Origin of the sequence: Blautia liquoris (assembly GCF_015159595.1) — a bacterium.
In the GTDB taxonomy this organism is placed as follows: Bacteria; Bacillota; Clostridia; order Lachnospirales; family Lachnospiraceae; genus Novisyntrophococcus; species Novisyntrophococcus liquoris.
Genome location: NZ_CP063304.1, coordinates 1038090 through 1153432 on the forward strand (window position 1 = coordinate 1038090; position 115343 = coordinate 1153432).

Consider the following 115343-nt stretch of genomic DNA (forward strand, 5'->3'; position numbering starts at 1 on the left):
TTTCCCATAGGGGCAGAACAATTAAACTATGCGATTGTAGATGCAGACGGAGTACCAAGAAGAAGATATTATGAGATGAAGGAAACAGCAGAAGTATTAAGAAAGATTGAACCAATCATCTCTAATTCTAAGTTTGTAAACGAAGTGGCGATTTGTCTGGATTACGACACTCATTGGGCACTGCGGATAAAACCTGTTAATGATTCCTCTTTTTATTATTTTGACTATTGCAGAAAAATCTATCAAAGTTTGTCGGAAGTAGGGGTTAACTCAGATGTAATATCCTATGATCAGGATTTTGACCAGTATAAAATAATGATTTTACCTACAGGATTTGTCCTGTCGTTAGAGATGAGAGAAAAATTAAAAAATTATGTAAGTCACGGAGGAATTCTTCTTGGCACTTTTTTGACAAGTGTAAAAAATATAGACAATGTCGGGTATGTAGGATCTCTTCCTTCCGGTTTGAGTGATTTATTTGGAACTACGGTAGAAGAAGTAGAACCAGTTTTTGAGAACAATCATAATCACTTAAAGATAGAAGAGGGTGATTGTTCCATCACAACCACTGATGAAATATGGAGTGAGATTTTATCAGATGACAGTGAACTGGCCGGCAAATATCTGACTGACTATAAAAAGGATAAAGGTGTGATTGCCAGAAATAGTTTTGGCAAAGGAATGGCTTATTATATTGGAACGGATTTTTGCAAAGAAGATCTAAAAACTTTTCTTTTGAATATATGTAAAAACAATGGAATTTTTATTCATGAGCTATCTGGAAATGATAAGGTTGAAGTTGTCCGCCGCAGATATGAAGGAAAAGATGTATACTTTATTTTTAATTTCAACAGTGAAGAAACGGAAATTCATGTGTCGGGAATGTTTATTGACTGCCTTTCCGGAAAAGTTCTGAAAGGAAAACATAAAATTGATAGAAATGGGTATTTAATTGCAATGAAAAGTGTATAGGGAGGGTATTTGTGAACTGTCGTAATATAATATTCCTGGATAAAGCAGCCAGACGATGGGATGATGGGCTGCCAATTGGTAATGGCCGTATCGGAGCTATGGTTATGGGTAAGGTGAATGAAGAAACGATCTTTATTAATGAAGAAACCCTGTGGTATGGACCAAAAAGAAATAGAAGGAATCCGGAAACGAAATCAAACATAAATAAAATCAGACAACTACTTCAAAAAGGCAGGGTATCAGAAGCCGCTTTCCTTGCAAAAATGTCTATGACATCCACGCCGAAGTATAACAATCCTTATCAGCCGGCAGGTGATCTTCGCCTTTGTTATATGGGGAACCAGACAAAATATACAAAGTATAGAAGAGAATTGGATATTGACCATGGAATTGCCACAGTTCAATATACGATGGATGGTGTTACTTATATACGAGAACATTTTGTCAGTGAGAGATATCATGTTTTGGCAATCAGGCTTACGAGTGACGGAGAAAAAGGATTGACTTTAAGCGCTAATATGAGCCGAAAGCCCTTTGAAGAAAACACAGGAAAAATAGATGACAACACAGTAGGTAACTGGGGAATCAATGGTGTTGGCGGTGTAAGCTATTTCACAGGGGTGCGAATGACTGCCAAGGGCGGAAAAGTGAGCACTATGGGCGATTTTGTTTACTGCGAACAGGCAAAAGAAGTGTATATATATTTATCGACAAAGACAGATTTTGCCGGTAATGCGCGGTACAAAGAAGAGTGTATGGATAACCTTGACAAAGCCGTAAGATCTGGGTTTTCTAAGATGAAAAAGGAACATATGGAAGAATATGGAGAATTATTCAATCGCACCAGCTTATCTCTTAATCATACATCGAACGATATGTCGTGCGAATCTTTTCCCTCTGAGTTGCCAACAGATCAATTATTAGACAGTCTAAAAAAAGGAGATCAGACATATCTGGACTACTTAACTTTATTGCTATTTAATTTTGCAAAATATTTGATGATTTCAAGCTCTTACAATTGTGTACTTCCCGCTAACTTACAGGGAATTTGGAACGGCAGCTATGAACCGCCATGGCAGTGTGAATTTACCATTAATATTAATGAGGAGATGAATTATTGGTTTGTTGAAAAATGTAATCTTCCGGAATGTCATATGCCACTGTTTGATTTATTAGATCGTCTGGTTGAAAGTGGGAAAGTTACAGCGAAAGAAGTGTATGGATGTCGTGGATTCTGCGCTCATCATAATACAAATCTATGGGCGAGTACGGATATAGAAGGTATTTTTGACGCTTCTCCGTTCTGGGTAATGGGAGGGGCGTGGCTGTCTTTGCATCTGTATGAACATTATTTATTTACTCAGGATGAGAAATTTTTAAAAGAGAGGGCACTGCCGGTAATGAGAGAAGCGATTCGCTTTTTTGAAGACTATCTTTATGAAGATGAGGATGGGTATCTGCTGACGGGGCCATCTGTATCACCTGAAAATACATATCGCTCATCTGCCGGTGAAAAAGGTGCATTATCAATGTCTCCAACAATGGATAATATGATATTGAGACAATTATTTACCTGGTATCTGGAAGGCTCCGGGATTGTTGGAATAGATGATGAAAAAGACCGTAAAATCATACAAAATATGTTGACGAAACTGCCTCCTACCCGGATATCAAAAGATGGCCATATTATGGAGTGGTATCAAGATTATGAAGAATGCGAGCCGGGACATCGCCATATTTCTCATATGTACGGTTTACATCCGGGAAATGAAATTGTTGAACAAAAACCGGAATTATTCGAAGCGGCAAGAAAGACAATCGAATATCGGCTTTCCCATGGCGGTGGTCATACGGGATGGAGTAAGGCGTGGATTGCCTGCTTTTTTGCCAGACTCAAAGATGGAGATATGGTTTTCAATAATCTCATAGAATTTTTACAAAACTCAGTTCAGGGTAATTTACTTGATGTTCATCCGCCGTTTCAAATTGATGGGAATTTTGGCATTGTTGAGGCGATCCTGGAAGCGTTAATTCAGTCTCATGGAGGATATATTGATATTCTGCCTGCACTTCCGTCAAAATGGAAGAAAGGAGAGTTAAGAGGTGTCAGACTTCGCGGAGGTATGACAGCAGATGTCGTCTGGGAGGATTCAAAGTTAAAAGAGTGTATGGTAATTCCTGACAAGGACCAGCAAGTTGAATTTCATTATCATGATAAGGTTCAGACGTTAAAGTTAAAATCAGGAATTGCAAGTTATATACGAATGTAATCCGACTAAGTTGGAATGAAAGAAAAGATAAGTCAGTAAGAGAGGTGAAGATATGGGTCAGGATTTTTTTCAAAGCATAGCGATGACAAAACATCCAGATAAACATAAGGATCGAGAGGTTCCGGCACCATTGCTGCGTGAGGTTCAGCTTGAGGAGGTCAGCCGGCCAAAATTTCATGTTCCCTGGCAAAAAGATCCCTCCTGGGAGGAACAACAAGAACAATTTAAGCAAGATTTGGATAGACTTAGGATTTGGTCCAAACCCTTTTTGAAGAATTACCTTCCAAAGATGAATCTGCAAATTAAGACTATCCAGTTAGAAGATTTCGAGTTTCGTTATCTGGAGCAGAATGAAGTTTTTATGAATCAGAACGATCCTGAGAAAAAGTGGACACACGTTCGAATTCCTGATTATAAGGGACCTGCCGAAGAAGATGGGAACTGGGAGGCTTATTATAAATATGAGTTTTCTTTAGCTCTTCTGAATCAAGAGATTCAATCATGCCAGGAGAAAGATCGGGTTGTTCTACGCTTTCAGTGCGTGGATTATATTGCCAAGGTGTATCTGAATGGAAATTATATCGGGAGCCATGAAGGGATTTTTGCACCTTTTTCTTTTGATATTACAAAGTATCTGGAAGAAGACAATGAGCTCATTGTCTTGTGTAAGAACGAGATTCCGATTCTTGGGACAGGGCCGGTCCTGGATGGCGATAAAATATACGCAGCGACCGGTCCCGGATGGGATGATTCTGATTTGGGATGGCATCATTGTCCGGCTGGTGCCGGGATATTTGGAAAGGTAGAATTACAAGTCCGGCCGGAGATATATGTCGATGATATTTTTGTACGCCCGGAAATTGATTTGGATTATGTGGAGCTTCGAATAGGGGTACATAATTATACTTTAGAAGTAAAAGAGGATTACGAGTTTTGCATCAGGCTGATGCCAAGAAATTATGTTGGAAAACAAATTGGAGAATTAACTGCACACATCTCCTATATAGGCCCAGGGAAGAATGAATATAGATATCGTATTCCTGTAAAAGATTATAGATTATGGTGCCCGGATGAACCATGGTTATATGGAGCTTTCATTGAAGTTAAAAAAGATGAGCATGCCATATCCGAGCGAATCAGAAACTTTGGTATGAAAAAATTTGTCAGTGATGAGAGTTGTACACCAAAGGGAAAATTTTATTTAAACAATAGGCCAATTGTATTAAGAGGTGCCAATGAGATGGGAAATTTGCAGCAATGTGCAATGAGCGGAAACATCTCGCAGCTGATTGATGATATTCTGATCGCTAAGCTTTGTCATATGAACTTTTACCGCATCACACAAAGACCTGTTCAAGACGAAATTTACGATTACTTTGATATGCTGGGAATGATGAATCAGTGCGATTTTCCATTGTTTGGTTTTTTGCGAAGACCACAAGTATCGGAGGCTTTAAAGCAGGTTGGAGAAATGGAACATTTAGTTCGAGGACATGTATCCACCTGCATGGTGACGTTCATCAATGAGCCCATGTGTATTCGCCGTACAGAAAATCCTGAGGATAAGTTTTCTAAGAGATATGAAATGAAAGGACATCGACATCTGCAAAGAGATGAATTGGAAGCGTTCTTTCAAGCAGCAAGAAAGGTTATCTACATTGAGAATCCGGATCGCGTGGTTAAGAATGCAGAAGGTGACTACGATGGTCCAACGCTTGAAGGTATGCCGGATTTTCACTGTTATACCATGTGGTATACAAATCATGGTGAGCCAATTGGGAAACTTATGAGGGGATATCTTCCGCCAGTTAAAGAAGGATGGATGACAGGTTGTGGCGAATATGGTGCAGAGGGACTTGATAATGAAGATGTTATGAATAAGCGATATCCGAAAGAATGGTTAAAAGACAGCGTGGATGGCAACTGGTATCCAGATAAAATTGTGAAATCGCAAACGTATTTGGTCCATGGGGATTGGTATAAAGAGCAGCAAAACGTTCATGATTGGATAGTAAAAAGCCAGGAACACCAGGCGAAAGCGACCAGACTAATGACGGATGCATTTCGAAGAAGGGCCGACATCATCAACCAAACCGCCATTCATCTCTTGATTGATGCCTGGCCCGCCGGCTGGATGAAAGCACTGGTTGACTGCGAAAGGAATCCAAAAAGAGCTTACTTTGCTTATCAGAAAGCTTTAATCCCGCTGAGAATAAATTTATATACAGGCCGAAATCACGTGTATGATGATGAAGTTGTCGATATTGAAGCATGGCTTTTGAATGATACGGCTGAGAATAGAAACCTTACAATCATTGCAGAAATTTTTGAAGAGGGCGAGGACAGACCTTATCAGACATTTGAGAAGGCTGCAGAAGCAGATGCAGCAAATGCGTGTTATGCCGGAAAAATCAATGTCAGATTTCAACAAAGGAAAGAGCAGAATCGAACAGTTATTATAAAAGCTGGAATCTTTGACGAGAATTACATCTTGTTAAATCAAGAGACACTAAATTTGCAGATTTATCGAAGACAATCTACAGAGATTGAATCGTATGTCTATGGCAGAGCAGCGCAGGATCTCGCTGATAAACTAGTGTATACGAAGAAGAAAAAAATCATAGGTGAAACACTCGACGTATGGATGCTGAGCAAATTTGATTCTGACATTTTAGCTAAATTTGAAAACTATATAAAAAGTGGGGGAAGGGGAATTTTACTTATGACAGAAGATACCCCGGCCTTTCAATTGTTTGAATATCAAGTGAGCACACGTCCTGGTACAGAAGTGTTTTTCGCAGCCGCCTTGGATGTATATGAAAAGTATTCAATAGAGATGGTATACAACAATAAAAAAGGTTATGTAGATGCGACTGCCAGCTGTACGATCGAGACAACAATCCCCGGCAGAGATATCGTCTATACATACGATAAAAAGCCAACGGAATCTCAATTAGGACCTAAACCCAGAAAACCAATTGTAAAAATATGCAGGATTGGAATGGGTACGGTCATACTTGTAACATTATGCTGTAATGGGAGAATTGGATATAATCCCGGATTAGATCAACTGATGATAAAACTTATAGAAGGTGAAATAGTATGAGTTTCCTGCAAAAAGAGTTAGAGAATCGTGATTTGCCGAATCTTCTCCAACTTCAGACAGGAGAAATGATAACAGGCAGGGATGATTGGGAACAAAGAAGAATTGAATTAAAAGAGATCTTAAGCAGAGAATTTATTGGGTACCCTCCGCGATTTGAGACTGTCACAGATGGAGCATGCCTTTTAGAAGACGGGAATGCTTATGGAGGAAAGGCAGACATGAAAACGATTCAATTGACAATAAAATCGAGTTACAGCGTCATGTCCTTTCCTTTCACCTTGGTATTACCAAAAAAACGGAAAGAACCGCCATTGTTTCTTTATCTTTCATTTTCAGCAGCGATTGCTGATGGTATAGGAGAAGAAATTATAGATCATGGATATGCAATTGCGAATATATATTATCAGGACATGGCACCTGATTATTATGACGGCCACCATAATGGACTGGGAAGATTTGCTTCAAGGAATTCCTTTGACAGTTGGGGAAAGCTTAGAATGTGGGCCTGGGGAGCTTCCAGGATTCTTGATTATCTGCTTTTTCACGAAGAGATAGATGCAGCCAGAGTTGCTGTTATGGGGCATTCAAGATTAGGCAAGGCTGCTCTGGTGGCAGGGGCTTTTGATGAACGCTTTGGGCTAACCGCTGCCAATGAATCCGGAGCAGGAGGGGCTGCCTTATTTCGCGGGAAAACCGGGGAGAGAATCAGGAATTTATATGGTGAGGGATCCAGACTTTGGTTCTGCAGCAATTTTTTTCAATATATGGAAAAGGAAAATCAGATGCCTTTTGACCAACATTTTTTGACTGCTTTGATTGCACCTAGAAATCTTTATATAGCAAGCGCAAAACAGGATTTATGGTCAGACCCCACATCTGAATTTTTAAATGCCATTGCTGTCAATAAGATATATCAAATTTATGGCAAACAAGGAATTGAGACAGCGGACGCTTATCCGAAAGCAGGCGATGTATATCATAAGGGGAATATTGGCTATCATTTACGAGAGGGAACGCACGATCTAACCCGATATGACTGGCATAGGATTATGGAGTATCGTAAGCTGCATGATATTTGAAGGGAGTTTTCTCAGGCGGTACTGTCCTCTATGCGGGTTCTCTCCTTTCCTGGAGAGAACCCTGTGTAATCTTTGTATGTTCTATAGAAGTTTGACAGATTAGGGAATCCACATTCGTTGGCAATATCTAATATGCTTTTTTCCGTTGTGTAAAGAAGCTTTTGTGCCTGTTGGACTCTTATTCCGTTTAGATATCGGGTGAATGTACAATTCATTGTCTGATGAAAATAAGAAGAAAAATAGGAGGGAGTCATATAACAAAGGGATGCCATTTGCTGTAATGTAACTTTTTCATTGTAGTTGCTATATAGATATTGAAACACCTTTTTCAGGCGTAACATTCCGCTCTCTCGATTTCTGTAATTCTCGGGAGAATCAGGAGAAGCTTTAAAGTATCTTATTAGATGGATAAATAATTTTAGAATATCAGACTTTATGATAAGATCATATCCTATCTTCCGCGTTTGATCCTCGACAAGTATTGAATGAAAAGTTTCAAGGAATTCTGGATAATGCTCAGAACTCTTTTCTATCTTATTATAAAAACTAACGCCATATATCATAAAGTCGGTTATGACTTTATTGTGTGAGGAATCTATTAGGTTTGTGCTTAACTCAGTTGGAAAAAGGATAACTATCACTTCCATCTGAGCACTCAAAACTTCCCATCCATGTGCTTCCATTGGATTAAATATGACAAAATCCCCCTGGGAGACGGAAAAGGTTTTTTCTTTAACATTATAGATTCCAATCCCTCTTTTAATAAGCGTGATTTCTATACAGGAGTGCCAATGAAAATCGCTGTCTGCATTATCACTTCTGTTTAGGGTTAACGTTTCTAGGATAAACGGATTTTTTGTGGAAAAATTAAAATCTGCCTGATAAATATTCATCTATATGAGATTCCTTTGCTTATATTTTCATGTCTCACGCTTTTTCTTTTATATAAATCAATTATAATATTTTTTTGTATTCATGTAAACCTATCTGACTAAAAATCGTAAAATAATATAAATTTCGATAAAAATACTGGAAGAAAGGGTATACATTTCTGTATAAACTATAGATAAAGTAAACTTGATAAAAGTGCCATGCTATGTAGGTAGAAAAGTCTGGAGTTTATAGAAAGAAGGGTCGTAATGAAAGATGATAAACTGGTAATGGGAGTGTTAGGGCTAGGAGAAGGCCGCAGCGTAATTTCAGCAGTACAAAAAAGTTCTTATTATGAATTGGGAAACATCTGTGATTTAAATGATGAACTTTGCAAAAAGCGCGTAAAAGAGTTTGGTTTGTCTAAATATACAACAAGATATGAAGATATGTTAGCAGATGATAGTATTGATGTCATTGGAATCTATACGCCGGATCAATTTCACGCCAAGCATATCAAACAGGCATTAAAAGCAGGTAAGCATGTGATTTGCACAAAGCCGGTAATGATAGGGCTTGACCAGGCAAAAGATTTAGTTGGATGTGAGAAAGAATCTGGAAAATTGGTTTTTGTCGGTCAGAGCAGCAGATTTTTTGAACCTTTAAAACGTCAGAGAGAACTATATGAAGAAAAAAATATTGGGGAGTTAATCTCTGTCGAAACACATTATAAAAACGATTCTCGTTGGTTTTTGGAACGAGACTGGAGCAGGCAGCCTGGATTTTCGTGGATGTATAATTTTATGATACATGCAGTGGACCTTGCGACGTGGTATATCCCTGAGATTGAAGAGGTTTTTGGATACGGATCTGTGAGTCCCAATATGAAAAGCTATAATATTCATACGGAAGATACGATGTCTTTTGTTATGAAAGATAAAAGCGGTCATTTTGCTACAGTAGAGGGAGCCTATGGAAGTCCATGTCTTGACGGGAACATAGAATTCCCAATTGAGTGTACCTTGCGGGGAACAACAGGTATTTCAAGGGGTGGATACAGCAAATTAAAATATTATGAAAGAACCATAGATGAAACCGGCAGGCATGACAGAATGGAAACTTATGATGACAAACATGATTTCTATTTCCGCTTTGAGAAAGAAAATCATCATGCCGGAGAATATCAGAATTATATTGAATACTTTGCAAGGTGTTTACAGAAAAACATGACTCCAAAGCCAGATCTTTCTGAGGCAATTCATACGATTGGTATTATGGAGGCGATGAAACGTTCTCTTACAACAGGAATGCCGGTGAAAGTCTCAGAATTGATGCGTGAATATGAATTGGAGTAAAACAAGTACAAAATCAGGAGAGAATTGTTCATAGACGAATCGCAGTAGAAATTACATAATTGACATATGAGGAATTCTGACTTCTTCTGAATTTACAAATATATGGGGTGAAAAATATGAAAATATCCAGTTGGAATTACAATGATTATGAGGCGACAATACGGTTTCATGAGGAACAGATATGTCTTAGACCGATCAGTGAAAGGATCATCAGATGTGTATACACAAAAAGGAAGGATATTAATGAGGATTCTTATCTGATTGAAAAAAAAGAAAAAACAAATGTGGGTTTTCAAGTGACAGAAGATGAAAAGTGTGTAAAGCTAATCACTTCCAGTATGTGTGTGGAAATCGAAAAAGATACTGGTCTTATGTGCTGGAAAGATGCTTTGACTGGAACCACATATCTTCAGGAGGCAGGTAAAACACTTACCCAGATCAATAAAGTTCAATACACAACAGGGGGTGAAGCACCTGTAATTGAACGAAAAAAGACAGTGGATGGTGAGCGGAATTTTATATCCAATTTAAAGCCGAAAAGTGTTGGAACCACCTTTCGGGGACAGTTGAAATTCTCTTTTGCAGATGATGAAGGCATATATGGCCTCGGGCAAGGGGAAGAGGGGATTTACAATTACAGACATCATGTTCAATATCTATATCAACACAATATGAGGATTCCAATGCCTGTTTTTTTATCTACAAGACGATATGGAATACTTGTGGATTGTTGTTCGCTGATGACCTTTAATGATGATGAGAGAGGGTCTTATCTCTACATGGATAGTATTGACCAAATGGATTATTACTTTATTACAGGAACTTGTATGGATGATCTCGTCAGTGATATCCGAGAACTAACCGGCCGCTCAGCGATGCTTCCCAAATGGGCATATGGATACATACAATCAAAAGAACAGTATCATTCTGCAGATGAATTGGTTGAAGTTGCAAAAAAGTACCGCGAATTAGATGTGCCCATAGATTGTGTTGTTCAGGATTGGAACTCCTGGGAGCCTGGAAAATGGGGAGAGAAGATTCTGGATCAAAACCGCTATGGAAATATGAAAGATTGTGCAGAAAAATTAAAAAAGATGCATGTGCATTCTATGGTTTCTGTGTGGCCGAATATGAATAAAGGCGGAGAGAATTATACAGAATTTCTCGAGCAGGGATATCTGTTAAGTGATAACTCTACTTATAATGTATTCGATGAACATGCAAGATCCCTATATTGGAAACAGGCGAAAGAAGGACTTTTTGATCAGGGCTTTGATTCCTGGTGGTGTGATTCCACAGAACCTTTTACGGGTGCTGACTGGAATGGACCTGTGAAACGGGAGCCCTGGGAGCGATATGTGTTAGTCGGAGAGGACCATAAAAAATTTCTCGGAGCTGACAAAGCAAATATTTTTGCTCTGTTACATGCGAAGGGAATGTATGAAAACCAACGAAAAACGACGGATAAAAAGCGGGTGCTTAATCTCACAAGGTCAGGTTATCTCTCAGGCAGCAAGTATGGCGCTGTTCTTTGGTCCGGAGATATCTATGCTTCGTGGGATACATTGAAAAAACAGATCGTAGAGGGATTGAATGTCGGACTTAGTGGTTATCCGTATTGGACTCTAGACATTGGCGGATTCTTCACTGTCGGATCAAAATGGCAAAACAGAGGCTGCGGAGCCAATTTGGATCCTTCGCCAAAATGGTTTTGGTGCGGGGAATATGATGATGGCATCAATGACTTGGGATATTGTGAACTTTATACACGGTGGCTTGAATTTGCCTGCTTTCTTCCGATGTTCCGCTCACATGGAACGGATACCCCACGTGAAATATGGAATTTTGGAAAAAGAGGAACGATATTTTATGATGCAATTGAGAAATTTATTAATTTAAGATACCAATTAATGCCATATATATATTCCGCTGCGGCAAACGTACATAGAAATCATGGAACAATCATGCGGAGTCTGGTATTTGATTTTCTTGACGATGAAAAAGCAAGAGAGATATGTGATGAGTTTATGTTCGGGCCATCTATACTGGTATGCCCGGTGACACAGCCAATGTATTATGAGGCGAACAGTAAGGAGCTATCTTCTGTAAAACAAAGGGAATGTTACTTGCCGGCAGGATGTAATTGGTACGATTTCTGGACGAATGAAGGCTTCACTGGAGGACAGAAAGTCACGGTACCTGCCCCCCTGGACCGGATTCCTCTTTTTGTCAAAGAAGGCTCCATAATTCCGACGGCAAGAGGGCTTCAATATGCAGATGATATTCCGGAAAAAGGAATCGAATATTGGATATACCCGGGTAAGGATGCGTCATTTGAATTATATGATGATGAAGGAGACAACTATAATTTTGAAAAAGACGTATATACTCTTACAAGAGCCGTATGGAACAATGACGCCAGGACGTTCAAAGTAGAGAATGTTTCAGGGACATACCACAGGCAGCCAAAAGAAGAAAGGTATACAGTCACAATTATGGATGTATCTGCATCTCCCGATACTCAAAAGGACTGACACCGGTCTGCCGTTTGAATATCCTGCTAAAGTAGCCTTGGTCCGTATATCCCACGGACTCACCCACTTGACGGATTGTATATTCCGGATGGTGGGAAAGAAGGCTGCGGGCTTTTTGAATACGTAAGTTGATAAGATATTTTGAGGGCGTGCATTGATAGCGTGAACAAAATATTTTGGTCAAATAACTTGAACTGTAGTGAAGAGATTTTGCCATCAGATTAAGATTGATTTCAGATGCATAATTTTTGACAATATAATCTCTTACCATCTCAGCAATTTCGTCGGGGGTGCTTCGTGAAGATGCCTGACTAAAGCTTGCGATATAATTATTCTCTTCACTTGAAAAGTAATCCTCCACTTTGGACAAAGCTTTTTTTAGTTCATCGGAATCAATGGGTTTTAAAAGATATTCAGAAACCCCTAGTGATATAGCTGATTTTGCATAATCAAAATCAGAAAATCCACTGGTTATAATAAATTGTGTCATGGGGTAATATTCTTTTACGTTTTTAATCAACGTAAGCCCATCCATGATGGGCATACGAATATCAGTGATTAATAGATCCGGCTGCAGTTCTTTCACCAGATCATACGCTTGAATACCCGTTTGAGATTGACCAGTTACAATAAAATCAGTGCCAAGATTGTTTATCTTCGAAACAAGATTAGTCAACAGTAATTCCTCATCCTCCGCAATTATGACGGTATACTGTGATGAATACATAAGATTATTGCACCTCCTTTTTTCTATTCATGGTTTGCTCAGATTTATTATAACAGCCGATGGAGACTTTTCCGTGACCCTCCCTGGTATTTTCAAAAGAGAAAAGTGTGTTTTCGCCACAATAGAGCTTCCACCTGCAGTAGATATTAATGATGCCCATCCCGCCAATCTGCAGGGAGGGTATTCCATGTCTTGAAGAGACTTCTTTTATTTTTTGATGTAATTGTTGAATGGATTCGTCCGTAAAACCAGGTCCGGAATCCAAAACATCAATTTGCCACCGGTCCTTATATATTTTCCCTACAACAGAGATATTCCACGGAGGGATAGACTCCGTCCCATACTTTAATGCATTTTCAACTAAAGGCTGGAGTAAGAGTTTAGGGACAGGAGTATCCATCAGGGCATCTTCAATAGTTACAGAGTAGTTTAGACTCGACTGATACCGTATTTTCATACAATACAGATATCTGTTTACGTAGTCCACTTCTTCCTTAAGTGTAACGGTCATGGATGAACCGTCAGTGATATAACGCATAATCGTTGATAAATTTTTGCACATGGTGACAATCTCGTCGGGCTGCCCATTCTCAGCAAGTACACTGATGCTGGAAAGCGAGTTGTAATAAAAGTGCGGATTAATCTGTGACTGAAGAGCAAGATATTGTGATTTTTCCTCCTGTTGTCTGGTTTTCACCAACTCATCCATAGACTCTTTCAATCGAAGACTCATATGATAAAAAGCCTGATAGAGCTCCTCTGTCTCTTGTATGTTCGAATGATATGTCAAATCCTTTATCTCACCCAATGTTCTGATTTCCATCGATTGAATCATGTGTCTTAAATATTTGATAGGATTGACAAGGTTTTTCGACATGATATAAGACAAAGGAAATGTTGAGAGCATCAGAAGAAAGCTGAAGAATAGTAAAAACTTTACCATTGTATGTACAGGCTGTAAAATAACATCTTCTTGCTGAATTAGTAAATAAGTCCATCCGGTATAAGGAGAATAGGAATAGCTAAGAATTTCATTCGTTCCCTTTGTGTTGTTTTGGATGACTGTATTGTTTTTGGCTGTTGCAGAAGCTGCAGAACTTGCAATATTATAATACTTTCTGCAGGCTTTATGGTCAATGTTGTCTGAATCATATGGATAAATTATCTTTCCGCTATCTGAGAAGATATATACATCAGCCGACTGATTTGATTTCTTTTTGTATCTTTGTATTACCTGGAAGACGCTCTTGCAGCTTTTATTGGTTTCTATCATTCCAATTGTTCTGCCATGAGAGTTGGTGAATGTTCTATAGAGTGAAAGAGACCAGTTAGAGAAATTCATGGTTTTTTCACTATACTGTGGCAAACTTATATATTTTCTCCCATTCAGGCTGAGAGTTTTCTTCAGCCAGGGGAGAGAATCCAAATCCACCCTATCAGTTCGTGTTAATAGGCCATAAGAAATTTTATTTCCGGACAGATCAAACAGGTTGATAAGATCTGTTCGAACATCGGTGCCGTTGATGGAGGAAAGCAGATCAGACAGTTCTTTTAAGGAACCATGTTCCGTGTTTAAACTGAAGTCCGGATTTAATTTTTCTCCAATCAGACTGCTGTAATTAATATTATTGGACACAATATCCATACCTTGAATGGAATACTCAACCTGAGTTTGAATGGAAGAGTTGACTTCATTAAGGGCTTGTTTTTCCTCATTTATAAGTTTTCTTGATACATAGAAATAGAAAAACAAAGTAAAAACAATTAAAATAAAAGCTGTGATGATAAGGTAAGTTTTAAAAATCTTTTTCTGCATGTTGACAGGATTTTTCTTCATTCCGCTATCTCCTTTACCCTGTTAACCTATTATATCATTTTAGTAAAAAAAGTACAAATAGTGTTTAAAAATATCTATAGACTTCAATAAAATGTACAGAGTATAATTTAACTATTAAGAAAAAAGGAGATATCAAAGATGAAAAGGAGAACGATTAGTGTTTTTATCAGCATCATGATGGCTGGGGCTTTTGCAGCAGGATGTGGGAATGCCGATAAAACGAAAGAAACAAATGATGCAGTAAAATCGGAAGCATCGAAAAGCGAAGAGGATACAAAGGACAATAAGGAATATGCAGGAGAGGAGCTAAGCATCATGGTTTCCGCAGGATGGATGGATAACCGTTATGATGAAACAATCAAACGTTTTGAAGATACCTATGATGTCACGGTGGATTTACAGACGATACCTGCGGATCAATATGGTGATTTACTTTCTTCGAAATTGACAACAGATTCCTGTACCGATATTTTTTGGATTCAGTCAAACCCCTTTGCTATTGCATCACAGATTGTAGATCCCGAGAAATACTGTATTGATTTTTCCGATGCAGAATGGAAATCGGTAATTCCGGAAACCAGAATTCCATCCTGTGAATATGACGGCAAATTATATGGCCTGCAGATCTGGCATAATTCGCTAGAATACGTGATGGTATATAATAAAACGATGTTTGAAGAACTGAATCTGACTGCACCAAAGACATACGAGGAGCTGCTGGATGTCTGTATGAAGCTATCTGATGAAGGAATTACTCCATGGCTTATGCCAGGGGCAGACGGATGGCAGCATCAGCTGGCGTTTTTCCAAATTGGCGGGGCTTATGAAGCTGATCAGCCGGGATTGTATGATAAACTGAATAAGAATGAGGCAACATTCGCAGATAACAAGCTTATGATTAAAGTTTTAGAAGAATTTAAAGAATTATCGGATAAGGGATATTTCGGAGAAGATTGGATTGGTACGGACAGCACAAATATGATAAACGAATTCGGAGACAGAAATTGTGCAATGGCTCTGGCAAATTCGTCCACGATTAAGCAAATTCAAGATGAGACAGGCACTTCAGATGAGTTTGGTATGTTTCTTGAACCACTCGCTGAGAATACTTATTTCCCCACGAGCCCTGCAGGTCCTACAATGTTTGGCTATAAGGGCAGCGAACATCCCGAATTGGTTAAAGAATTTTTTAAATTTGTGACTACAACGAAGAGTCTTCAAGAAATTTTGGATAATTCGCCGTCATATACGAACCTTGATGTGAATGATGACAAGCTGAAACAACATTGGCTGCCAGAGGAAGAAGAATTCATGTCTGATATTCCGGAAGAGAAGATGAAGACCTCTGTTCTGCAAAATGGCACCAAATATACAAATGACTACTGGATGCAGTTTGGTCAGGATATGATAGCCTATTGTACCGGGCAGATGGATGCGAACACTGTATTAAAAAATATGGATGTCAACAGGGCAGAAGCGGCTAAGGTTGCTGAAGACCCGGATTGGGCGAAATAGTCAGAGAACTTTTGGTCTTAATATTTTAATGAAAATGTAATGCCGGAGGACAAAGCTTCTTCGGCATTACATTACGTAAAATTCAAGAAAAAGGAAGTATAACTAATATGAATAAAAAAAGAATTTATCCGCAATGGTTTCTGATTATTCCGCTAACACTATATATTGTATTCTTTTTACTACCCAGTGTTTTGGGTCTGCTCTATTCTTTTACTGACTGGAATGCCAGAAGTCTTGATAAAATTAATTTTGTCGGAATTCAAAATTATAAAGACATTTTTACCTCGAACAAAGATTATGCCTCAGGAATCTTTAATACACTGAAATTTACTGTGATTTCCAATGTGATTAAACTGATACCTGCACTGTTCATAGCAATCATGTTACAAGAAGGTCTTAGAGGAAAGAATGTATATAGAACGATTCTTTACCTTCCATCCATATTACCGTTTCTTATCATTGGTCTTACTTTTAAATCTATATTTAACTATAATACAGGGCTTTTAAATACAGCGCTGGACTTTTTCCATCTGGGTTTTATGAAACAGAAATGGTTGTCGGACTTAGATGTTGTCTGGAAATCAATATTTGGGGTAGATGCATGGAGAGGTATCGGCTATGTTATGACCATATTTTTAGCGGGGTTGAATACAATACCGAGATCATATTATGAGGCAGCTGAGATCGATGGTGCGAACTTCTGGCAGAGACTAAGGCATATTACACTTCCTATGCTTTCCGGTTCCATTATGATTAACTTAGTGTTTGGCCTTACATATGGCTTAAAAGTGTTTGATATTATATATGTTCTCACAAATGGCGGTCCAGGGCATGCGACAGAAGTGATCACTACATATGCTTACCAACTTTACTCAACGGGTCAATACGGGATGTCAACTGCTTTAAACTCAATCTTGCTTATCATAACCGCAGTGATTGGTGTGGTCGTAGTAAAGGTTATGAGTAAAAAGGAGGTACAGCAGTGATGAAGAGAAAAATACAGACTTTATTAAAACAGATTGTATGTATTATCATGAGCCTGATCGTTATTGTTCCGTTTTACATGGTTATCATTAATTCTTTTAAGACAAAGAGTGAAGCGGCAAGGATGAGCCTTTCACTTCCCAAACAGTGGGTCTTTAGAAATTATCTTGAGGTGATTGAGAAAGGAAGACTTTTTCAGGGATTTGCAAATAGCTTTCTTTATGCATTTGTTTCTACTACGATAGGGGTCATCTGCTGTGCTATGGGTGCATTCGTCATTTGCCGTAACAGGACAAAGCTAAATAACTTTCTTTATTATTTTATTTTGTGTGGTTTGTTTTTCCCAGTCAACTATGTAACCCTGGTAAAGGTATTGAACCGGACCGGGCTGGCAAATACGAGACTTGGAATTATCGTTGTATTTACAAGCTCAATGATTCCATTTTGTATTTTTACAATTCGTAATTTTGTCACGTCACTTCCCGTGGAACTTGATGAAGCGGCGATTATTGATGGGGCGGGGCCTGTAACATTGTTTTATAAGATTATTGTTCCAATGCTCAAACCTACCCTTGTGACATGTTTTATCCTGCAGTTTATGGGGATTTGGAGTGATTTTTTAACACCCTTATATTTATCAAATAATAGTTCCATGTTTCCGATGACCATGGCTGTTTATCAGTTTTTCGGAAAAAACAAAAGCTATTGGAATTATATATTTGCGGATATCGTATTAACTTGTCTGCCAGTTGTGATTGTTTACTTACTAGGTCAGAAATATATCATCGGAGGGATGACATCGGGTGCTGTCAAAGAATAATATGAAAATTGTCAGAAAAGAACCGGCGAAACGATTTGGTGAAGCATATGCCATCGGAAACGGACATATAGGTGCTATGGTATATGGAGGAGTAAAAACAGAGAAAATTGAACTATCCGAGAACTCATTCTTTAGTGGGTGTGAGAGCATGAAGAATGATAACCAACCTGGGGCCTCAATTGCCTTCCAGCAGATGCGTGAGTTGATTCAACAAGGAAAATATGAACAAGCCCATCAGATCTCGAAGAAGTTTTATGGTAATAGAAATAACTACGGTACAAATCTTCCGGTCGGAAGTCTCTTGATAGATAGAGAGAGAGAAATGCCTGTGGATAACTATAGCAGAACCTTGAATATCGAAACCGGGGCTGCCCTGGCATCATGGGAAACAGGAGGAGAAAGAACCTGCACGGAATCTTTTGCCTCTCATGTAAACAATATCTTGTTTTATCAAATTGCTCAGACATCTCATAATATACATTTGCGCATACATTTTCATTCGCCCAGAGATGGGGATAGGATTGTCTGTAGTCCATCAAAGATACAATTTGACTGTCAGGCATTAGAGCCTTTACATAGTGATGGAAGAACTGGGGTATGCCTGTATGGAGAATTGCGAATTGTTACCGATGGGACTGTACAGTGTTTCCAAGATGCGTTAAAGGTTCAAAAAGCTTCTTATGTGAGATGCTATCTAAGTATGGAAACCGACTTTGTTCTGGATGGTGGAAAGATTGGAAAAGAGATGATCCGCCAGAGAGTTTGTAAGACTCTCGATGACGTCAGGCGAACATCTTGTAAGCAATTACGGGAATCACATGAGGCAGATATGAGATCGCTTTTTAAAAGGAATACGCTTGAGATTCGAGGCGAGAAAGATGAATTTGTCAAATCTATTCCACTTATGTACCAGATGGGGCGATATCTCCTATATTCCAGCTGCCGTGAGGATTCAAAATTGCCGGCAAATCTTCAGGGGATCTGGAATGATAATGTTGCCTGCAGGATCGGATGGACTTGCGACATGCATCTAGATATCAATACACAGATGAATTATTGGCCTTCAGAGGTGACAAATCTTTCATCCGTCTCATCAAACTTATTTAGATGGATAAAAAAACTTGCTGTATCAGGTGAGATGACGGCAAAGACAAGTTATGGATATCCGGGCTGGGCAGGGGAGATAGTTTCTAATGCATGGGCATATACGGCTCCATATTGGGCAACACCGCTGTCCCCCTGCCCGACAGGAGGTGTATGGATCTTAACTCAGATGTGGGAGCATTATCAATTTACCTCAGATACGGTTTTCCTGGAAAAAGAAGCTATGCCTGTAATAGAAGGAGCAGTGAGATTTTTCGCAGATTATGTCACGGAAGATAAAAGCAGCGGATATTTTACCAGTGGGCCTTCGATATCTCCCGAAAATGGGTTTCTCCTAAATAATAAAATATATTACATGAGCATGGGATGTACATACGAAATCACAATGATCCGTGAACTGTTTGATCTATATCAAAAAGCTTGTGACGTTCTGCAAGAAGATACGGAGCTTTTAAGAAGAGTTTCATTAATCAAAGAAAGACTTCTCCCATACCGGATTTTGAGCGATGGCAGTATTGCTGAATATAATCATGATTATCCTGTTATGGACTCCTGGCACAGACATACGAGCCATCTGTTGGGAATCTTTCCGTTTGCACAAATTACTCCTGAAAACGAAAAATTGTCAAAAGCAGCGGAGGTTACCATCCAAAATAAAATCACGCCGGAGGAAAATTGGGAAGATACAGGATGGGCGAGATCCATGCTGGCACTTTATGAGGCAAGGCTTCATAATCCGAAAAAGGCATGGTATCATATCAGCAGAATGTTGGAAAATTTACTTGAACCGAACGGGTTTATCATACACCCTCCAACCAGAGGCACTCATGTGTCTGATCAGGTTTATGAGCTCGATGGAAACACTGGACTTACCAGCTGTATTGCTGAGATGCTGCTTCAAAGTCATAATGGAGTTGTTCAGTTCCTCCCCTGCCTGCCCCCGGAGTGGGAAGAAGGCACAGTAAGAGGCTTGCGGGCAAGGGGTGCAATTACCGTAGATATCGTATGGAAGAACAAAAAATACACAGCCAGTCTGACTGCAGATTCAGACTGCCAATGTATGATACTTTTAGACAATATCAAGAGGCCTGTGAACCTGAAAGCAAAAAAAACTTTTGTGATAAGTGGAAAGTTATCGAAAGCGTCAGCGTGTTAATTTAGAAACGCTGTCTCTTTTGATCAGTTTTGTACTCATGGACATTTTTAACGACTCTCTGTGATTATCAGAAACACGGTCCATGAGCCGCTGAACAGCTGTTGCGCCTAATTCTTTTTTCTTGACGCGCATTGTGGACAAAGATGGAACCATCATATCACAAAGCGGCATGTCATCAAATCCAATGATAGATATATCCTCAGGGATTCGAATGCCATTTTCTCTGAATGCTTTCATGGCTGCAGCGGCTATGATATCGTTATCTGCGAAATAAGCATCAGCTAAATCTGTTTTTTGATTTAAAATATTTATCATGTCCTGATACCCCTCCTCTGATGTCGGAGTAATCAAGTGTACATAAGGATGAGAGGTGCTGATATCACAAGCACGAAGAGCTTTATAATATCCGTCCGCTCTTTCGGAAAAGTTGCTGATGTCAATATTAGAATGCAGGTATCCAATATTCTTATGCCCGCATTTAATCAAGTGGCTAGTGGCATTAAAAGCTCCCTGAATATTATTAATTAACACGCAATCGTAGTTAATCTCATCATAATAACAATCCAGTACCACAATGGGTACAGAAAAGTTTTTGAATTTGTTAAAGTCCTCCTTTTTCATCTCGGTGGCCAGAAGTAAAATTCCGATACAGTCAACGCTGTTTAAACTCTCTAGTTGTTTCGAGGTATCCATGTTTTCGTAGAAATATGATACGTGTAATGCACAATTCTGACGTGTACATTCATTCGTGATTCCCTCAGTCATCTGAGAAAAGAAAGGAGTATCTGCTGCAATTTTTCCGTGCTTTTTATAACAGATCAGTTGAATTACTCCGGATTCTGCCTCGCAAGTGGAAGGGTCTTTAAGCTTATATCCGTATTCGCGAGCTGTTTTTAATACGAGCTCTCTTGTTGATTCGCTGATACCCGGCTTATTATTAAAAACCATAGACACTGTAGCAGGAGAAACATGAACAAGGTTAGCCAATTCCTTTGCAGAAATATTCATCTAAATATTACCTTTCTAAATTAATGTAAGTTCAATAAATAATAAAATAATCTGTGTATCATCAGTGTCAAAACACTTTTGACCTTGCATCATTTTAATATGATTCTGGTGAGAAGTCAACTGTGAAATTAAATTATGGATTCATCAAAACCATAGAGTTTGTTCTACGATTCGCATACTGTTAATTGAATACTATCTTGACAAAAGCAGAAATATTTAATAAAATTAAGTAAGAATTAAATGATATTTAAAAATTATACTAAATTATAGGGCATAGTCAGAGGAGGACTCAGATGAAAAAAATTAGAATAGGATTTGCACCCACAAGAAGAAGCATATTTAGCGCACCTGATGCCATAAAGTATGCAGATTTGACCAGAAAACGTTTGAGAGAATTGAATGTGGAATTCGTCGATATCACAGACATCAATGAAGAAGGCTTATTTTATGATGAAGCAGACAGGGAAAAAATCGAAGAAAAGTTTCGAAAAGAGAATGTAAAGGGAGTATTCTTTCCTCATACAAATTTTGGCACCGAATATGTCTGTGCCAGACTGGCGAGAGATCTGAACGTACCTGTACTTTTATGGGGTCCCAGAGATGAGAGACCGGATGAAAATGGGATTCGTCTGAGAGACAGCCAGTGTGGCCTGTTTGCGACCGGAAAAGTCCTCAGGAGGTTTCAGGTACCCTTTACATATATGAATAACTGCCGTCTGGAGGATCCTGAGTTTGAAAGAGGCCTGATGGATTTTCTTGCGGTGTGTAATGTTGTGGATGTATTCAGACATACAAGAATCCTTCAGATTGCTCCAAGGCCATTTGACTTCTGGTCTACCATGTGTAACGAGGGGGAACTTTTAGAGAAGTTTAATATCCAGCTATCGCCGATTCCCATGCCGGAACTTACGGCACAGATGAAAGAAGTAAAAGATAAGGAGCCTGATGAAATCAAACAGGTACTTGATTATTGCAGATCTCATTACTGTATCAAAGTCAGGCCAAAGGAGCTTGAACAGGTCGCCATATTAAAGATAGCGATGAGAAAACTGGCGGATAAATATGGCTGCAATGCGGCTGCAATACAATGCTGGAATGCACTTCAGGATGAGATTGGCATCATGCCATGTGCTGCAAATTCATTGTTAGATGAGGAGGGACTTCCTGTTGTCTGTGAAACAGATATTCATGGTGCTATTACGCAGTTGATCGTGGAAGCGGCTTCTATGAATGAAAAAAGAGGCTTCTTTGCAGACTGGACAGTACGTCATCCGGATAATGATAATGGAGAATTGCTGCAGCATTGTGGATTATGGCCGATCTCTGTGGCACAGGAGAAACCTACAATCGGATACCCGCTCGCATTCGACCATCCGGGTGCAGTAGAAGCAAAAGCAAAACTGGGGGACATGACGATTGCCCGTTTTGATGGTGACAATGGGGAATATTCTCTGCTTTTGGGCAATGCGAAAGGTATCGAGGGGCCTTACACCAAAGGAACGTATGTATGGATTGAAGTGGAAAACCTAAAACGGTTGGAGGCAAAGTTGGTGGAGGGACCATACATTCATCACTGTGTGGGCATTCACAAGGATGTAGTACCTGTGCTCTACGAGTCTTGTAAATACCTTGGGGTGACACCTGATTTTTACGACCCAATTGAGGAAAATGTTAAAGCATATCTAAGAGGGGAATGATTCCGTTTCTGAAAGGGGAAAAGATGAACGATATTAGAGAATTGGAAAGATTGTCATTTGAACTCAGGAAAAAAGTAATTGAAATGATTGAGGAAGGAAAAACAGGCCATACAGGGGGAGACATGAGTGTTATGGACATTCTTGTTACACTCTACTTTCAAGAAATGAATATCACCCCTAAAAATGCTAAAAGTGCCAACCGGGATCGCTTTATATTAAGTAAAGGGCATTGCGTTGAGGCTTACTATACTGTTTTGGCTCAAAAGGGATTTTTCCCTATGGATGAGGTGATCCGTAAGTATTCAAAGTTTGGCAGTCAATACATAGGTCATCCCAACAATAAACTTCCTGGTATTGAGATGAACTCCGGATCTTTAGGACATGGACTTTCTGTCAGTGTAGGAATGGCTTTAGCAGGAAAAATGGATCAAAAAGACTATCGAGTCTATACGGTAATGGGCGATGGAGAGTTGGCGGAAGGCTCGGTCTGGGAGGCCGCTATGGCGGCCGGACATTATAAACTCGATAATTTGTGTGCAGTTGTTGATCGAAACAGACTTCAGATTTCCGGAAATACAGAGACTGTTATGAGCCAGGATGATCAGGCAGACAGATGGTCGGCATTCGGATGGCATGTGATCAGTGTAAAGGGAAATGATATTGCTTCTTTGACAGATGCTTTTGCCTCTGCACGAGAGTATAAAACAAAGCCAACGATTCTCATAGCGAATACCGTGAAAGGTTATGGGTCACCGGTTATGGAGGGCAAGGCAGAATGGCATCATAAGGTGCCTACACAGGAAGAGTACACACAGATTCAAAAAGATCTTGAGCAGAGAAAGGAGACTTGGGCATGAACAATATTCCGAACAAACAGGCTATTTGTGAAGTGTTGATGGAGAAAGCAAAGAAAGACAAAGATATTGTTGTGTTGTGCAGTGATTCCAGAGGAAGTGCCTCTTTGACACCTTTTGCGAATGAGTTTCCGGGACAGTTTTTTGAAATAGGAATTGCAGAACAAAATCTTGTGGGTATTTCAGCAGGACTTGCAAGCTGTGGGAAAAAGGCATTTGCGGCTTCACCAGCCTGTTTTCTGACCACAAGGAGCTATGAACAGGCTAAGATTGACTGTGCCTACTCTGATACAAATGTAACTTTAATCGGAATCAGCGGTGGCGTCAGCTATGGGGCATTGGGAATGAGTCATCATTCGATTTCTGATATTGCCGCAATGTCCGCATTGCCTAATATGCGGGTATACCTTCCAAGCGATCGTTTTCAGACGAAAAAACTGATTGAGGCCTTATTAGAAGATGAGAAACCCGCTTATGTCCGAGTAGGCAGAAATGCCGTTGAAGATATTTATCAGGAGGATAATATTTCATTTAAAATGGATCAGGCCGCTGTTTTAGCACAGGGCAAAGATATTCTTCTGGTTGCCTGCGGTGAGATGGTAAAACCGGCATTTGAAGCGGTAGCTGAACTGAAGAAAAAAGGTATTCATGCTGCTTTGTTGGATATGTATTGTGTGAAACCTTTAGATAAAGAAACCCTGATACAGGCAGCAAGACCTGTAAAGGCGGTACTTACCATTGAAGAACATTCTCCTTTTGGAGGTTTGGGTTCTATGGTCAGTCAAGTTATTGGAAGTAATTGCCCACGTAAAGTAGTTAACATGACTTTGCCGGATGCACCGGTGATAACCGGTACTTCACAGGAAGTGTTTGATTATTATGAACTTAATACGCAGGGAATTGTAAAGAAAGCGGTGGATCTGTTAAGTTGAGCGAATTAAAGTATATCATAGGAATTGATCAAAGCACGCAGGGGACGAAAGCATTACTGTTTGATCAGAATGGCCGTCTTTTACTGCGAACGGATAAATCTCATCGACAAATTGTTAATGACAAGGGATGGGTATCTCATGACTTGGATGAGATATACCATAATACGCTTGAAACTGTAAAACAGTTATTTCATAAATCAGGTATCAATTCACGGCAGATAGCAGGAATCGGGATTAGCAATCAGAGGGAAACAACTGCAGTCTGGGACAGGGATTCCGGGAAACCGCTCGATGATGCAATTGTCTGGCAGTGTAAAAGGGCAGGCTCTATTAGTCAAGATCTGAAGAAAAGAGGATATGCAGAGATCGTCAGAGAAAAAACGGGGATACCTTTGTCTCCGTATTTTCCGGCTCCGAAGATGTCCTGGCTCCTTCAAAAGAAAGATAATACGGATTCATCTATAGACAGGACAAGACTAGCCGGGACGGGAAAACTATGCCTTGGCACAATAGACAGCTGGCTGATCTATAAATTGACGAATGACCATGTGTTTCGAACAGATTACTCGAATGCGTCTCGTACTCAGTTATTTAACATCCATTCTTTAAAATGGGATGAAGAGCTTTGCAGGATATTTGGAGTCCCTATGATATGTCTTCCGGAAGTGTGCGGTTCGGATGAAATATTTGGATATACAAGAATGGGCGGATTGTTTGATAAGGGTGTTCCGATCTGCGGTGTTCTGGGAGATTCCCATGGAGCTTTATTTGGCCAGGGATGTCAAAAGCCCGGTATGATAAAAGCCACTTATGGAACAGGTTCCTCACTGATGCTGAATACGGGGGAGAATCTGATTCAAAGTACTCATGGGATGGTGACCTCTCTTGCATGGAAAAGGTCGGGAAAAGTCAATTATGTTTTGGAGGGGAATCTGAACTATACAGGAGCAGTCATCTCATGGATGAAAGATGATTTGGGGCTTATAGTCTCGGCGGATGAAACTGAGGGATTAGCTTTTTTGGCTAACCCCGGAGATACTACATATCTTGTTCCGGCATTTACAGGACTGGGAGCACCTTATTGGGATGAGAATGCGAGAGCCTGTATCAGCGGAATGAGCAGGCTGACAGGAAAGGCAGAAATCGTGAAAGCCGGATTAGACTGTATTGCTTATCAGATAACGGATCTTTTAACAGCTATGGAGCTGGACACGAATCAGAAGATAACTGAACTTAGAGTAGATGGGGGTCCCACGAAGAACAAATATTTGATGCAATTCCAAAGTGATATTGCTGACAAAAAGATAAGCGTTCCATACGAAGAAGAACTGTCCGGTATCGGTGCTGCATATATGGCCGGAATATCAGCAGGACTATATGAAGAGGATAAACTCTTTGGATCTATGGATCGTGAATTTTACCATCCCGCACAAGACAGAGAGCGATGGGAAGTGAAATATGAGGGCTGGAAAGCGACTGTTCATATGCTCGGACAACACTTTCCGAAAAAAATGTAGTGATTACCCAGATAGAGCATAACAGTATTCTTCGCCTTGTGCTTAATCGTGAAGATTGACAACTCCTGTCTATAGTGCTATAACTTCAGTATGAAAATTTAAAATAGAAGGCAGACATATATATGAAAGCTTACGATCGTGAAACAGATATGTGGAATAAAATTTTTGAAGAGTATGAGCCGGTGGACTTGAGGGGAATAAATCTAAGTGTGGAGCCGATGTTCGATGAAGCTTTGATGGAGTTTTCAGATCGGACGAATAATGTTTTGGATTTTGGCTGCGGGACAGGGGATATTTCTTTTCAGTGCCTTCAGTATCACCCGGAACATCATATTACAGGGATTGATAGAGCCGCAAGAGGTATTGCATTCGCAAAAGAGACTGCTCAGATAAGTGATTATCAAAATGTCCGCTTTTTTTTCGGTGGGGATGAACTTCTGGAACAGTTTCAGAGAGGGGGGTTCGATGGTATTATTATTTCAAACGTTCTCGATGTAATGCCAAAAGAGGTATCCAAAGAGACGGTACATAGACTTGACAGACTTCTGACAGATGGCGGATATTGGTTTGTCAAAATGAATCCCTATTATTCGAAAGAAGAGCTGGCATCTTTTGGATATGAAAAAAAAGGAGACAACCTCTATGAAGAGGAAGGGGTTTTACACCTGAGACAGTCAACCACCGATTACTGGAAGAAGCAATTTTCAAAGCTTGGAAAAATAAAGACCTATCTGGAATTTCAATATCCCTGGCAAGAAGGGCTGAACCGCCTCTTTGTAATTGAAAAAAAAGAAAATCAAGAAGAAAATTGTTAAATTTGAAAAAACAAAATAATTGTTGACAAATTATATTTTTAGAGGTATTATATATACTGTTGTTAGAAACCATAACATAATAGATGTGCGTTTAGCTCAGCTGGATAGAGCGTTTGGCTACGGACCAAAAGGCCGGGAGTTCGAATCTTCTAACGCACGTACTAAAAAGCCAGTAAACATGTGGCTTTCAAGAATTAAGGACATCCGAAAGGGTGTTCTTTTTTTTGCAAATCGGTAACAAATGGGTAACATTTGACTAACATATTCTTTGACTTATCGTCTATACATATGCAGGCTGTTTGGAGTTGGCAGCGCCAGGCTTTACAAAATGCTAGGAATTGTACTCAGAATTTGGTACAATAGTATAATGATGGGGTTAAATTACTTTTGACCCCAACATAGTATTAAACTTACGTAGCGGAGGGAAAATAGTGACGAAAGAATTAAAGAATTTTGAGATACAAGGCGTAGATTTGGGGCTGCTTGATGCGGTATCAAAGTTTCGCGAAAAATTTAGTGTGAGTGAAGATGTAAAAAACCGTGTATTAAAGCCTTCTATACCTTATTTTGGAAGGGAAGTGCTGGAGATGGCTCTTGCAGCACTTCTGGAGGGTGAGAATCTGCTGCTCACCGGTTCCAAAGCAACCGGTAAGAATGTTCTGGCTGAAAACCTCGCGTGGGCTTTTGGAAGACCCTCTTATAATGTATCCTTCCATGTGAATACATCAAGTGCAGAGCTGATCGGGACGGATACATTTCTAGATGACGAGGTTTCCCTGCGCAAAGGCAGCATATACCGCTGTGCCGAATATGGAGGATTTGGCGTTCTGGATGAAATCAATATGGCTAAAAATGATGCCGTATCCGTATTACATGCAACGTTAGATTACCGCCGAAGCATTGATGTGCCCGGGTATGAGAAGATTGACCTTCATCCGGCAACGCGCTTCATCGGGACTATGAATTATGGCTATGCGGGGACCAAAGAGTTAAATGAAGCGCTTGTATCACGGTTTCTTGTCATAGATATGCCGTCCCAGACCGAGGACACACTGATGCTCATCTTAGATCAGATGTTTCCGGATATGAAAGACCGTGCAAAAAAACAATGGGCGGGCTTATTTTTGGATCTCCAGCTGAAGGCTGAACATGGAGAGATTTCCACAAAACCTGTGGATCTTCGCGGAATGACCGGTGCCATAGGGACGATACGACAGGGGCTTAAACCTGCACTCGCGGCAAAGATGGGAATCACAAACAAATGTTTCGATATTTTTGAAAAGGAAATTGTACAGGATGTGGTGATGACACGGATACCGGAGGATTGGACACCTGGAGATGTCTTTTAAATAGTTGGAGGCAAAGCATATGAGAGAAGATTATCCGGGCGATGAACTTTTCGAAAAGGAAACAGTCGACGAAAGTCGCTTAGAATTGGAAAACAGAATCAAAAATCTCGTATGGACTGTAAGCGGAGATTATACACTCGAAGTAAAACCAGATGTCGAGAGTTTTCTGACTTCCCAGAATACGGCGATATATGACAATATCAAACAAGGCGCATACGCCAGATACCTGGACCGGGAGCAGTTATCCATGTATCTTGTGAAAAAGGTCTTTATGCAGGCGGAAGAGGCACCGCTTCTTATGCTTTCTTCTTTATGTATCGATGAAGCCGTCTGCGACCGTCTGATGAAAGAGAGAGAGGGAGTCAAAGCAATTCGAAAAAAAGCCTGTGAGGAAATTCTGAATCAGGATTTTAAGGCTTTGTCGTCATCTTCTGTGGGTATGCTGGAATTGGCTTACCTTCGCGAGGTATTGGATGGAAGTGTCATTTCCACAAAGAAGAATATGCAAAGTCTGGACCTGATCCGTTCCCTGAAAGATACGGAGAATACCAGTCAGGTGATCCGTGTGATTGATGCACTTTATAATCAGATTGTGGAGCCGGATTTTGAAAAGAAGAAGGGCAGCCTTTCAAAAGTCCTTGCGGTGACGCTTGACGAGCTGAAAGAATATTCCTGGCAGGACTATCTGTCGGAGGAAATGTATGAAGAGAATCTGGAAGTATATCTAAAACGCATCAACGAATCCATGGCGACACTTGATATCAGGGATGAGAAGGAAGAACCGGAATCTCCTGAGGTCAAAGAGAAGAAGCAAAAGAAAGTACTGGTCGTGGATGAGGCCGCTCTTGAAAAGATGAATCTCTATGTGCAGCTGAATTACGGAAAATCCTATCTCACCCCTCAGGAAGAGAAATCTGTCAACAATCAGATGTGCCGCGGGATTCATGATGAATGCAGTCTGTATTTTACGGAGGGAATCCTGAGGAATCCGGTCAAAAAGAATTATCAGTTGGAATATGCTAGAAAACTGAGGGATAAGAATCGTTTTCAATATCATGACAATCACTGGATTGTGAAAAGAAATATACGGATTCTGACGGATATGCTGAAACGTGCCATGATGCTGCACGACCAACAGGATTTTGTCCGGTCTGATGCAGGAGTCATCAACCCATCGCAGATGTGGAAAGTGGGAAGATGCCATGACCCCCGCCTTTTCATACATGAGAATAAACAGGATTCTATGGATTTTGTCGTGGACGTGTTGATTGACGCCAGCGGATCTCAGCGAAAACGCCAGGGACAAGTGGCAATCCAGGCTTATACCATCAGTGAGACGCTCAGTAACCTGTCTATATCACACCGGGTAACCAGCTATTGTACTTTCTGGGATTATACGGTTTTACAGCGATTTCGGGATTATGAAGATGACAGAAAGATGAATGAACGGATTTTCGATTATATGACATCGGCGAATAATCGGGATGGGCTTGCAGTCAAAGCAGTCGGATCGCAGCTTTCTCTAAGAGAGGAAGAGCATAAGATTCTGATCGTGTTAAGTGACGGGAAGCCATATGATGTGGTCGTGAACCGACCGGGTAACAAGAATCCTATGCCGTACAAAGACAAATACGCTATTTCAGACACCGCAATGGAAGTGCGAAAGCTGCGCGGACAGGGAATTTCTGTGCTTGGAGTATTTGCAGGGGAAGAGCAGGATCTTTCGGCTGAACGGATGATATTCGGCAAAGATTTTGCATATATTAGAGATATCACAGAATTTCCAAGCATCGTCGGACGATACTTGGTGAAACAAATTGAATGAATATGAAAACATGAAGTTTGGGGCAATTCATAGTAACAATTGCATAAAAAAATAGAAAACATTAATAAACTATTGACATATCAGATAATTCAAGATATTATAATTAATAGAAATTGATGGATGTTAGAGTTTCGGATATAGATGGACGATATAATTTAACAGAATTTTTTAGATCCGGTTGGATGAGTATTTTGATACTTATTTTCAAGAAGGTAAGCTTCTGGGGTGGGAAGCTCGTTTATCGAGCTTTTCACTCTATTTTTTGTTATATAGAAACCATTTTCCGATCCTGTAACTCTAATTACCAGGAAGTTATCAACAATAAAAAGTAGGGGGGTGAATCTATGATTGATTCGATACTGCATTCTGTACAGGAATCAGAGGAAGAGGCAGACAAGAAGATTGAAGAAGCGAGAAAAAAAAGCAGCCAGATTCTTGAAGAGGCTGTCCATGAAGCCGATTTGCAGCAAAAGAAGCTGGAAGCCGATTTGGAAAAAACAAGACAGTCCAGATGGCAGAGTTTAAAGGACAAAGAAGCCAAGGAAGATGAAAAAGCACAGGAGAAGATAAGAGTTTATCTTGAAAGATTTAGAGAGAAGGCGTATCAAAAGTCGGATCCGGTTACTGAGACATTGATTTCCATCATCGGGGAGTTATAGTACGAAGATCAATCTTTGAAAGGAGGTACCGGTTATGGCGGTAGTGCGGATGCGGCGCATCAGCATATGTGCTATGAAACAGAACCGGAAGTCTATTCTGGAACTTCTTCAGGAGCTTGGCTGGATGGAAGTTGACTTAGATTCAAAAGAAGAGTTTGAACAGATGGATACTTCCGGGGCAAAGAATGCATTTCAAAACAGAGTACACCTGGCAGAACATGCACTGGAGATATTAGATCACTATGCACCTGAAAAGACCTCGATTTTTGCAGGTCTTGCCGGCCGGGACAGATTACATGGCGATATCTACGAAATTGCGGCTCCCATGCGGTCTCAACACTCGAAGACGGCCGAAAATATTGTCAATATAGATAAGAAGATCGCTGCATTAAAAACCGGAATATTAAAATACGAAAATCAGATAGAGGAATTAAACCCATGGATGAATCTTACGGTACCTATGAACACTTCCGGAACAAAAAGATGTTCATTTTTTACAGGTACGCTGCAGGAACCTTTGGATGAAGCTCAGGTTCTTGAAAGGCTGGCTAAGACAGCGCCGGATCTTGAAAGATTCGAGATTGAGGTACTATCGAAGGATCAGGACAGGACGTATCTTGCTCTTGTCTGTCTGAGAAAAGAGGAACAGGAACTTGAAGATGCTCTGAAGAAGCTTGGGTTTGCCCGGCCCTCCATGATCATCAGGCGAAAACCAGCTGATGAACTCTCCAAAATCGAAAACGAGATGAAAGAGGTCCGCTCACAGATTGATGATCTCTCAAAAGAAATACGAGAGATGAAACGTGAAAGAGATCATTTGAGACTGATGTCTGATTATTACAGGCTCAGAGCAGAAAAGTATGAAGTTCTCGGGATACTGCCACAGACAAAAAGTGTGTTTGCCATCGGCGGGTATATTCCGGAAACATATGCCGATACGCTAAAGAAAGAACTTGAGACCCAATATGGTGCGGCTGTCAGCATAGAATCGATCAAAGAGGATGAGAACGCCCCGGTGATTCTTCAAAATAACCAATTTTCCCGTTGCGGGGAGGGTGTGCTGTCATCATTTGGTCTGCCTCATAAGGGAGAGACAGATCCTACATTTATCATGACAATCTTTTATGTTTTTCTGTTTGGAATTATGTTGTCGGATGCTGCTTATGGAGCGATCGTATCGATTGTATGCGGGGTGGCTTTGATCAAATTTCCGAGGATGAGTGAAAATATGAAGAAATCAATTCAACTGTTTTTCTGGTGCGGACTCTCCACTGTCTTCTGGGGATTGATGTTCGGAGGAATTTTCGGGGATGCAATCGATGTGATTGCAAAAACATTTTTCCATGTGAAGTTGGCTGAAGGTGAATCTCTTCTTCCGGCACTTTGGTTTGCTCCATTGAATAATCCGATGAAAATGCTGGTATATTCCATGCTTTTTGGCTGTATCCACATGTTTACAGGTCTTGCGATCAAAGGATATATGTGTCTGAGAGAGAAAGACTATATGGGATTTCTCTGTAAAGTAGTATTTTGGACGATGCTCCTTTTAGGACTGATCTTTATACTGCTTCCCACTTCTCTTTTTGAGTCAATTTCACAGATGAAATTCACTTTTCGCCCGACTGTAAATGTGATTGCAAGAGTATCAGCTGCTATCGGTGCGATTGGAATTCTTTTGTTTTCGGGAAGGGATAAGAAGAACTTTCTCCTTAGAATTGCACTTGGCGCCTATGATCTGTATAACATCACAGGATGGGTTTCTGATGTACTCTCCTATTCAAGGCTTTTAGCTTTGGGGCTTGCCACAGGTGTGATTGCGTCTGTCATCAATCAGATGGGGAGTATGGTGGGAAACGGACCAATTGGTGTCATATTTTTTATTCTTATATTTATAGGCGGTCACATGTTGAATCTTGGAATCAATCTGCTCGGGGCATATGTCCACACATGCAGACTACAGTATGTGGAGTTTTTTGGAAAATTTTATGATGGCGGTGGAAGGGAGTTTAAACCTTTTTGGGCAAATACAAAGTATGTAGAAATAGAAGGAGGAAAAATCAGATGAACGATTTAGGTATTGTGTGGGCAGTATTAGGAGCGGTGGCAGCGGCAGGTCTTGCCGGCATTGGTTCTGCCTATGGTGTGTCTGCAGCCGGTCAGGCAGCGGCGGGTGTGGTCACGGAGGATCCGTCAAAATTTGCAAAGTGCCTGCTCTTACAGTTACTGCCTGGTACACAGGGGATTTATGGACTTTTGGTAGCTTTTGTCACGATCTCCAAAATTGGTCTTTTTGGAGGAAATTTAGTTTCAATCTCCGGCCAGACGGGTCTGATGATTTTCTTTGCCTGCCTTCCGGTTGGTGTTGTGGGTTTGATCTCCGCGAGGCAGCAGGGTGATGCTTCCGTAGCTTCTATTGGGATAATAGCCAAAAAGCCAGATCAGTTTGGCAAAGCGATGCTGTTTCCGTCTATGGTTGAGACCTATGCAATCTTTGCTCTGCTGATATCTATCATTGCAGTCAGCTCCATTCCTGTATAAGGGGAGGGGACTATTATGAACGGTTTGGAAAAGATTACAGAACAGATTCTTGATGAGGCCAGGGAGGAAACCGATCAGATACTGGACAAGGCGGAGAAAGAGAAAACCAAAATACTGGCAAAGTCTAAGAAGGAATGTGACCAGAGGAAAAGAGAGTTCATCGCATCCATGGAAAAAGAACTTCAGGACTACAGCGACAGAGAGGCTTCAGTCAGGGAGCAGAGGTTTAACAGAGCTGTTCTGCAGGAAAAACAGTTGATAATTGAGGAAATGATTGATAAGGCTTACCATCAGATGAAAAACCAGGAGACGGGGATCTATTTTAAGACATTAGAGCGATTATTTGAAAGGTACTGTCACAGCGAAGAAGGACAGATGATTTTAAACATTCACGATTTAGAAAGAATGCCCGGCGATTTTCGATATTCGATTGAACAGCTGGCGGGAAAAAAAGGCGGCTCTTTGACAATTTCAGATGTGCCCGGCCAGATCAGCGACGGGTTTCTTTTGATATATGGGAAAGTAGAGGAAAACTGTACGTTTCAATCTATTATAGAAGCGAAAAAAGATTGCCTGAAAGATCAGGTGAACAAAATATTATGGGAGGAAAGCGATGGCTGATCATTCGAATGCGTATGCAGTTGCAAGGATTCGCGTACTGGAAAATAGTCTGTTGACACAAAGCGATATTGATCAGCTGATGGCCTGCAAAACATATGAAAGCTGTCTGGCATTTCTGACAGATAAAGGATGGGGGACGCCGGATCACAGATCAGATGCACAAAACATTCTAAGGGCAGAGCGTGAGAAAATATGGGACTTGATCAGAGACATGAAAGTGGATATGGCAACGTTTGATGTGCTGGCCTGCCAGAATTTGTATCACAACCTGAAGGCGGCTGTTAAAGAGACCGTTACAGGACCTTCTCCTGTAAATGTATATTATGAAAAAACCGCTATCCCGAAAGAAGAGATGCTGCGCATTGTATATGAAAAGGACTTTGAAAAACTCCCTGAACATATGCAGGAAGCAGCAGCCGAGGCACTGAAGGTCATGCTTCAGACACGAGATGGCCAGCTGTGTGATATTATTGTAGATCGCGCACTGTTAGAGGCAGTTCGCCAGATGGGAAAAAGTTCCGGAAGTGACATGATTTGGGCCTATGCCGAAAACTTCGTCTCTTCGGCAGACATGAAGATCGCTTTCAGAGCTGCAAAGACTGGTAAGACCAAATCGTTTCTGGATCGTGCACTGGCCGAGTGTGATTTGCTGGATTTGGACAAATTATCAATGGCCTCTGTTTCTGGTTTTGATGCTATCTGTGAATATCTTTCTGAAACCGGTTTTTCCGAAGCAGTCGATGCAGCCAAAGAATCGAATTCAGCCTTTGAACGCTGGTGCGATAATCGCATCCTTGCGTGTATCTCTCCTCAGAAATATAATCCATTTACGACGGGCCCGCTCATCGCCTATGTGCTGGCAAGAGAAAATGAAATCAGTACAGTTCGCATGATTCTTACCTGGAAGAAAAATAAACTTCCGGAGGAATCAATACGAGAAAGGATACGGGTGATGTATGTATAAGATAGCGGTGATCGGTGCACACGAAAGTATCTATGGCTTTGCTGCTCTGGGACTTGAGACCTATCCTGTGCAAGATGAAGACGAGGGCAGGAAAGTACTCAAAGAAGTGGCAGATAGAGATTATGCAGTTATCTACATCACCGAGGAAATGGCCGCAAAACTGACAGATGAGATAGATAAATACCGCGAAAGGTATTTGCCGGCCATCATACAGATTCCGGGGGTCATGGGTAATACGGGTGCAGGCATCAAAAATGTTAAAAAAAGTGTGGAACAGGCAGTAGGCGCGGATATTTTATGGAGAGGAGGAATATAAAGTATGAGTACCGGTGTCATAAAAAAAGTGGCAGGTCCGTTAGTCACCGCAACAGGGATGCAGGATGCGAACATGTTTGATGTTGTCCGAGTCAGTGAACAAAGACTGATCGGTGAAATAATAGAGATTCATGGTGACGAGGCTTCGATACAGGTATATGAGGAGACATCAGGTCTTGGGCCGGGAGAGCCAGTTGAGTCTATGGGAGTTCCACTCTCTGTTGAATTAGGACCGGGACTGATCTCAAATATATACGATGGAATTGAGAGGCCACTGGAAGAGATCAGAAAGTTAACTGGCAATAATCTGAAACGAGGGGTGGAAGTGCCATCCCTGGACCGGGAGAAAGAATGGAAATTTACTGCGGCAGTCGCTGCAGGGGATGAGGTAGAAGCAGGAGATGTCCTCGGGACAGTCGAGGAAACAGTGGTGGTTACACAAAAGATTATGGTTCCGCCCAAAATTAAAGGAATAGTGAAAGAAATCAGGGAAGGCTGTTATAAGGTTGACGATGTGATTGCAGTAATTGGCACAGAGCAGGGAGATAAGGAGTTAGCTATGATGCAGAAGTGGCCGGTACGTGTCGGAAGGCCGTATCAGAAAAAGCTGGCTCCAAACAAACCACTCGTCACAGGGCAAAGAGTCATCGATACCTTTTTTCCGATAGCGGCCGGAGGAGTTGCAGCAGTACCGGGGCCATTTGGAAGTGGTAAAACAGTAATTCAGCATCAACTTGCAAAGTGGGCAGAAGCTGACATTGTGGTCTATATCGGATGTGGCGAACGTGGAAATGAAATGACAGATGTATTAAACGAATTTCCGGAGCTCATCGATCCGAGGACAGGCGAATCTCTGATGAAAAGAACTGTTTTAATTGCAAATACGTCGGATATGCCTGTGGCGGCCCGAGAAGCTTCTATCTATACGGGAATTACCATAGCGGAATATTTCCGCGATATGGGATATTCCGTCGCACTGATGGCGGATTCGACATCCCGCTGGGCGGAGGCCTTGAGGGAAATGTCAGGACGACTCGAAGAAATGCCCGGTGAGGAAGGATACCCGGCTTATCTGGGAAGCCGTCTTGCACAGTTTTATGAACGTGCAGGGGATGTGATCTCTCTGGGAAAGGATAATCGGGAAGGTGCGCTGACTGTAATTGGTGCCGTTTCACCTCCCGGCGGAGATATCTCGGAACCGGTCTCTCAGGCGACACTTCGTATCGTCAAGGTATTCTGGAGCCTGGATGCAGACCTGGCAGCCGAACGTCATTTTCCCGCGGTCAACTGGCTGAAGAGCTATTCTTTATATCTTGATGATATGGAAAAGTGGTTTAACGAGTCTGTGAAGCAGGACTGGATGAAATGTAGACAAGAGATGATGGCTCTTCTTCAGGACGAGTCAGAGCTGGATGAGATCGTTAAAATGGTAGGGATCGATGCACTCTCTCCGGCTGACAGGCTGAAGATGGAGACTTCTCGATCAATTCGTGAGGATTTTCTGCATCAGAACTCTTTTCATGAGACGGATACTTACAGTTCCTTAAAAAAGCAGTATATGTTGATGAAACTGATCCTTGGTTATTACAAAGAGGCAGTTGACGCTCTCGAACAGGGAGCGGAGCTTAATCCTATTATAAGTCTGCCGGTTCGTGAAGATGTCGGAAGATTTAAATATGTGCCGGAAGAAGGAATGGAATCTGAATATAATAAGATTAAGGATGAAATTCATGATCAGGCACTGAAATTGCTGCGAAAGGAGGAACTGTAAATGCCGAAGGAATACAAAACAATACAGGAAGTTGCCGGACCGCTTGTTCTGGTTCAGGGTGTGGATCATGTCAATTATGATGAGCTTGGAGAGATTGAGCTGGCAAATGGTGACAAGCGAAGGTGCAAAGTTTTAGAGGTTGACGGTGCGACAGCTCTTTTGCAGCTTTTTGAAAACTCTGCCGGTATTAATCTATCAAACAGCAAAGTCAGATTTTTAGGTCACTCCATGGAACTGGGAGTTTCTGCGGATATGCTGGGAAGAGTCTTTAATGGTCTGGGCAGTCCGATCGATGAGGGGCCTGAGATTTTGCCAAAAGAGCGAAGGGATATCAATGGACTTCCTATAAATCCGGCGGCGAGAAACTATCCGCAGGAATTTATTCAGACAGGGATTTCCGCCATAGATGGTCTTAATACGTTAGTTCGCGGACAAAAACTTCCGATCTTTTCTGCATCGGGTCTTCCGCATGCGCAACTTGCCGCGCAGATTGCCAGACAGGCAAAAGTTCTGGGGACAGGTGAAAAATTTGCCGTTGTGTTTGCTGCGATGGGAATCACTTTTGAGGAATCCAATTTCTTTATCGAAAGTTTCAAAGAGTCTGGAGCAATTGACCGGACAGTCCTCTTTGTCAATCTGGCTAATGACCCGGCGGTGGAGCGAATCGCCACCCCCAGGATGGCACTGACAGCAGCTGAGTACTTGGCTTTTGAAAAAGGAATGCATGTTCTTGTGATTATGACTGATATCACAAATTATGCTGATGCACTGCGTGAGGTTTCTGCGGCGCGAAAAGAAGTCCCGGGAAGGAGAGGCTATCCGGGCTATATGTATACAGATCTGGCTTCTTTATATGAGCGCGCCGGACGTCAGAAAGGAAAGGAAGGTTCGATCACGATGATTCCGATTCTGACAATGCCCGAGGATGACAAAACGCATCCGATTCCTGACTTGACAGGGTATATCACAGAAGGACAGATTATTCTGAGCCGTGATTTATATCATAAAGGTATCATTCCACCCATTGATGTTCTTCCCTCTTTGTCGCGTCTGAAAGATAAAGGAATCGGAGAGGGAAGAACCAGAGCGGATCATTCCGATACTATGAATCAGTTATTTGCAGCATATGCCCGTGGAAAAGATGCCAAAGAATTGATGGTGATTCTGGGAGAGGCGGCACTCTCCAACATGGATCTGTTATACGCGCGATTTGCCGATGCATTTGAAAGGGAATATCTAAATCAAGGTTATCGCACAAAGCGCAGTATCGATGAGACACTTGATATTGGGTGGAAGTTGCTTGGAATGCTTCCAAAGGGTGAACTAAAACGAATTAATGAAAAGTTTTTGGATCAATATTATGATACCAGGGTCAAAAGGTCCTGCGTTTCATGCTTGCATGAAAAAGCATGACCTTGGGACCCGAACAAACATGAGAAAGCAACCCGATTAGGGTGTATTTCGAATGTTTGTAGGATTACGTGAGCACAAAGTGCGGAGTAATCCGTGTATCATATGGGGTCAAATTACTTTTGACCCCAACATCATATTATGATACGAGGTGAGGTCATATGGCAAAAACCCAGGTAAATCCGACCAGAATGGAATTGACAAGACAAAAGAAGAAACTGAGTACCGCGAATCGAGGCTATAAACTTCTCAAAGACAAACGGGATGAATTAATGCGTCAGTTTCTGATCTTAGTCAAAGAAAATATGGAGCTCCGGAATCAGGTGGAGGCGGGAATAAAAAGAGCGAATACTAATTTTGTAATTGCCGGCTCTGCGATGTCAAAGGAAGCACTTCACACTGCATTGATGTCACCGAAGCAAGAGATATCGCTTGCGGCTGACAGGAAAAATATCATGAGTGTCGACGTTCCCGTGTTTCACTATGAAACACGAAGAGCAGACAGTAATGATATCTATTCCTATGGTTATGCATTTACATCCGGAGATCTTGACGATGCAGTGAAATCTCTTGCAGATGTATTTCCCAAGATGATAAATCTGGCAGAAAAAGAAAAAACCTGTCAGTTGATAGCTGCTGAAATTGAGAAAACAAGAAGACGCGTAAATGCTCTGGAACATATTATCATTCCTGGGACGCTGGAAAATATAAGGTACATCTCAATGAAACTTGATGAGAATGAGAGAAGCTCTCAGGTTAGGTTGTTAAAGGTCAAAGATATGATGCTTGAAGACACGCATCATTATCGGGAAAAACAGAGTGCAGAGAGGGGGAAATGATTGGAATTATTACGTAAACTTACACACCCGCCAAGGGAATTCACACCAATACCATTCTGGTTTTTAAACGGTGATTTAGATGATCATGAAATAGAACGTCAGCTGCAGGATTTCTCTGATAAGGGTGTCAATGCAGTCGTCCTTCATCCGAGAATGGGGCTGGCGAAAAGAGTTGAATATCTGAGTGACACTTATTTTCACTATATTCGGACAGCGGTGGAAACTGCAGCTCGTCTGGAAATGAAGGTTGTCTTGTATGATGAGGGAATGTACCCATCCGGCTCGGCAGGAGGAAAGGTAGTTGAAAACCATCCGCAACTTGCAAGCGAGGGCATCGCACTTGTTTCAAGACCCAGACAGGGTGATGAATTACTGGCTTATGATGAGAAAGAGTATCTGGTTGCGCGAAAGAGCAGGGGCACGATCCGAGGTCTTCACTGGGGTGAGGATGACGGAGAAGCCAATGCGCCGCCAAGTGCAGATATCTTAAATCCGAAAGCAGTCGATAGATTCCTTATGTTGACTCATGAAGCATACTATAGAGAGTTGAAACTCTATTTTGGCAATACGGTGATTGGGTTTTTCACCGATGAACCCAGTATTCTGGGAAGAAATCATGAAAAAGACCTGTTCCCATGGACGCATGGATTTGCATCAGATTTTGTAAGTGCGGGTGGGAATCTTGCCAATCTCATAGAGATGTTTCACGGTGGAAAAAATCAAGATACGATTTTATATGATCGATTAATTCTGGAACGAGAGGGAGATGTCTATTACAAAAAGCTTTCACTTTGGTGCGAAAAACATGGGATTTCGCTGATGGGACATCCGCATCAAAGCGATGATATTGAGGTCGAAAAGTATTTTCATATACCGGGACAAGATTTGGTACTAAGAATGTTTGGACCCGAAACAGGAGGTACAACCGGTATAAATTCCACAATGGCAAAATGCAGTGCAGATGCAGCTCGAATCATGGGACGCAGAAGAAATTCGAATGAGTGCTTTGGTGCATGCAATAAGGATGGCAATCCCTGGCAGATGTCGGGTCAGGATCTCAAGTGGTATATTGACTGGCTTGCCGTGCGGGGTGTAAATCTGTTTATCCCTCACGCATTTTATTATAGTATCGAAGGAAAGAGAAAGGAAGAGCGTCCGCCGGACGTCGGTCCGCACAATATCTGGTGGAAATACTATGAAAAATGGTCGACCTATATGAAACGTCTCTCTTTTTTGATGACAGACTGCGATATGTACGCTTCGACAGCAGTCCTGTGCCATAACCGGGACTTAAGACCAGAAGATGTAAAACCATTATTCGAACACCAAATCGGCTTCCAGTACCTGCCTGACAGTGTCTGGTGCGACTGCAAGGTGACTCAGGATGGTCTTTGGTATCATGATCACTACTATCCGTTTGTGGCAGGAGATATCTCCCAGTTTAAAAAAGTGGTGAACCCGCAGAAACCAAAATATCTGACTTGGCCAAATAAAGCATGTGACTGTTTCTGTAATCCTCCCTGTCCAAATCTGAGAGTGGCACACTTTAATCGCTTGGGAACAGAGTGCTGGCTTCTGGTAAATGAAGGAGATCAGGCAATAGAGACACGGCTGACACTACCGACGGTTCAGTCAGTCGCAAGTTATGATCTCTGGAACGGTAAACTGGCAAAAGTAGATAATTTTCTAAACCTTCCTGTCTGCGGCAGCCTCTTGCTGTTTGCATGCAAGGATTCAAAGTATCAGGATCTCCCGGATAAAATTGAGAATATGATTACCTTGAAACCTGATTTTGTTTTGGAAAAAGAAGATGAGGCAAACGTCATAAAAACATATCATGCAAAACTTGAGATAACCGACGACGAGCTGGATCACGATCAAATTAAGATATGTATTCATGCAAAGGAAATGGCCACGTTGACAGTAAACGGCGAATTTGTTGATGTGGGTTTCTGGCCCCCGCAGGAATTCGAGATAAAAGAATACCTTCATAAAGGTTCGAATCATCTTAACATTCAAGTAACCGGATCTCTGGCCAATCTCTATGGGAAAAGACCAGTCTGGTATGGGATAAAACAGTAAAAGCAAAACTGATAAATTGTACATGAAAGAGGACAAAATGTAAATGAGATTACTCATGGCTACATTTTGTCCTCCTTTTGTGCCTTTTGCCACTTCAGAAATCATCAAGATCAGATATACATATTACAATCAGAAGGCAATGATCTGACAGATAGATGACAATAGACGGAGAACAGAGGATTGATTGCCTGTAGTTTGAAAGAAGGAGGAAAATGATATGGGGACAAGGTTATCTTTCAAAAATGGTATGATGTTATTGGCAGCAGGAACAGCTGCGGCAGGCTTGCTTGTGGGATGTGGGGAAAAGGAGGAGACGCCGGTCGGCACAGGCGATAGTTCAAAAACGAAAACACAAAGGGAAGAATCGGCTCCATCTAAATCTGAAGAAGTCAGTTATCCGGTAAAAGGTGCTGGAAATTTCACTTATGGGATGGAGCTTACAGGAGCATGGAGTGACCGTTATGATTCATTTGACAAGCTTCCTTTAGGTCAGGAACTTGAAAAACGCACTGGTTTTGACTTGGATATGGTTCACGTGGAGAACAAAGAGGCCATGAACCTTTTGTTGGCGTCGGGAGAGCTTCCAGATGCAATTGGATATAATTTTCAACTGAATTATACGGGTGATGAGTCAAAAGCAATTCAAGATGGACTGATTTATCCGATGAGCGAAGAATTTGTAAAAAAGAATGCGCCCGATTACTGGAAAGCTATCAGCGAAAATCCGGAGATTTTAAAACAAGTCAAAACACCCGAAGGTGATATTTATGGTTTTGCGTTTATACTGGGAGACGAGATCCTAAAAGGTGGATATGGGATGCTTGTGAGAGATGACTGGTGCAGGGAACTGGGGATTGAGCTTCCTGAAACACCCGATGAATTTTACGATATGCTTGAAGCTTTTAAAGACAAAAAGGGTGCTGAGGTTCCATTATGCATCAGAAGTGAGACACTAATTGAAATGCTTCAGAGAGGTGTTATAACTTCTCCCTTTCATCTTGTCTGTGCGGATAATTATGTCGATGATGGAAAAGTGGTCATCGGATATGAGCAGCCGGAATTTAAAGATGTACTGACATGGCTGAATCAACTATATTCTGAGGGGCTCCTAGATCCAAACTTTTCCACAGTGGACAGCGATACGGTAGAAGCAAATATACTGACCGGAAAGTCTGGCGCTTCGTCGGGTACTGCAGGTAGTTTTATGGGAAATCTGCTTTCCACAAACAGAGAGGATAAGAATTATTCTCTTGCCGGAATCAAGAATCTTGTGGGCACAAAAGGCGATACGCCAAAGTATGGGCATTATAATACAGATGTGGTAGGCGCTGTCAACGTGATCACTACAGCTTGTAAAGATCCGGAAACAGTAGCAAAATATTTTAACTTTGGATATACAAAAGAGGGTCATATGTTATATAACTTTGGAATTGAAGGAAAAAGCTATGAGATGGTTGATGGCAAACCGAAATTCACAGATCTCATCCTCAAAAATCCGGACGGTTTGACTGCTCAGCAGGCTCTTTCAGAATATGAGCTGGCATATGGTAATGGTCCCTTTGTCCAAGATAAGGATTATTTGCTTCAATATTATCAGGATGATCGGCAAAAAGACGCTCTGAAAAAATGGGGCGACAATAACGCCAAAGATTATAAAATGCCAAAAATTACGATAAATGCCGAAAGCGCCGGAGAATATTCCAGTCTGTTAAGTGAACTTATAACATATCGTGATGAAATGATCATTAAATATGTCCGCGGTGAAGAATCTTTGGATGGGTTTGATACTTATCTTGATACGTTAAAGTCGATGGGAATTGACAAAGTTCAGGAAATACTTCAGAATGCAGTTGACGAGTATTATCATCGTTGATGGATCAAAAAGAATAGAAGAAAAGAGAAGAACAAGCCTTGTTCTTCTCTTATATCTTACATTACAGACAATTATATGATGTTGGGGTCAAAAGTAATTTGCCCCCTATGATACACGGATTCCAAGGTCATGCTTTTTCATGCGAGCATGAAACGCAGGACATTTTGACCCTGGTATCAATTATATTTCTGTATTTTCCAATAAGTTATGTTCTTTAATATATTTTTTTACTGCAGCGAAACTTTCGGTACTGATTACATGTTCGATCCGGCATGCATCCTCTGCAGCTATTTTGGGATTAACGCCCATCTTCTCCAGAATCTGGGAGATGATTGTATGTCGTTCATAGATCTTTGCGGCAATTGTAAGACCTGATGGAGTCAGTTTGATATGTCCTTCGTCATCTACCGTGATGTTGCCGTTCTCCCTTAGGTGTTTCATCGCAACACTGACGCTGGGCTTTGAATAGCCAAGCTCTGTGGCAATGTCGATCGAGCGGACAGAGGGCTGTCGTTGGCTTAGAATTAATATAGTTTCCAGATAATCTTCTGCAGATTCATGTACTTTCAAGGGAGGCCTCCTTCCTTTCGTGACAAATCGTAGTTTAAGTTCAATATAAATCCCTATATTTTATGATAACACATAAGGTCCGGGCGGGCAAGTTTTATTGTACACAATGCAAAAGCATGGTACAATTGATTTGATGGTACCAGGGTCAAAAGGTCATGCTTTTCATGCTTGCATGAAAAAGCATGACTTTGGGACCCGCACAAACATGAGAAAGCAACCCGATTAGGGTGTATTTCGAATGTTTGTAGGATTACGTGAGCACAAAGTGCGGAGTAATCCGTGTATCATAGGGGTCAAATTACTTTTGACCCCTACATCATGATGGTACTAAGATTGTGAGAGCTCGAAGAGCGTAACAATCTGTGTATAAATTTTCACACGAAAGATGAGAGGGTTATTTTTATGAATCAGAGACAAAAGGAACTTCGAAGGAGACAAAGAGTAAAAGAAGTGCGCAGAAAGCTCTTCGTCCTCTGTGTCCTGAGTGTAATATGTGCTTCGGCGGTCATTGCACTGGCTGCAGACCAGTATAAGGAAAGTAAACAGACGATAGCAAAGAAACCAGAGAAACAGCCAGCAAAAGGGGAAACGAAAAGGGCAGAGGAAAACAATACCGATACCGGGACACGCAAGATGGAGGAACAGACAAAACCCGAGCCTGTGACTATCACGATCAGTGCTGCGGGTGACTGCACGCTTGGAACAGATGAAAATTTTGATCCCGGCACAAATTTTGTGTCAAAATATAATGAAGTCTCCGATCCTGGATATTTTCTTTCTAATGTCAAAGATATCTTTTCTTCCGATGATCTCACGATTGTCAATCTGGAAGGAACTTTGAGCAGTGCGGGTGAACGTGCCGATAAGAAGTTTGCATTTCGCGGAGATCCCTCCTACACGGAGATTTTGACGAGAGGATCTGTGGAGGCGGTTAATCTTGCGAATAATCACAGCAAAGATTATGGGGAACAGAGCTTTCAGGACACGATCACAAATGTTGAGGCAGCAGGAATCACCACATTCGGCTATGAGCGCACGGCTATTGTTGAAAAAAAAGGCGTGAAAATAGGTCTTTTGGGTACTTATGTTTTAAAAGATGGAATTGGCTGCAAACAGGGAATGCTTGACAATATCAATTCATTAAAACAACAGGGAGCACAGCTGATTATTGCCAGCTTTCACTGGGGAATTGAGCGAGAATATGAACCGGAAGCAGTGCAAAAAGAATTGGCGCATGCGGCGATTGATGCAGGCGCACATCTGGTTTTGGGGCACCATCCGCATGTCCTTCAAGGGGTGGAGGAGTACAACGGCCGATATATTTGCTACAGTCTGGGCAATTTCTGCTTTGGCGGAAACAAGAATCCTTCGGATAAAGACACGATGATCTACCGCCAGACATTTACGATTACGGGAGACGAGGTGGCAGCAGATGACAATAAAGAAATCATTCCGTGCAGTCTGTCTTCTGCCACTTCAATCAACAACTATCAGCCGACGCCGGCCGAGGGCACTGAAAAAGAACGGATTATGAATAAGATTCATGGTCTTGCAACCTGATACAAGGAGCGTGTTGTCATATGTTCAAGATAATGCTGGTGGAGGATGATCTCACCATCACGGAAGTATTGGAACGTCAGCTGAAAAAATGGGGATACCAGGTTCTGGCGGTGGAAGATTTCAATCGGGTCATGGAGCAGTTTGAGAGGGATCAGCCTGATCTTGTACTGATGGATATCTCTCTGCCAAGTTACAATGGGTTTTATTGGTGCACCGAGATTCGAAAGATCAGCAAAACACCGATCCTATTTATTTCTTCTGCCAGTGATGACATGAACCTTGTGATGGCAATCAACATGGGTGCCGATGATTTTATAGCGAAACCTTTTAATCTGGATGTCATCACAGCGAAGATTCAGGCGATGCTTCGCAGAACGTATGATTTCACGCAGGAAGCGGAAGAACTAGAAGCAGGAGGTGTCACGCTGTCTCTGTTAGATAACACGATTTCAAAAGACGGGCAGACACTGGAACTGACCAAAAACGAATTTAAGATTCTGAAAATTCTGATGGAAGAAGCGGGACAAATTGTGTCCCGTGATGAAATTATGAAGGAACTGTGGGATACGGATCATTTTATCGATGACAATACACTGACTGTTAATGTGACCAGGCTTCGAAAACGACTGGAAGAAGCAGGAGTTGTTGATTTTATCGAGACAAAAAAAGGAATTGGATATCGTATTGCAAAAAAGGAGGACGAATGAAGGGGTTTTTCAGGAAGGAACGAGCAGTGTGGATCGTGGATGCGGCAGCTTCGGGCTTGTTCTTCCTGCTGTGTGCTGCCTATCATGTTTCGATTGAAATTTCGATTTATACAGTGGTTCTTCTTCAGGCCGCCGTAGCTATTCTGGAGACGATAAGATACGTGAAATATAAACAAACATGCGGTTTGCTCGAAAGTGCACTCAAAAATGCAAGGACGGTAGTCAGCGAGCTCCCAAATTCCGAGAATTACGTGGAAGAATTGTACACAAGTCTGGTTGGAATTCTAAATGAACGATGTGAAAAGAGTGAGCAGGAATTTCAGGAGAGTTTAAATCGCGCTGACCGCTATTATACAAAGTGGTCTCATCAGATTAAGACGCCGATTGCCGGTATGCGGCTATTGATGGAAGAAGAGGAGATGGATCAGCCATCTCTTAAGAGAGAACTCTATCGAATTGAACAGTATGTCGAAACAGCTCTTCAGTATCAGAGAATCCATGCCACGACAAATGATCTGCTGATAAAAGACTATTCGGTTAAGAATATGGCAGAGCAGGCGCTTGACCATACACAGGCCTTATTCACGAAAAAAGACGTGACAGTCAAGACATATAACCTTGATTTTAGTATTATTACGGATGAGAAATGGTTTGTCTTTGTTCTCGAGCAGCTGATCAGCAATGCCGTAAAATATACCCGTAGAGGGCAGATCGACATCCATGGGACGATGCAGCCCGACAAGACACTTATCATAGAGGACACCGGGATTGGAATCCGAAAAGAGGATCTGCCCCGTATCTTTGAATGGGGATACACCGGGGCAAATGGCAGGATGGATAAAAAGGCGACGGGAGTCGGACTTGCACTCTGTAAAGATACTCTGGACATGCTTGGACACGGAATCACAATAGAATCCGAATCTGGAAGGGGGACAAAAGTAACGCTTTATCTGACACAGAAAAGAATGGAATAAGATGTGGTTGTGCAAGGCACGGGATTTCGATTGGTGAAATCGGTGCCTTTATTCGTCTGGAAAGGATTCAAGATGGATTTTATTTGGAAACTTACGTTAATGTAAGGATTATGTAAGCCAAATCTATGGAATGGGAGAATTTACTAAGTTATAATGATTAAAGAATTGCGGGAACACGAAATGCAAAGCAATTCGTGAAATCAGAAATTACAAACAAGTGAGGTAACAAAACATGGCATTATTGCAGGTAAAACATGTAAAAAAAATATACACGACAAGATTTGGCGGCAATCAGGTTCAGGCACTAAGCGATGTGGATTTTTCTGTGGATAGGGGAGAATATGTTGCAGTCATGGGTGAGAGTGGTTCCGGAAAGACCACACTGCTCAACATACTCGCCACATTGGATAAACCAACCACGGGGGATGTATATCTGGACGGAAAACAGATGACTTCCGTGCCCGACAAACAGCTGGCTGCTTTTCGAAGGGAAAATTTAGGATTCGTATTCCAGGATTTTAATCTTCTCGATACATTTTCCATCCGAGATAACATCTTTCTTCCGCTTGTTCTGGCGGGAAAGAAATATCCTGAGATGGAGAAACAACTGGAGTCTCTTGTCCGATCACTTGGAATAGAAAAAATTCTGGATAAGTTTCCATATGAAGTGTCAGGCGGACAGAAGCAGAGGACAGCGGTTGCGCGTGCACTGATCACAAATCCACAGATTATCCTGGCGGATGAGCCGACAGGGGCCCTGGATTCCAAATCTTCTGATCAGCTTCTCGATATTTTCGAAGAGATCAACAGGAAAGGTGAGACGATATTGATGGTCACCCACAGTACGAGAGCAGCTAGTCACGCGAATCGCATACTGTTTATCAAAGATGGCGTTGTCTATCATCAGATCTATAAAGGAGACATGAGCAACGAAGAAATGTATGAGAGCATTTCCAACACACTGACCTTGCTTGCAACAGGAGGCCAGAAATCATGACCAGAGGATTCTATTTTAAACTTGCGGCACAGAATATACGTAAAAATGGAAAAATATACGTCCCTTATCTGTTGATGAGCACATTTATCACTGCGATGTTTTATATTCTTCGCAGCCTGACGCTCTCAAAGAGTCTGCAGAAAATGGAAGGCGGTACTTATCTGGGAGAAATGCTCGGATTCGGATCTGTCATCGTCGGGTTCTTTGCTCTTATTTTCTTGTTCTATATTAACAGCTTTATCATGAAACGCAGAAAGAAAGAGTTTGGACTTTACAGTATCCTTGGTATGGAAAAAAGACATATTGGAAAAATTGTTTTCTGGGAGAACTTTACCATCGGGGGAATCAGTATTATCGGAGGTGTTCTGTCTGGCATTCTTCTCAATAAACTTGTGTTTTTGTTCCTCGCCAATATGCTTCACGGTGACATACTGCTGGGATTTGAGATACCGGCAGGGGCAATTCAATCGACAATTCTCTTTTTTATAGTCATTCAGGTACTGATCTTTTTCAACGCATTTCGCCAGGTGTTTACGGCGAATCCGATTGAACTCTTACGTGGAGGAAATGTGGGAGAGCGCGAGCCTAATACAAAGGTCTTAATGACAGTTGTCGGATTTGCATGCCTGGCGGGGGGATATTATCTTGCGGTGTCCACCAAAGACCCACTGGCAGCATTTTTTATCCTGATGATCGCGATCATCCTCGTTATGACTGGTACGTATCTTACATTCACGTCGGGAAGCATTGCTTTTTTAAAGAGATTAAAGAAGAATAAGAAGTTTTACTATCAGACAAAACACTTTGTCCCTGTATCCGGCATGATCTTTCGCATGAAACAAAATGCGATTGGACTTGCAAATATCGCAATCCTCTCCACGGGTGTGCTGCTTATGGTGTCGACCACGGTGTCCTTATACGCTGATATGAGTAATATTATTGATAATCGTTATCCGAGAGACTATACGGTATTTTCTGTATACAAATCTGGTGAGAATGATACCGAACAGATGCTTCAGGTTTTCGGGACAGCCGCCAAAAAAAGTGGCGTCGAGACAAGTGATTTGTTCTATTATCATTATCTTCCTATGAATGGAGCATTAGAGGGGGACAAACTAGACACCAGGCTGACGAGAACAGGCGAGGACGAGCGGTATGTCGGTATTGTAACACTTGAGGATTATAACCGAATTAACAAAAGCAATAAGACGCTGGAAGATGGACAGATCCTCCTCTATGCAGATGGAAAGTCATATGACGAAGACATGCTTATCTTGCTCGGGAAACCTTTTAATATTAAAGAACATATAAAAAGTTTTGTAGAACACGGAGATCAGATATCGGATGAAATCGGAAACACCTTTGTGATTATTGTAAAAGATACGTCTGTCATGCGGCAGTTGACTGATCTTCGGGAAAAGGAATTGGAAGATTCCAGTGTAAACGATCTCGAAGCTATGAAAGCTTTTTATGGTATCAATGTGAAAGGGACTAAGAGTCAGAAGACAGCCTTTCAAAAACAAGTACAGGAAGGTTTGACAGAATCAGGACAGAGGATGGAGGATCGCGAAAGCGGGCGCAATAATATTATCGGAATGTACAGCGGGCTGTATTTTATCGGAATCTTCTTAAGCTTACTGTTTTTGGTTGCCATGGTTTTGATCATCTATTACAAACAAATCTCAGAGGGATACGATGACCGTGCAAGATTCGAAATCATGCAGAAAGTAGGTATGGATGAGCGCGAAATAAAACATTCAATCAATTCACAGGTACTGATGGTATTCTTCCTACCGCTGATCACGGCAGGGGTTCACACGGTATTTGCCTTTCCACTCATGAGAAGACTACTTCTGGTATTGGGGCTCAATAATCCAATACTATACATGACGGTGACAGGTCTGTGTTATATAATCTTCGCAGTCTTCTATGCAGTCGTCTATAAACTCACAGCCAAGGCATATTACCGCATCGTAACAGCATAATGCCAAGCGGAAAAACCATATATACAAACACGAAAAAGGAACGGTTTGCCCGTTCCTTTTTTTCCAATTTCATGATAGAATGATAACAAAGGGTCAAAAATACATGCGTTTTATGCTTGCATAAAAAAGCATGCATTTGGGTCCGGACAACATGAGATGGAAGGATTGTGGAGGCATCCATGAAGAAAAAAGTAATACTGTCAGTGGGGATCGCGGCCATCGCCGTCTGTGTCGTCACAGGAGGGTACCTTGGCTACAGGACCATGTATGCACAGACAAGATCGCAGGCATTGACAGCTTATATGAAAAACATAGAAAAACACGATTATGAAAAGATGTATGAGATGCTCGATGATCAGAGTAAGTCATACATTAAAAAAGATGATTTTGTCAGACGAAGCCAGAATATCTATGAGGGAATTGAGGCCACTGATATTAAAATTAAAGTCACAAAAGATGAAAAGGACAAGGCACTGCAGTATGATACACATATGAAGACAGTGGCCGGAGAGCTGAACTTTAAAAATCAGGCATCTTTTACAAAAAAAGACGGGAAATACTATCTGCAGTGGGATGATGAGATCATATTTCCAGATCTTTTAAGAGATGATACCGTTAGGGTTTCCTCGGTTGCCGCAAAGCGTGGGAATATTTTTGACCGGGAGGGATCACTTCTGGCTGGAGACGGGCAAGTTTCGTCCGTAGGACTCGTGCCGGAAAAGATGAGTACCGATCCGTCTGCAGATCTTCAGAATATATCCGATCTTCTTCAGATACCCGTCGAGACGATTCAAAAGAAGTTAAAAGAGAACTGGGTAACTCCGGGCAGCTTTGTTCCTGTAAAGAATATCAAGAAACTCTCACCCCTCATGCCGCAGGAGGAGCAGCAGAAGTCGCCGGACTTTGCCCTGCAAAGCGAGCTTCTGGCAATTCCCGGAGTGATGATAACGGATGCCCAGGATCGGGTTTATCCGCTGGGTGAGAAAGCTTCTCTGCTGATTGGATATATTCAAAACATCACGGCCGAAGACCTCAAAAAACATTCCCAAAAAGGCTATACGGCACAGAGCAAGATCGGAAAAAGCGGTCTTGAGACTCTCTATGAGGATCGGCTTCACGGCACGGATGGATGCAAGATATGGATTGCCGATAAAAATGGAGACAATAAGGAAACCCTGGTTTCACAGGAAGTAAAGGATGGAGAAGACATCAAGACTACAATTGATTCTAACCTGCAAGGTCAGATTTATGATTCGTTTCAGGGAGATCAAGGTACCAGTGTTGCAATGAACCCATATACGGGAGAAGTTCTGGCTCTGGTGAGTGCTCCCGGATACGATGACAATGATTTCATCCTTGGAATGTCAAAAGAGAAGTGGAAAGAGATAAATGATGACCCGGCACAGCCGATGTATAACCGCTTTCGTGCCTCCTGGGTTCCGGGATCTTCCCTCAAACCGATCATAGCCGGTGTGGGCCTGAGCACCGGGACGCTCTTGGCAGACGAGGATCTCGGGCCATCGGTTTCAAGTTGGAAGAAAGACGACAGCTGGGGAAATTACGAAATCACCACACTACATACCTATGACGGACCAGCCAACTTGCAAAATGCAATGATTTATTCGGACAATATCTATTTTGCCAAAGCTGCACTAAAGACAGGACAAGATACATTGACTTCATCGCTGGATAAGTTGGGATTTGGGCAGGATATTCCATTTGAGATTGTGATGAAACATTCGCAGTATGCAAATGAAGGTGAAGATCTAAGCGATGAGGTAACTCTGGCCGACAGTGGCTATGGACAGGGGCAGATGCTTGTGAACCCGCTTCATATGGCATCGATGTATTCGGCATTTGCCAATGAGGGAGATATGATCAAGCCGAAACTTGAGTTTTCTGAGTCACTCGAAACAGAAAAGTGGGTGGAAGGGGCATTTACACCCAAGGCCGCGAATACAGTAAAGGATGACCTGATTCAGGTCATCGAAAACCCTGCCGGAACGGGACATGCAGCGCGGATGGACAGCATATCACTTGCCGGAAAGACCGGAACGGCAGAGATCAAAGAATCAAAGGAAGACACTTCCGGCACAGAACTTGGATGGTTTGATGTCTTTACCACCGATCCAAACCTGAAAGAGCCAATCCTGCTGATCACGATGGTACAGGATGTCAAAGACCGAGGCGGAAGTGGTTATGTCGTAGATAAGACAAAACCGATACTGGAACAGTGGATTCAGAAACAGGCACAATGATGATGAAAGAGAGGAGAACATCTTAATGAAATATCGAAAGTTTGGAAAGACAGGGGCAGAAGTCTCTGTACTCGGAGTGGGGGGAATGCGTTTTCCCACAAAAAAGGTGAATGATAAAGAGGTTATCGATCAAAAGCGTGCGATTGGGATGATTCGCACGGCGATTGACGGAGGGGTGAATTATCTGGATACAGCTTATTCCTATCACAATGGAGAGAGCGAAATACTATATAAAAATGCCTTAAAAGACGGCTATCGCGACAAAGTATATATAGCGGATAAATCTCCAGTCTGGCTGATCAAAAAAGCCGAAGATTTTGACACACTGCTGGATGAGCAGCTTAAGCGGCTTGGAGTGGATTCCATTGATTTCTATCTGCTCCATGGTCTGGATCGCCCACGGTTTGAAGAACTTGTCAAAAAGTTTGACCTGACTGGCCGCATGCAAAAGGCAAAAGAGGCCGGAAAGATCAAACATCTGGGATTTTCCTTTCACGACGACTTGGATACCTTTAAAGATATCATCGATTATTACGATGGGTGGGAATTCTGTCAGATTCAGTATAATTATGTCGATGTAAACTATCAGGCCGGAAGAGAAGGCCTCAAATATGCATCCGATAAAGGACTAGGCGTAGTGATCATGGAGCCCTTGCGCGGCGGAAAACTAGCAGATGTGGCACCACATCTGGCAGAGACCTTTAAAGTGGAGAAAAAGCCCGTGGAATGGGCACTCGATTTCCTGTGGGATCAGCCGGAAGTCAGTCTGCTCTTAAGTGGTATGAGCAATGAGCAGCAAGTTCGGGATAATCTGATATATGCCAGTCGTTCTTCTGCAGGTATGCTCAGTGAGAAAGAAAGAGAAATATTCCCGAAGGCGAAAGAAATCTTCGATACCATGGCACTCGTCGGATGTACAAAGTGCAGATATTGCATGCCCTGCCCGTCCGGAATCGATATCCCGGGTATCTTTGCCATCTATAACGGCACGGCTGTCACAGGGGAAGATAAGGCCAAGAAAGAATACGCTGAACTGGAAACAAAGGCAGATGCCTGTGTAAAGTGCCGCAAATGTGAGAAAGCCTGTCCGCAGCATATCAAAGTGAGCAGTCTGATGGAAAAACTGGCTGTTTCGCTTCAGTAGACGAAGATAAACAGGAGGTGCGAATATGAGACTGGATGTAAAAAAGGCAGGTGATTAATAAGGTGATTCATAATGTGAAACAGTTTTTTGTAGTCCTGAAATTTGAAATTGGAAATTATCTGAAAAATAAAAGTTTTCTTATCACCACTTTTGCGCTTGCAATTATCCTGTCGGGAATTGTCATTGTCCCCACCTTTTTTATGGGTAACAATAATAAAAAGGCAGATCCTGAGGAGGACAATAAGACTAAACTTGCACTTCTCGATACACATGAATCTCTTGGTGAACTCGATGATTTCGAACATTCCATGCCGAATTATGACTGGGTCAACTGTTCCGATGAGCAGGAGCTGCACGATGCCGTGAGAAAAGGTAAAGCGAAGGCTGGTTTTATTATACTTGACGATAATCAGTATCAATATGTGGTAGAAAACAGATCTGTGACGGACACGATTCAGGAGGATTTTGAGACTTCCATGAACCGTAATTACCGGATGAAGGTTCTGACAAAGATGGGAATCGATGCCGCGGAAGTTGAGAGGTTATTTGATACCCCTTTGGAATCTAAGACAGTGATTCTCGGAAAAGACAGTGCGAAGAACTATGCATATACATATGTTTTGGTATTCATAATGTATATTATGGTGATCTTCTATGGTCAGATGATTGCTACCTCCGTGACAAGTGAAAAAAGCAATCGGGCAATCGAGATCCTGGTAACCAGTACCAACAGCGACAGTCTGATCTTTGGGAAAGTCATCGCAGGCGCGATTGCAAGTTTGCTCCAAGGCGGAATTATCATAGGGGCAGGACTGCTCTCTTATCGCTTTTTTCATGATGCGTGGAATAATAAGCTGGATTTCCTGCTTGACGTTCCGAAAAATGTCTGGGCGATATTTATTATATTCGGAATTCTGGGATATCTGCTCTATGCATTTCTCTTCGGGATGCTCGGAGCACTGGTCTCGAAGACAGAAGATATCAGCAAAAGCTCTATGCCAGTCATGATGATTTATATAGTAGCCTTCCTCATCGCCGTGATGGGAATGAACATGCCGGACAGCATGATGATGAAAATTGCCTCCTTTGTGCCATTTACTTCCTGTAACAGTATGTTTATCAGGGTCGCCATGGGAACTGTATCAAAGCTTGAAGTTCTGATATCCGCAGTCATACTTGGAGTCTCCTGTGTGCTCACCGGCATGCTCGCATCGAAAATTTTCCGATTTGGAACGCTGATGTATGGAAACCCAATTAAGTTTCGAACTGCAGTTAAAAAAATAAGAGAAAAGTAAAGACCGGCTGCTTTTGGAGGTGGGTTCTCATACTCTTTCTTGTCCCGTCCATGCGTTTGTGATAGAATAAGGCAAGAAGTGAGGTAATTTAAAACATGAGACGAATACTGCTTGTCGCGGTAAATGCAAAATATATTCATTCGAATCTGGCGGTCTATTCTCTGAAGGCCTATGCAAAGACCAAAGGGATACCGGTGGATCTCGCAGAATACACGATTAATCAGCAAAAAGATGAAATAATGAAAGGAATCTTTCAGTATCAGCCGGATCTGCTCTGCTTTTCCTGCTATGTCTGGAATATTTCATTTGTGAGAGAGCTGATCATGGATCTTCATAAGGTGCTTCCCAAGACAAAGATTTGGGTCGGGGGGCCTGAAGTATCTTTTGATGCAGACAAGGTGCTGCAGGAGAATGCGGCCATTGACGGTGTGATGCGAGGCGAGGGCGAGAAAACTTTTGCCAGGCTGGCTGCTTATTTTTGTAAAAGTAAAGAGAGTAATAAAAAGCTGGAAAATATCAGTGGACTTACTTACATGGGCGAGAAAGGCGAAATCTATAGAAACCCTGACTGCGAGATTATGGACTTAAGTGATGTCCCTTTTCCGTATGAGAATCTGGATTATTTCGACCATCGAATCATCTATTATGAATCCAGCAGAGGCTGTCCGTTTAACTGCAGCTACTGTCTGTCATCTGTGGATAAGAGACTTAGATTCCGGGATGTGAATTTGGTGAAGAAAGAGCTCCGGTTTTTTCTGGACAGACAAGTGCATCAGGTCAAGTTTGTAGACCGGACCTTCAATTGTAATCGCGAGCATGCCATGGAGATCTGGAAGTTTTTGCTTGAGCAGGACAATGGCATTACAAACTTTCATTTTGAAATTGCGGCGGATCTAATCACAAGAGAGGAACTGCAGCTATTCAAGAGGATGCGTCCGGGACTCATACAGCTTGAGATTGGTGTACAGTCGACGAACCCCGAAACCGTTGCAGAGATACACCGAAAGATGGATTTTCAAAAGGTAGCCGGCCGGGTTCTTGAGATCCAGAAATACCACAACATCAATCAACATCTGGATCTGATCGCAGGTCTTCCCTATGAAGATTATGACAGCTTTGCGAACTCGTTTCAGGATGTATATCGTCTGCATCCGGAACAGCTGCAGCTTGGCTTTTTGAAAGTGCTGAAAGGATCCTATATGGGAGCACATATCGAGGAATACGAGGGAAAATATCATGCGAAAGAGCCTTATGAGATTTTGTCGACAAGATGGCTTCCTTACTTTGATGTGCTCCGCTTAAAGCAGGTCGAGGAAATGGTAGAAGTTTATTACAACAGCGGACAGTACACAAATCTGCTCGCCAGAATCGAAAAGAAGTACGACAATATGTTCTATTTCTTTGAGCAGCTGGGAAGCTACTATGAAGAACATGGTTTCTTTGCCGCATCCCACACGCGAATCCGCCGTTATGAGATTCTGATGGCGTTTTTACAGAAACATTTTCCTAAAGAGACAGATATCATTAAGGAACTAGCCGTGCTGGATATCTATGCCAGAGAAAATGCGAAGAGTCGTCCCGACTTTGCCACCGATCAAAAAGAATACAAACGTTTTTTCAGAGAATTGTTCAAAAAAGAGGAAGAGACAAGAGAACTCCTTCCCGATTATAAGAATTATGATGCGAAACAGTTGATGAAAATGACGCATGTGGAAGTCGTAACTTCCATCTATGATCAGCCAAAGGCCTTTTTGTTTGATTATCGGCAGAGAGACCCAATCAATGGGAGTGCACGGATAATTGATGTGACAGATAAGATGTAAGCAACGATAATTAATTCGAAAATAAATCAGAATAGAGAGGTGCAAGACATGATGAATCCAAAGAGACGTAAAATAATCACCGGCGTAATGGCGGTTATTCTGGTAGTGGCGATGGTAGTACCAATGGTACTAAGCTTTTTACTGTAAAATTCGCGCCCCAACAAACAAATATAAAGGAGGCACGAATGAAAAAAAGGATTGCAAGTCTGATTATATCTGTATGCCTGTGTATCACAGCTGCCCTTACTGTTAAGGCGGATACCACAGCGGACAAGCAGACTGCTCTAGATGGCATCTATATTGAAAATGTGAATATTTCTGGCATGTCCGAGGAAGATATTGATCAAGTTGTACAGGCAAAGATCGATGAACTTTCACAATGCAGGATTGAGTTATATGTGGGAAAGCATGGGACCACGATTATGGCAGGGGATCTAGGCCTTTTTGCGAAAGACACTAAAATCGCACGACGTGCAGTTGATCTCGGACAAAGAGGAAATGTCCTTGAAAGATTCGAGACCGGCCGTCAGATGAAAAAAGGTCCGCTGGTCCTTGAAATCCAGTATCAGGTTGATCAAGATAAAGTGAAAAGCATGATAGCCGATCAGTGCAGCCAGCTTAGTCATCCTGCCATCAACATGTCACTGAGACGTGAAAAAGATGGCACATTTACACCGATTCCCGGGCAGGACGGAGCTATACTCAATGAGAAAAAAGCTGTGAAAACTGTGATGAATTTTTTCTCTGATGAGTGGAGGGGCGGGGATGCCCAGATCACCCTGGATGCAGATATTAAACCGGCACAAGGGGATGAGAATCAGCTTTCTAAGGTTAAAGATGTCCTAGGTGAGAGCAGCACGGATTATTCATCAAGTTTGGCAAACCGGAGAACCAATATTGAAAACGGCACGGAAAAGCTCAACGGAAAGGTTCTATATCCCGGAGAGGAGCTCTCGGTTCTGGAATCAGTTACTCCGTTTGACGAGGAAAGCGGCTATGCAGCTGCACCTTCTTATGAGATGGGAAGCGTAGTAGACACATATGGCGGGGGAATCTGCCAGGTTTCAACGACATTGTATCTGGCTGTTTTACGTTCTGAACTTGAGGTGACAGAGCGTTTCAATCATTCTATGTTGGTGAATTATGTAAAGCCATCCATGGATGCGGCGATCGCCGAGGGAAGTAAGGATTTTAAATTTAAAAATAATACAGACGCACCTATTTACATTCAAGGTTATGCATCAAACGGTGAACTTGGTTTCTTGGTCTACGGACATGAGACGAGGGATCGTGAAAACCGGACAGTTACCTTTGAGAGTGAGACGACAAAGACTACAGATCCCAATACGCAAGTTCGTGAGGACAGTAAACTTCCCTTTGGACAAAAAGAGTATCGTGACGGACATATCGGTAAAGAGGCTGTGCTCTGGAAAATAGTAAGTGAAAATGGGCAAGAGACAAGGGAGCAGGTGAATGAAAGTACCTATAACATGACCCCGAATCTCACAAGTGTGGGCATCAAAGGCGGCAGCACAGAGGCGATTAAAAAGCTGGAGAATGCAATCACCGCAAATGATCCCGAGCGGGTGGATGAAGTCTTGGCTCAGTATCAGAGTGCAAGTTTACCGAAAGCAGGGTCTGATGAAGAATGATAATGATATGGCGATAAAAATTAATGATTCAAACGCGGGAACAATTGCTCCCCATCGGGATCTGGTGATTACCAAGTGGATTGGTCTGAGCGCCGCCTGCATCCTTGCAGAGAATAAAGAGGCCGAACTCCTCGAAGTTTTTCCCCCTGCCCTGATTCGTGCTGCGAAGGAATTTGAACAGTATCTCTCAGTCGATACGGAGCGCGAGGTCGCGGATGAATTCGGTGCTTTTACAGTCTGTGAACTTGGAGAAGGCGGTATTTTTGCAGCCCTCTGGAAGCTGGCACAGGAGGGAAAGACAGGAGTTACTGTGAACTTAAGGGAAATTCCGATTCGTCAGGAGACGGTGGAAATCTGCGAATATTTTGACGTAAATCCCTATCAGATTTCCTCGAAAGGATCTCTTTTGATTGTTTCAGAGGATGGAAATGAATTGGTATCTGAATTGGACAGCAGGGGAATTCCTGCGGCCGTTGCAGGGCGCACGACAAAGGGGAAAGATAAAATCCTAAAAAATGGATCCGAACTTCGCTATCTGAATCGTCCGGAGTTTGGGGAGATGGAAAAAGTACTTCAAAGAACTTCACATTAGAAAGGAATAAGACATGGCACACATGAATATCGTACTGCATGAACCAGAGATTCCATCAAACACGGGGAATATTGGAAGGACCTGTGTGGCGGCAGGGGCCACGCTTCATCTGATTGAACCGCTGGGATTTAAGCTGAATGAAAAATCCATCAGACGTGCCGGGATGGATTACTGGAAGGAGCTAGATGTGAGGATATATCTGGATTATGATGACTTCCTGAAGAAGAATGAAGGTGCAGTGATTTACTATGCGACGACAAAAGGGCCTCACGTATACTCGGATGTACATTACGAAGACAATTGTTTCATCATGTTTGGAAAAGAAAGTGCAGGAATTCCTGAGGACATCCTGTATGACAATCAGAAAACTGCCATCAGGATTCCAATGATTGGAAAGACTCGATCATTAAATCTTGCAAATTCTGTGTCCATTGTTCTCTATGAGGCACTAAGACAGCATGATTTCGATCATATGAAACTGGAAGGTCAGCTTCGCAGCTATAGATGGAAATGACCTATGATGATGCGCCCCGACTGCCGATCGAGGGCGTTTTTCCTTTGTCAAGAGTGAAAACAAATTCGGTTCCGACGCCTTCGGTGCTGATCACATTGATGTTCTGATTGTGGGCATTGATGATTTCTTTTACGATGGAAAGACCTAGTCCGGTTCCCTTCCGGTCCTTTCCGCGGGAAGCATCGGTCTTATAAAAGCGATCCCAGATTTTTGGAAGACTTTCACTGGGTATTCCCATCCCGGTATCTTTGATGGATACGAACACTTTACCATGCTTTTCGGTGGTCTCTACATAGATCGTCGAGTCTTTGTCGCTGAATTTCACTGCATTGTCGATCAGATTATATAAAACCTGCTGGATCTTTCCGATATCGGCAGATACATACAGTGTCTGTGCCGCGAGCAGCAGTTGTATCGTGATGCGTTTGCTTGTGCAGATAACCTCAAAAGCAGCAGCGGTATTCTTGATGACGGCATTGATATCGAAAGAAGTAATGTCAAGAAACTGGCCTTTGCGGTCAAGGGCATTTAACGTCAGCATGCTTTTAGTGAGTTTATTCAGGCGTTCTGTCTCAAAAAGTACGATGTCCAGATATTTTCCCTGCATTTCCTGAGGGATTGTCCCATCCTTGATCGCCTCGACATATCCCTTGATGGAGGTCAGAGGAGAACGAAAATCGTGAGAGATATTCGCCACAAATTTGTGCTGGTATTCATTCGTCTTGTTGAGTTCGTCAGACATATAGTTCAGTGTGGATGCAAGGTAACCCATCTCATCGTTTGATCTGACCGGAATATTATAGGTGAGGTTGCCGTCTGCATATTCCCTTGCCCCTGTCGTGATCTTAGCCAACGGCCGGTAAACAGAGACAGAGAACAGGAATAGAATAAGAAAGAACAGTGCATAAATCACGAGGAACAGCAGATAGACGACGGCGAGAATCGATTCCCTTTGTCTGTAAATCTCATCCATGTCGGTATGTATGGCGACATATCCTCTCGTCACAAGATTCGAGGTGATCGGCATCATAACAGTCAGCATTTCCTGATCAAAGTAATTAAAAAAGCGGCCCGTGGAATAGAAATCGGATCCTAAAGCCAGAGGATCAAAATGGTCAATATGCTCGAGATGTTCTTCGTCGAGAGGCATCTCGGTATTCAGAAGGATGTCACCTGTCGTTCCGAGGATCCAGATCTGTGAATTCTGATAATTACTTAGGGATTTCAGAGTCTCATAGGTATCTGACAGACTATCCTTATCTTTGTAATAGCGTGAGCCCTGATTTTCTGCAATCTTCGCTGCCTCTTTATAGAGTGATGCGCTGACAGAATTCGTCACTTTTTGACCAATCAGATGGGAGCCAAAAGTGGAAATCAGAATGAAACATGCAATTCCCAGCATTCCATAGACGATTAAGAACTTTGAGTAGAGTCTGTTTTTCATGAGCTTTTCTTTTTTACCCCTTTACTTCGAATTTGTATCCGATTCCCCACACGGTACTGATCGCCCAACTTTTGTGATCTTTGATCTTTTCTCTGAGACGCTTAATATGTACGTCCACGGTCCGCGTGTCCCCGATGTACTCATATCCCCAGATGTGGTCGAGAAGCTGTTCTCTGGTGAACACCTGATTAGGGGAGGAAGCCAGAAAATAAAGCAGTTCCAGCTCTTTGGGCGGCATTTCAACAGTCTCTCCTTTATAAATAACGGAATAGTTGGTGAGATTGATGATCAGGTCGGGATATTCCACGCATTTTCCATTCGTCTGAGAGACAGACATAGGGATGGAAGAGGGCTGGAAACGGCGGAGAACTGCTTTAACTCTTGCCACCAGCTCTTTTGCATCGAAAGGCTTCATGATGTAGTCATCAGCACCAAGCTCCAGGCCCAGTACCTTGTCGAAGATCTCACCTTTTGCGGAGAGCATGATGATTGGTACATTCGAATTCTGCCGAATTTCCCTGCAGACCTGATAGCCGTCCATGCCGGGAAGCATCAGATCAAGCAGGATCAGATTCGGGTGAAAAAGCTCGTTCTCTTTGATGGCGCCCTCCCCGTCATATACGATTTTACATTCATAACATTCCTTTGTCAGATAAAGCGATATAAGCTCTGCGATATTGGCATCATCATCGACGATCAATATTTTCTGTTTCAGTGCCATCAGATCTACTCCTCCTTAAATCAAATTACAATTCTGATAACCTTTTGACCCTGGTATCATTTAAAAGATGTTGGGGTCAAAAGTAATTTGACCCCTATGATACACGGATTACTCCGCACTTTGTGCTCACGTAATCCTACAAACATTCGAAATACACCCTAATCGGGTTGCTTTCTCATGTTTGTTCGGGTCCCAAGGTCATGCTTTTTCATGCAAGCATGAAACGCAGGACCTTTTGACCCTGGTATCATTTAAAATTTACGATGGTAACCCCGGCATCTCCTTCGCCGTATTCTGCCAGGTGAAAATCAGCGACATGTCTCTGACGACGCAGATAGTTGTGAATTCCTTTTCTCAAGGCACCTGTTCCCTTGCCGTGTACGACGCGGACGGTCTTAAGATGTGAGAGATAGGCATCATCCAGATATTTATCAAGTTCTGCAATAGCCTCGTCCACGGTTTTTCCGAGAAGTTTGATCTCCGGGGAAATGCTTGCCGATTTGGATATTCGGATCTTGCCGGATCCCGTTTTTTGCATAGAAGGCGTCTGGATCTCAGTCTCATCAATTCGCTGCAGATCGGATATATGCACTTTGGAGCGCATAATCCCCATCTGAACAAAGAGGAATCCTTTGTTGTCCGGGTGTGAGCTGACGGTTCCATTCAGATTCAAACTGAAAACATGTACAGCATCGCCGAGGTGCAGGTCTTCAGGTTTTAGTTTCTTCTGGGATTTTGGTTTTTTCTGGAAGTCAGACTTCTTTGCTTCAGCTTCTTTCATCTTTTCTCTAAGAGCCTGACGCTGTCTTTCCATCTCGCGGACATCAATGTGGTCACGACCGAACTTTTGAAAATCCCGCATCGTCTTGTCTGCATATTCCTTGGCATCCCGCAAGATTTTCTCCGCCTCGGCAGCGGCTTCTTTTACCATCTTGTCTTTTCGCTGATCCATCTGATCCTGCTTTTTTGCCAACTTTGCTTTCAGATCTTTGATCTGATCCTTGTAGGCATCCAGATCCGCACGTTCCTTTTCAATTGTCTTGCGGCTTTCCTCAAGGGATGAGATCACATCCTCGAAAGATTCCGCCTCCTTGCTGATCTGTTTTTTTGCTTCATCGATGATAAAGTTCGGAAGTCCAAGCTTTGACGAAATGGCAAATGCATTGCTTTTTCCTGGTATGCCGATCAGAAGGCGGTAGGTAGGACGCAACGTATCCACATCGAATTCGCAGCTTGCATTCTCGACACGAGGGGTGGAAAGTGCATAGACTTTCAATTCGCTGTAGTGAGTGGTCGCCATGGTGCGGATCCCCTGTGCATGAAGATAGGAGAGGATGGAGATCGCCAGGGCTGCACCCTCTGTCGGATCTGTTCCCGCTCCAAGCTCATCAAAGAGAACCAAAGAATCCGAGTTGGCCTGATCAATAAAGTTCACAACATTTGTCATATGCGATGAAAAAGTACTTAGGGACTGTTCAATGCTCTGCTCATCGCCGATATCGGCATACACTTCGCGAAATACGGCGAGTTCACAGCGGTCCAGTGCAGGAATGTGAAGCCCAGACTGACCCATCAAAGTCAAAAGACCCACAGTCTTAAGGGAGACCGTTTTGCCGCCGGTATTGGGTCCCGTGATGATCAGAAGATCGAATTCGTCACCAAGCACGACATCAATCGGAACAACCTTTTTTTTGTCAATCAGGGGATGGCGTCCTTTTCGGATCCGGATTCGTCCCTCGGTATTGAACATTGGTTCATTTGCATTCATGTCCATGGCAAGCTTTGCTCTGGCGAAGATGAAGTCCAATTCAACCAGATTCTCAAGATTGTATCGGATCGTATCAATATGCTCGGACGTTTCCTGACTAAGTCCGGCCAAGATTACCTCGATTTCGGCCTTTTCCTGTGTCTCCAGTTCGCGGATGTCGTTGTTCAGCTTAACGATGCTCATAGGCTCGATGAAAAAGGTGGAGCCTGTTGAAGACTGATCATGAACCATGCCGGGAACCTGTGCCCGGTATTCAGATTTGACTGGAACGCAATATCTGCCATTTCTCATGGTGATAACTGCGTCCTGAAGATAGGTTCGCAGAGAACCTGTGAGCAAGGAGGAGAGCTGAGTGTGAATCTTCTCTCCGGCCTGTCTCATCTGTCGGCGGATCTGCTTTAACCTGCTGCTTGCATCATCTGCAATCTCATCTTCTGAAAGAATACAGCTGCGGATCCGTGTGGAGAGCGGTTTTAACGGCTCCAACGCACAAAAAAGTGGATCGAGGACATCGTCCCCGGTATCTGCATTCTCATGGCGGCCGTAGGATTTGACACGACCGGCGTTCTCCAGCAGATCACAGATCGCAAGCAGCTCTGTGATATTCAGTGAGCTGCCGATTGTAAGCCTCGAAAGAGACGGACGGATGTCTTTTGCATTTCCAAAGGAGGGACTCCCCTTTCGAAACAGGCGCGACAGGGCGTCGTGAGTCTCTTGCTGAAGACGGCGAATCTCACTGATGTCATCGGAAGGCACAAGCTTTTGGCACAAATCCTTTCCCATGGGAGAGGAGGCGTGTGTGACAAGCATGGCAATGATTTTATCATATTCCAAAGTTTTTAATGTTTTCTTGTTCATATCTGATTCCTTATATTTGTTCTAATAATTATTTGTTTCTAATTTTCGTATAAAGGAATGCCACTAAAAAAGTGTATCCATTTTGATAGCACTGTGCTGTCATGCTGCAAGCGTATTTTACTATCACAATTATAGCATAACTAAACCTTGGTGTATACTGCTATTAAAGTTCATGGAATGTTCATAAGTCTTTGGTAAAATCATGATATTGGGTCTGAGTATCATACTCATATGTACCCTAAAGAAGAGTTTAATATGTGTAGGAGACACGGTTATGGATCATGATCAGAAGCCTTTTGATTTTCTCAAAGAAAGTATCAAGAAAAAGAAATGGAATAAGAAAGACATCCTGGCCCGAATCGCCCTGATTCTTGGGGCAGGAATACTCTTTGGGGCGGCAGCTGCCCTGATCTTTGCATGGGTGGAACCGAATGCCCAGACGGCGATTCACGGGAAGATGAGACCTCCGAAAGTGGACATTCCAAATGATGAGGATCCATCAGTGGCACCGCAGCCGGAAGATTCTTCTTCTGCCTCGAATTCCTCATCAGTATCATCCTCATCTGCTTCCTCTACGTCAGAGTCTCAGCCGACGGAAGAGGCGAAAACAGACGAAATCGGACTTGTGGAGTATAAACGGCTGTACAAGGAAATGCTTGACGTGGCCGAAAAGCCGAAACGTGCCATCGTGACAGTAATTGGCATCACAAACTGGATGGATTATTTTAATCAGAATTATGAGAACAGGCAGCAGATTTCCGGGCTTCTAGTTGCAGACAATGGACAAGATCTCTTCATACTAACGGAATATAGGGTCGTGGAGAATGTAGAGCGGATTCAGGTGACGTTCTGGGACGGTTCTGTGATCGATGCGACTTACCTGAAACATGATCCAAACACTGGGCTTTCGATCTTAAAAGTTCCAAGGTCGGAGCTTAAACAGCAGACTCGTGAGGGGATGGAAATCTCGCCGCTTGGCAATTCTTATGGTGTGTCTCAGGGTGAGCCGATTCTTGCAGTCGGAAATCCCATTGGTTACAGCGATTCTGTAGCGTATGGCATCATAACTTCTGTCACCAATAAGATTTCAACGATCGATACCGAGTATAACTTGCTGACTACTGATATTATGGGAAGTAAGGAAGGAAGCGGTGTTCTGGTGAATCTGGATGGAGAGATTGTGGGAATTATCGCACAAAGTTACAGTTCCGATGATAAAAATATCATCACAGCTCTTGCAGTGTCGCAGATCAAGCCGCTGATCGAAAAATTGTCGAATAATGAACAGCTGAACTATATCGGAATCAAGGGACAGGATGTCACGAAAGAAATTGCAGACAAGATCGGAATTCCCAAAGGAGTGCTGGTCACAACAATACAGCCGGATTCTCCGGCGATGCAGTCCGGGATCAAGGAACAGGATGTGATTGTGAAGTTTAATGACGATAAAATCACCTCACTGAAACAGTATCACGACAGCATGGATAAGTGCAAACCAGGGCAGAAGGTTGCAATAACAGCCATGAGAAGAGGGGCAGAAGGCTACGGAGAGCTCCCATTCGAGGTTACCGTGGGAGAAAATTAAGGATTCTTGAAATTTGTCACGTTTTCAGGTAAAATAATGGATACATAGGCAGTAGGAATGTCCTTATTATGCGTTTGTATATGATTGCATGGACTCTACTTAGATAGGAGAATAAGTAAAAAGATGAAATATATTCAGGAATTACATGAGGGTAACAGAATGACAGGTGTTTATCTGTGTAAACACAAACAACCAGCGGTGACGAAGAACGGGAAGTGTTACGAGAATGTAGTTCTTCAGGATAAGACAGGAACGATTGACGGCAAGATCTGGGAGCCGAATTCCAACGGGATCGGCGATTTTGATTCCTTAGATTACATCGATGTTGTAGGTGATGTGACTAGCTTTGCAGGCTCCCTGCAGGTGAGCATCAAGAGAGTGCGAAAGGTAAATGAAGGCGAGTACAATCCTGCAGATTATCTTCCGACGAGCAAATTCGACACAGAGACGATGTACCAGGAGCTATTGCAGTTTGTAAGAAGCGTAAAGAATCCTTATTACTCACAGCTGCTGTCGTATTATTTTGAAAAAGATGAGGAATTGATTAAGGCTTTCAAAGGAAGCTCTGCTGCTAAAAACGTGCATCACGGTTTTCTGGGTGGTCTTTTGCAGCATACACTTGGCGTGACCCGGCTGTGCGATTTTTATGCAAATGCATACCCGGTTTTAAGCCGGGACCTTTTGATTACTTCTGCACTATTCCACGATATCGGGAAGACAAAAGAACTTTCAGCATTTCCGGCAAATGATTATACCGATGACGGACAGCTTCTCGGTCATATTATGATAGGTGCGGAAATGATTCATGATGCGGTACTCACGATCCCTGGATTTCCGCAAAAACTTGAACTTGAGCTGAAACACTGTATTCTGGCACATCACGGAGAACTGGAATATGGTTCACCGAAGAAACCGGCTCTTCCGGAGGCACTGGCTTTGAATCTTGCGGACAATACCGATGCCAAGATGGAGACGATGTCTGAGATCGTCGAAAAAGCGGGAGACAACAGGGGATGGCTCGGTTATAACCGTTTCTTCGAATCAAATATAAGAAAATCCTCTGAGTGCTAGAGATTGAGGTGTGCGATGAATCACAGAAAAAATGATGTTTTGACCCTGAAAATTGAGGATATGGGAAATGATGGGGAAGGGATCGGAAAGGCAGATGGCTACACGCTGTTTGTCAAAGACGCAGTGATTGGTGACGAAGTTGAGGTCAAGATCATGAAGGCGAAGAAACACTATGGTTATGCTCATCTGGAGAAGGTGGTTACTCCTTCGCCTTACCGGGTGGAGCCGCTTTGCCCCATCGCAAGACCATGTGGTGGATGTCAGCTTCAGGCCATGTCCTACGAAGAGCAGCTTCGTTTCAAGCAGAACAAAGTTCTTAATAACCTGACCAGAATCGGAGGATTTCCGGAATCAGATATCCCGATAGAACCCATTTTGGGAATGGATGAGCCCTTTTATTATAGGAACAAAGCTGTATTTCCGATACGGGCAGACAAAGACGGAAATCTGATTACAGGTTTTTACGCAGGACGGACACACAACATTATCAATAATCGCAGATGTTATCTGGGCGTCAAAGAAAATGAACAGGTGCTTGACATTGTCATAGCCTGGATGGAGAGAAATCATATCACGGCATATGATGAAGCAGCCGGAAATGGTCTTGTGCGCCATATCCTGATTCGCTATGGATTTTCGACGAAGGAAGTGATGGTGTGTCTCGTCATCAATGGAAAGAATCTTTCGAGAACGGAAGACTTGATAGAAGATCTGCGGGAAATTCCCGGGATGACAAGCATCACGACCTGCACGAATACGAAGCAGACGAATGTCATCATGGGTGATAAGATCGATCTGCTGTGGGGACAGACCTACATTACTGATTATATTGGCAAAATCCAGTTTCAGATCTCCCCGTTGTCCTTTTATCAGGTAAATCCGGCCCAGACAAAAGTTCTCTATGAAACGGCACTCGAATATGCAGATCTGCATGGAGACGAGACCGTCTGGGATCTGTACTGCGGGATCGGAACGATATCGCTCTTTCTTGCGCAGAAAGCAAAACAAGTGTACGGTGTGGAAATCGTACCGGAGGCCATCAAAGACGCTAGACATAACGCCAAATTAAATAAAATCGAAAATGCGAAGTTTTTCACAGGCAGGGCAGAAGATGTGCTGCCGGATAAGTATGAAAAGGAACAGATCCATGCAGACGTCATCGTCGTGGATCCGCCGAGAAAAGGCTGCGAAGAGAGTGTACTCGACACCATGATACAGATGCAGCCGGAGAAAATTGTGTATGTAAGCTGCGATTCGGCGACCCTGGCAAGGGATCTGAAGTATCTGTGCAGACACGGGTATGAGATGAAGAGAGTCAGGGGTGTGGATCAGTTTTCGCAGACGGTGCACGTTGAGACTGCCTGCCTTCTGGTGCGGAAACCTTGATTCTACGGGCGTTTGCCCCGCCCGGAAGAACGGTAATCACGGCCGAATCCACCGCCCTGATTTGCAGGGCAAACCCTCGCTTTTTTCCCTGTTTCACTCTGTTCGTGAATCTGTTTTTACACAAAATTTTCCGGCGCACCGCAAAAATCAGAGTAGAATTCATTTATTTGCGTCCAAATCCTAAGTTTGCCATCATTAACTGTACATCGTTATAGTCGCTAAAGATACTCTTGCCTGTATCTAGCGCAGCAATGGCTGCAGCAGGTCTTGCCGGATTAACAACAGACTTTACACTTTACTTTGCATAAATTTTATACCTCTTGAAAGAATTGCTCCGATGTATGATAGCAGAAACCAAAATCCGAATTATGCAGGACTGACTATTTTTGCTTCATATATGCAATGTATTGATCACCCCACTCCTCTAAAGCCTTTAACACAGGAGAAAATTTTGCTCCGATCTCACTAAGTGAGTATTCTACTTTGGGGGGTATTTGAGCATATTCTGTACGGACGATTAGTCCCTCATTTTCAAGGGCTTTTAGTTGCCTGGATAAAGTGGTGTGCGTCATTTCTTCTGGCATTTGTCGTTGAAGTTCATTGAACCGAATGGTTCCTGCCTGCTCCAGTAGATAAATAATGTACATGGACCATTTTCCAGTCAACACTTTTTGCGATGTAACATAGGGGCATTTACCAAATAAATGTTTCTTTTCCATAGCGCTCTCCTTTTCTCAAGAACAGTATCAGTAAAAATACTGGTATCAATAAATATCGTACTTGCGAAATTGCTCTTACAATATATAATATACTCATAGGCAAAAATTATCAAGAAGAGAAGGAGTAATCATGATGAATGAAGTATTAGAATTTTTAAGAGACAGTGGAACATTTTATTTAGCAACTAATGAAGATGGACAGCCTCGAGTTAGACCGTTTGGTGCGGTTGCAGAGTTTGAAGGGAAGCTGTATTTTGTAACGAATAATCAGAAAAATGTATATCATCAGATGAAGAATAATGCGAATGTTGAAATCTGCGGTATGAGTAAAGGGAAATGGATCCGTGTAGCTGGCAATGTGGAAGAAGATACCCGCAGAGAAGCAAGAGTAGCGATGATGGATCAAAATACTGCTGCTTTATCGAGTATGTATACAGTAGATGATAATTTAATGACAGTATTTTGTTTTACAAGCGGTATTGCAACGATATCATCGTTCACAGAAGAACCAAAAACAATATCACTATAAGGAAATTCCCAGTTTGCCTAAAACAAAATAATGGAAGTTAGAAGATAACAGCCCATGATTCGAATGCCGAGTCATGGGATTTTTTGTCCTCAGAGACAGTAATAACTGAAATAATCGTTGTCATTATCAACCATACGGTTTATAATGACCCGTAGGGTATTTTAAGGTAAAATAAATACAACATAGTTATTATTTAATAGCAGTAGAAAGGGGATCAAGTTGAGAGTGAAGAAAAGCAAAATTTTTATTGTCCTTTTGGCTGTCGGGATCATTGTGTTCGGAACGATTCAGTTGGGGATTTTTAAAGTAAACAATGCAAGGGAAGAGAAATATACAAAAAATCAATCTGACGCTTCTACGCACGATATTACAGCGATTGAAGATTATCGAACCAGTTATATGGGCGATGCCACTAATGTTACAAAATTATTTAGCGTGTTACCTCTAAATGATTTGCCAAAGACATTTGAAATTAATTCTGATACCCGTTCATTGACCGTAAACTATTCAGATAGCATTGGAGTTGTAGGGGAAGAAAGAATCAAAAAAAATATGGTTTATAATTCTATTGCAGCTATGTCTGCAATAGATAATTTGTCGGAGATAACATACAATTTTTCTGACAATAGCTATTTTTTTGACAGAGGGAAAATTAAAAGAATTTTAGGAAACCCATTGTCGGAACTTCTTGATAAAGAAATTTGGGATAATCAGGTTCAAAGCAAATTAAATTCAAATGACTTTATCAGACAGTTTTTTGATTAGGCAGAAAAGATATGCCATTCATACTACTATGATGCTGAAAAATTAGGAGATAGTATTTGCAATAAAAGCATATGTTTGTCTATTGAATTATTTATTTTTTGCTATATAATATATTATATAAAACAATTGTCGTAAGTACAAGATCATTTATATAATTGAAGCAACAGAACTTAATAAAATCAAGAGGTTTCAGCATTTGACAAATGCCTGATTAATACCTTATTAAGGGAGGAAAAAGATATGGCAAGGAAAATTGGATTTATTGTTGGGAGTTTAAGAAAAGACTCATACAACAAAAAAATAGCAAAAAAATTTGCAACTTTATTGCCAGATGGATTTGAGGCAGTATTTCTTGAAATTGGGGAATTGCCTCTTTACAATGAAGATTTAGATGTAGAAGGGAAAATTCCGGATGCATGGACTAAGTTTAGAGAAGCAGCGAAAACAATGGATGGAGTATTCTTTTTTACCCCTGAATACAATCGTTCTCTCCCTGCAGCTATAAAAAATGCGCTAGACGTAGGATCTCGCCCGTATGGCGAAAGTGTATGGGCTAAGAAACCAGGCTTGGTGGTTAGCGCTTCTGTAGGGCCAATTGCAGGATTTGGAGCGAACCATCATTTACGCCAGTCATTAGTATTTTTAGATGTATTGGTATTGCAACAACCCGAAGCTTATATTGGCAGTGTCCAAAATACTCTTAACGAACAAGGGGAATTTTTAGAAGATACAGTTGAGTTTTTCCAAAAAATCGTTGATGAGTATATTATTTTCTTTAATAAACTAACAGATTAGTTTAGACATATCAAAACGAATTTAGAAACAATAACATATCCCAAAATCTTACAAAAGGATTAAAGCCAGGTATATTCAGTGCATACAACTTATGTAGCAGCGAATACATCTGGCTTTTTCCAATTATATTATCAACATCCAGGTACCTGGTTTGGGGGGTGTATGCCCTTTGGATAAAGGGATAAATTCTATGTCTATCATCAGAGAGATGACAGAAAATCGGGGCCGTTGACAAGGATCGAGAAAAGAGATTATTTCAATTATTGGTTGTTTTTTTTCATCCGATTAATGGCTGTCTCTAATACTTTCTTTTGAATAAAATTAGGATGTTGTTTTGCAGCTATATGCAAACCATTGTTGAATTCGACCATCAGATGCCATTTATGACCTTCGCCAATTTCCTTTGGTGCATTTTCAGGAAGAAATACACCCAACTTTACTTTCATACCGGTTGGGGTGTTCGTCAATTGGTGCATGCCCATCATCTTCGTGTCTTGACCGTTTGAGCGAAGAAAAGTTTTTCCGGCCATCACGATATCTACATCTTTGCCAGGTTTAACCGGATAGTCTTCTTTGCTTCCTGGTTTCAAATCAAGATAGGATGGATCCTGATACATGCCAAAGGTTTCGATGATTACCTGCCGCCCTGTTTTATCAGCATCAAAATAGTAATGCTCAGGATGGATTGTAGATGGCAGATACAAATTGTTAGTCTTCATTAAACTTTGATTAAACATCAGAAATTGGATTAAAGAGATGTTTTCTGTCTCCACTTCGACATATGATTCTTGAAAATTGACTCCGGTGCGGGAAGAAGCTGCGATATCTTTCCACATCTGGTCACCTCGATCAATTTCCGGTTTGAATAGTTTCAGCGTCTTTTCTTTACCGATGTTTTCCCGGGTTTGGGCTAAAGCAACCTTAGCACTTTCAAGTGGCAGATCTAAGAGTTCCTTGAGGGATAAGGTTTTATTATTTAAGGAAATGGGAATTTCCTTTTCATCAAATATGTGGAAAACATGGTGATAACGACTGAGTTCCATTTCCAATATCTCCTTTTCAGAAATAGTACGTCCGTCGACAGTGAACTTTATTTTAAAGTCGTTCATTAGGATACCTCCATTGAAATTTATTTTGTAACTAAATTATAAGATTATACATGCAATATGACAACAACATAGAACGGCTACTTGTAGAGTAAAGCAACATCCTGTAGAATAAAGATATCTATAAAAGGAAGGCGGACATGAAAATGGCGGATTTACGATTTGAAAGAACCGAGCAAATGCTTCAACAAAGTTTTTTGAAGTTACTTGAGACAACACCCTTTCATGATATTTCTATTGCAAAGCTTGCAAAAAAGAGTTTGATTGACCGAACGACATTTTACGCTCATTACGAAAATATTTACGAATTGGCAGAAAAACTCATCGATCAGTATCTGGAGCATTTTGCAGATGCTTTTGAACAGAATATAAAAAAAAGAGAACAAGAGAAGAAATTCGACAGTTATTCTTTCTTTGATGAGGAATTGACTGCTTATTTGATTGGAAATCGAAAAAAAATCATGCTTGTCCGTGCCCTTAATTTGGGTATGAATAGTTTCGATGCGAAACTGCGCAGTCTGTTTAAGCGCGAATATGCGAAAACATTAAATGTTTCTGAAAATGCTTTCACTATTTATTTGGTTGTCAATTTGGCGATGAGCAATATTGATTTTATTTTAGAGAAGCAGCGAGTTCCATCAAAGAAAGAGCTGAAGAAGGGACTGATTAAAATCGAAGAATTTTTGTCTTGATTCTGCTGTACGCAGTATAAAAATATCCCCACAGGAAGCTGTCCTGTAGGGATATTTTAACTACTCCAGTGTACACAATTCATCTACCATAGCTTCAAATTTCTTTTTGATGGGAGGCAATGGAATCATATTTTTAAGTTCTCCAAGTGGTTTGTTCTTCATCATTCCTACAGATGGGCGGTCTAACAGGCCACCCAAATGTTTTCTTGCCACTTCTGTACCTTCTGTGGTCTCTAATACTTCTGCAAATGTGCTTTCTTCTGTGAATTTTGCCATAATGTTGTCCTCCATTTCTGATTCAATTAAAGTTCTTCAGCTGCTATTTTCACAAGACCGAGGAATTCGCTGGCCAGATGTATCTTATGACCATCTACAAGTTCTTTAGGAGTACCTTGTGGGAAACAACAGGTGAGCAGCATCTCAATTCCCTCGTCTGTATCCTTGATATAGTGTGCTGCCAAAGTGTGCATATCGGTTCCATCGCCAAGCTGTGAATACCCAATTGTGAATGGCAGATAATCCTCAGGAATATCCAGTGGAATTTTAATGTCAGGCGCAAACATGATTCTCATTAGATTAGGTCCGCCAAACATCCCCATTCCTTCAAAGCCTGCCGGTACCTCCTCAGTCATGACATGTCCGTAGTGTTCAGGATTGGCAGCCAGTGATGAATCGTCACCCGCCATAGCGAGCATCAGCCCTTCGCCTAAGTCATCCATGGTAACACCAGTGACCTTCATATGGGTAACACAGGGCTGATAGGGATCGCCCTCCTTATAATTGGAAATGATATCTTTCCACATTTTGTCTGTTTTCGTAATTTCATCTTTGTATAGTTCTAAAAGCTTATCGGTTCCCAATTTTACCTTGGTTTCTAAATTAAGACGGGCAGCATCTGTTTTGCTTAAGAAATCAATGTCGGTATAAGAAAGAGATTTCCCATTGTCTGTAACCTCTGCGCCAAGATAGATCATCTCATGTAAAACATGCTTATTTCGTTCAAATTCAAATGCTTCAATCATCTCTTGTGAGTAGGAATTGCCGTCAATATCAAACTCTACTTTGTAGTCTTTCAAATCGTACCTCCTTAAAATATATCATAGACAAATTGTATCACATCAGTATATAATAACAAGGGGATTACCTGAGTCAATATCATCAATTATGTATCATGTTTTAGTTGAGACTAACTTCAAAACATTTATAAAATAGATAAGGGGAAACAGGAAAGACATGGATAAAAGAGTGATTGAAAATGAAAGAGTAAAAAAAAGTATTGAAAAAGCTTTGTTTACTTTATTAAAAAACAAATCGTTTTCAGAAATAACGGTCTCTGATATCATCAGAGTTTCTGGCGTGGCAAGAGCATCTTACTATCGGAATTTTGAATCAAAAGAAGGAATTATTGAGGCATACATGGAGCGTCAGCGCAAGGAAGTTGCCCATATGATTACGTTCTCAGAATCTGTTGCGGATATATTTAATGAGGCAAAATTAGTCATGGCACTCCAACATTATTTGCAGCAAAAGGATTATATCCTGTTATTGTATGACAATGGATTTGGAACCTTCCTTCAGGAAGATATGAATCGGTTTGCGGAGCTTAACATCGGAGATATGCCACAAAAGTCTATGGAACGTTATCGTCTATATTTTCTATCGGGGGCAATGTTTAATACAACCATTCAGTGGTTGAAAAGCGACGCTGTCGAATCGCCGAGGCAGATGGCAAGAGCTTTTATAAACATGTTGTCAAATAAGAATTCATACACGGAGGAAGAATCATAAGGAACCAATAAGTGCAGAAATATATACTTCGAAGTCTTCTGTATCTTGCCAGCTATGAATGTACACTGTTGGAAAGCGCAGCATAATGCCTTTTTTTTTTGGAAGTATTGAAGAGAATATGGGGTCATCAATTCAAAAAGATGAAATATTCAATATTGCTGCCATAAGATCAATTAGAGGTTTTTACCTATAATGTTGTTATAACCACATAACTTTCTGAGAGATGTGTTATACTGGACATAACAAACAAAAGAAAGTGTTTTGAATGGAGGCAGATTACTATGGGTAAAAAAGTTTCAAATCACGTAACCTGGGTAGGAAAAACAGACTGGGAGCTGAAAAGCTTTCATGGAAATGAACTCTCAACTTATGATGGATCCTCATACAATGCATACCTTGTACGTGGCAGTGAAAAAACAGTTTTGATTGATACAGTCTGGCAGCCATATGATAAAGAGTTTGTATCCCGTCTGCAAGAGGAGGTTGATCTTTCTTCTATTGACTATATTGTGATGAATCACAATGAAATCGACCATTCTGGTTCTTTACCGGAACTGATGCGAGAGATCCCGGATACGCCGATCTACTGCACAGCGAAAGGTGAGAGCATCATCAAAGGACACTATCATCCGGAAGATTGGAACTTTGTAAACGTGAAGACAGGTGGCACCTTAGATCTCGGTGATGTTACGCTTACATTCGTGGAGGCACCGATGCTCCACTGGCCGGATACAATGTTCACCTATATGGATGCCGGAGAAGGCGAACATATTCTATTTTCCAATGATGGTTTTGGTCAGCATTTTGCTTCGGAATCCTTGTTTGATGAGGATGTAAATAAAGAAGAAGTTTACCATGAGGCGATGAAGTATTGGGCAAACATTCTAAACCTCTATGCGAACCAGGCAAAGAAAAAAATCAATGAAATTCTCGCGATGAATCTGCCACTTGATATGATTGCACCGAGTCACGGAATCATCTGGAAGTCAAATCCGACGGAGATTGTTGAAAAATATCTGGAATGGGCGGATGCTTATCAGGAGAATCAGGTCACAATCATGTATGATACCATGTGGAATTCCACACGAAAAATCGGAGAGGCAATTGCACGGGGGATATACAAAGTAAGGCCGGATATTACGATCAAACTTTTTAATGCCAGCAAAGAGGATAAGAACGATATCGTGACAGAAGTATTTCGATCCAAAGCAGTTCTGGTCGGATCGCCAGCCATCAACTATGGATTTATGCATTCCATTGGAGGAATGCTGGAGATGATCAAGGGACTTCGCTTTAAGAAGAAAAAAGCGGCAGCTTTCGGAAGCTACGGTTGGAGCGGCGGTGTAGTTAAACAGATGACTGAAGCACTAAAGGGCTGTGGATTTGAAATCGTAAATGACGGATTCGAGAGAATCTGGGTGCCGGACGAAGGTGTTCTCGCCGAAGCAGAAGAATACGGAAAACAGTTCGCAGAGAACTTATAAAAAACAATAATCCCCATAAGATGTAAAAGTCTTTTGGGGACTGTTTTTCATATGACATTCATGAAAATTGTGCTGTAAGACTATGATCCCTATATCGGTCATTTTTTTGCCTTTGTGCCAAGGTGTTTTTTGTTTTTAGAACTGAGAATGATAAAACATGTAACATTGAAAATGAACTATCTGCATGATATAATTTGGAAAAGTAGATTCGGCCTTTGGAAGTAATGAAGAGGAGAATACGAATAAAGCAACTATTGGAATTTCACTTTAAATAGATAGGGAGGTCATTATGATTAAACTTATTATTACTGATTTAGATGGAACATTTCTAAATTCTAAAGGCAGTTTCGAAAAAGAATATTATCAAAAGATAAAGAAAATCATGGATATCAATCATATTGCCTTTGCAGCATGTACAGGAAAACAGTGTGAACGTGTAGAAGAGCTTTTTAACTTTGAAGATTCAAAAGACATTTGGATATTAGGAGATAGCGCTACTCGTATAAAATACAATGGTGAATATGTATACGAATCTTTTTTACCAAATTCGTTGGGAATAAATATAATCGATAAGCTCGAATCTATTGCTTCTGATCATACGATCATAGCATGTACACCTACATCTGCGTTCATAAAGTCAACTGTAGATAAAGAAATTGTGGAAAAACTACGTCAATCTTATGCTGTAGTCAAAGTTTTGGATAATTTCCGAGAGATCAAAGAAGATTTCGTTAAAATTACAGTTTTCGATGCTAAATTAAGATGTTTTGAACATGTGAAACAGCTTTTAGAATTTAAAGATAAAGCATATATTGTAGCATCTGAAGCAGCTTGGATTGACATTTCAAATTATAATGTTCATAAAGGAACGACGGTACATCAGCTTCAAAAAATATTGAATGTAACAAAGGATGAAACAATGGCATTTGGTGATGGATTAAATGACATAGAATTAATGGACGCAGCAACATATAGTTTTGCTGTTCGTAATGCATCTGATCAAATAAAAGAAAAGGCCACGTTTATCACAAAATCCAATGATGACAACGGTGTTTTACAAGCAATTGAAAAAATATTATTGTTACAGAATGAAAATAAAAGTTACGGGAACCTGTATGGCGAAGTTTGTGCAAAGAGATAAGGATATAGGACAGCAACATATCAGAATTTGATAGGTACTATCGACAAACTGGAAGAAGGCTTAAATACATTATCCATATTTGGATTCTAAAGACAATAAAGATATATTTGAAAAGAGGTGCAGGCTTATGAAAAAAAATCAAGCAATTCTCTATGCAAAGCCAGTAAAATCAGGCGATCTTTGCATAGAGTAATATAGTCGCTGATTCGTGTGCTGGCTTTGCAACTTGATGACAATTATCAAGGAGGAGGCCTGCATGAAATATTTAAATGCGATGGATATTCTTCCTGATGCCTTAGTTAAGGAGCTGCAAGAATATTTACAGGGCGGATATCTATATATTCCCGCAAAAAAGGGGCAGCATAGGAGTTGGGGAGAATTGTCGGGTGCCCGGAAAGAAATCGATGCAAGGAACAAGGAGATTATCCAGAAATATGACAACGGGATTTCTATTGAAAATCTTGCGGAGGAATATTCTCTTTCTGTGTATGCCATAAGAAAAATTATATATTCTCATTAAAATAAATGAGGGGTTGCTATATGCAGCCTCTTATTTTATACCAAAGTATGCAAGGAAAGCTGCCAGTGGCAGGTTTTCTGTATATACGAAACACTACCTAACTGTATCGTGTATTGAAGTAGGAGAACGGATTTGCTACGCTTAATATGAAAATATTTATGAGAGGAGAACAACGAATGCTGCAGCAATCACATGCCGTATTACCGTCACCCAATGTAGAAAGAACGGCGGATTATTATGCAAATGTCTTGGGATTTAAGGTTGAAAAGTATTTACATTCAAAAGAAGCACATATTTGTCTTTACCGTGATAACACGGAAATAATATTAACAAAGGCAAATACTTTAAAAGTTTTTCCTAACAGAGCGTTATATGGATATGGCTATGATCTTTATATCATTGCGGATACCCAGGAAGACTTGCAAAAAGAATTTTTGTCAAAAGGTGCGAAAATTGTCCGTACTCTTCAAGAAACGGACTATAATAACAAAGAGTTTGTATTAGAAGATATTGACGGAAGATGGATTGGGTTTGGGAAAAAGCAGTAAAATATGGGAGACAGAATTAAGGAGATTTAATTTTATGTGCACGAGATTTGTTTATAATGGAAATGATACCATTGTGGGATTTAACTTTGATATTGACCCCTCTGTATGGACACATACAATTATCAAAGAAAAAAACCGGTTTTATATTGGAATAAAAATGCCGGATAACAAATATCATTCCTTTCACGGAATAAATAAAAACGGTAATGTGGGTACGCTGCTTTATGTGAACGGAAATGAAAATGGGAAATATACTGCAAGCAGAACGTGTTCTACGATTTCTGAATTAACAGAAGATTTCATCAAAGGAATACTTTCACTTGATGATGTTCTGAATCTGGTACAAAAAAACAAGATTGTCTATGCTCCAGATGCTACTATGCAGGCTATGCTTTCGGATATGGATGGGCGTGTGCTTATTATCGAGCCGGGATTGGGGTACCGATTAGAGCAAGCGGGGTATTCGCTCATTACAAACTATTCGGTGTTAAGTCCCAAGGTAACCAGGCCATATATTGTGTCTGGAGATGATAGATTTGAAAGAGCTGACGAGCAACTTGAAGAATGTGACAATGACTTTTCCATTGCGAATGCATTTCATATATTGAAATCTGTAAAGCAAGAAGGACTTTGGGCAACAAGAGTTTCCTTTGTGTATTCTGTCAGAGAAAATAAAGTTTACTATGTATTGAACAATGACTTCGAAAATATAGCGGAATATCCATTTATTTGATGGAAAAATACGGATAATTGATGTAAAATGTAATTAACAGTAAAAAAATATGTTAGGGTGTGATTATCTTTAATAAGTATCGCTATACAGAACAAGGTAAGATTCAAGTATTTATAATTGAAGCTCAAAAGAAAAAAAGCATCCTTAAAATGCTGGATAAATTTTCAATTAATAAAGCATGCTTGTTTCCGGAGATCTCGGATGTTACAGAATTTATTAAAGAGAAATATTAAATAAAGAGCCGGATAATTGAAATCATTCGGGGAAAGAATAAAGATGGAAGTGAATATGATGACATTCGAAAAAATCAAACAGGAAATTATAGCCGATCCAATGAACGAATCCTATACAAAAATGGGAATTCCACCATTATTTAAAGCTTCTGTAGATGCGCGTATTGTCATAGTTGGACAGGCACCAGGACGTAAAGCAGAAGCAACTCAGTTGTTTTGGAATGATTTAAGCGGAGACCGATTAAGAGAATGGATGGGAGTATCTCGCGAAACATTTTATAATACGGATCGGATTGCTCATCTGCCTATGGATTTCTATTATCCGGGAAAAGCGAAAAACGGCGATGTCCCGCCCAGAAAAGGCTTTGCAGAAAAATGGCATCCATGTTTACTGGATGAGATGCCCAATATTGAAACCATAATTTTAATCGGCAGCTATGCACAGAAATATTATTTAAATAAAAGACTGGAGAAAAGTTTAACTGAAACAGTAAGAAATTTTCAAAAATATTTACCGGAATATTTCCCCTTAGTTCATCCGTCTCCCTTAAATCTGGGCTGGCTGAAAAAGAATTCATGGTTTGAAATGGATGTTTTGCCTGTTCTAAAAGAAATTGTGGATAAGAATTTATAAGGAAACCTTAACTAACATTTATAAAGAAAGAAGGAGCCGACAATATGTCTAAAATGCCGATGCTGTTTATAGGCCACGGTTCGCCGATGAATGCAATAGAAGATAATAGTTATACCAGGACCTGGGGAAAAATGGTGAAGGAAATACCTAAGCCAGAGTCCATCATATCAATCTCAGCTCATTGGTTTACAAAAGGAACTAGGATCATGAACGAGGAAAATCCCAAGACGGTCTATGATATGTACGGATTTCCCGAAAAGCTATATGAGATTCTGTATAATGCTCCCGGTAATCCAAAACTTGCAGGAGATGTAAAAAGATTAATTAGCAGGCAAAGTGTATTTGACAATTCCTGGGGTATTGACCACGGGACTTGGTCTGTGCTGGTTCATATGTACCCCGAAAAGGAAATTCCAGTCTTTCAAATCAGTATAGATGCCTCTGCGCCGCCGGAGGTGCATTATCAGATTGGTAAGGAGCTGAAATCCTTAAGACAACAAGGCGTTCTTCTGTTTGGTACCGGAAATATCGTTCATAATCTGCGGAGGGTTGACTGGGAAATGGATGACAAAGGGTTTGATTGGGCTTATCAGTTCGACGATTATATCAAAGAGAATATCAAAAATAGAAATTATGAAAATGTCATTCATTATATGGATTTAGGAGAAACGGCAAGGTTAGCTGTACCTATGCCGGATCACTTTAACCCAATCTTATACATATTGGGCGCCGCCGATCAGGAGGATAAGATATCGGTCTATAACAACAGCTGCGTAATGGGTTCTTTATCTATGACGAGTTATTTATTTAGCTAGAACGGCACGCAGCAAATACTTCAAAATGTCCCAGTTCTTAGGGGCATTTTTATTATAATTATGAAAAGTGAGATTTTTAAATGAAGATTTTTAAGGGAGGGTCTGTTTAAAGTCGGAATCAGTTCGATAGGAAAAGATTTTTTAAAACTTCGGTACTCTTATTTTCAGGCAGTTGCGGCCTATGAAATTGGAAGTCAAAAGGACGGCTTCTTCTGGCGTTTCAAATTTGATGACTATGTGCTTCAATATATTTTTGCTCAGAGTACGAGGGATATTCCTAAAGATATGGTAAGCAGCAAAAAAATTGGGATATTAAATGAATATGACAAAGAGCATCATGCAAAATTATCTTTGACATTAAAAGTTTATTTTGAAAATAATATGAGTCTTACAAGGACTTCAAATAGTCTTCAAATTCATCGAACCACACTGATTTACCGGCTGGACCGTATAAAGAATTTAGTTGATGCGGACTTTGATGATCCGATGCAGCGCTTTTTCCTTTTATGGTCCTATTACCTTATGGAGTAGGTGGCTGCCGGGGAAAATGATATGAATTCCTACGCTTTATCGGAAATACTATATGAAATTGCTATTATTTAAAGAATTTACACAAGACCCTGTGGGAATCTATAATATGAATGTAGTATTAAAAAAACAGGAGGTATTATCATGATGACTGCCCGTGAAAATTATCTGGCATTATGTAACGGAAAGAAGCCTGAACGCCTGGTTAACCAGTATGAGCCTTTTGAATTTGTTCTGCGTGATCCCCTTTTATATGATTTTTATTTTGGCTGCTATATTGAGGGACAAGATACATTAAATCCCTTTGGTGTGACGATCCGTTGGAAAAAAGGAGAGCATGCCGGAATGCCGTATGTTACGGAGAAGACAAAAGTGATTCAGGATGTTACAGAGTGGAAAAAATATATTAAAATGCCTGGTTTAGAGCATACGGAAGAAGAATGGGCGGCTGCAAAAGAAGACCTTGCAAAAATTGACCGTAAAGAGAAATTAGCCACAGGACTGATGGTCAGCGGTATTTTTGAAACAGCACATTCCCTGATGGGTTTTGAAGATACTCTGATGAATTTTTTGTTAGAACCAGAAGCAATGAATGAACTTTTCGATTATCTGTTTGAATTCAAGATGGAATATGCGAAACAGCTGCTTGACCATTTGGAGCTTGACGTCATATTGTCACATGATGACTGGGGAGGAAAGGACAGACTTTTCTTCAGCAAGGATGTGTTTGACGAATTTCTTAAACCCAGATATGAAAAACTGTATGGATATATTACATCCCGTGGAGTACAGGTTGTACATCGCTCGGATAGCTGGTGTGAAAGCATTGTCCCGGACATGGTGGATATTCATGTTACCACGTGGCAGGGAGTTCTGCCGGGCAATAATATTCTGAAACTTCAGAAAGAACTTGACGGTAAGCTAATACTGATGGGTGGAATTGATTCAATTATTGATATGGCTGATTGGAAAGAAGAAGTTGTAAGAAAAGAAGCCAGAAGAGCATGTGAGGAGTATGGGCCGGGCGGAGGATTTATACCAAGTATTACCTATGGTCTTCCAGAATCAATTTTCCCGGGTGTTTTTGAATGTATCACAGACGAAATAAGCCGTTATAATGAAGAACATAAGTGCTGATTCGAAGATAAATCTCGTCCTTTTGAAAAGGGGCGGGATTTTTTATCTTAGAGTGAAAAAGAAAAGTAATTGTATGTTTTCTGTGATAAAATAAACATTAAATAGTGGTGAATTTTCTGCGATAATGGCTTTTATTATTTTGCTTATTTTGTTAAACTATAAGATATATGAAGCAGAGAAGAAAAATATATAGAGAAAAGAGGGGTTCAGTGTGAAAGAAGGGATTATTTATCATGGAAGTCAGGAAATAGTACAATCCCCTGTAATTAAAATTGCTAAGTATAATAAGGATTTTTATTATGGATTTTATTGCACCATAATGAAAGAGCAGGCAGAAAGATGGGCGGTAAGATATAGTGGTCGTGGAATTATCAACGAATATTTATTTCAACCAGATTCATCATTAGAGATTCTGCAATTTAATGAAATGACTGAAGAATGGCTTGATTTCATTGTGGCCTGCAGGCTTGGCAAACCGCATGATTATGATATTGTTGAAGGTCCAATGGCAAATGACACTATATATAACTATGTTCAAAACTTTGTTGATGGAAAAATATCTCGAGAAGCGTTCTGGGCGTTGGCAAAATTTAAGAAACCGACACATCAAATAAGCTTTCATACAGCAAAGGCGTTGACTACACTTCAATTTATGAAAGGGGATGAAGTATATGATGAAGAATGATAGCGATTTATTTTTTTCCTGTAGTCTAATTGAATATATAGGGCGTCAATGCAAATTACAGAGAAAACAGGTAATAGAATATTTGGGAAGAGAGTATTTAAAGCGAATATATAAGTATGCAGGGACACTTCATTGTGAGCCAATCCAAAAAGTTGCAGATGACTATATTGAAATGCGTAAAATTCCGGTAGGAGATTTTGATAATATAAAAGCATGCAAATATGAAGTACCCGATTATTGGGCAATAGGAGAAGTATATGAAAGACTGATAGAGGATGTAAGCGGAGATGATATTATTGAGACATTGATTGAAGTATATAACTCATGGATAAGTGATGCTATTTCAAACTTTAATTCGGATTTTTATTATCAATCAAGAGAGTATATTTTTAAATGCTATCAACAGGGGGAATTATTATAGGTTTACAGGTTACACAATCAGGCAGTTGTTAACCTGCGGATGTCGGAATCATTTCAACATCTGCAGGTCTTTTTTAATTTCAGAAAAAATGATAAAATAACATGACACATAGCTGTCGTGTTAGATTTGATATGATACGAAATACAAGGAGTTCCTATGAAGATAGACAGGCTGATTGGAATTCTTTCTGTATTATTACAGAAAGAAAGGGTAACGGCACCAGAACTGGCAGAAAAGTTCGAGGTATCAAGAAGAACCATTAACAGAGATATCGAAGATTTATGTAAAGCAGGAATCCCGATTCATACCATGCAGGGGTCTGGAGGCGGTATCTGCATTATGGATGGATACCGGATGGATCGTACATTGCTGACTTCCAAAGATATGCAGGTGATCCTTGCGGGCCTTCGGAGTCTGGACAGTGTAAGCGGAAGCCGTTATTATGGGCAGCTTATGGAGAAGCTTAAAATCGGATCATCGAATTTGGTAAGCGGAAGGGATTCCATACTGATTGATCTGTCCTCCTGGTACAAGGCCGCCCTGGCCCCGAAGATTGAGTTAATACAGGATGCGATTGAGGCGAAAAAGCTTTTACGATTTCATTACTTTGCACCGGGTGGTGACAGTGTAAGAGAGGTGGAACCTTATTACCTGATATTTAAGTGGTCAAGCTGGTATGTGTGGGGATGGTGTACAAAAAGAAAGGATTTTCGATTATTTAAGCTGAATCGGATGGATATGCCGGAAAAATGTGAGATTGGGTTTATGCCCAGAGAGGCAATGCTCCCGGACCTATCGGTGGAGAAGATTTTTCCGGGAGAAATCAAGGTAAAGGCACTGTTTGCACCCGAGGTGAAATGGAGACTGGTAGAGGAATTTGGATCATCTTGCTTCAAAGAACAGGAGGATGGCAGGCTTTTATTTCAGGCAGATTATACCGACTTTGAGAATCTGTTCAGCTGGCTTCTTACTTTTGGGAGTAAGGTGGAGGTACTTGAACCTGTAAGTGCACGGAACGGACTTCTGAAAACTGCAAAAAGCATCATAAATATTTATGAGAAAGGATGAGGATAATGAAATTAGACGGATTTGGAATTATGGTAGATGATATGGCAGTGATGATTAGATTTTACAGAGAGGTTCTTGGTTTTGAGATTAAGGAGGACGAAAATACATCAAATGTGTTTTTGGAAAAGGACGGAACGCTGTTTCTGCTTTATGGAAAAAAAGATTTTGAAAAGATGACAGGCAGAGGGTTTTCTTACTGCACGGGCGTCAATGGACATTATGAAATTGCAATGAGTGTGGAAAATTATGCGGCGGTGGATAGAGCTTATGAGGAGGTAGTAAGAGCCGGAGCACAAAGTATCATGGAACCTGCAACAGAACCTTGGGGACAGCGTACTTGTTATATCGCTGATCCGGAGGGAAACTTAATTGAAATTGGCTCATTTACGGAATAGGAGACAGATATGAAAAAGTGGTATGATGAAGACGGTAGAGAAACCGGCCAGTGGGACAGCGACAAAAGATATCAGTGCATTTTGGGATGCATGTGCAGAGGATGGTTCTACAAGAGAGATATGCAGTTATTTTCCCAAAATGCCAAAGATGGAGGGAATGCTCGGAATCTGTTTTTCAGGAGGTATGGAAGCATTGAAATTTCCTTATGGCATTGGTGTGGAGTATGACGGAAGACCAGTTGTACATGATAATCTGGAAATTGTAGAGATTCCGGCTCATACTTATGCGGTATTTACCTGTAAGGGAAAGATGCCGGAAGCATTCGTAACAACCTACAAAAAGATTGTTTCAGAGTTCTTTCCGCAAAGTGACAGGTATGAGTATGGGCAAGGCATTGAGCTTGAAGTGTATCCATCAGAAAAGGTCGATGATCCGAACTATACCTGCGAAACCTGGATTGCAGTAAATGAAAAGTAAATTAAGACTTCAGAGTTCTTAAAATAGTACAAATGAGGCAGGCGGTACCCGTTGGAGATTGATTTCTCTGGCGGGTATTTTTGGCGCAGGCGGGGGATAAAAAGCAGAAAGAAAATGACAAATGCTAAGTTTCATGGTAACATAAAGCAAAATCAGAAGGTGGTGGAGCAGATGGAATTATATACAAATCGATTGATTCTCCGTCCGTGGCTGGAATCGGATGCAGAGAACCTATACAGATATGCGAAAGACCCACAGGTAGGCCCGGTTGCCGGATGGCCGCCGCATACCAGTGTGGATAACAGCAGAGAAATAATAAAAGATGTTTTGTCTGCAGATGAGACATATGCAGTCTGCCTGAAAAGCGATGGCAAAGCGATTGGAAGTATCGGATTGATGATTGGAGAAGCAAGTAATCTCGATATTCCAAACAATGAGGGAGAAATAGGATATTGGATTGGAGTTCCTTTTTGGGGGCAAGGCCTTATCCCGGAAGCCTGCGAAGAGCTTATTCGTTATGCATTTGAAGAATTGAAATTGGATAAGCTATGGTGCGGTTATTTTGATGGTAATCAAAAATCAAAGCGAGTACAGGAAAAGTGCGGCTTCGTATATCACCATACGAATAAAGATATTCATTGGAAACTGATGGATGACATCAGAACGGAGCACATTACCTGTATGACCAGAGAGAATCAATTGGAGGAGTGAAGCGTGAATAGCGAACGTGTATACAGAATGAAAGTATCCAGTGTTTATCCCATGTACATACAAAAGGTTGAACGGAAAGGGCGTACGAAAGCGGAAGTCGATACCGTCATCCAATGGCTGACCGGTTACGATGAACAAGGACTGCAGTCTCAGATTAATAGAGAAGCAGACTTTGAGGCATTCTTTGCTGAAGCTCCTGACATTAATCCCAACGCTTCTAAAATCACCGGAGTAATCTGCGGAATCCGTGTCGAGGAAATAGAAGACCCACTTATTCAAAAGATACGCTGGTTAGACAAGCTGGTGGATGAAGTGGCAAAAGGCAAGCCGATGGAGAAGGTGTTGAGAAGCGGGATATAAATCCAAATAGGTAAGGAGACTCCTGCTTATCCCTCCTACATGACATACAGCTGGCATGTTTATTGTGTTATATTTAGATTGTGAAGTTCCTACGAAGAGCGATGAACAGGATTCTTCTCCATGCCAAAGTATGCGAGCAAACCTGCCACCGGCAGCTTTACTGTATTTGGCTGTAACACAAGATTAAAGGAGGATAGGCTTATGGCGAGACCACAGACAAAATCAGATATGATAATTGCCGCGACAGAAAGTTATGCTAAACTCATGAATCTGATAGAGGGGATGACAGATGCAGAACTTTCTACAGAATTCGATTTTTCAAAAGATGAGAACAAAAAAGAAGCACATTGGAAAAGAGATAAGAATCTCAGAGATATTTTGATTCATTTGTACGAATGGCATCAACTTCTGATTGCGTGCATTGAGGCAAATAATGCAGGTGAGCATAGAACCTTTCTGCCGGAGGGCTACACATGGAGAACCTATGGTGATATGAATGTGATGTTCTGGGACAGGCATCAGAGTACCAGCCTTTCGGAAGCAAAGAATATGCTTATGAAGTCTCATGAAAAGTTAATGGGACAAATGAAAACATACACGAATGAAGAGCTTTTTTCAAAAGGAGTATTTGCATGGACAGGTGGAACAACCCTCGGCTCCTATTTTGTCAGTGCAGCTTCAAGTCATTATGATTGGGCGATAAAGAAGCTAAAGGCACATAAAAAGATGGTCTCAAGAAATCGAGTGGTTTAAGGGCATATCAGTCCAAAGAATCATCTATAAGTTCATAAAGACGAAAATGGTTCTTATGGAAATCAAGAAGTCCTTCGTCACGCATGTGCATAAGCTCTTTGGAAAGAGCACTGCGGTCTAAATTTAAGTAGTCAGCAAGCTGCTGACGGTTAAACGGAATATCGAATTCACGGGCATTAGATTTCCGGGAAACGGCTGTAAGGTAAGATTCGATACGCGGCCGCGTTTTCTTGAACGAGGTCTGGAATATGCGAGCAGAGAGTTCGATATTTTTTCGGTTTGAAATCCTCAGTAAATTAAGAATGACTTTTTTATGCCAGGTTCTGTCTGAATGATGACCATGTACAATACCGGCACCATTTAAGAAAAGTATTCTGCTGTCTTCTGCGGCAACAGCATCAACCAGAAGGATATCTCCCGTAATAGCGTAAGTTTCACCGAATATCTGTCCTTGGACGATATTGGACAGTATCGTCCTTTTTCCCCAGAGGTCTATGTTTTCTATATTGACGCTGCCATATAGAACAACGCCGGCTTCATTATTTTTTTCTCCTGTATGTAGGATACATTCATCTTTCTTGTAATTTTTTTCTCTCATGCACCCACAGCTGCGCATATCATGGTATTCTTCCTCCGATAATTCCGCAAAAAGGGGTGATTCAAATTTTTTCATAATATTTCACCTTTCGTGGTTATAACAACATTATCTTGGTTACAATTATAGTAATATACAATTGTAAGGTCAAGAGAGATAAATAATTTTTATAAATATGGCAGCGGAAGTCGTATCATGGAAAAAAAGGAATGCGATGTCAACAATGCTTTTGATTCAAATATCATAAAATGGGAGAATTATGCTTTGTGCAGAATTCTCCCATTTTAGTTACCAAGAAAGACAATTGCTAAATGCCCACTTTATAACTGCAATTATTTTTTATATCCGCACTTGGGGCACACGCCGTTTTCATCTAAAGCAATGCCACACAGAGGACAACGGTCAATGTGGTTATTGGTTTCAAATTCTTCAGAAGCTGCATTATCACCGCTGGTAAAGGTAAGTTTTGCAATGTTCAGCTTATCCTTCAGCAAGTCATAAACAATCTTGATCATTCCCTCAACAGTCATTGTCTCTTTTGTAACCACCAAACGACATTCTGGATATGCGGTTGCAAGTTCTGTCTTAAAAGCAGGTCCTTTCATTTGATTGGTCGGTGCACCGTCTTTAATTCCCTGTTTTTCATAAACATCGAGAATTGCAGGCAGCAGAGGATCATCCTCTCGCAGAACCAGTGCATGATCAAAATTCTTCATGACTTCCCATGCGGTCTTCTTAATTTCATTACACGGAAAGACCATATTAACACCCATATTAACGGAGTCATTTACTTCAATTGTTAGAGTGCCTGTGTGGCCGTGCAAATACTGTGCTTCCCCCTTAAATCCATAGAACCTGTGTGCGTACTGCAATTCTAATGTTGTAATGCTTCTCATAGTATCATTCTCCTTTTATATTATTTACGGGTGTTTTTTGCTCCCGTATAAGCACTAAATTATGTTATGAATGGGCATCTGCATCATATATCTGCTGCTTATTACTGCAGTCTTTGCATATGCCTTTAAAAATGATATCATGTCCGGTAAATATAAACCCATGATCATCCCTGATAGATTGCTCAATATCCTTCATATATTCCATGTCAACATCAAAAACACGGCCACATTTTACGCATCTGGCATGATAGTGATCACTGCAGATGTGGTCATAACGGTCAGCTCCACCAGGAAATTCCCTTTTACGGATTTCCCCCATTTCACAAAGCCGCTGCAGGTTCCGATATACGGTTGCCTTACTGATGCGTGGGTGTTCTTTGACGATTGTTTCATATATCTCATCTGCAGTTGCATGGCATCTGAGATTGTTCACAGTCTGAAGAACTAAGTCACATTGAATGGTTTTGCGTCTAATCATAATATAACCTCTTTACGATAGTTATTTCTTAATAGTATTATATATCAATAAAGTGTTTGTGTCAAGAGAGAAACAGAACTATTTTGAAAAGTCAAGTAGAAACTAAGATATGGGATAAACTGGAAATTTATTGAATTACAAGGAAAAATAGAATATACTAATTGACAAATAAAGAAAATTGAAAGGATAAAGGATAAGGATGGGGAAACAGGCAAAAGAGAGGAGGGGGAATCTTATAAGTCAGATACGGCACAGCTTCCAGACAAAGGTGCTGTTATCCATACTGGCACCTATCGTGGCTTTTTGTATTGTGACGAATATTGTTATCAGCGCTCTGCTGGGACACCAACTTATGGAGAAACAAAAGGATGTTGAGGAGGGTTATCTTTCTGTTATTTATTCTTATTTAGAGGATGCGAAGGATAATATAGATACATTGGCTCTGATTGCGGAGAATAGTTCTATTGTCAGATGGGCGATGTCAAAATCATCTCTTGATTCTATGGAGACGAAGAAATATGCACTTTATGCCCAGGAGAGCCTTGCAGCTTCCCTGAGGGGAAACCCGGTGAATGATTACGTGGATAGTATGGCTCTCGTGAACCGAGAAGGCATGGTGATATCGATAACGGCCTCCACGGGGATTAGCCAGGCGGGACAGATCTTTGAAAATCAACTTTTCCAGGAGGATATTTCCAATGGCAAAGCAGTGGCACAGATTGGAGAGTCGGTCATTGACAGTAAAGAGACTAAACTCATATATATTTATCCGCTTGACCGTGAAAAAAACAGCTTTATTTATATGGAATTAAATACCAGACTCTTTTCGGATCTGCTGGAACCCTATCGGGAATCCTCAAATATCATGATAGAGAGTGAAAAGAAAGATCATAACGTGTGGTATTCTTCACTGGATTTTCAGGAGATACAAAGGAGCGGGAAGCTGAAAGGTCGGACATATACAGATTCGCTTGCATTTCAACCTTTTTCACTTAAAATTACGGTAGTAATCGAGAGTAATTTTTACTCAGCGGATAACATCAATATTATCTATATGCTTCTAATCACTGTGATCATGGTTCTGTGTGCGGGAAGTGCAGTGTCACGGCTCATTTCTAAGCAGGTCACACAGCCGCTTCGGGGTTTAAGCGGGCATATCAGCCGTCTTGCAGAGGAAAAGGTTTTGACAGAGGATCCATCTATCGAAGAGGGGGAGGATGAAATCTCTAAGATCGGGAAAGAATTCAATCATCTTGTCCGACATATCAACAGTCTGATCAAAAGCCAAAAAAAGATGTATGAACAAAGACAAAGGCTTGAGATGAATGCATTGCAGGCACAGATCAATCCGCATTTTCTTTATAATACACTAGATTCTGTGCGGTGGATGGCGGTAATACAAAAAGCAAATAATATTGCAGATACAGTTATGAGTCTGGAAAATCTTCTGCGCAATATGGCGAAAGGAGTAGGGGATAAAATTACACTCAAGAAAGAACTCTCGCTGGTACAGGATTATGTCAATCTGCAGAAAGTGCGCTATATGGAGATATTTGATTACATATGCAGCGTGCCGGAGGAGTATTTGGATTGTCTGATTGTAAAAATGACCATGCAGCCAATCATAGAAAACGCGATTTTCCATGGTATCGAGCCCACAGGAACTTACGGGGTGATCCGTGTAAAAGCATGGGAGAAAGAAAATAGTCTTTATATATCTGTTGAGGATAATGGAGTTGGGATGGATCAGAAAGAGCTCTCACAGATATTGAAAGTGAAAAAGAATAAAAATGCTATGAGTGGAATTGGTGTGGTCAATGTGGACGAGCGTTTGAAAATGACCTATGGGCAGAATTATGGTTTGATTTATGAAGGTAAGAAAGGAAGTTTCACAAGAGTGACCATACATATCCCTAAGGAAGGGTATCAAGATGAATAAGACATTTATGTGGGAACAACGCAGAAAGGAGAAGGAAGCAAATGTACAAAGTTATGATCGTAGACGATGAGACAATCATCTTATCCGGAATCAAATTTCTTGTAGACTGGGAGAAAAACAACTGTGTCGTGGCTGCGACGGCACGTAACGGTCAGGATGCACTGGAGCAGATCCGCAGGATACAGCCGGATATTGTACTTGCAGACATTAATATGCCGGTGATGGACGGCATCACTTTGATGAAACGTGTAGGTGAAGAATTTCCACATATTGTTTTTATTGTACTTACAAATTTGGAAGAGTTTGACTTGGCAAGAAAGGCTCTGCAGTATCAGGCGGTGGATTATCTTGTGAAGAGTCAGCTGGAAGGCCCGCTTCTTGAAAAGGCGCTGGAGCATGCAAAAGCAGAGCGGGAAAAGCGAGGACAGTTAATTGAAGTGAAGGCAGCAGACTATTTTGAAAAAAAACATCGGGAAGAGATGGTGGACCAAGCACTTCAGGAAGTCCTGTTTTTCCGCAGCAGTTCGCCGGATGAAGCGTATAAAAAATTGTTACAAGAGTCAGGTGTACTCTCGGAATATGCATTTTTTTATATTCCCTTTGATTTTACGATGCTGACAGGTGAACATCCACCAGAGAAAAAAGAAAAGGCAGAACTGATGGAATGGATCAGAGAACTGGCAGTAAAGATTGCAGAAAATATTTTCCAGAACAATTATCTTTTTCTAGATACCGGAGAAGTGAATTCTCTTGTTTTGTTCATTCATCATGGAGGGGCAGAGGAACACTGGAAGAAAGATGCAGATATTTTTGCCCGCAAACTGCCAAGTACAGTAAAAAACATTACACAGGCCGAGTGCCACGTATACCATACGCAGATATACGAAGGATACGAGGATCGGAAACAGTGTGCGGTTGAATATCAGAGCCTTCAGGAATTGTATTATCTTGGAACAGTGGAAGAAGTTGGAAGAGAAGAAAGGCTGAAACTTGGCTACGAACCGTTGGGACTCAAAGGGATTGGTGTGCAGGTTTATCAGGAAATTGTGCAGCGGAATCTGAAAGGAATTCAGAATATCATGGACAGCGCAGAAGCGCGGATCAGCAATACCGTCCACCAGAAGAGTCAGGCCATCTGGCTTTTGAATGAGCTGAACCGGGAAGCCTCCCAGGCTTTGGCACAGTTGGGTATTTTAGAGAAGACTTCGTATGAAAAAGTAAGCAGTGTCGCAGTGATTGAAAATATTAGTACACGGAAACAGGTTCTGGAGTGGCTCTCTATGCTGCGCAATACACTGACAGACGTGGTCGGAAGTGGTACTGCACAGGGAAATTTGCTTGCAAAAAAGGCACACAGATACGCGTTGGATCATATCGAGTCCCACATAGGGCTTCAGGAAACAGCTGCTTATGTGGGGGTATCCGTCGGGTATCTTTCCACGATTTTTAAGAAAGAGTATGGACAAAGTTTCATGGATTTCATCAACAGCACGAAGATTGAATATGCATGCCGCCTTCTGGAAGAAAAAGATATGATGATTACAGAAATCGCCTGCAGACTTGGATATGAAAACGCATATTATTTTTCGAGAGTATTCCGGAAATATATGCATATGTCTCCTACAGACTATCAAAAACGGATGCTCAGTTGATGTGGAAGTAAAAAAATACAACTATATGAAAAAAATAACAGTAAATTGGGTAGTTGTGAAAAAAAGTGTAGGTTTTCAGTAGTATTTTAAATTTCTTTTTTTCGACTGCCTTTGTATAATGAACCTATCTTAAAGGTTTGAGTGAGAGAGGCCAATCACCAAAAAGGCAGGAGGTAAGTTTATGTACAAAAAAACAAGAAAAGCAATGGCACTTAGTCTTGCAGCAATGATGGCAGCGACAACGATGTTTGCAGGATGCGGATCATCCAATGACAGCAAGAAAGACAACAAGCAGGACAGCAAGCAGAATAGCAGTAGTGGCAGCAGCAAAAAAGCAGAAGAGGTAACTCTTACATTTCCGGTATGGGATCTCGCATCGACGCCATATTTGAACGATATTGTGGATGGATTCGAGGCAAAACATGAGAACATCAAGATTAATATCGTAGATATCGCGGCATCCGAGTATGTCAGTAAATTGTCTACGATGTTAAACGGGGGTGCTGACTGCGATATCGTTTACATAAAAGACCCGGACGGAACCCCATCTTTTGCGGATAAGGGTCAGCTTGAAGATCTGACATCTTATGTTGAAGCGGATAGTCTTGATACAGCGAAGTTTGTAGGATACGATGATTTCAATCTTGACAAAAAACAGACAGCGCTTCCGTTTAAGACGGACTACTACGTGCTGTACTACAATAAAGACATCTTTGATGCGGCAAATGTTGCATATCCGTCAAATGATATGACATGGAGTGATTGGGAAGAGATGAGCGAGAAACTGACAAGTGGGGAGGGAGCAGACAAGATTTATGGCGGCTATCTTCACACATGGCAGGCATGTGTTCAGAACTGGGCAGTTCAGGATGGCAAACATACGATTCTCGATACAGACTACAGTTTTATGAAACCGGCTTATGAGATGGCCTTGAGAATGCAGGAAGCAGGCACGATCATGGATTACTCTACTCTGAAAACAGGTAATATCGCTTACGCATCTCCGTTCCAGCAGGGAACTGTTGCCACACTTCCTATGGGAACCTGGTTCTCATCAACAATGATTGCGAAAGTAAATGCCGGCGAGACAGATGTAAACTGGGGAATAGCAACTCTTCCGCATCCGGACGGAGTAGAGGCAGGAAATACAATTGGCTCTACAACACCGATGGGAGTTAATGCGAATTCCAAACACAAAGAAGAGGCATGGGAGTTTATCAAATATGCCTGTGGTGAAGAAGGATCACAAAAACTGATAGCGAACGGTCAGATGCCGGCATATCAGGATGAAAAAACCTTGGATTCTCTGGCAGCTCTTGATGGTATGCCTGAAGGTGCGGCAGAAGCGATGGCAACTAAATCTATCGTTTTTGACAGACCGATTGATTCGAATTCAGCAGAAGTGAATCAGATGCTTTCAGAAGAACACTCTCTGATTATGATTGGAGAAAAATCTATTGATGATGTGCTTGCAGAGATGGGTACACGTTCAGAAGAAATTCAGGGCAAATAAGAATACAGGACTGGTGGGCGGCAGAAAAACTGCCGCCCACCTTGTACAAAGCCATGAGAATCGGAAAGGAGAATAAATGAAAGGGAATGGAAAAAGAAAACGTAAGGGACTGTCCCTTGGCGTAAGACAGAATATCATCGGATATTCTTTTATTCTTCCAAACTTTATTGGATTTTTTATCTTTACGTTTATCCCGGTAATGTTTTCGCTGATCTTGAGTTTCTCACACTGGGATGGATTTAATCCGATGAAATTTGCGGGTTTTGATAACTTTATTGATATCTTCAAAGACAGAGTTTTTCGAGGTGCGATCTGGAAGACGGCCTATTTTTCTATCTTCACAGTATTGTTCTCAATGCTGGCTTCGCTAGGTCTGGCGCTGCTTTTGAATCAGAAGATCAAGGCAAGAGGAATCTTTCGATGTGCACTGTTCTTTCCCTATGTGGCATCTGTTGTGGCAATCTCTGTTGTGTGGAATGCGATGCTGCAGCCGGATTATGGTCCGATCAATGAATTATTGAAATTTATCGGAATTGCTTCTCCACCCAGATGGCTGGCTTCTACGACATGGGTTATCCCGGGACTGATTCTTGTGAACGTATGGCGAAATATGGGATATTTTATGATCATCTATCTGTCTGGGCTTCAGAGTATTGATGAGAGTCTCTACGAAGCAGCACAGATAGATGGGGCAAAAGGCTGGACGCTTTTTAAAAAGATTACATGGCCGCTGCTAAGCCCGAGTACATTTTTTGTTGTGATGATGCTGATCATCAATTCCTTTAAAGTATTTGATCTGGTATATCTGATGACAAACGGAGGTCCGGGCACATCATCCACGATGTTGTCGCAGTATATTTACAATCAGGCATTTATTTCCTGGGATTACGGCAAATCTTCGGCGGCTGCGATGATACTGTTTGTGATCGTGAGCCTGCTTACAGTCTTCCAGTTTAAAGCTGAGAAGAAATTTGTAAATTATTAAAAGGTGGTGAAAGATATGGTAAAAAAGAAGAGTCCTGTAAAAATGACGCTTATCTACATATTGCTCATCGGATTGACAGTGATTACCCTTACCCCACTGATCTGGATGATCTCAGCATCGCTTAAGATCGACAGCGAGGTTTTCTCGGTACCAATAAAATGGATTCCGCAGAATCCACAGTGGAGCAATTACACGAAAGTCTGGGAGAAGATTCCACTTGTGACCTTTACATTAAATACAGTCAAACTAACCGTGCTGATTACGCTCATTCAGGTGGTTACGTCCAGTTTTGCGGCATATGGTTTTGCAAAATGCAGATTTAAAGGGAGAAATGTACTTTTTCTCTTTTATGTGGCTACGATGGCAATCCCGTGGCAGGTGTACATGCTGCCACAGTATTCTTTGATGAATTCACTGCATCTGGTGGATTCGCATATCGGCTATGTTCTGATGCAAAGCTTTATCCCATTTGGAGTGTTTTTGATGCGGCAGGCGTTTATCTCAATTCCAGATGAACTTCTTGAAGCCGCAAGAATCGACGGCCTGTCAGAATATGGGAACTATGTAAGAATCGCCCTTCCTCTGACCAAGGGCTCTGTCACGACACTGGTTATTTTTAGCTTTGTAACCATATGGAATGATTATATGGGGCCGATGATTTACTTCAATACGGAGTCGAAAAAGACGATTCAGCTTGGCATCAGAATGTTCATCGGACAGTATTCGACGGAGTATGGGCTTGTGTTTGCAGTTTCTGTATTGGCATTGATTCCGGTTGCCGTGATTTTCCTTATTGGACAGAAACAGTTTGTACAGGGAATTGCAAGCAGTGGTATCAAAGGATAAAATACCTCTGTTCAGGAAAGCAAAAAGTAACAGTACTGGTATTTATATATATGGAGGGAATTCTATCATGTTATATCCAAGAATGACTTCGAGCCGTATGGTCTTTGAACTGAATGGAATCTGGGATTTTAAACTATTGAAGAAGAAAGAAGAGAGGGACGCGGGCAGACGGCTTAAAGACAGTATGCCTATGCCAGTTCCCTCCTCCTACAATGATATCTATCCGGGAAGAGACTTTGCAGATCATGTGGGAGATATGGTTTATCAGAGAACTTTTACTGTCACGAACCCTGTGAAACAGGGGAGGCTATTTCTCAGATTTGGTGCTGTGACGCATACGGCGGAGGTATGGTTAAATGGTGAACTCCTCGGTTCACATAAAGGAGGTTTTCTCCCGTTTTCCTTTGAGATATCAAAGCAGAGCAGGGTGGGAGAGAACCTTCTTACTGTATTTGTGAATAATATTGTTGATTACACGACACTTCCATGCGGAAGAGTGGTGGAGGAAGAGTTTCCGGGGCTTGAACAAAGAACAGTGAATCTCCCAAACTTTGATTTTTACAATTATTCCGGCATTATGCGCCCGGTATGGATCTATACGACCCCAGATGTGTATATCGAAGATATCGAAGTATACGGAAAAATGGATGGGAGTGTTTACTGGAAGATACAGGCAGAAGGAGAGAGTGCCGATAAGGCCAAGGTCACAGTCCGAGTACTTGACGCTGAGGGAAGATGTGTGTATACGGGAACCGGATACAGTGGGAGCGGGCGTGTGGAAGCTCCCAGGCTGTGGGATACACAAGATCCGTACCTGTACCGTCTTTGGGTACGCTTACAGAGCAAATCCGGGAACGTAGATGAATATACGGAGATATTTGGTTTTCGGGAGGTGTCCATCAGAGACTGCAGGATTCTACTGAATGAAAAGCCGGTGTATTTAAAAGGATTTGGCAAACACGAAGAGGGTGGATCCCGTGGACGTGGAACGGACATGGCTCTCATGACCAAGGATTTAGGCCTGCTGAAATGGATAGGAGCCAATTCGTTCCGCACAAGTCATTATCCAAATAGTGAGGAGATGATGCAGCTCTGTGACAGGATGGGAATTCTCGTAATCGATGAGTCGCCGGCGGTGGGGCTGAATACCGGATTTACGGCAACGGGACTTCTTGGCGGAAATCCAAAAGGGACATGGGAAACCCTTAGGACGAAAGAACATCATAAACATGTCATGGAAGAGATGGTGAAAAGAGATAAAAACCATCCCTGTGTGATCGCCTGGTCCGCAGCGAATGAGCCGGCCAGTCAGGAGGATGGGGCAAAGGAGTATTTTGCGCCTCTGGTAGCACTTACAAAGGAAAAAGACATCCAGAAACGTCCGGTGACAATTGTCACTTATGAAGGCTCGACCCCGAAAACATGTAAAGTTGCAGAACTGTGTGATTTCCTCGTACTCAACCGCTACAGAGGATGGTATGACACAGAGGGAAACCTGAAGGGTGCGGCTGTCAAACTGAAAGAAGAACTGGAAGGCTTTCATGTGAGATGCCCCGAGAAACCGATCATGCTTGGGGAGTACGGAGCAGATACTATTGCAGGACTTCATGATTTGAATGCAAGACTTTTCTCAGAGGAGTATCAGACGGAGTTCATGAGAGCCTATGGGGAAGTGTTTGATTCTCTTCCATACATTGCAGGGGAGCATGTGTGGGTGTTCGCAGATTTTGCCACAGCGGAGAATATTAAGCGTGTGGATGGAAATAAAAAAGGAATATTCACAAGGGACAGACGCCCCAAACAGGCGGCATATTTTTTGAAGTCGCGATGGGAAGAGATCCGAAATCCTTATTGAAAAATAAGCAGATGACAGAAGTTTCAGTCTTTTAAAAATGACTTTAAAAGACTGAAACTTTTTTCGCAATATTGCGGCATTTGGCGGAATATTCATCGGTCCGGTTTATGGTGTTTATACTACATTTGGATGAGACACTTGAATTAACATGGAGATCTATTCATTCGTTGGGTCCGTGCACTAAGCTAAGATCAATAAAAGCTATGATGTGAATTTTATAACAATTAGGACGTAGGTATAGGCACTTAATTTATAAAGCGGTATATTTGTTGGACATAGCTGCATATAATCCTAGTAAAAATCAAAAGGCGGTTCTATTATTTTATCTATTCTTCTCTAATTAATCTACTTTAAACGTTTGTAGTAGATTTCTATCAGTATTTTGCTTCCACTGCATTATCCCTATCTTACTTAGAACAATAAGAGGTCAACTTGCAAAAGTTAAGGATGGGGCATTTATAACAAGGCCGCACTGTAAGGAGGAGAGGCTATGATTGAAATTAAAATGGACTTACTTCAGACGATTGGATTGGCTGGACTTTCCTTAATCGTAGGTTACTGGTTAAAGAAAAGATGGCTAAAGAGACTAACTATCCCGGCTGCCGTTATTGGAGGGCTGATCTTTGCTATTATCAATACGATTTTTTATCAATTAGGAATCGGATATATCACGGTGAACACAGGGTTAAATGACTTCTTTATGGTTCTCTATTTTACAACGATTGGTTTAGGTGCGAGTATAAAGAATAGTCGGGGCCTGGGGAAAAGTATAGTAATGCTATTAGGCTTAACCATTATTGCTATCTTTGTCCAGAATTTTGTAGCCGTGGGCATAGGAAAGATGTTTGGCGTGGATAGCTTGGTTGCTCTCATGATGGGATCTCCAGCTTTAGTCGGAGGGCCGGGTTGTGTTGCTGCCATTGCGCCAGCCGTTGAAAAGATGGGATACTCTCAGGCGATGACGGCAGGAATGATCTCGGCAACAATTGGAATCAGTGCAGGAGGTCTTTTAGCAGGTCCGATCGGATCTCGGATCATCGAACGTCATAAATTATCAACAATGACGAATGCTAAAACTTATGAACAAGAGGCGGCCAAGTCAGACAAAGATTCTGCCATTATGGGAAAGACAGATGTCTTTAATACTATGATGATTATCTTGGTTTGTATGTTTTTTGGTTCATTCATCACACGGGCTATTAACTCTTTTATGGGTATTTTCATGGATAATATTTCATTTCCAGTTGTGTTAGGTCCCATGATACTGGGTTTTGTTTTTCGCTATATATCAGATAAAAAAGAAAATGACCTGGTGTCTGTGGACGGTGTGGACGTTGTCGCAGATGTGTCATTAGATTTGTTTTTGGGATTAACGATTATTAATCTGCAGTTTTGGACTATTTTTGAAATAGCGGTTCCCATGATAGTCATTCTCGTGGCTGGAATTATTATAACCTTGCTTTTTGCTTATTTTATTATCTACTATGCAATGGGCAGAAATTATGATGCCGCTGTTATGTCGGCTGGATTCGTGGGGTATGGCTGTGGAACTACATCGAATGCGATGTCTGGCATGCGCGAGGTCACAAATAAGTATGGACCAAGTCCAAAATCGTTTTTGACAACATCCATAATTTGTGGGGTTTTCCTGGATTTTGCCAATGTTTTGCTCGTTTTCATTACCATGGGGTTACTGAATTAACATGTTGATGTTCTTAGTTGAAAAATGACACAATAAATAAAAAGGGGAGGTGATTTTAGATGAAAACAGGACTTTTAGTTGATTCATCGGATAATGTTGTAGTTGCCACTGAAACTATTCAGGCGGGAGAAAAAATTAAAGTAGGCAGTGAGGTTATAGTTGCGAATCAGCAGATACCCATTGGCCATAAAGCAGCAATTAAGGAAATAAAAAAAAATGAATATATATATAAATATGGTGTGCCAATAGGATTAGCCAATATGGATATTCAAAAAGGAGATTATATTCATACGCATAATATAACAGATGTGACGGAAGATTTGTGTAAAAGCTACATTGCAGCATTTATGAAGGAGGATTAGAGGATGGATCATTTCTTGGGTTATTTACGTTCGGATGGTTCTGTTGGCATACGCAATTACATATTAGTTGTATCCACAGTACAATGTGCGAATAATGTTGCTATACGCATTGCTGAAAAAACAAATGCGATATCAATTACCCATGATTTTGGCTGTATGGAATCCGAAGAAAATTCGAATAGGACGAACCTTGGTTTAAAAAAGGCATGTGAAAATCCAAATGTATATGGAGTAATTATCGTTGGATTGGGCTGTGAACAAATTGATGCAAATAAAATGTATGATCATGTTAAGAAACTCCCTAAACCTGCATATAAAGTTTTGATTCAAGAGGAAGGCGGACCAAAACAGTCAATTGCGAAAGGGATAGAATATGCCGGTATACTAGAAAAAGAATTAAGCCTGCAACAAAGAGATTCGTTTGGAGCAGAAAAACTTACAGTTGGCGTTCAGTGCGGTGGTTCCGATTGGACAACTGCACTTGCGGGTAATTCGGTTATAGGTGCAATGACCGATTTGATTGTCAAAAATGGTGGAACGGTATTGATGTCGGAAGTTGTTGGATTTCCGGGCAGTGAACATGTGGTGGCGAAAAGGGCTGTAAGTAAAGAGGTGGGTATCGATATCTTAAACATGGTTACCGAATTGAGAGAAGATTTTATCAGCAAGAATGGACAGACCATAGAAGAGGTGAATCCCACTCCCGGAAATAAAGCCGGGGGAATTACAACATTAGTCGAAAAATCAATGGGAAATGTTAAGAAAATGGGTTCAGCACCGGTTCAAGGCATTATTCAGGTAGGAGAGAAAGTACCTCATCCGGGGTTATGGATCTTAGACTGCAGAGCGCAGGGGCCCGACTCGTTTGTAACCACAGCTTTTGCCATGTCCGGAGCACAAATAACAGCTTTTAGTACAGGAAGAGGTTCTCCTCTTGGCAATGCAGTTATGCCATTAGTAAAGATAACAGGAAATCCAGAAACTTATCAATCATTAAATAGTATCATGGATTTTAATGCCGGAAGAGTAATTCTCGGAGAGAAAATTGATCTGGTTGGAGAAGACCTATATAAGAAAATAATTGAGACTGCAAATGGAATTACAACAAAATCTGAAGATAACAGAAACTTTGATTACACGATTCCACGTGATATTAGATCGTGAAAAGGTGTTTGGAAATCTGCGATAAGGAGAGAGTGCTTATGAAAGAAGAATTACTTTCTATATTAGTTTCAGAGGTAAAGCCTGCCTTAGGGTGTACGGGTCCTACCTCGGTATCCTATGCGGTTAGTGTGGCAAAGGATGCCATTGGCGGCAAGGTAAGAAATGTTCGATTCATCGTAGATCGGGATACCTACAAGAATTCGATAGCTGTAGGCATACCGGGGATCTCCGAGAGGGGAGTTGTCATTGCCGCTGCACTTGGCGCTGTATGCGGGCGGTCCAAAGCAAAACTAGAGGTGTTAAAAGATGTCACACCACAAGATGAAATAGATGCAAAAAAATTAGTGAACGATGGGAAAGTTGAATTAAAGATTGACTGGGATATCAAAGGAGTCGGTTTATATATAGAGGCATTCGTAGAAACAGAGAACGGCACAGGCCATGCGATTGTTGCTAAAACACATACAAATGTAATCCTGATTGAAACTAATCGCAATGTACTGTATAAAAGTCAGGAAAATGATATCAATGATGTGCTTGACGAATCGAAGGATAGGATTAATCAGTATACAGTAAAGGATTTCTATGAATTCGCGAGGGAAGTACCGATTGAAAAATTATATTTTTTGAAAGAAGCCATAGAGTTCAACAATAAACTATCTGAAACGGGACTCAAGGAGAATCTGGGGAAGGGGTTTGGAAATGCCTATCTAAGAATAAAAGAAGGCAGTAATATTTATATGAAAGCGAAAGCGTATACTGCTGCAGCTTCAGATGCCAGAATGGCCGGTGAAAATTTATCAGCAATGAGTTGTGCAAGCAGTGGGAATGTTGGAATAACTGCATCAATACCACTTTATATTGTTGCACAAGAACAGGGAAGCAGTGAAGAATTACTTTTGAGAGCTTTAAGCCTGAGTTTTTTACTGACAATTTTTATTAAGAATCAAATTGGGAGACTGTCTGCTATGTGTGCATGTGCTATCGCAGCATCTATTGGTGTTGGCGCCGGTGTTGTGGTTCTTTCAGAGGGAACCTTCGAAGAAGTGGAGGCAACGATTAAAAATATAGTAGGAAGTATTGGCGGAATCCTCTGTGACGGAGCAAAATTGGGATGTGCTCTAAAATTGTCGAATGCGATAGGTACAGCAATTGAATCTGCCTATTTGGCAATGGAAGGGGCAGGTATTCCTGCCGGAGACGGTTTAGTCTGTGACACTGCTGATGAGACTTTAAGAATGTTGGGAAGAATTGCAAAGAATGGAATGGCAGAGACGGATAAAATTGTCTGTAAAGAAATTATCCAAAGAGAAACTCAATAGCTTTTTATTATATGCCCCGTATAAATCCTATACGGGGCATTATCATGCCGGGATAAGAGACTAATTTAAATTTGCTCAAAAAAAGAGATCAAATTTGTAGAAAAGATAGAAAATTATTTTATGGATAGACATTTGAGATAGTAAGTGTTACTCTATAATAGAAATTTAATCGCGATTAAAACATGTATAAATTAAAGGAAGGAGGATGGGATTATAATCAAAGAACCAAGATCTACTGGCACATTATTCTTATAGGTTGTATGATAATGGTAAGAATATATATTCAAAGGAAGGGTGCTGATCATGGCAAAGGAAAAGCAAATTAAACAAGAATACATCAACATAGCTTATCAAATATTAGCTGAAGAAGGATATGAAGCAGTCACTGTCAGGAGACTGGCAAAAGAGACTGGGAGAAATACCGCGTCTCTTTACTATTATTTTGACAGTTTGAGTTATTTGATTTCGATTGCATCCGTCCGTTATCTGATGCAGTATTATGATACTCTTTCCAATGTTATAGACCAGCATTATAAAGCACTTGAGGTTGATCTTCAATCTTGGGTATGTTTAGCATGGTATGCTTTTCACAATGTTCCGATATATGAGAATTTTTTTCTCTATGATATCGAATTAAGTGAAAAAGCTCTTTATGAATATCTAGAGCTTTTTCCAGAGGAGAGAAGTCTTATTGATAATTATTTTATGAACAACATTTTGCTTTCACTTGATATCAAAGCAAGAGAAAAAGAAACGTTATTATTAGCAGTTAAAGAGGGAACTATCGCTTTGAACGATGTGGATTTTCTTGTGAATACGGACTACTATATCTTCTGCGGAATGATGAATGAACTCCGATTCACTTATAAAGATGAGAAAGTTGTACATGCTGTAATGGAAAAATATGCGTCAATCATGACTGATTTATTTCAAAGAATAATGCTGCCGGGAAATTCAATACTTGGCTGTCACCTGGAAACGATCAGCAAGTAATACAATTTTGGTGCTATTATGCACGATTATGTTATTTGCTGAAGAATGTATTGTGATGGGAGAAGAAGAATATGTCTTCAAAAACAGCAAAGAAACATAATCGCTATGTGGTACTAATTGTCTTATGTATCTGTGAAGCGATGTATTTATTGCCTTACTTGCGCTGGACTTTTTACGATCCAATGAAAGAAGGATTTGGGTTCACCAACAGTCAGTTGGCATCGTTAAGTAGTATTTTTGGTCTAATATCTCTATTTGGATATCTGGTTGGAGGACCTATTTGTGATCGATTTTCGCCCAGAAAACTTTTAACTACGGCATTTTTACTAACAGCAATCGGTGGATTTTGGTTTGCTGCGTATCCGCCTTACTGGGCCTGTGTAATAATTTATATTATGTGGGGGTTTGCTACGGCTGTTCTCTTATGGGATTGTATGATCAGGGTAACTCGTTCTCTTGCTTCGAGTGAAGAACAAGGCTTGTTTTTTGGATTACTTGAAGGGGGAAGAGGTGCTGTTGATACAGTCACATCTTTTGCGACCGTTGCTTTGTTTACTGCTTTAGGCAGCAGCATAGCCAGCCTGCGTCAGGTCATATTGGTCATTTCTATTCTTTGTCTTATTGGATCAGTATTAGTAATGATCTTTATAAGCGACGAAATTCCCGGTTCTGGAGATGATGCGAAAATTAATATTCATGAAATACTGGCGGTTTTGAAATTGCCTGCAGTATGGCTGATTTCACTTGTTATTCTTTGCAATTATGCTATTTATACAGGAGGTACCTATCTTACTTCCTATCTTACTGATATTATGGGAGTTTCAGTAGGGGTATCGGCGGTTGTCGCAGTGTTTAGAAACTTTGTCCTTATGATGTTAGGAGGTCCAATTGGCGGATTTCTTGCCAAACGCTTTTCAATATCAAGAGTGATTGTTGCATGTTTTGTATTTATATTAGCGGCAACAGGCATATTTATAGTTTTACCTACCGGATCTGTTGCGTTATCTGTAGTTATGATGATGGCTCTTTATTTGGGGCTGTTTTTCATGAGAGGTATTTATTTTGGAACCGTGGATCAAGCACAGATTCCAATGAAAGTGACTGGAACCGCTGTTGGTATCATTTCACTGGTAGGGTTCTTCCCGGAAGTCTTTATGAATACGATTTCTGGTCATTTGCTTGATGCTTATCCCGGATTTGACGGCTATCATTATTTGTTTATTATTTTATTTGCGTTTTCAGTTGTAGGTTTAATAGCATCTTTGTATTTACAGCGAAATATTAAAAAGGATGAGACAAAGAAGATATAACTGTAACTCTATGAACTCAGATATTCCTATGATGTGAAAGGAAAAGATATGAAGAATAAAAATGCACAGGCTATTCATGATAAATCAATGGAACTACTTCAAACGGTAGGAACGCGATTTCTCCACCCTGAAGCAATCGAGATCCTGAAAAAACATGGGGTGAAGGTGGATGGAAATATCGCTTATTTCACCGAAGATGAAATTATGAAATGTGTTGAGATGGCCCCATCAAAATTCAAAATATATGCAAGAAATTCCAAATTTGATATAGAGCCGGGCAGTGGGCATACTTATATTGGACCGATGATGGGTGGTATCAAAGTGCTTAAAAAGGATGGCACATTACGTACCACGACTGTAGATGATGTGATTAAGACAGATAAAATTGTTGAATACAATGATCGATATCATGTGAATGGTGGTGGTATTTGTACTCCTAATGATATTCCGGAAGATCAATTTATGCTGTTCGAACTATATGCGGGATTAATGCTGTCATCTAAGATTCCGCCGGATGTCAGTGGAAATTACCATACCATGGAGCTTTGTTATGATGTAATAGCTGCAGCTTTTGGATGTTCAAAGGAACAATTAAGAGAAAAGCCGAGAATATTGGCAGGCATGAATGTAAATTCGCCGCTTGTGGTAGACACAATTATGACAGAGACAATGTTTACAAATTTGAAATACCGCCAGCCTTGCTATATTGCACCGGCTGCAATGGGTGGTTCTACAGCTCCAATTACAGCAGAGGGCACCATTGTGCAAAATAATGCAGAGGTCTTGTCCACATTGGCTCTTGCGCAGATGTATGAACCTGGGGCGCCTGTATTATATGGATCTCAGTCTACTGCAGCAGATATGAGAACTTTGGCTATTGCTATCGGGGCTCCTGAATCAGCATTATGTTATAAGTATGCCGGTATTATGGGGAAATTTTACGAACTTCCCGTTCGTTCCGGTGGATTAATGACTGATGCAAAGAAATGTGATGTCCAGGCCGGGTATGAACCAATGTTGTCATTTCTCGCCTGTGAACAGAATGGTGTTGATGTAGTTCTTCAGGGAGCGGGAGTCCTTGACGCATATCTTACTTTTTCATATGAAAAGCTTATATCTGATTTTCAGATTGTGGACTATGTCGATGCTTATCTAAAGGATATTGATGTTAATGATGAAACGGTTCCGATGGAAGACATGCAGGAAATAGGACATGACAGTTCTTTTATCACTGCAGACAGCACGCTGGAATATATGCGTACTGCAATACTGGATCCGATAATCAGTGTCAGAGGTCCGAAACCGCAGGACACCCTTGAGAAAAATATGGATGCTCTGATTCAAAAAGCTCTGGATGAATACCATTCTCCGGATATTCCAAAGGAATGTATGGATAATATGAAAAAAATTGTCCTTGACTATGGTATCGATGAGTCTTATGTAAAGAAGATCGAGAACGCAAGGGTGTTATAACATCGGAGTGTGATATCCCCCTTACTCCAAATCAGAAATCAAAGCGTCCTTACAATTTTTGGCATATCTTCCGGGTGAACATCCGGCATTTTTTTGAAATGTTTTTATAAAATGAGCGTAGTCTTTGAATCCACTTTCAAAGCAGGCTGTTGTGACAGAAGACCCCTGACATAACAGCCTTTTTGAGTACTGAATTCTTCTGCTTATTATGTAATTCCAAAGGGATGTTCCAGTGTAGTCTTTAAATATGTGTGAGATTCTTGAGGCACTGAGGTTTAAATGTTCAGCAATTGAATGAACTGAAATATCTTCAGACAAATTATCATTAATGTACTTAAAAGTATCTCGTATGACTTTAGGCGAGATATCTGTTAAAAATCCATTGTTTGTTTCAGTGACAGAATTTGCGAGCAGAAGAATCATAGTGATGCAGGTTTTGACTTTTATATCATATCCAAATTCTTTTTCCTTCATTGATTTTATAATCGTATCTACATGTGTTTCATATTCTTCCATCTGTTGAGCATTTAAGTGATAATGGGGCAGACCTTTGGGAAAAGCATAAAAACACTTCAACAAATCAGTTTGGTCTGTGGAAAGTTTTTCAATATAACTCTTTTCGATATGTAATGGCAATCTCTCATAGGGTGAGTTATCTTTTGTAAAAAACCCATGAATACTATTTGGCGGTATAAATGTGAGATCACCTGGCCGCAGAGAATAGGTTGAACCGTCGATAAAATAATCTATGTTTCCTGATTTAAACAACATAAGTTCATATGCATTATTATGAAGATGCAATGTCCTCTCATACTTTTTGCAAGAGTATCGATGAACAGCAGCGAATTGGTCAATTGGTTCAATCATTACATTATCCATACGAATTGCTCCTCACATATTTAATAAAGAATATCGAAGTTTACTAGTAATAATAATCAAAGAAGAAAAATGGACAGTATGCTATAGCAGAATATGACATAAATATAGCATAAAAAACAATAATTGTAAACTCTATTTGCTGTAAAATTGACAACTATATAGATAATGTTCCTACTCAACATTGTTTGTTCAGAAAGGAGTTGCATTTTATGAAGATATCTTTACAAAACAGAGGAGATGCGATTCAAGTTTTTTTAGATATGATTCGGCCTTTGAAACCATTTTATAGTGAGCATCATGCTTTTTTGCATTTAGGGGATACCGGTGTTCATTATGGAGAAAAATCAGCAGAGATGGAGGGATTTGCCCGAATATTATGGGGGTTAGGACCGTTATGGTCAGCTGATAATACAAATTTACCCTTAGCTGTCCAAGAAGAAATTTCAGATTGGCTGACACTATATCGCGACGGGATTGTTCATGGAACATCTCCCGAAGATAAAGAATATTGGGGAGATATTTTTGATTATGATCAAAAGATGGTAGAGGTGTCAGCTATTTCTTTTTCAATCGCATTAAACAGAAAAGAACTCTGGGATCCATTAACAGAGAATGAGAAAAGAAATCTTTACAACTGGCTAGACGGAATGAACCAGCATGAGATGCCTGATAATAATTGGCGCTATTTCCGTATTATGACGAATATGATGTTTCGCCTTCTGGGATTACCCTGGTCAAAGGAACGGATGGAAGAAGACTTTGATTTGATCGATAGTTTTTATATTGATGAGGGTTGGTACTGTGACGGAACACCGACCCAGATTGATTATTATGTGGCATTTGCAATTCATCATTATGGATTGATTTATTCGAAACTGATGTATGAGATTGATCCAGAACGATGTAATGTTTTAAAAGAGAGAAGCAAAAAGTTCTTTTATGATTTTGTTTATTGGTTTTCTAATAATGGTGAAGAGATTCCATTTGGAAGAAGTTTAACTTATCGATTTGCACACAGTGCCCCATTTGCTGCCATGGCATATGCTGATCTGGATCTTGATTATGGTGTTTTAAAGAATCTTGTTTTAAGAAATTTGGAGTCATGGATGAAACGTCCCATTTTTGATAAAGCAGGCGTTTTAACTATAGGATATGGATATCCTAATTTATTCATGAGTGAAAATTATAATGGGTGCGGTTCCCCATACTGGTGTAACAAGGTCTTTCTGATTCTTGCTCTACATGAAGACCATCCATTCTGGAAAGCGCAGCCGAAACAGTTTCAGTATAAACCTAAAAAAAATTTGAAATATCCGCATATGATTGTGACACATGATAAATATGATCATGCCTTGGCGTATGTCACTGGTCAGTATTTGCAAGGTGATCATGGCCAGGGAAGAGCAAAATATGAGAAATTTGTGTATTCGAATCAACTGGGATTTAGTATTCAAAGAGGGACCACCCTTGAAGAGGGAGGATTTGACAGTACATTAGCTGTATCAGTAAAGGGTGAAAATCGCTACTGTGTACGACATGGTCTGGATGAATTCTACGTGGACGAAGAAAAGGTCTACAGCAAGTACCATCTGATTACTGGTGTTAGCGTGGAAAGCACGATAATCCCATGCTTATCATGGCATGTTAGAATTCACAAGATTTATAATGAAATACCGATTGATATTGCAGAGGGAGGATTTTCGCTGCCTCAGGAGCGTTGTTTTCAAGTGGCCAAAGGCAACACAACAGGTCGCTTTGATCCTGATGATGTAACAATCAATGGAAATACACTAGTGGCTGGTTTTCCCTGGGGAACAAGCTGCATTGCCAGTGAAACGGGACTAACCCCGGTACTGATATATTCAATGCCAAATACAAATCTTTTTTATAATTTAACGGTTATTCCAATGGTTTGTGCAACACTGGAACCAGGGGTACACTTAATTGTGGATAGCGTATGCGGAGATATTCATGAAGAGAAAGAAAAACTTTTAGCGAAAAAGCCCAGGGTTGAAATAACAGATGAGTGTATAAATATCGGTTATGAAGAGAAGGAATTGTCTGTCAAAACTGGCAGTTCAAACTAATAAGGAGGAAAAAAACATGAATAAAAAAAGGGTAGGAATCGCTTTATTTGCCGGTGTATTATCAATTGGGATGCTTTCCGGATGCGGTGATGAGAAAAAGGATGCTAAAGGTGGAAAAACAGACCTGAAGGTGGCTATCTGGGATTATTCGACAACCGAATATTATAAGACAATGTTTGATGCATTTACAAAGAAAAACCCGGATATCAACATCGAGGTAGTAGAGTTTTCTGCAGATGAATATGACAATACGGTGACAACACAACTTGGGGGAAAGCAAGACTTTGACGTAGTATTTACAAAAGGTACTCCTGCATTAAGTGGTCTTATTGCTCAGGGACATGTCATTTCTCTGGATGATTATATCAAAAATGATTCAGATTTCAACAAAGATAATTATCTGGGCTTAATTGATCAGCTGACAATGGATGACAAAGTATATGGTGTGCCTTTCCGAAAAGACAATAATTTGCTTTTCTATAACAAAGACCTTTTTGATAAAGCGGATGTTCCGTATCCTGAAGATGGTATGAACATGAAAGAGTATCATGAATTGGCGGAGAAAATGACGAGTGGTACTGGCAATGACAAAGTGTATGGTGCACATTTTCATACATGGGCCAGCAATGTTTACGATTTGGCAAGACGTCCGGAGGCTTTTGATCAACTTGACACGGATACTTATGATAATTTGAAACCTTACTATGATGAGGTACTTGCTATGCAAGATGAGGGGGCTATACAAGATTATGGTGCACTTAAGTCATCGAATATTCATTATTCAGGTGTCTTTTATAATCAACAGACATCAATGATAACGATTGGTACCTGGTTTATCAATAACCTGTTGGAAAATGTTACCGACTTTAATTGGGGAGTTTGCAGTACTCCAAATAATGAAGGCATGGGAAAGGATAACGCTGTAGGAGGTGTAACACCTGTTTCCATAGGAGCATATGCGAAACATCCGGATGAAGCATGGAAATTTATTAGTTATATCTGCGGAGAGGAAGGAGCAGAGGTAATTGCAAAGACCGGAATCCTTCCAGGATACAATTCTGATAAAATAAATCAGATATTCGATGATCTTCCGAAGACATATGAAAATGCTCCTGAAAATTTATCAAATTATATAGACGTTGATAAATATGTGATTGAACAGAGAATGGATCCTAAAATCAAAGACATTGAAAATATTTTAACTGAGGAGCACAGTGAGATTATGACAAAGAGTATCAGTGTCGATGAAGGAGTCAAGAAGATGAAAGAAAGAGTATCAGAGCTTCAGCAGAATTAATTGCTTATATAAGTGTCCCTGGCTGGTTCTATGGCCAGGGAACAGGGAAAGGAGCAGATTATGAAGAAAAAAAATCTAGTTGCATATTCATTTATTCTTCCGAATCTATTAGGATTCTTTGTGTTTACATTTATCCCAATTATATTTTCACTTCTCCTGAGTTTTTGCGAATGGGATTCTGGAAATCCTATAAAATTCGTGGGACTCGATAATTTTGTTACAATGTTTACAAAAGATAAGAGTTTTTGGATTTCCTTAAAAAACACGTTGTACTATACAGTAGTAACTGTTCCTGTAACTTTGGTATTATCTCTTTTTCTGGCGATTTTAATGAATAAACCAATCAAAGGAAGAAATTTTTTTCGATCGGTATTGTTTTTTCCATATGTGGCATCATTGGTTGCAGTTGCAGTCGTATGGATGGCGTTATTTAATCCTGACAGAGGTCCAATTAACGGTATTCTTATGGCTTTGGGGGTTAATAATCCACCTAGGTGGGCGGCCTCAACAACCTGGGCTATGCCCACTATCATTGGTCTCACCGTATGGAAAGGCATGGGTTATTACATGATTGTATATCTGGCTGCACTTCAGGGAGTTCCGAAAGAATTGTATGAAGCGGCAGCGCTGGATGGAGCAAGTGGATGGCAGCAGTTTCGAAATGTGACTTGGCCAAATGTCACTCCCACTACTTTTTTTATTCTCATGATGCTTTTGGTTTCAGCATTTAAGTCGTATGATACGATGTATATAACGACTCAGGGGGGACCTGGTGAAGCGACAAAAGTTCTTGCTTACCATATCTATAATAGTGCATTTGTAAGTTCTAAATTTGGATACGCAAGTGCATTGTCTATGGTTTTATTTGTTATTGTAATGGTGGTTACATTGATTCAGTTTAAGGGAGAAAAGCGGTTTACAAACTATTTGTAAAGGAGCATGTCACATGGAAAATACGAAGAAAACTGCCGGAACACGGATTAAAAAAGCATTTATTTATCTGGCACTTATTGTTATGGCACTCATTATGTTAATTCCTTTTGCATGGATGATCTCTGCTTCATTAAAGCTAGAAAAAGATGTCTTTTCTTTCCCCATTCAGTGGATTCCAAAAGACCCTCAGTGGAGTAATTATGCAATCATATGGAAAAAAGTGCCCTTACTTACAGGCTTTTTAAACACAACAAAATTAACAGTATGCACAACGATATTACAGCTGATTACATCGAGTCTTGCTGCATACGCCTTTGCAAAACTTGAATTTAAAGGCAGGGATACTATTTTCATGATGTATGTGATGACAATAGCGATTCCCTGGCAGGTGTATATGGTTCCTCAATATAAACTAATGACTTGGCTTTCGCTTACAGATAGTCATCTGGGAATTATTTTGATGCATGCGTTTACTGCAATGGGAGTGTTTCTTATGAGACAATTTTTCATGGGAATTCCCAATGAATTGCTTGAGGCAGCTAGAATTGATGGGTTGAGTGAATATGGAATTTGGGCGAGGATTATGCTTCCCTTGTCTAAACCGGCTATTGCTACGCTTTGTATCACGTCATTTACTTTTGAGTGGAATGATTTTATGGGCCCTTTAATTTACTTATCTACGCAGTCAAAAAAGACGATACAATTAATGCTGCGTATGTTTAACACGCAATATTCCTCAAACTATGCTCAGATCATGGCAGCGGCAACAGTCGCACTAATCCCGGTATTGATCATATTCGTACTGTTGCAAAGATATTTTGTGGAGGGAGTTGCCACTTCAGGCATAAAGGGATGAAAATAGATTTTACAATCGTATGATAGGAAAGAGGTGCAATGTGATCAGAACATTTTCAACAAATAACATTCGAAAAACTACCGAACTCAGTGACAGTCTGTGGCAGTTTTCACCCTGCAGCGGCGAAAGAAAAGGAGAAAATATTGAGATATCTGTTCCGTGCTGTTGGGAGACAATTCCAGGATTTGAGTCATACCGTGGAGAAGGAATCTTTACTAAGAAGTTTCATGCAGGCGGCAATGTCAGGATGATGTTTAAGGGCGTCAGTCACACTGCTATTGTATCTGTAGATGGCAGAATGATTGGTGAGCACTATAATGCATATACCCCGTTTTCCTGTGTTTTCAAAGGCATGGAAGAAGGAGAGCACGAACTCTCTGTCCGGGCAAGCAATTCTTTTAGTGAAGAAAGTGCTCTTCATGTGCCAAATGATTACATGAGTTACGGTGGCATCACACGTGGAGTTGTCATGGAGATGGTCAGAGAGGAATACATAGACTGGATTCATGTGATACCTAAAAAGGAAAGTGGAGGATGGAACGCAGAGGTTTATGCAAAAGTCGTTAACTTATCGGACATAAACAGAAAAATTAAATTGAATCTTGTAATTGATGGGGGCTTTCATGATTCTAAAGAAGTTGTATTTGATGAATTCGGGGAAGCCGTAGTGCATGTGGATTTTCATATTCGGGATAAAGATGTAAAGGTATGGGACATCATCAACCCGAATCTTTGTGGAATTCGGGCCGAACTATCTGATGAAGATGGAATATTTGATGACTTGAATGATCGTTTCGGATTCCGTGAAATTCAGATTTCCGGAAAAAATATTCTTTTAAATGGACGAAAGTTGAGAATAAAAGGAATTTGTCGCCATGAAGATCATCCGATGTTTGGATGTGCCCTTCCGTTTGCCGCAATGCAGCAGGATATTCAGATGCTTAAAGATCTGGGCGCAAACTCAATACGTACGTCACATTATCCAAATGACGAATTGTTTTTGGATCTATGCGATGAACAGGGGATTCTTGTGTGGGAAGAGAATCATGCAAGAGGCCTGTCAGTGGAACAGATGTTAAATCCTAGGTTTGAATCACAGGCAGAAGCCTGTATCAGAGAAATGATCACAGCACATATGAATCATCCAAGTATCTATATCTGGGGTATTCTGAATGAATGTGCCAGCGATACAAAATATGGATATCAATGCTATAAGAAGCAATATGATCTGATCAAAGAATTAGATCCATCCAGACCACGCTCCTCTGCCAGCTGCAAGTTTAAGACGGATCTCTGTTTTGGATTACCAGAAGTAGTCTCGTATAATTTGTATCCGGAGTGGTATCATGATACGCCATCGAGAGAATATGTTGACGAAATTTATAACTGGGTACAGCAAGAAAGTGATGGATCTGGAAAGCCATTTCTTGTCACAGAGATTGGAGCAGGAGCAATCTATGGATTCCGATCACAAACTCTGTGTAAGTGGTCTGAAGAATATCAAAGAATTGCTCTGGAACATCAGATGAAAGCAGTTTTGGATCAGGAGGGCTGCAGTGGAATATATATCTGGCAGTACTGCGATGTCAGAATCAGCGGTGAGTGGTTCAGCAGCCGCCCCAGGACAATGAACAATAAAGGGGTCGTGGATGAATACAGAAGACCAAAACTGGCTTATGATAAAGTGAGGGAAATCCTGCATTCATATTCTGACTATCGGTAGTATGCTGCAGAGATGGAAATAACAGATATGATTTAAGATATGACAAACATAGATATCATGATGGAGTAGGGAGCCCCCATGTTTTTGATGAAAACGTGGGGGTCATTTCGTCTGTACATTGACAAGTATGTATCATGCAAAATGATGTTGGGGTAAAAAGTAATTTGATCCCCATGATGCACGGATCACTGTGATAGAAACTTGATATAATTTCACAAAATTGTGTTCATAAAACTAGTTAATCCTTACAACAAGATACAAGATAAAGAAACTGAGACTTCTATATTGTTTACAATTGAATTAATATATAGATATCAGGAAATAAAAACATACAAAATAAGATGGATTTCAAGAAGGAGGATGAAAGAATGTTTAAAGAGATAGCCAGTAAAGTTACGGTCGAAAGGCTCCGCGATATTACCCCTTATCATCGGGCGAAGGATCGCTTTGAATGGGAGGAGCTGCCAGAAGATCTGAGGAAACAGTTGATAAAGGATGGGGAGGACTATATAGATTTTATATTTGTAGTTCTTCCGGCAGTTCGCTATATGGATTTCAGTCGAGATGGAAATCGATCAAGATTCGAGGCAGTGTATTTTGAGAGAAGGAGAGCGTTGAATGCTCTTGTATTGGCGGAATGTGTTGAGCATGAAGGGCGTTTTATGGAACAGATTATCAACGGTGTAATTGCAATCTGTGAGGAATCAGGATGGCAGCTTCCCGCACATAACAACTATCCTCCACAGGATGATCTGCTTGGTCTTCCCAATACAAAGAGACCCCTCCTGGATCTTTTTGCATGTGAGACAGGTGAGCAGCTTGCAGCAGTCATATATTTACTTGATGATGAGTTGAATCAGGAATCCCCACTTATCAGAAAACGTGTATCAGAAGAGATAGAAACTCGAATTATTCAGCCATACTTGAATGATTATTTTCGCTGGATGGGAGGAAAAGGGGTACCGGTGAATAACTGGACTCCATGGTGCACGCAGAATGTTCTTTTGGCATCTATGCTTCCAGGTATGTCGACTTCACTGCAAAAAGAAATGATTCTCAAAAAGGCAGCTTCAAGTCTAGATGATTTTTTGGACAGTTACGGAGAGGATGGATGCTGCAACGAAGGCGTTGGATACTTCAGAG

General features: G+C 41.0%; 100 protein-coding genes, 1 tRNA gene and 1 other annotated feature (2 of these 102 cut by a window edge). Of the genes, 85 read left to right on the forward strand and 16 right to left on the reverse strand.

The features are described from left to right. The 4 genes in view from INP51_RS04690 to INP51_RS04705 are tightly spaced (at most 52 nt apart) and all read left to right on the forward strand, a layout consistent with a single transcriptional unit that may run on beyond the window. Nucleotides 1-972, forward strand: the end of a protein-coding gene (locus INP51_RS04690) for a beta-galactosidase (RefSeq protein WP_193736570.1). Its footprint begins 1050 nt before the window's first position; only the last 972 of its 2022 coding nucleotides appear in the window; its start codon lies beyond the left edge, outside the window; its stop codon occupies nt 970-972. A gap of 11 nt (nt 973-983) precedes the next feature. Beyond that, on the forward strand, nt 984-3242 hold the full coding sequence (locus INP51_RS04695; RefSeq protein WP_193736571.1) for a glycoside hydrolase family 95 protein: 2259 nt from the start codon (nt 984-986) through the stop codon (nt 3240-3242). Nucleotides 3243-3294: 52 nt separating this feature from the next. Beyond that, a complete protein-coding gene (locus INP51_RS04700) occupies nt 3295-6348 on the forward strand; it encodes a glycosyl hydrolase 2 galactose-binding domain-containing protein (RefSeq protein WP_193736572.1) in 3054 nt (1017 codons plus the stop codon). Then, entirely contained in the window at nt 6345-7427 is a 1083-nt protein-coding gene (locus INP51_RS04705; RefSeq protein ID WP_193736573.1) for an alpha/beta hydrolase family protein, read from the forward strand. Before INP51_RS04700 ends, INP51_RS04705 begins: the two co-directional genes overlap by 4 nt. A gap of 11 nt (nt 7428-7438) precedes the next feature. Here INP51_RS04705 and INP51_RS04710 read toward each other — a convergent pair whose 3' ends face one another. Next, a complete protein-coding gene (locus INP51_RS04710) occupies nt 7439-8320 on the reverse strand; it encodes an AraC family transcriptional regulator (protein ID WP_193736574.1) in 882 nt (293 codons plus the stop codon). A 246-nt stretch (nt 8321-8566) separates the two neighbouring features. Between INP51_RS04710 and INP51_RS04715 the strand changes: the two genes are divergently transcribed. Both INP51_RS04715 and INP51_RS04720 read left to right on the forward strand, forming a co-directional pair. Then, on the forward strand, nt 8567-9652 hold the full coding sequence (locus INP51_RS04715; RefSeq protein WP_193736575.1) for a Gfo/Idh/MocA family protein: 1086 nt from the start codon (nt 8567-8569) through the stop codon (nt 9650-9652). A 116-nt stretch (nt 9653-9768) separates the two neighbouring features. Beyond that, nucleotides 9769-12186 carry a glycoside hydrolase family 31 protein gene (locus tag INP51_RS04720; protein ID WP_193736576.1) on the forward strand — a complete coding sequence of 806 codons (2418 nt, stop codon included), beginning with the start codon at nt 9769-9771 and terminating at the stop codon, nt 12184-12186. Here INP51_RS04720 and INP51_RS04725 read toward each other — a convergent pair. Together INP51_RS04725 and INP51_RS04730 are read right to left on the reverse strand one after the other, a co-directional pair. Continuing rightward, nucleotides 12146-12913: a response regulator transcription factor gene (locus INP51_RS04725; RefSeq protein ID WP_193736577.1), complete on the reverse strand. Its 768-nt coding sequence runs from the start codon at nt 12911-12913 to the stop codon at nt 12146-12148. The two genes, INP51_RS04720 and INP51_RS04725, sit on opposite strands and share 41 nt — an antisense overlap. 4 nt (nt 12914-12917) lie before the next feature. Then, nucleotides 12918-14750: a sensor histidine kinase gene (locus INP51_RS04730; RefSeq protein WP_193736578.1), complete on the reverse strand. Its 1833-nt coding sequence runs from the start codon at nt 14748-14750 to the stop codon at nt 12918-12920. Between the two features lie 138 nt (nt 14751-14888). On the opposite strand from INP51_RS04730, the gene INP51_RS04735 reads away from it, so the two are divergent. From INP51_RS04735 to INP51_RS04750, 4 genes are all read left to right on the forward strand, one after another. Beyond that, a complete protein-coding gene (locus INP51_RS04735) occupies nt 14889-16265 on the forward strand; it encodes an ABC transporter substrate-binding protein (RefSeq protein ID WP_193736579.1) in 1377 nt (458 codons plus the stop codon). Nucleotides 16266-16372: 107 nt separating this feature from the next. Continuing rightward, a complete protein-coding gene (locus tag INP51_RS04740) occupies nt 16373-17251 on the forward strand; it encodes a carbohydrate ABC transporter permease (RefSeq protein WP_193736580.1) in 879 nt (292 codons plus the stop codon). Further along, complete coding sequence (locus tag INP51_RS04745; protein WP_193736581.1) at nt 17251-18069, forward strand: carbohydrate ABC transporter permease; 819 nt, start codon at nt 17251-17253, stop codon at nt 18067-18069. The genes INP51_RS04740 and INP51_RS04745 overlap by 1 nt, the downstream gene beginning before the upstream one ends. 1 nt (nt 18070) lies before the next feature. After that, a complete protein-coding gene (locus tag INP51_RS04750; protein WP_193736582.1) occupies nt 18071-20329 on the forward strand; it encodes a glycosyl hydrolase family 95 catalytic domain-containing protein in 2259 nt (752 codons plus the stop codon). Here INP51_RS04750 and INP51_RS04755 read toward each other — a convergent pair. Next, nucleotides 20318-21337 carry a LacI family DNA-binding transcriptional regulator gene (locus INP51_RS04755; RefSeq protein WP_193736583.1) on the reverse strand — a complete coding sequence of 340 codons (1020 nt, stop codon included), beginning with the start codon at nt 21335-21337 and terminating at the stop codon, nt 20318-20320. The genes INP51_RS04750 and INP51_RS04755 overlap by 12 nt on opposite strands. 293 nt (nt 21338-21630) lie before the next feature. On the opposite strand from INP51_RS04755, the gene INP51_RS04760 reads away from it, so the two are divergent. The 19 genes from INP51_RS04760 to INP51_RS04850 all read left to right on the forward strand — a co-directional run bounded on the left by INP51_RS04760 (nt 21631) and on the right by INP51_RS04850 (nt 43398). Beyond that, complete coding sequence (locus INP51_RS04760) at nt 21631-23034, forward strand: L-fucose/L-arabinose isomerase family protein (protein ID WP_193736584.1); 1404 nt, start codon at nt 21631-21633, stop codon at nt 23032-23034. A 32-nt stretch (nt 23035-23066) separates the two neighbouring features. Then, nucleotides 23067-23891, forward strand: coding sequence for a transketolase (locus INP51_RS04765; RefSeq protein WP_193737244.1), 825 nt, complete (start codon nt 23067-23069; stop codon nt 23889-23891). Continuing rightward, nucleotides 23888-24820, forward strand: a complete 933-nt coding sequence (locus INP51_RS04770) for a transketolase family protein (RefSeq protein WP_193736585.1) — start codon at nt 23888-23890, stop codon at nt 24818-24820. Before INP51_RS04765 ends, INP51_RS04770 begins: the two co-directional genes overlap by 4 nt. Continuing rightward, a complete protein-coding gene (locus INP51_RS04775) occupies nt 24817-26337 on the forward strand; it encodes an FGGY-family carbohydrate kinase (protein ID WP_193736586.1) in 1521 nt (506 codons plus the stop codon). Before INP51_RS04770 ends, INP51_RS04775 begins: the two co-directional genes overlap by 4 nt. Before the next feature lie 122 nt (nt 26338-26459). Next, nucleotides 26460-27152, forward strand: a complete 693-nt coding sequence (locus tag INP51_RS04780; protein ID WP_193736587.1) for a class I SAM-dependent methyltransferase — start codon at nt 26460-26462, stop codon at nt 27150-27152. Between the two features lie 85 nt (nt 27153-27237). After that, a tRNA-Arg gene (locus INP51_RS04785) sits at nt 27238-27311 on the forward strand. 272 nt (nt 27312-27583) lie between these two features. Then, nucleotides 27584-28501 (forward strand): AAA family ATPase, encoded by a 918-nt coding sequence (locus tag INP51_RS04790; protein WP_193736588.1) that lies wholly within the window; start codon nt 27584-27586, stop codon nt 28499-28501. 19 nt (nt 28502-28520) lie between these two features. Beyond that, complete coding sequence (locus INP51_RS04795) at nt 28521-30326, forward strand: cobaltochelatase CobT-related protein (RefSeq protein ID WP_193736589.1); 1806 nt, start codon at nt 28521-28523, stop codon at nt 30324-30326. Nucleotides 30327-30502: 176 nt separating this feature from the next. Further along, nucleotides 30503-30561, forward strand: a sequence feature (sodium ion sensor (DUF1646 type); this cis-regulatory element may regulate processes involved in with the transportation of sodium ions). Nucleotides 30562-30670: 109 nt separating this feature from the next. Beyond that, nucleotides 30671-30985 (forward strand): hypothetical protein, encoded by a 315-nt coding sequence (locus INP51_RS04800; protein WP_193736590.1) that lies wholly within the window; start codon nt 30671-30673, stop codon nt 30983-30985. Between the two features lie 34 nt (nt 30986-31019). Further along, nucleotides 31020-33050, forward strand: a complete 2031-nt coding sequence (locus tag INP51_RS04805; RefSeq protein WP_193736591.1) for a V-type ATP synthase subunit I — start codon at nt 31020-31022, stop codon at nt 33048-33050. Then, complete coding sequence (locus tag INP51_RS04810) at nt 33047-33523, forward strand: V-type ATP synthase subunit K (RefSeq protein WP_193736592.1); 477 nt, start codon at nt 33047-33049, stop codon at nt 33521-33523. Before INP51_RS04805 ends, INP51_RS04810 begins: the two co-directional genes overlap by 4 nt. 15 nt (nt 33524-33538) lie before the next feature. Beyond that, a complete protein-coding gene (locus INP51_RS04815) occupies nt 33539-34144 on the forward strand; it encodes a V-type ATP synthase subunit E (protein ID WP_193736593.1) in 606 nt (201 codons plus the stop codon). Beyond that, nucleotides 34137-35108, forward strand: a complete 972-nt coding sequence (locus tag INP51_RS04820) for a V0D/AC39 family V-type ATPase subunit (RefSeq protein WP_193736594.1) — start codon at nt 34137-34139, stop codon at nt 35106-35108. Before INP51_RS04815 ends, INP51_RS04820 begins: the two co-directional genes overlap by 8 nt. Beyond that, nucleotides 35101-35424 carry a V-type ATP synthase subunit F gene (locus INP51_RS04825; RefSeq protein WP_193736595.1) on the forward strand — a complete coding sequence of 108 codons (324 nt, stop codon included), beginning with the start codon at nt 35101-35103 and terminating at the stop codon, nt 35422-35424. The genes INP51_RS04820 and INP51_RS04825 overlap by 8 nt, the downstream gene beginning before the upstream one ends. A 3-nt stretch (nt 35425-35427) precedes the next feature. Next, complete coding sequence (locus tag INP51_RS04830) at nt 35428-37194, forward strand: V-type ATP synthase subunit A (RefSeq protein WP_193736596.1); 1767 nt, start codon at nt 35428-35430, stop codon at nt 37192-37194. Next, nucleotides 37195-38607, forward strand: coding sequence for a V-type ATP synthase subunit B (locus tag INP51_RS04835; RefSeq protein WP_193736597.1), 1413 nt, complete (start codon nt 37195-37197; stop codon nt 38605-38607). A gap of 158 nt (nt 38608-38765) precedes the next feature. After that, complete coding sequence (locus tag INP51_RS04840) at nt 38766-39443, forward strand: V-type ATP synthase subunit D (RefSeq protein ID WP_193736598.1); 678 nt, start codon at nt 38766-38768, stop codon at nt 39441-39443. Next, nucleotides 39444-41525 carry a glycosyl hydrolase gene (locus INP51_RS04845; protein WP_193736599.1) on the forward strand — a complete coding sequence of 694 codons (2082 nt, stop codon included), beginning with the start codon at nt 39444-39446 and terminating at the stop codon, nt 41523-41525. A gap of 217 nt (nt 41526-41742) precedes the next feature. Beyond that, nucleotides 41743-43398 carry a type 2 periplasmic-binding domain-containing protein gene (locus INP51_RS04850; protein ID WP_193736600.1) on the forward strand — a complete coding sequence of 552 codons (1656 nt, stop codon included), beginning with the start codon at nt 41743-41745 and terminating at the stop codon, nt 43396-43398. Between the two features lie 180 nt (nt 43399-43578). Here the strand turns inward: INP51_RS04850 and INP51_RS04855 are convergent, their stop codons facing one another. Then, nucleotides 43579-43968 (reverse strand): metal-dependent transcriptional regulator, encoded by a 390-nt coding sequence (locus INP51_RS04855; RefSeq protein WP_193736601.1) that lies wholly within the window; start codon nt 43966-43968, stop codon nt 43579-43581. A 402-nt stretch (nt 43969-44370) separates the two neighbouring features. Here INP51_RS04855 and INP51_RS04860 point away from each other — a divergent pair, with 402 nt between their 5' ends. From INP51_RS04860 to INP51_RS04915, 12 genes are all read left to right on the forward strand, one after another. Beyond that, the gene (locus tag INP51_RS04860; protein WP_193736602.1) at nt 44371-45528 is read left to right on the forward strand and encodes a CapA family protein; all 1158 of its coding nucleotides are present in this window, start codon (nt 44371-44373) and stop codon (nt 45526-45528) included. Between the two features lie 20 nt (nt 45529-45548). Beyond that, nucleotides 45549-46235 (forward strand): response regulator transcription factor, encoded by a 687-nt coding sequence (locus INP51_RS04865; RefSeq protein WP_193736603.1) that lies wholly within the window; start codon nt 45549-45551, stop codon nt 46233-46235. Next, entirely contained in the window at nt 46232-47209 is a 978-nt protein-coding gene (locus tag INP51_RS04870) for a sensor histidine kinase (RefSeq protein WP_193736604.1), read from the forward strand. Before INP51_RS04865 ends, INP51_RS04870 begins: the two co-directional genes overlap by 4 nt. 232 nt (nt 47210-47441) lie before the next feature. Next, entirely contained in the window at nt 47442-48206 is a 765-nt protein-coding gene (locus tag INP51_RS04875) for an ABC transporter ATP-binding protein (protein ID WP_193736605.1), read from the forward strand. Then, the gene (locus INP51_RS04880; protein ID WP_193736606.1) at nt 48203-50191 is read left to right on the forward strand and encodes an ABC transporter permease; all 1989 of its coding nucleotides are present in this window, start codon (nt 48203-48205) and stop codon (nt 50189-50191) included. The genes INP51_RS04875 and INP51_RS04880 overlap by 4 nt, the downstream gene beginning before the upstream one ends. Nucleotides 50192-50370: 179 nt before the next feature. Then, on the forward strand, nt 50371-52449 hold the full coding sequence (locus tag INP51_RS04885; protein WP_193736607.1) for a penicillin-binding transpeptidase domain-containing protein: 2079 nt from the start codon (nt 50371-50373) through the stop codon (nt 52447-52449). A gap of 25 nt (nt 52450-52474) precedes the next feature. After that, nucleotides 52475-53593: an aldo/keto reductase gene (locus INP51_RS04890; protein ID WP_193736608.1), complete on the forward strand. Its 1119-nt coding sequence runs from the start codon at nt 52475-52477 to the stop codon at nt 53591-53593. A 74-nt stretch (nt 53594-53667) separates the two neighbouring features. Beyond that, nucleotides 53668-54888, forward strand: coding sequence for an ABC transporter permease (locus INP51_RS04895; RefSeq protein WP_193736609.1), 1221 nt, complete (start codon nt 53668-53670; stop codon nt 54886-54888). Nucleotides 54889-54983: 95 nt separating this feature from the next. Continuing rightward, complete coding sequence (locus INP51_RS04900; protein ID WP_193736610.1) at nt 54984-56711, forward strand: B12-binding domain-containing radical SAM protein; 1728 nt, start codon at nt 54984-54986, stop codon at nt 56709-56711. 185 nt (nt 56712-56896) lie between these two features. Then, on the forward strand, nt 56897-58363 hold the full coding sequence (locus tag INP51_RS04905; RefSeq protein WP_193736611.1) for a VanW family protein: 1467 nt from the start codon (nt 56897-56899) through the stop codon (nt 58361-58363). Then, on the forward strand, nt 58353-58955 hold the full coding sequence (locus tag INP51_RS04910; protein WP_193736612.1) for an AIR synthase-related protein: 603 nt from the start codon (nt 58353-58355) through the stop codon (nt 58953-58955). The genes INP51_RS04905 and INP51_RS04910 overlap by 11 nt, the downstream gene beginning before the upstream one ends. 13 nt (nt 58956-58968) lie before the next feature. Continuing rightward, nucleotides 58969-59469, forward strand: a complete 501-nt coding sequence (locus INP51_RS04915; RefSeq protein ID WP_193736613.1) for a tRNA (cytidine(34)-2'-O)-methyltransferase — start codon at nt 58969-58971, stop codon at nt 59467-59469. A 1-nt stretch (nt 59470) separates the two neighbouring features. Here INP51_RS04915 and INP51_RS04920 read toward each other — a convergent pair whose 3' ends face one another. From INP51_RS04920 to INP51_RS04930, 3 genes are all read right to left on the reverse strand, one after another. Then, on the reverse strand, nt 59471-60913 hold the full coding sequence (locus INP51_RS04920; RefSeq protein ID WP_193736614.1) for a sensor histidine kinase: 1443 nt from the start codon (nt 60911-60913) through the stop codon (nt 59471-59473). Between the two features lie 13 nt (nt 60914-60926). Beyond that, nucleotides 60927-61634 carry a response regulator transcription factor gene (locus INP51_RS04925; RefSeq protein ID WP_193736615.1) on the reverse strand — a complete coding sequence of 236 codons (708 nt, stop codon included), beginning with the start codon at nt 61632-61634 and terminating at the stop codon, nt 60927-60929. Between the two features lie 247 nt (nt 61635-61881). Beyond that, a complete protein-coding gene (locus INP51_RS04930) occupies nt 61882-64260 on the reverse strand; it encodes an endonuclease MutS2 (protein WP_193736616.1) in 2379 nt (792 codons plus the stop codon). 274 nt (nt 64261-64534) lie between these two features. Here INP51_RS04930 and INP51_RS04935 point away from each other — a divergent pair, with 274 nt between their 5' ends. The 3 genes from INP51_RS04935 to rlmD all read left to right on the forward strand — a co-directional run bounded on the left by INP51_RS04935 (nt 64535) and on the right by rlmD (nt 68302). Then, nucleotides 64535-65845: a S1C family serine protease gene (locus tag INP51_RS04935; protein ID WP_193736617.1), complete on the forward strand. Its 1311-nt coding sequence runs from the start codon at nt 64535-64537 to the stop codon at nt 65843-65845. A gap of 123 nt (nt 65846-65968) precedes the next feature. Beyond that, on the forward strand, nt 65969-66916 hold the full coding sequence (locus tag INP51_RS04940) for a 3'-5' exoribonuclease YhaM family protein (protein WP_193736618.1): 948 nt from the start codon (nt 65969-65971) through the stop codon (nt 66914-66916). Between the two features lie 15 nt (nt 66917-66931). Then, nucleotides 66932-68302, forward strand: a complete 1371-nt coding sequence (gene rlmD, locus INP51_RS04945; protein ID WP_193736619.1) for a 23S rRNA (uracil(1939)-C(5))-methyltransferase RlmD — start codon at nt 66932-66934, stop codon at nt 68300-68302. A 380-nt stretch (nt 68303-68682) separates the two neighbouring features. Here the strand turns inward: rlmD and INP51_RS04950 are convergent, their stop codons facing one another. After that, the gene (locus tag INP51_RS04950) at nt 68683-69021 is read right to left on the reverse strand and encodes a winged helix-turn-helix transcriptional regulator (protein ID WP_193736620.1); all 339 of its coding nucleotides are present in this window, start codon (nt 69019-69021) and stop codon (nt 68683-68685) included. 130 nt (nt 69022-69151) lie between these two features. Here INP51_RS04950 and INP51_RS04955 point away from each other — a divergent pair, with 130 nt between their 5' ends. The 3 genes from INP51_RS04955 to INP51_RS04965 all read left to right on the forward strand — a co-directional run bounded on the left by INP51_RS04955 (nt 69152) and on the right by INP51_RS04965 (nt 71110). Continuing rightward, complete coding sequence (locus INP51_RS04955) at nt 69152-69550, forward strand: pyridoxamine 5'-phosphate oxidase family protein (RefSeq protein WP_331463512.1); 399 nt, start codon at nt 69152-69154, stop codon at nt 69548-69550. 225 nt (nt 69551-69775) lie between these two features. Continuing rightward, on the forward strand, nt 69776-70315 hold the full coding sequence (locus INP51_RS04960) for a DUF4825 domain-containing protein (RefSeq protein ID WP_193736621.1): 540 nt from the start codon (nt 69776-69778) through the stop codon (nt 70313-70315). Nucleotides 70316-70555: 240 nt separating this feature from the next. Next, nucleotides 70556-71110, forward strand: a complete 555-nt coding sequence (locus INP51_RS04965) for an NADPH-dependent FMN reductase (protein ID WP_193736622.1) — start codon at nt 70556-70558, stop codon at nt 71108-71110. Nucleotides 71111-71370: 260 nt separating this feature from the next. On the opposite strand, the gene INP51_RS04970 is transcribed toward INP51_RS04965, so the two are convergent. Then, entirely contained in the window at nt 71371-72219 is an 849-nt protein-coding gene (locus INP51_RS04970) for a hypothetical protein (protein ID WP_193736623.1), read from the reverse strand. 143 nt (nt 72220-72362) lie between these two features. Between INP51_RS04970 and INP51_RS04975 the strand changes: the two genes are divergently transcribed. Then, nucleotides 72363-72908, forward strand: a complete 546-nt coding sequence (locus tag INP51_RS04975) for a TetR/AcrR family transcriptional regulator (RefSeq protein ID WP_193736624.1) — start codon at nt 72363-72365, stop codon at nt 72906-72908. 60 nt (nt 72909-72968) lie between these two features. On the opposite strand, the gene INP51_RS04980 is transcribed toward INP51_RS04975, so the two are convergent. Together INP51_RS04980 and INP51_RS04985 are read right to left on the reverse strand one after the other, a co-directional pair. Beyond that, entirely contained in the window at nt 72969-73184 is a 216-nt protein-coding gene (locus INP51_RS04980; RefSeq protein WP_193736625.1) for a hypothetical protein, read from the reverse strand. A gap of 26 nt (nt 73185-73210) precedes the next feature. Further along, nucleotides 73211-73984, reverse strand: coding sequence for a hypothetical protein (locus INP51_RS04985; RefSeq protein WP_193736626.1), 774 nt, complete (start codon nt 73982-73984; stop codon nt 73211-73213). A 157-nt stretch (nt 73985-74141) separates the two neighbouring features. On the opposite strand from INP51_RS04985, the gene INP51_RS04990 reads away from it, so the two are divergent. The 18 genes from INP51_RS04990 (at nt 74142) to INP51_RS05075 (ending at nt 87340) form a co-directional block, all read left to right on the forward strand. Then, on the forward strand, nt 74142-74696 hold the full coding sequence (locus tag INP51_RS04990) for a TetR/AcrR family transcriptional regulator (RefSeq protein WP_193736627.1): 555 nt from the start codon (nt 74142-74144) through the stop codon (nt 74694-74696). Between the two features lie 281 nt (nt 74697-74977). Next, nucleotides 74978-76180, forward strand: coding sequence for an oxygen-binding di-iron domain-containing protein (locus INP51_RS04995; RefSeq protein ID WP_193736628.1), 1203 nt, complete (start codon nt 74978-74980; stop codon nt 76178-76180). Between the two features lie 289 nt (nt 76181-76469). Beyond that, entirely contained in the window at nt 76470-77321 is an 852-nt protein-coding gene (locus INP51_RS05000; protein WP_193736629.1) for an HAD-IIB family hydrolase, read from the forward strand. Nucleotides 77322-77577: 256 nt separating this feature from the next. Continuing rightward, nucleotides 77578-77841, forward strand: a complete 264-nt coding sequence (locus INP51_RS05005; protein WP_193736630.1) for a CD3324 family protein — start codon at nt 77578-77580, stop codon at nt 77839-77841. A 146-nt stretch (nt 77842-77987) separates the two neighbouring features. After that, nucleotides 77988-78389 carry a VOC family protein gene (locus INP51_RS05010; protein WP_230406880.1) on the forward strand — a complete coding sequence of 134 codons (402 nt, stop codon included), beginning with the start codon at nt 77988-77990 and terminating at the stop codon, nt 78387-78389. A gap of 34 nt (nt 78390-78423) precedes the next feature. Beyond that, a complete protein-coding gene (locus tag INP51_RS05015) occupies nt 78424-79122 on the forward strand; it encodes a C45 family peptidase (protein WP_193736631.1) in 699 nt (232 codons plus the stop codon). 291 nt (nt 79123-79413) lie between these two features. Then, the gene (locus tag INP51_RS05020) at nt 79414-79989 is read left to right on the forward strand and encodes a uracil-DNA glycosylase family protein (protein WP_207736911.1); all 576 of its coding nucleotides are present in this window, start codon (nt 79414-79416) and stop codon (nt 79987-79989) included. Nucleotides 79990-80033: 44 nt separating this feature from the next. Then, nucleotides 80034-80804: a 4,5-DOPA-extradiol-dioxygenase gene (gene ygiD, locus INP51_RS05025; RefSeq protein ID WP_193736633.1), complete on the forward strand. Its 771-nt coding sequence runs from the start codon at nt 80034-80036 to the stop codon at nt 80802-80804. 285 nt (nt 80805-81089) lie between these two features. Next, nucleotides 81090-81335, forward strand: a complete 246-nt coding sequence (locus INP51_RS05030) for a helix-turn-helix domain-containing protein (protein ID WP_193736634.1) — start codon at nt 81090-81092, stop codon at nt 81333-81335. 141 nt (nt 81336-81476) lie between these two features. Then, complete coding sequence (locus INP51_RS05035; RefSeq protein ID WP_193736635.1) at nt 81477-82469, forward strand: uroporphyrinogen decarboxylase family protein; 993 nt, start codon at nt 81477-81479, stop codon at nt 82467-82469. 211 nt (nt 82470-82680) lie between these two features. Further along, complete coding sequence (locus INP51_RS05040) at nt 82681-83154, forward strand: DUF3990 domain-containing protein (RefSeq protein WP_193736636.1); 474 nt, start codon at nt 82681-82683, stop codon at nt 83152-83154. Beyond that, nucleotides 83141-83575, forward strand: a complete 435-nt coding sequence (locus INP51_RS05045) for a hypothetical protein (protein ID WP_207736897.1) — start codon at nt 83141-83143, stop codon at nt 83573-83575. The genes INP51_RS05040 and INP51_RS05045 overlap by 14 nt, the downstream gene beginning before the upstream one ends. A gap of 156 nt (nt 83576-83731) precedes the next feature. Beyond that, the gene (locus INP51_RS05050) at nt 83732-84643 is read left to right on the forward strand and encodes a helix-turn-helix transcriptional regulator (RefSeq protein WP_193736637.1); all 912 of its coding nucleotides are present in this window, start codon (nt 83732-83734) and stop codon (nt 84641-84643) included. A 5-nt stretch (nt 84644-84648) separates the two neighbouring features. Further along, nucleotides 84649-85038: a VOC family protein gene (locus tag INP51_RS05055; RefSeq protein ID WP_193736638.1), complete on the forward strand. Its 390-nt coding sequence runs from the start codon at nt 84649-84651 to the stop codon at nt 85036-85038. Between the two features lie 22 nt (nt 85039-85060). After that, the gene (locus INP51_RS05060; RefSeq protein ID WP_193736639.1) at nt 85061-85516 is read left to right on the forward strand and encodes a GyrI-like domain-containing protein; all 456 of its coding nucleotides are present in this window, start codon (nt 85061-85063) and stop codon (nt 85514-85516) included. Between the two features lie 171 nt (nt 85517-85687). Next, the gene (locus tag INP51_RS05065; RefSeq protein WP_193736640.1) at nt 85688-86227 is read left to right on the forward strand and encodes a GNAT family N-acetyltransferase; all 540 of its coding nucleotides are present in this window, start codon (nt 85688-85690) and stop codon (nt 86225-86227) included. Nucleotides 86228-86230: 3 nt separating this feature from the next. Continuing rightward, nucleotides 86231-86587, forward strand: a complete 357-nt coding sequence (locus INP51_RS05070; RefSeq protein ID WP_193736641.1) for a DUF2200 domain-containing protein — start codon at nt 86231-86233, stop codon at nt 86585-86587. 201 nt (nt 86588-86788) lie between these two features. Further along, nucleotides 86789-87340, forward strand: a complete 552-nt coding sequence (locus INP51_RS05075) for a ClbS/DfsB family four-helix bundle protein (protein ID WP_193736642.1) — start codon at nt 86789-86791, stop codon at nt 87338-87340. Between the two features lie 7 nt (nt 87341-87347). Here the strand turns inward: INP51_RS05075 and INP51_RS05080 are convergent, their stop codons facing one another. From INP51_RS05080 to INP51_RS05090, 3 genes are all read right to left on the reverse strand, one after another. After that, entirely contained in the window at nt 87348-88013 is a 666-nt protein-coding gene (locus INP51_RS05080; RefSeq protein WP_193736643.1) for a Crp/Fnr family transcriptional regulator, read from the reverse strand. A 254-nt stretch (nt 88014-88267) separates the two neighbouring features. Beyond that, nucleotides 88268-88831, reverse strand: coding sequence for a 6-carboxytetrahydropterin synthase (locus tag INP51_RS05085; protein ID WP_193736644.1), 564 nt, complete (start codon nt 88829-88831; stop codon nt 88268-88270). 64 nt (nt 88832-88895) lie between these two features. Continuing rightward, nucleotides 88896-89309, reverse strand: coding sequence for a Fur family transcriptional regulator (locus INP51_RS05090; protein WP_193736645.1), 414 nt, complete (start codon nt 89307-89309; stop codon nt 88896-88898). A 199-nt stretch (nt 89310-89508) separates the two neighbouring features. Between INP51_RS05090 and INP51_RS05095 the strand changes: the two genes are divergently transcribed. The 13 genes from INP51_RS05095 (at nt 89509) to INP51_RS05155 (ending at nt 106425) form a co-directional block, all read left to right on the forward strand. Next, nucleotides 89509-91248 (forward strand): sensor histidine kinase, encoded by a 1740-nt coding sequence (locus INP51_RS05095; protein ID WP_193736646.1) that lies wholly within the window; start codon nt 89509-89511, stop codon nt 91246-91248. 41 nt (nt 91249-91289) lie between these two features. After that, nucleotides 91290-92900, forward strand: a complete 1611-nt coding sequence (locus INP51_RS05100) for a response regulator transcription factor (protein WP_193736647.1) — start codon at nt 91290-91292, stop codon at nt 92898-92900. A gap of 181 nt (nt 92901-93081) precedes the next feature. Beyond that, on the forward strand, nt 93082-94413 hold the full coding sequence (locus INP51_RS05105; protein WP_193736648.1) for an ABC transporter substrate-binding protein: 1332 nt from the start codon (nt 93082-93084) through the stop codon (nt 94411-94413). Between the two features lie 76 nt (nt 94414-94489). Further along, nucleotides 94490-95398: a carbohydrate ABC transporter permease gene (locus INP51_RS05110; protein ID WP_193736649.1), complete on the forward strand. Its 909-nt coding sequence runs from the start codon at nt 94490-94492 to the stop codon at nt 95396-95398. A 15-nt stretch (nt 95399-95413) separates the two neighbouring features. Then, nucleotides 95414-96244 (forward strand): carbohydrate ABC transporter permease, encoded by an 831-nt coding sequence (locus INP51_RS05115; protein WP_193736650.1) that lies wholly within the window; start codon nt 95414-95416, stop codon nt 96242-96244. Nucleotides 96245-96311: 67 nt separating this feature from the next. Continuing rightward, nucleotides 96312-98099 carry a beta-glucuronidase gene (gene uidA / locus INP51_RS05120; protein WP_193736651.1) on the forward strand — a complete coding sequence of 596 codons (1788 nt, stop codon included), beginning with the start codon at nt 96312-96314 and terminating at the stop codon, nt 98097-98099. Between the two features lie 490 nt (nt 98100-98589). Continuing rightward, nucleotides 98590-99801 carry a sodium/glutamate symporter gene (locus INP51_RS05125; RefSeq protein WP_193736652.1) on the forward strand — a complete coding sequence of 404 codons (1212 nt, stop codon included), beginning with the start codon at nt 98590-98592 and terminating at the stop codon, nt 99799-99801. A 59-nt stretch (nt 99802-99860) separates the two neighbouring features. Next, complete coding sequence (locus INP51_RS05130; RefSeq protein ID WP_193736653.1) at nt 99861-100163, forward strand: UxaA family hydrolase; 303 nt, start codon at nt 99861-99863, stop codon at nt 100161-100163. Between the two features lie 3 nt (nt 100164-100166). Continuing rightward, nucleotides 100167-101327 carry a UxaA family hydrolase gene (locus tag INP51_RS05135; protein ID WP_193736654.1) on the forward strand — a complete coding sequence of 387 codons (1161 nt, stop codon included), beginning with the start codon at nt 100167-100169 and terminating at the stop codon, nt 101325-101327. 38 nt (nt 101328-101365) lie between these two features. Further along, nucleotides 101366-102649 (forward strand): L-cysteine desulfidase family protein, encoded by a 1284-nt coding sequence (locus INP51_RS05140; protein ID WP_193736655.1) that lies wholly within the window; start codon nt 101366-101368, stop codon nt 102647-102649. A 303-nt stretch (nt 102650-102952) separates the two neighbouring features. Beyond that, entirely contained in the window at nt 102953-103642 is a 690-nt protein-coding gene (locus tag INP51_RS05145; protein ID WP_193736656.1) for a TetR/AcrR family transcriptional regulator, read from the forward strand. Nucleotides 103643-103713: 71 nt separating this feature from the next. Continuing rightward, nucleotides 103714-104952: an MFS transporter gene (locus INP51_RS05150; protein WP_193736657.1), complete on the forward strand. Its 1239-nt coding sequence runs from the start codon at nt 103714-103716 to the stop codon at nt 104950-104952. Between the two features lie 48 nt (nt 104953-105000). Next, nucleotides 105001-106425, forward strand: a complete 1425-nt coding sequence (locus INP51_RS05155) for a trimethylamine methyltransferase family protein (protein WP_193736658.1) — start codon at nt 105001-105003, stop codon at nt 106423-106425. 21 nt (nt 106426-106446) lie between these two features. Here INP51_RS05155 and INP51_RS05160 read toward each other — a convergent pair whose 3' ends face one another. Beyond that, nucleotides 106447-107304 (reverse strand): AraC family transcriptional regulator, encoded by an 858-nt coding sequence (locus INP51_RS05160; RefSeq protein WP_193736659.1) that lies wholly within the window; start codon nt 107302-107304, stop codon nt 106447-106449. A 209-nt stretch (nt 107305-107513) separates the two neighbouring features. On the opposite strand from INP51_RS05160, the gene INP51_RS05165 reads away from it, so the two are divergent. From INP51_RS05165 to INP51_RS05190, 6 genes are all read left to right on the forward strand, one after another. After that, a complete protein-coding gene (locus INP51_RS05165) occupies nt 107514-109391 on the forward strand; it encodes a DUF2264 domain-containing protein (RefSeq protein WP_193736660.1) in 1878 nt (625 codons plus the stop codon). Between the two features lie 16 nt (nt 109392-109407). Beyond that, nucleotides 109408-110688 carry an ABC transporter substrate-binding protein gene (locus tag INP51_RS05170; protein WP_193736661.1) on the forward strand — a complete coding sequence of 427 codons (1281 nt, stop codon included), beginning with the start codon at nt 109408-109410 and terminating at the stop codon, nt 110686-110688. Between the two features lie 60 nt (nt 110689-110748). Continuing rightward, nucleotides 110749-111621, forward strand: a complete 873-nt coding sequence (locus tag INP51_RS05175; protein ID WP_230406881.1) for a carbohydrate ABC transporter permease — start codon at nt 110749-110751, stop codon at nt 111619-111621. 13 nt (nt 111622-111634) lie between these two features. Next, nucleotides 111635-112477 (forward strand): carbohydrate ABC transporter permease, encoded by an 843-nt coding sequence (locus INP51_RS05180; protein WP_193736663.1) that lies wholly within the window; start codon nt 111635-111637, stop codon nt 112475-112477. Between the two features lie 19 nt (nt 112478-112496). After that, nucleotides 112497-114200: a glycoside hydrolase family 2 protein gene (locus tag INP51_RS05185; RefSeq protein ID WP_230406882.1), complete on the forward strand. Its 1704-nt coding sequence runs from the start codon at nt 112497-112499 to the stop codon at nt 114198-114200. A 368-nt stretch (nt 114201-114568) separates the two neighbouring features. Beyond that, nucleotides 114569-115343 carry the 5' portion of a heparinase II/III domain-containing protein gene (locus INP51_RS05190; RefSeq protein ID WP_193736664.1) on the forward strand. It continues 1043 nt past the right edge of the window, so only the first 775 of its 1818 coding nucleotides appear in the window; it begins with the start codon at nt 114569-114571; the stop codon falls past the right edge of the window.

Excerpts from the sequence above, each read along its gene's own strand:
- INP51_RS05050 (WP_193736637.1), top strand. The coding sequence starts at position 83,732 with ATGAAGATAGACAGGCTGATTGGAATTCTTTCTGTATTATTACAGAAA.
- INP51_RS05105 (WP_193736648.1), top strand. The coding sequence starts at position 93,082 with ATGTACAAAAAAACAAGAAAAGCAATGGCACTTAGTCTTGCAGCAATG.
- INP51_RS04885 (WP_193736607.1), top strand. The coding sequence starts at position 50,371 with ATGAAGAAAAAAGTAATACTGTCAGTGGGGATCGCGGCCATCGCCGTC.
- INP51_RS05005 (WP_193736630.1), top strand. The coding sequence starts at position 77,578 with ATGAAATATTTAAATGCGATGGATATTCTTCCTGATGCCTTAGTTAAG.
- INP51_RS04910 (WP_193736612.1), top strand. The coding sequence starts at position 58,353 with ATGAAGAATGATAATGATATGGCGATAAAAATTAATGATTCAAACGCG.
- INP51_RS05100 (WP_193736647.1), top strand. The coding sequence starts at position 91,290 with ATGTACAAAGTTATGATCGTAGACGATGAGACAATCATCTTATCCGGA.
- INP51_RS04705 (WP_193736573.1), top strand. The coding sequence starts at position 6,345 with ATGAGTTTCCTGCAAAAAGAGTTAGAGAATCGTGATTTGCCGAATCTT.
- INP51_RS05030 (WP_193736634.1), top strand. The coding sequence starts at position 81,090 with ATGGTAAGCAGCAAAAAAATTGGGATATTAAATGAATATGACAAAGAG.
- INP51_RS05115 (WP_193736650.1), top strand. The coding sequence starts at position 95,414 with ATGGTAAAAAAGAAGAGTCCTGTAAAAATGACGCTTATCTACATATTG.
- INP51_RS05095 (WP_193736646.1), top strand. The coding sequence starts at position 89,509 with ATGGGGAAACAGGCAAAAGAGAGGAGGGGGAATCTTATAAGTCAGATA.
- INP51_RS04880 (WP_193736606.1), top strand. The coding sequence starts at position 48,203 with ATGACCAGAGGATTCTATTTTAAACTTGCGGCACAGAATATACGTAAA.
- INP51_RS04795 (WP_193736589.1), top strand. The coding sequence starts at position 28,521 with ATGAGAGAAGATTATCCGGGCGATGAACTTTTCGAAAAGGAAACAGTC.
- INP51_RS05160 (WP_193736659.1), bottom strand. The coding sequence starts at position 107,304 with ATGGATAATGTAATGATTGAACCAATTGACCAATTCGCTGCTGTTCAT.
- INP51_RS05185 (WP_230406882.1), top strand. The coding sequence starts at position 112,497 with ATGATAGGAAAGAGGTGCAATGTGATCAGAACATTTTCAACAAATAAC.
- INP51_RS04800 (WP_193736590.1), top strand. The coding sequence starts at position 30,671 with ATGATTGATTCGATACTGCATTCTGTACAGGAATCAGAGGAAGAGGCA.
- INP51_RS05175 (WP_230406881.1), top strand. The coding sequence starts at position 110,749 with ATGAAGAAAAAAAATCTAGTTGCATATTCATTTATTCTTCCGAATCTA.
- INP51_RS04980 (WP_193736625.1), bottom strand. The coding sequence starts at position 73,184 with ATGGCAAAATTCACAGAAGAAAGCACATTTGCAGAAGTATTAGAGACC.
- INP51_RS04825 (WP_193736595.1), top strand. The coding sequence starts at position 35,101 with ATGTATAAGATAGCGGTGATCGGTGCACACGAAAGTATCTATGGCTTT.
- INP51_RS04755 (WP_193736583.1), bottom strand. The coding sequence starts at position 21,337 with ATGAATATTTCTGCAAAGGAATTGGCTAACCTTGTTCATGTTTCTCCT.
- INP51_RS05090 (WP_193736645.1), bottom strand. The coding sequence starts at position 89,309 with ATGATTAGACGCAAAACCATTCAATGTGACTTAGTTCTTCAGACTGTG.
- INP51_RS04950 (WP_193736620.1), bottom strand. The coding sequence starts at position 69,021 with ATGGAAAAGAAACATTTATTTGGTAAATGCCCCTATGTTACATCGCAA.
- INP51_RS05085 (WP_193736644.1), bottom strand. The coding sequence starts at position 88,831 with ATGAGAAGCATTACAACATTAGAATTGCAGTACGCACACAGGTTCTAT.
- INP51_RS04770 (WP_193736585.1), top strand. The coding sequence starts at position 23,888 with ATGAACAATATTCCGAACAAACAGGCTATTTGTGAAGTGTTGATGGAG.
- INP51_RS04870 (WP_193736604.1), top strand. The coding sequence starts at position 46,232 with ATGAAGGGGTTTTTCAGGAAGGAACGAGCAGTGTGGATCGTGGATGCG.
- INP51_RS04810 (WP_193736592.1), top strand. The coding sequence starts at position 33,047 with ATGAACGATTTAGGTATTGTGTGGGCAGTATTAGGAGCGGTGGCAGCG.
- INP51_RS05010 (WP_230406880.1), top strand. The coding sequence starts at position 77,988 with ATGAAAATATTTATGAGAGGAGAACAACGAATGCTGCAGCAATCACAT.
- INP51_RS04860 (WP_193736602.1), top strand. The coding sequence starts at position 44,371 with ATGAATCAGAGACAAAAGGAACTTCGAAGGAGACAAAGAGTAAAAGAA.
- INP51_RS04700 (WP_193736572.1), top strand. The coding sequence starts at position 3,295 with ATGGGTCAGGATTTTTTTCAAAGCATAGCGATGACAAAACATCCAGAT.
- INP51_RS05135 (WP_193736654.1), top strand. The coding sequence starts at position 100,167 with ATGGATCATTTCTTGGGTTATTTACGTTCGGATGGTTCTGTTGGCATA.
- INP51_RS04850 (WP_193736600.1), top strand. The coding sequence starts at position 41,743 with ATGGGGACAAGGTTATCTTTCAAAAATGGTATGATGTTATTGGCAGCA.
- INP51_RS04995 (WP_193736628.1), top strand. The coding sequence starts at position 74,978 with ATGGGTAAAAAAGTTTCAAATCACGTAACCTGGGTAGGAAAAACAGAC.
- INP51_RS04935 (WP_193736617.1), top strand. The coding sequence starts at position 64,535 with ATGGATCATGATCAGAAGCCTTTTGATTTTCTCAAAGAAAGTATCAAG.
- INP51_RS04830 (WP_193736596.1), top strand. The coding sequence starts at position 35,428 with ATGAGTACCGGTGTCATAAAAAAAGTGGCAGGTCCGTTAGTCACCGCA.
- INP51_RS05170 (WP_193736661.1), top strand. The coding sequence starts at position 109,408 with ATGAATAAAAAAAGGGTAGGAATCGCTTTATTTGCCGGTGTATTATCA.
- INP51_RS04750 (WP_193736582.1), top strand. The coding sequence starts at position 18,071 with ATGAAAATTGTCAGAAAAGAACCGGCGAAACGATTTGGTGAAGCATAT.
- INP51_RS05165 (WP_193736660.1), top strand. The coding sequence starts at position 107,514 with ATGAAGATATCTTTACAAAACAGAGGAGATGCGATTCAAGTTTTTTTA.
- INP51_RS05080 (WP_193736643.1), bottom strand. The coding sequence starts at position 88,013 with ATGAAAAAATTTGAATCACCCCTTTTTGCGGAATTATCGGAGGAAGAA.
- INP51_RS04925 (WP_193736615.1), bottom strand. The coding sequence starts at position 61,634 with ATGGCACTGAAACAGAAAATATTGATCGTCGATGATGATGCCAATATC.
- INP51_RS04720 (WP_193736576.1), top strand. The coding sequence starts at position 9,769 with ATGAAAATATCCAGTTGGAATTACAATGATTATGAGGCGACAATACGG.
- INP51_RS04820 (WP_193736594.1), top strand. The coding sequence starts at position 34,137 with ATGGCTGATCATTCGAATGCGTATGCAGTTGCAAGGATTCGCGTACTG.
- uidA (WP_193736651.1), top strand. The coding sequence starts at position 96,312 with ATGTTATATCCAAGAATGACTTCGAGCCGTATGGTCTTTGAACTGAAT.
- INP51_RS04955 (WP_331463512.1), top strand. The coding sequence starts at position 69,152 with ATGATGAATGAAGTATTAGAATTTTTAAGAGACAGTGGAACATTTTAT.
- INP51_RS04905 (WP_193736611.1), top strand. The coding sequence starts at position 56,897 with ATGAAAAAAAGGATTGCAAGTCTGATTATATCTGTATGCCTGTGTATC.
- INP51_RS04780 (WP_193736587.1), top strand. The coding sequence starts at position 26,460 with ATGAAAGCTTACGATCGTGAAACAGATATGTGGAATAAAATTTTTGAA.
- rlmD (WP_193736619.1), top strand. The coding sequence starts at position 66,932 with ATGAATCACAGAAAAAATGATGTTTTGACCCTGAAAATTGAGGATATG.
- INP51_RS04865 (WP_193736603.1), top strand. The coding sequence starts at position 45,549 with ATGTTCAAGATAATGCTGGTGGAGGATGATCTCACCATCACGGAAGTA.
- INP51_RS05140 (WP_193736655.1), top strand. The coding sequence starts at position 101,366 with ATGAAAGAAGAATTACTTTCTATATTAGTTTCAGAGGTAAAGCCTGCC.
- INP51_RS04840 (WP_193736598.1), top strand. The coding sequence starts at position 38,766 with ATGGCAAAAACCCAGGTAAATCCGACCAGAATGGAATTGACAAGACAA.
- INP51_RS05130 (WP_193736653.1), top strand. The coding sequence starts at position 99,861 with ATGAAAACAGGACTTTTAGTTGATTCATCGGATAATGTTGTAGTTGCC.
- INP51_RS05145 (WP_193736656.1), top strand. The coding sequence starts at position 102,953 with ATGGCAAAGGAAAAGCAAATTAAACAAGAATACATCAACATAGCTTAT.
- INP51_RS05020 (WP_207736911.1), top strand. The coding sequence starts at position 79,414 with ATGACATTCGAAAAAATCAAACAGGAAATTATAGCCGATCCAATGAAC.
- INP51_RS05065 (WP_193736640.1), top strand. The coding sequence starts at position 85,688 with ATGGAATTATATACAAATCGATTGATTCTCCGTCCGTGGCTGGAATCG.
- INP51_RS04875 (WP_193736605.1), top strand. The coding sequence starts at position 47,442 with ATGGCATTATTGCAGGTAAAACATGTAAAAAAAATATACACGACAAGA.
- INP51_RS04890 (WP_193736608.1), top strand. The coding sequence starts at position 52,475 with ATGAAATATCGAAAGTTTGGAAAGACAGGGGCAGAAGTCTCTGTACTC.
- INP51_RS05155 (WP_193736658.1), top strand. The coding sequence starts at position 105,001 with ATGAAGAATAAAAATGCACAGGCTATTCATGATAAATCAATGGAACTA.
- INP51_RS04740 (WP_193736580.1), top strand. The coding sequence starts at position 16,373 with ATGAATAAAAAAAGAATTTATCCGCAATGGTTTCTGATTATTCCGCTA.
- INP51_RS04835 (WP_193736597.1), top strand. The coding sequence starts at position 37,195 with ATGCCGAAGGAATACAAAACAATACAGGAAGTTGCCGGACCGCTTGTT.
- INP51_RS04815 (WP_193736593.1), top strand. The coding sequence starts at position 33,539 with ATGAACGGTTTGGAAAAGATTACAGAACAGATTCTTGATGAGGCCAGG.
- INP51_RS04920 (WP_193736614.1), bottom strand. The coding sequence starts at position 60,913 with ATGAAAAACAGACTCTACTCAAAGTTCTTAATCGTCTATGGAATGCTG.
- INP51_RS05000 (WP_193736629.1), top strand. The coding sequence starts at position 76,470 with ATGATTAAACTTATTATTACTGATTTAGATGGAACATTTCTAAATTCT.
- INP51_RS04930 (WP_193736616.1), bottom strand. The coding sequence starts at position 64,260 with ATGAACAAGAAAACATTAAAAACTTTGGAATATGATAAAATCATTGCC.
- ygiD (WP_193736633.1), top strand. The coding sequence starts at position 80,034 with ATGTCTAAAATGCCGATGCTGTTTATAGGCCACGGTTCGCCGATGAAT.
- INP51_RS04805 (WP_193736591.1), top strand. The coding sequence starts at position 31,020 with ATGGCGGTAGTGCGGATGCGGCGCATCAGCATATGTGCTATGAAACAG.
- INP51_RS04730 (WP_193736578.1), bottom strand. The coding sequence starts at position 14,750 with ATGAAGAAAAATCCTGTCAACATGCAGAAAAAGATTTTTAAAACTTAC.
- INP51_RS04915 (WP_193736613.1), top strand. The coding sequence starts at position 58,969 with ATGGCACACATGAATATCGTACTGCATGAACCAGAGATTCCATCAAAC.
- INP51_RS05060 (WP_193736639.1), top strand. The coding sequence starts at position 85,061 with ATGATGAAGACGGTAGAGAAACCGGCCAGTGGGACAGCGACAAAAGAT.
- INP51_RS04710 (WP_193736574.1), bottom strand. The coding sequence starts at position 8,320 with ATGAATATTTATCAGGCAGATTTTAATTTTTCCACAAAAAATCCGTTT.
- INP51_RS04965 (WP_193736622.1), top strand. The coding sequence starts at position 70,556 with ATGGCAAGGAAAATTGGATTTATTGTTGGGAGTTTAAGAAAAGACTCA.
- INP51_RS04725 (WP_193736577.1), bottom strand. The coding sequence starts at position 12,913 with ATGTATTCATCACAGTATACCGTCATAATTGCGGAGGATGAGGAATTA.
- INP51_RS04990 (WP_193736627.1), top strand. The coding sequence starts at position 74,142 with ATGGATAAAAGAGTGATTGAAAATGAAAGAGTAAAAAAAAGTATTGAA.
- INP51_RS04940 (WP_193736618.1), top strand. The coding sequence starts at position 65,969 with ATGAAATATATTCAGGAATTACATGAGGGTAACAGAATGACAGGTGTT.
- INP51_RS05045 (WP_207736897.1), top strand. The coding sequence starts at position 83,141 with ATGATGAAGAATGATAGCGATTTATTTTTTTCCTGTAGTCTAATTGAA.
- INP51_RS05110 (WP_193736649.1), top strand. The coding sequence starts at position 94,490 with ATGAAAGGGAATGGAAAAAGAAAACGTAAGGGACTGTCCCTTGGCGTA.
- INP51_RS05035 (WP_193736635.1), top strand. The coding sequence starts at position 81,477 with ATGATGACTGCCCGTGAAAATTATCTGGCATTATGTAACGGAAAGAAG.
- INP51_RS04900 (WP_193736610.1), top strand. The coding sequence starts at position 54,984 with ATGAGACGAATACTGCTTGTCGCGGTAAATGCAAAATATATTCATTCG.
- INP51_RS05075 (WP_193736642.1), top strand. The coding sequence starts at position 86,789 with ATGGCGAGACCACAGACAAAATCAGATATGATAATTGCCGCGACAGAA.
- INP51_RS05125 (WP_193736652.1), top strand. The coding sequence starts at position 98,590 with ATGATTGAAATTAAAATGGACTTACTTCAGACGATTGGATTGGCTGGA.
- INP51_RS04975 (WP_193736624.1), top strand. The coding sequence starts at position 72,363 with ATGGCGGATTTACGATTTGAAAGAACCGAGCAAATGCTTCAACAAAGT.
- INP51_RS04715 (WP_193736575.1), top strand. The coding sequence starts at position 8,567 with ATGAAAGATGATAAACTGGTAATGGGAGTGTTAGGGCTAGGAGAAGGC.
- INP51_RS05055 (WP_193736638.1), top strand. The coding sequence starts at position 84,649 with ATGAAATTAGACGGATTTGGAATTATGGTAGATGATATGGCAGTGATG.
- INP51_RS04970 (WP_193736623.1), bottom strand. The coding sequence starts at position 72,219 with ATGAACGACTTTAAAATAAAGTTCACTGTCGACGGACGTACTATTTCT.
- INP51_RS04760 (WP_193736584.1), top strand. The coding sequence starts at position 21,631 with ATGAAAAAAATTAGAATAGGATTTGCACCCACAAGAAGAAGCATATTT.
- INP51_RS05180 (WP_193736663.1), top strand. The coding sequence starts at position 111,635 with ATGGAAAATACGAAGAAAACTGCCGGAACACGGATTAAAAAAGCATTT.
- INP51_RS05150 (WP_193736657.1), top strand. The coding sequence starts at position 103,714 with ATGTCTTCAAAAACAGCAAAGAAACATAATCGCTATGTGGTACTAATT.
- INP51_RS04745 (WP_193736581.1), top strand. The coding sequence starts at position 17,251 with ATGAAGAGAAAAATACAGACTTTATTAAAACAGATTGTATGTATTATC.
- INP51_RS04735 (WP_193736579.1), top strand. The coding sequence starts at position 14,889 with ATGAAAAGGAGAACGATTAGTGTTTTTATCAGCATCATGATGGCTGGG.
- INP51_RS05015 (WP_193736631.1), top strand. The coding sequence starts at position 78,424 with ATGTGCACGAGATTTGTTTATAATGGAAATGATACCATTGTGGGATTT.